Origin of the sequence: Pedobacter sp. B4-66 (genome assembly GCF_018492665.1) — a bacterium.
Classification (GTDB): Bacteria; Bacteroidota; Bacteroidia; order Sphingobacteriales; family Sphingobacteriaceae; genus Pedobacter.
The window spans coordinates 1-115,343 of sequence record NZ_JAFVME010000004.1 but is presented as its reverse complement, the minus strand read 5'-3'; the positions used below and the strand labels follow the sequence as shown (position 1 = coordinate 115,343).

Genomic DNA, 115,343 nt, shown 5'->3' with positions numbered 1-115,343 from the left:
GTTGTAAGGTAACTTCTTTATTTTCCTGCATGTACTTTCTTACAATTTGCCATCCTGTCCAAATGCCCAGTTTAGGTGCAGATTCGTTTTTTTCGCCAAGTCCGGGAGTAAAAGGGCCCTCGCTCAAAAGCACTTGTATTTTCTGATAATCTGTTTCGAATAACAGGTTGTTCTGAAGATAATAGGCCCATATGTCGCTTTCAAAGGTTTTACACCAGTCTAATTGTTTTTGAGTGTACCCTATTTTAACTGAGTCTGCAACTTTATCATCGAGTACCTTGTCCATAAAATACAAAATCTTTCCGTTCTGAATCATTTTTGAAAGTAATGTTCTGTCTTCATCACGTTCATGAAACAACTCTTCACGTGCATAAGTTTCAGTTATTCGCGGAACAATGTATTCAGGAGAAAAACGTCTCGATAGGTAAGTTGGTACACTTTGTATTATTGCTTTGTAAAACTTATTGTTTTTACCCATAAACATATCCAGTCCAATACCCATATAACTATCACCAATTGGGGTCTGCACAGCAAAACCGGAAACAAAAGATATAAACTGAGGGACTTTTGTTTTTGGGTAGTAATGAAGGATATATTTAAATGTTTCAGATAAGTCTTTTTCTACGGGTTTAATGTCTTTAAAAACACTATCAACCTCTTTGTTTAAATCAGAATAAGCAGAGTCCTGATATAGTGTTGTTAGAATTTGCTCATTCGTGTAGTCAAAATTACCAACCATTCTATGCACATAATCATCATAAAAGGCACCGTATTTTTTTTTGAGAAGCTCATCAGTTTCCTTAAGATCTTTGGATTTTCCGGCAAACAGATCTTTGTCAAACCTCGCAATCTTAATCTCTAATTGTACTGAGCTCACATCAGGTTTAGTACTTTGAGTACATGAAACCAGCACCGACGAAAAAAAAGCCGACACAAATAGAAAAAATAGATAGCTTTGATGAAATTTTACGTTATATATCATTGTAAACAAATATAAAGTAAGTTTATTCAAGCTTCATAGGCATTAAAGGAAAATATATTTATATGAAACGCACATTTATCGCAATACTATTATTGTTTGTAACGGGAAGTGTTTTTGCACAATATGCACCATCTCCAAATTACGGTTTTAGACTTGGATTAACCGCTCATCCAACAATTGGTTGGGTAAAACCACAAGTAGGTAAAAGTAATGGTGTTGCACTTGGATTCTCATACGGTTTAATGGGCGATTTCAATTTTGCTGAGAATTATAGCTTTGCAACAGGGCTTACTATTACTACCATTAATGGTAAAAGTACACAGGTCATTACTCAGGAAACTAATCCCCCAACACAAATACCTTATGAGCTTAAATATAAGCTCCAGTATATCGAAGTGCCACTTACGCTTAAGCTAAAAACTGTTAAAATGAATGATATTAAATGGTATGGCCAGTTTGGACTATCAAACGATTTTAATATTGGAGCTAAACAAGATTCTGATGCTAGTGGAAAAGCAACAACTCGTGACGAGAACATTTCTAAAACCATTAAGTTATATCGCGCAGGTTTGATATTAGGCGGAGGTGCAGAATTCGAACTTAGTGGAAATGCAAGTATCGCTGCCGGACTTACCTATAATAATGGATTTACCGACATTACAACTGATAAAAACAACAATGTCCGTAATCATTACATTGGTATTAATTTTGGTGTTTTCTTTTAATAATCTTACTAAGGTTCCTGTTACAGAATTTTCTACAATTACAAGCACATGAATATAGCACTTGCGCAACTCAACTATCACATTGGTAATTTTGAATACAATACAAAAAAAATAATTGATAATATCCAGCTGGCAAAGGATAAAGGAGCTGATCTTGTTGTTTTTGCTGAGCTGGCCATCTGTGGTTATCCGCCACGTGATTTTTTAGAGTTTGATGAATTTATCGGCTTGTGCGAAACTGCTGCTCAGGAGATTGCCACTCATTGTAAAGGAATTGCTTGTATAGTCGGTTTACCTGTAAGAAATGAAGTGCTTGCCGGTAAAGACCTGTACAATGCTGCATATTTTATTGAAGAGGGTAAAGTAAAAGCTATTGCAAAAAAAGCATTGCTTCCTAATTACGATGTATTTGATGAATACCGTTATTTTGAACCTGCCACTCAGTTTGAGTGTATATCGTTTAAGGGTCGTAAAATAGCTTTAACTATTTGTGAAGACCTATGGAACATCAACAATAATCCATTGTATGTTTCTAATCCAATGGATGAACTGATTAAGCAAGGTCCTGATCTGATGATCAATATTGCGGCATCACCATTTTCATATTGTCATGACGATGAAAGGGTCGTAGTTCTTGCAGATAATGCTAAGAAATACAAGCTTCCTTTGTTGTATGTAAATCAGGTAGGGGCACAAACCGAAATCGTTTTTGATGGTGGTTCTTTGGCATTTGATAAGGAAGGCAATCTTTTGGATGAGATGGCTTATTTTAAGGAAGAGCTAAAGATTTATGAGGTTGAGGGCGATGTGATTAATGGATATGCGCCTAAAACACATAGGGCAGTTCCAGATATTGAGCAGATTTATGAAGCGTTGGTTTTAGGGATTAAGGATTATTTTGCTAAATCAGGCTTTAGAAAAGCAGTATTGGGTCTTTCCGGAGGGATTGATTCTGCTATTGTTTGTGCCTTGGCTTGTCGTGCTTTAGGAGCTGAAAATGTAATGGCTGTGTTAATGCCTTCAAAATATTCATCGGACCACTCTATACAGGATGCGCTTGATCTGGTTAAAAACATCGGTTGTCAGCATGAAATTATTCCAATCAAAGAAGCAGCTAATGCATTTGATAGTATGATGGCATCTGCTTTTAAAGGATTACCATTTAACCTTACAGAAGAGAATATTCAGGCAAGATGTAGAGGTATTATTGTGATGGCAATGTCTAATAAGTTTGGCTATATCTTATTGAATACATCAAATAAAAGTGAATGTGCTGTAGGGTATGGAACGTTATATGGTGATATGTGTGGTGCAATCGGCGTAATTGGTGATGTATATAAAACACAGGTATACCAACTTGCAAATTATATTAATAAGGATGGGATAGTAATACCAGAGAATTCTATTGTTAAACCACCATCAGCCGAGTTAAGACCAGGGCAAAAGGATTCTGATTCCTTGCCTGATTATGATATTCTTGATAAGATTTTGTTTCAATACATAGAGCTTAAGCAAAGCTCGTCCGCAATCATTGCACAAGGTTACGATGAAGCATTGGTAAGAAGAATCCTTAAAATGGTAAATTCAGCGGAGTTTAAACGTTATCAAACACCGCCGATATTAAGGGTTTCTCCTAAAGCATTTGGTATGGGGCGAAGGATGCCAATTGTAGGGAAATACCTTTCTTAATTACTTCCTAACCCATTTTCTATAAGGAATAATCAATGCAATTAGTACAGCTAATACAGACAAGATTTTAGGGATAAAATCACCGTTTCTTACATAAAAGGTGAGGTCATCGTTTAAATTTATATCTGATTTAATAGCTGTTCTGGTCCACCATTTGGTTTGCTTAATGATATCACCTTTTTGATTAATAAAGCAAGAGATGCCGGTATTAGCAGATCTTATAACATATCTTCGGGTTTCTATAGCCCTTAACGTGGCGTATAGCATATGTTGGTCTTTCCCTGATGTGTTTCCCCACCAACCATCATTGGTTACAATAGCGATAAACTGAGCGCCATTCTTAACAGCTTCTGCTATCCAACCTCCCCATATTGATTCGTAGCAAATTACAGGAACAGCGCCAACGCCACCATATGAATAAAATACTTGAGGATCTTTTTGCCAACCATAACCACCAACAGTACCACCAAAACCTTCAAAAACAGGAGCCAATATGGATAATGCTTCGGGGAAAGGCATTTTCTCTACTCCTGGTACCAATTTAGATTTATGGTAAAACTGTACATTGGCAGAGTTCTCAATCTGTAATGCAGCATTAAAAACATCTACATAGGTACTGTTATCATATTGTCTTGCAGATGGGGTTTGTTTGTCGTTATAGAATTTAAAACTTTCGATGCCACTAATAATACTGCCATTTTTATATTTTTCAAGAAACTGCTGAGCACCTAAAAATTCAGAGTTTGTACGGATTCTGTCTTCATCAGAACCACTTGGAATAGCTGTTTCAGGCCAGATAAAATATTCTGTACTAAGCTGAGCAACAGAATCGGATAAGTGGGTAAGCACTTTAAGTTGTTCATTAGCAGAAATACCTCCAAACTTTTTATATGGATCTATGTTTGGTTGTACCGCTACTACATTAACCGGAACTGACTTCTCTTCGTATTTATTATATAAGGTTAAGGATAATGCAATAGGAGATGCCACAGTAATAAACCAGATGAGCGCAAATTTGAATTTTGCAAATCCCACAGTCTCTCTGGATTTAAGTGCTTTAAAAGCCTCAAATGCAATAATGTTACTTAATAAAATCCAAAATGAACCACCATAAATACCGGTAAATTCATACCACTGGGCCAACTGATGCATTCCGGATAAGCCATTACCCAAATTCATCCAAGGAAAGGCAAGGTCCCAGCCCTGATGCAGAAATTCCATGGCAATATAAAAGCATATTAGCCCTAGATAGGCGATGTATTTATTTACAAATCTACCTAATTTGTAATATAGCCAGAAGGCAAAGGTCATTAGTAAGGCACCTAAGCCAAATGGAATGAGCGACACAAAGAACGATACCACAGGGCTATTTACCGCACTGATGGCATTATATACCCAGTAAATACATGCTGTATTCCAAATTAGAAAGGTTAATCCCGCCGTTAAGAAAACACGCTTACCCTTTTTAGGGATGTCACTTTGTATAATCTTTTCTAAGGCAATAAGTAGCGGGACAAGACTAATGAGTAGTAAAGGTGTGGTAAACTTAATAGGGGGCCATGCCAGCCACATTAAAAACGCACTTAGTAAAGCAAGGAGAGCAGTGTTTTTGAATTTCATTATAAGCTATCTAAAATATCAGCTTTTTTAGCTTCATATTCTTCCTGAGTAATCAGGTGTTTATCGTATAGGCTTTTTAGTTTTCTTAGCTTTAATGTAGTTTCATCTTCTGGTTCTTCAATCTGTATTACAGGAGCAACTGGAGGCTGAGAAATGAACGCTTGTGGCTCTTCTTCTTGCACTGGCTCTGGGGCAGGCAAAGTATTTACGGTTACAGGCGATGTTGACGATCTTCTTTCTTCAAGATCAAGTTGTCTTTGTTGTTCTTTAAAACTTTCCAATTGTTCATAAGCAGCTTGGTACAATTTACGAGCTTGAACCTTTGGTATATATTCTGTAATGATGTTTTCTCCGTGTAATGGGACGCAGATAAATTTAGAACCAAATAATTCTTCTTTAAAAGAAACCTCTTTGATGCTCTTCCATGAAATGTCTTTAAAGTTCATGGTGATCCCAAAATTGCCGGGCTCACAATAAAATATACGTTTGTTACTTACAGCAATACAGTCTGGTAAAAGGTTTACAGCGGGCTTTTTTTGTACAGCCATGTAAATCAATTCCTCGTTGCTGGTTAACATATCATTAAGTTTACCTAAAACTTTTTCTACTGCTTTAGGATCCTGTTCATCACTTAAAAATCTATCTATTAGTATCATCTTCTTTCTTTATAATAATTTCAGTTTCAGGTATCAAAAATTGAACCCTAATTGTCGCGGTCGTATTTGTTTTTCTTTTTCACTTCCTCACATCCTGAAATACAAATTACGAATTCTCCTTTTAATATATTGTTTTCAAAATGTGATTTAATTTCTGCTAAAGTGCCCCTTACAGTCTCTTCATAAAGTTTTGTCAACTCACGACTTACTGATGCCCGGCGGTCTGCACCTAAATATTGCGCAAATTCTTCAAGGGTTTTGAGTAAACGATGCGGACTTTCGTATAATACAATTGTTCTTTCCTCCTCTGCTAGTTTTTTAAAGCGTGTTTGTCTACCTTTTTTAACAGGTAAAAAACCCTCAAAAACAAAAGAGTCAGAAGGTAATCCTGAGTTTACCAATGCAGGTACAAATGCAGTAGCTCCAGGTAGACACTCTACTGCCAAATCATTTTTGATTGCTTCTCTAACCAGAAAAAAGCCTGGGTCGGATATTGCAGGAGTTCCTGCATCTGAAATCAAGGCTACCATTTTTCCTTCTTTCAGAAATTTAATGATTTCTGAAGTAGCTTGATGTTCATTGTGTTGGTGATGTGAATATGCTTTTTTGTCGATTCCGAAATGCTTTAGCATAGGGGCGCTGGTACGAGTATCCTCAGCAAGGATCACATCAGCTTCTTTTAAAATTCGGATTGCCCTGAAGGTCATGTCTTCTAGGTTTCCGATAGGGGTGGGCACAAGAAATAGTTTACCTTCCATAATTATTAGGGCTCGTATTATGCTACTGCGTTCGCAATCACGAGTTAAGTTATTATCTTTGTTTAAAAAATAAAATAATGCTGCAAGTTAACTATATCCGCGAAAATAGAGAGAAAGTTTTAGAAGGACTAAGTGTACGTAATTTTAAACACCCTGAATTGGTTGATGAAATTATTAAAATTGACGAAGAACGAAGACAAGTTCAAACCTCGCTGGATAACCTTTCCGCTGTAGCTAATGCAGCTGCAAAACAGATTGGTGAGTTAATGCGTAGTGGTAAGAAAGAAGAAGCAGAAGTGCTTAAAGCAGAAACTACATCAAATAAGGAAGAACATAAAAATCTTTCAGATCAGTTAACTGAAGTAGAAGCTACATTATATAGTTTGATTTTACAATTGCCTAACCTGCCACATCACCTGGTTAAAACAGGAAGTGCAGCGGAAGACAATGAAGTTGTTTATGAACATGGTAGCCCGGCTGACTTGCCAGAAAGTGCATTGCCACATTGGGAGTTAACAGCTAAATACGATATTATAGATTTTGAACTGGGTACAAAAATAACAGGTGCTGGTTTCCCCGTGTATAAAGGTAAAGGAGCGCGTTTGCAAAGGGCTCTTATTAATTTCTTTTTAGATCATGCAACAGAAAAGGGCTATAGAGAAATGCAGGTGCCACATTTAGTTAATGAAGCTTCAGGCTTTGGTACCGGACAATTACCGGATAAAGAAGGACAGATGTACCATGCAGGAGTAGATAACTTGTATCTTATTCCAACGGCAGAGGTGCCTGTAACCAATCTTTATCGTGATGTTATTTTAAAAGAAGAAGAGCTTCCTGTAAAAAACACAGCATATACACCATGCTTCCGTAGAGAGGCAGGATCATATGGTGCACATGTACGTGGCTTAAATCGTTTGCATCAGTTCGATAAAGTTGAAATTGTACAGGTTGTTCATCCTGATAAATCTTATGAGGTTCTGGAAGACATGAGTGCTTATGTTCAGTCATTACTGCAAGAGTTAGGTTTGCATTATCGCGTTTTGCGTTTATGTGGTGGTGATATGGGCTTTACTTCGGCGATGACTTACGATATGGAGGTGTGGAGTGCAGCACAGCAACGCTGGTTAGAGGTTTCTTCAGTGTCTAACTTTGAAACCTACCAGAGTAACAGACTTAAATTAAGGTTTAAGGGAGCTACTGGAAAAACTCAATTAGCACATACATTAAATGGAAGTGCATTAGCATTGCCTCGTATTGTTGCTGCTATTCTTGAAAATAACCAAACCGAAAAGGGCATTAAAATTCCTGAGGCATTGGTAAAATACACAGGTTTCGAATACATCGATTAACTAAATCAAAATCCATTACAAACAAAAAAAGCTTCTCAATTTGAGAAGCTTTTTTTATAGGTAGATGTTAATAGGATGTTCTATAGAATAAGAATCAATAATAAGATGATGATAATGATTGCTCCAACAGAAAGGTAAACACCGCCACCTAATGCATTAGCTTGCTTTTTCAATCCTCTCAATTCCTGGCGTAACTCTTTTTTTTCAGATTTCGATAAATTTGATTTATCCATCGATTTAATCTCTTGAACACGATCAGTGATCCGTTTAAGTTGAATTTGCTGCTCGGCAGTCATTTCAGTTTTAATCTTGTCTGTCTTTCCTGCTGCTGAAACTGTGTTTGCGCTGATTGCCAATGTGAAAACTAGCACTAAAGAGTAAATTAATCTTTTCATACGATTTGAATTTTGTGATAATATCTAAATAGCAAAAAACCTACCAAAAGTTATTGATAGGTTTTTTAAAGGTATTTTATTAAAACTGTCTACTCAAGTAGTCACTGCGACTATTTAATTTCGAATACTGTATTCATTATATAATTCAGTTTTATTTTTTTAAAATCAATCTCAGGAGCGGGCCCACCAGCCATATCAGCGCTTTCAGCTTTCATCATCATTACATTACGATACATCGGCTGTGGATATTGCTCATTGTTTACTTCCTGAATGTCAATTACACTACCTAACTTATCGCCAAGGGCTTCAACTAGGTAAGATGCTTTTTCTTTAGCAGCTTGTAGTGCTTTAATTTTCAGTTCTTTTTTAAGTGTTTCAATTTTTGAATAGTCGTAACTATCAACATTGGTATAGGCAATTCCTTTAGGGTCTATAGCACCAATGATGTCATTCCATTTATTCAAATCAGATACTTTTAAGCGATACTGTTTACTAGCCAGATAGTCAGGGTTTTTCTTCTTCTCTGTTACAATAGCATAGCTTGATAAGTCGTTGATTGTTAGGTTTCCTTTATCAATACCTGCTTTTTGAACGGCAGCATACAACTGGCTTTCCAAAGTAGTAATCTCTACTTTTTTCTTACTGTTATTATCTTTTAAATATTCTTTTAAAGAGATACTGATGTAAATAATGTCTGGAGTAACTTCAGTTTCCGCAGAACCACTAACACTAATCTTTTTTCTTAAATCTACTTGTTGAGCCATAGCACTTATACTTAATAAGGAAACGAAGGCAAGGGTTAATAACTTTTTCATAATGATAAATGTTTTTCTTTTGTGTATTTAATAGTTAGATGAAATTACCATACCAATTCCACAAATTATTAGCGTAAAACATAAAATTATTCTTCAACTATCTCATTATTAGGTCCAATTTCTTCTTTAAATTCTTCCTTAAAGTAAGTTTTTTGGAACACAAGTATAATAATTACACCAACAGATATGGCCGCGTCTGCAATATTGAATACAGGTCTAAAGAAGATAAAATCTTCTCCACCCCATATTGGAAACCATGTAGGAAAATGACCTTCCCAGATAGGGAAGTAGAACATGTCCACCACTCTACCATGGAACCATCCTGCATATCCATATATTTTACCATATAGTACAGAGTCTATAATGTTACCTAATGCACCGGCAAATATAAGTGCCACATTTAGGATCAGACCACGATGATATTTTTTCTGTATCAGGTAATGCAATCCATAACCAATTCCGGCAACAGCAGCTATTCTGAATAGAGATAAGGCTAGTTTGCCAAACTCACCACCGAATTCAAGGCCAAAGGCCATTCCGTTGTTTTCCGTGAAATGGATAATAAACCAATTGCCTATGATCTTAAATTCCTGACCCATAAACATATTGGTCTTAATCCAGGTTTTTAAAACCTGATCAGCAATTAAAACCAGGAAAATTATTATTAAAGGTTTTGTATAGCCTTTCATTACGACTGCTTCAGTTTAGCTTCCATACTTAAAGTTGCGTGAGGTACAGCACGTAAACGTTCTTTTTGAATTAGTTTACCCGTTTCTCTGCAAATACCATAGGTTTTGTTTTCAATACGCACCAATGCAGCCTCTAAATTCTCGATGAATTTTTTCTGACGTGCAGCCAGTTGGTTTAATTGTTCTTTTTCAAGAGTTGCAGAGCCATCTTCAAGCGTTTTGTAAGTACCAGAAGTATCTTCTGTTCCGTTAGAATTAGGACTGCTTAGAGAGTTTGTTAAGTCAAGAAACTCTTCTCTGGCCATACGTAGTTTTTCCTGAATCAATTCTTTAAATTCTTGAAGTTCACTGTCAGAGTACCTTGTTTTTGTAGCTTTTTCCATAATAATTATTGTTTGGCAATCGAAATTTGTAATTCAACATCATCGATTACTATTTTGTTTCCATTATCTAAACTTTCTGTTAATTTAAGGTCATCTGCTAAAATTTCCGAGCAAATGTATATTTTATTTTGAGCTACCGCTGTAGCTACTAAATTATGGTTTTGTAAAGTCACAGTAATTCTGTCTGTAACTTCGAAATTAAGTTCTTTCCTTAAATTCTGTATTCTGTTAATTAGTTCACGAGATAATCCTTCCTGTTTCAGTTCATCAGTTATGGTAACGTCAAGAGCCACAGTTAAGTTACCCATGTTTGTTACTTGCCATCCTGGTATATCTTCAGCCATGATCTCTACATCGCTCAACTCGATCACATAATTAGTGCCAGTAATTTCAAATTTGCCGTCATTTTCAAACTGGTTCAATTGTTCCTGCGTCATGTTGTTTACTACTTCAGCAACCATTTTCATGTCTTTACCAACTTTAGGGCCCAACGCTTTAAAGTTAGGTTTGATCTTTTTGGTAATGAAACCAGCAGTGTCGGTAATATACTCAATATCCTTAATATTTGTTTCCGACAAGATTAATTCTTTAACTAATTCAACTCTTTCTGCAAATTTACTATCCAGTACCGGGATCAATATTTTAGCCAAGGGCTGACGAACATTAATGCTTGTTTTTTTACGCAACGACAATACCATTGATGATATGTCTTGTGCTAAGCGCATACGTTCATTAAGCTCTGTATCAATCAAACTTTGGTCAGCTTCCTTAAGTAGAGCAAGGTGTACAGATTCAACTTCATTCGTAGCATCACCTGCAGTTAAATTCTGAAATAACCAATCAGCAAAGAAAGGAGCAATAGGCGACATTAGTTGAGAAATACTTGTTAAGCAAGCATACAAAGTTTCATAAGCAGCTTTTTTATCCGCAGTCATTTCTCCTTTCCAGAAGCGGCGGCGAGATAAGCGGATATACCAGTTACTTAAGTGCTCGTCTACAAATGATTGAATTGCTCTTGCAGCTTTAGTAGGTTCATAAGCAGCATAGCTTTCATCAACTTCGGCAATTAATGTTTGTAATAGGGATAAGATCCATCTGTCAAGCTCACTGCGCTCAGCAACTGGGGTCAGATTATTTTGGTCTATTTCAAACTTGTCGATGTTTGCGTATAGTGCAAAGAAAGCATAAGTGTTGTAAAGTGTTCCAAAGAATTTACGGCGTACTTCTGCAATTCCTTCAATGTCGAACTTTAAGTTGTCCCATGGGTTTGCATTAGATATCATATACCAACGCGTAGCATCTGGTCCGTATTCTTCTAATGTTTTAAACGGATCAGCCGCATTACCTAAACGTTTCGACATTTTCTGTCCGTTTTTGTCTAGCACTAGTCCATTTGAAACTACGTTTTTATACGCAACTTTGTCAAATACCAGTGAGCTGATGGCATGTAAAGTATAGAACCATCCACGGGTTTGGTCAACACCTTCAGCTATAAAATCAGCAGGGAAATCCTTTTGCTCATCAATCTTATCCTTATTTTCAAAAGGATAGTGCCATTGTGCATAAGGCATTGCGCCAGAGTCAAACCATACATCAATCAAGTCACTTTCACGAGTCATCGATTTTCCTGATGGTGAAACCAATACGATCTCATCCACAACATTTTTATGCAGGTCTATTAAATCATAGTTAGCTTCCGACATATTACCTACTTCAAATCCTTTAAAAGGATTTTCAGTCATGAAGCCGACTTCTATAGATTTTTCTATAGCATTATAAAGTTCTTCAACGGAACCAATTAATATTTCTTCTTTCTTATCTTCCGTTCTCCAGATTGGCAATGGAATTCCCCAATATCTTGAGCGCGACAAGTTCCAGTCATTTGCATTTTTCAGCCAGTTTCCAAAACGTCCCTCGCCTGTAGATTTTGGCTTCCAGTTAATGGTTTCGTTCAAGTCAAACATCCTGTCTTTGATGTCAGTTACTTTGATAAACCAGGAATCTAACGGGTAATATAAAAGAGGCTCATCAGTTCTCCAGCTGTGTGGGTAACTGTGAACATATTTCTCTACTTTAAAAGCTTTATTCTCTTCTTTCAGGTGGATAGCAATCTCTACATCAACAGATTTTTCCGGAGCTTCGCCTTCATTGTAATATTCGTTTTTTACATACTTACCAGCCAAATCGCCTAGGTGAGAAGTAAATCTTCCTTGTAAGTCTACCAACGGAACAGGAGAGCCATTCTCATCCAGAACCAACATAGGAGGAACCTCAGGTGTAGCTTCTTTAGCTACTTTAGCATCATCTGCACCAAAGGTTGGCGCAGTGTGTACAATACCAGTTCCATCTTCAGTTGTAACGAAGTCTCCTGAAATCACGCGGAAAGCGTTTTGAGGATTTTGGTACGGTAAGGTATAAGGTAATAGCTGTTCGTATTTAACGCCTACCAAATCAGCACCTTTGCATTCTGTTAAAATCTGGTAAGGAATCTTTTTGTCACCTTCTTTGAAATTGTTGAAATCTTCAGCATCTGTGCTTTCAAAATAGATTTTGTTAAATTGTTTTCCAACCAGGTTTTTAGCTAAAATTACATTTACTGGAAGGTAAGTGTATTGGTTAAAAGTCTTTACAAGCACATAGTCTATTTTCGGGCCAACCGTTAAAGCTGTGTTTGATGGTAGAGTCCAGGGAGTTGTTGTCCATGCCATGAAATGGATATCTCCAAAACCATTCAGGAACGCAGGTAATGTTTCTGGTAGTGATTTAAATTGAGCAACAATAGTAGTGTCGGTTACATCACGGTACGCTCCCGGTTGATTTACTTCGTGTGAGCTTAATCCTGTTCCCGCTTTTGGAGAATAAGGTTGAATGGTGTAACCTTTATAAAGTAAGCCCTTATCGTAAATCTGTTTTAAAAGCCACCATACTGACTCCATATATTTCGACTTATAGGTAATGTATGGGTCATCCATATCTACCCAATAGCCCATTTTTTCAGTCAAGTCGTTCCATACATCGGTATAGCGCATTACGGTCCTTTTACAGGCTTCGTTGTACTCTTCAATTGAAATGGTTTTACCTATGTCTTCTTTGGTGATACCAAGTTCCTTTTCAGTTCCTAGCTCTACAGGAAGTCCGTGAGTATCCCATCCTGCTTTTCTTTTTACCTGGAATCCTTTAATAGTTTTATAACGGCAGAAAATATCTTTAATAGCACGCGCCATTACATGGTGAATACCAGGCATTCCATTTGCAGAAGGTGGCCCTTCATAAAAAGTAAATGGGTTTGATTTTGAGCGGGTAGAAATGCTTTTTTCAAATATGTTCTCCGCTTTCCAAAAATCAAGTATCTCTTTTCCTATTTTAGCTAGTTCTAACTGTTTAAATTCCCTATACATCAATCAAGTATCTCCAAAAATTAAGGATGCAAAGTTAAGTTATTAGAATGAGAAATTGAAGTGTTGTTTAAAGCTTTAGCGTACCTATGTTTGGTAAAAGTGTTGGTTTGCCTAAGTAAAGGCAATGTATCGGTGCTCTAACACGGGGCGAGGTATCAATTAGGTATTTCGAAAGGCCCTTTTTAATTATCATTCAAAGAAAATAAAATTGCATTTTCGCTGTTATTAAAATAATCTACATCCCTACCTATCCATGAAACACCTTGATTTTTCAATTTTCCCTTTAATAACAACATCCCACCTCTTACTTAGAGAATTAACTGCACAAGATGCTTTGCAGATTCATACGTTGCGATCTGATCCTAAAATTGCGGCCATGACTGGAAAAATTCCTTCTACTGGTATAGAAGATGCCATGGTTCATATTTATAAAATTGGAAAACTTATGGAAGAAAATGCCTGTGTATACTGGGCAATTTCTTTGCCAGACAATCCTTCTTTAATCGGAGCCATCTGCCTCTGGAATTTTGATATAGAGAATGCGGTTGCAGAAATTGGTTATGAGCTACTTCCCGAGTACCAGGGGAAAGGAATTATGAGAGAGGCCATAGCTGCTGTTATAAAGTATGGATTTGAAGAAATGAAAGTAAGTACCATAACGGCTTTCCCTTCATTGAATAATGCCAGTTCAATTAAAGTTTTAAAAATGGCCGGATTTAAAAGAGACAGCAAACTTTACCAGAATTCACATGGAGATGATGTGGTTAATATGGTTACATTTTCATTAACATTACCCGAATAGCTTTAAAAAAAAACTTAGTTTTTTTCATAATTCTATTGCAATTAAGGATTTATTATGATGTAATTAATCCTGTCTGCTTTATTTGTGGAGTACGCCGAATGTAAATCCATTAGTAAACCATCAATTAGAATTCATGAATCTTTTTTATTGCAAAACGAGAACGAAACTTAGTATTTGTATTGCCCTTATCCTTTTTGGAATAACCTATGCAGCCACTTCACAAATTAAAAACAGTCAAAAGCTAACCGATTTTGTTGATCCATTTATTGGTTCAGGCTCACACGGTCATGTTTTTATTGGCGCCAGTGTCCCTTTTGGAGGTGTGCAGGTCGGGCCTGATAATTTTTATAAAGGTTGGGATTGGTGTTCCGGGTATAACTATCAGGATAGTGTGATCAGGGGTTTTGCTCAAACACATTTAAGCGGCACCGGAATAGGCGATCTTTCCGACATAGCCATCATGCCCTATACAGGAAGCATTAAAATAGATAAGGGACAGGAAAATGTTCCGGGTAGCGGTTATGCCTCCCTCTTTTCGCATAAGAATGAGCGTGTAAAGCCGGGGTTTTATTCGGTAAAGCTTGCCAATGGGGTAAATGTAGAATTAACTGCTTCCGAAAGGGTAGGATATCATCGCTATCATTTTCCGATGGGAAAAGAAGCACATGTTATCATTGATTTAAAGGAAGGGATCAATGATCAATCTACGGAAACTCATATTGAGCAAATAGATGATTTTACGTTCAAGGGATACCGCAAGTCTTCAGGATGGGCTAAAGATCAATGGATTTATTTTGCTATAAAATCATCGGTAGCTATAAAGAACTTCGCATTGTATAATAACAATACATTATTGGAAGGAACAACCGCTACAGATAAAGCCATTAAAGGACTCTTTAATTTTGAAAAGGCACCTACACTTCTAGAGCTTAAAGTTGGAATATCACCGGTAAGTTCAGAGAATGCACTCGATAATATAACAGCAGAAATTCCTAATTGGAACTTTGCTCAGGTGGTAAAACAGGCGGATGACAAATGGAACAAGGAATTATCCAAGCTAACAGTTGTGTCTAAAAATATAGCAGACAAGAAGATTTTTTATACAGCGATGTATCATACTATGATTAACCCGTCATTGTTTAATGATCATAACGGAGATTATAGAGGGACTGACAAAAAGATATATAAAAATGCTCAGTTTGCCAATTATAGTGTCTTTTCTACTTGGGACACTTATCGGGCGGCTCATCCACTTTACGTACTTACACAGCCTAAACGTGCGGCTGATATGATAAACTCAATGCTGGCTATTTATGATCAGCAAGGACATTTACCGATTTGGCACCTTATGGGAAATGAAACAGGCACAATGGTTGGTATGGCCAGCAGACAGATTGTTGCAGAAGCGTATATTAAAGGGATAAAATTTGATGGTGAAAGGGCCTTTGATGCTTTAAAAAAGAGTTCTGAAGTTAACTTGCTTGGCCTGGAGTACGCTAAGGACTTTCAGATAATTCCTAGTGATAAAGAGGAAATCTCGACAGCAAAAGGAATGGAATATGCTGTAGGAGATGGAAGCATCGCCTTAATGGCAAAAAAGATGGGTAAGGCTACTGAATATAACAATTTCAAAAAACGCGCTGAGAACTATAAGCTTTACTTCGATCCTGCGGATAAGTTCTTTAAAGGGAAACTGTCAGATGGTAATTGGACCCCTGGTTTTGATCCGTTTAAAAGTAAAAATGTGCTTTACTCAGAAGGGAACGCCTGGCAATACAATTGGCTTGTGCCACAGGATGTGGATGGATTAGTTGGTTTACTGGGTGGAAAGGAAGCGTTTAGTAAGCGTCTTGATGAGTTTTTTACAATTCCATTTCAGGATGAGGGAGGGTTGGAAGATATGACAGGTCTGATAGGACAGTATGCTCATGGGAATGAGCCGGGACATCATATCCCCTACTTGTACAACTATGGTGGACAGCAGTGGAAAACAGCTGAAAAAGTACGGTACATTCTAAAAGAAATGTATCATGATCGTCCAGATGGTATTGTTGGAAATGAAGATTGTGGTCAGATGTCGGCATGGTATGTATTTTCATCTTTAGGTTTTTATCCAGTATTTCCTGCATCTGGAACTTATGCCATAGGGAGCCCGTTGTTTGACAAAGCGACCATTAATTTAGAAGGGGGTAAAAAGTTTATTGTTGAATCCGTAAACAACAGCGATAAAAATATTTATATCCAAAGCATTTTGTTGAATGGGAAAAAATATGAGAAAGGCTATTTACAGCATGCTGATATCATGAAAGGTGGTACATTGAAAGTCACTATGGGAAGTAAGCCTAATTATAATTACGGTAGTAAATGATAATTAGATCATTGTAAAAAAGATAACAGCGTCATAATTTGTTAGTTTAGTTAGTTTAGCGGCGAGGGCTTTGACTTCCTGAGCCGCTTTTCTTATTTAAAAGCTAACTGTACATTTGTGAACATGATCTGTTCGATAATGAACATTTAATTGTTCCTGTAGTAATTAAATAACTGCTATTTAAGTTTATATGGGTATTTGTTAGAGTGGCATATATTTGGCATATCTGATGAAAAACCCAGTGTATGTTTTTAATTAACTTTAAAATCGCTTTAAGGAGCCTTTGGAAAAATAAGGGTTTCTCTTTGATTAATATAGGAGGATTGGCCATTGGTATGACTTGTTGTTTACTATTGCTGATTTATGTGAATTATGAATGGAGCTACGATAAACAATTTAAAGATATCGATCGTATTTATGCTTCCAAACTAACTCTTAAAATCAATGGAGAGCTTTTAACTACAGACGCAACACCGAATAAACTTGCTGGGGCTGCTTTGGCAACTTTGCCGGGGGTTGAAAGTGCAAGCCGGATTGCTATGACTGATCCAACGAAGCTGTTTAGCAGTAGTAACACTAATTTTAAGCTTAAAACGTTGGATGTTGATCCTGCATTTTTAAAGATATTCGACTATAAATTTATTCAGGGGGATGCTGAAACGGCATTGAAGGAGCCTAATTCGGTTTTGCTTACTGCTTCAGCTGCCAAAAGGCTATTTGGAACTGAAAATGCAGTGGGAAATAGCGTTAAATGGGATAACCGAAAAGTACTTAAGGTATCTGCAATTGTGGAAGATCTCCCCAAAAATATGACCCACCAGTTCGAAGCACTTCAACCATGGTCATTCTTCGAACAGGAAAATCCAGGTGAGAAAGATAATGGTTGGGGAAGCATTACTTGTTTTACCATATTTAAGTTAAAGGATAAGGCTGCCTTTGAAGCTACAAGTGCTTCGTTAAGACAGTTGATTAAGAAAAATGATAAGGAAAGTATCTTGGAGACTTTTCTTTTTCCTTACAGCAAGTATCATTTATATGATCAATTTGAAAACGGAAAACCTGTTGGAGGAAGAATTGATCAGATAAAGATGTTTGTTTTTCTTGCTTTCTGCGTTTTACTGATCGCTTGTATTAATTACATGAACTTGTCCACAGCCAGATCGGAAAAACGGGCTAGAGAAGTGGGGGTGCGCAAAGCTTTAGGGGCATCAAGAAAAACGCTGGTTGGACAGTTTATTTTAGAATCTCTTGTACTTTCGTTTATTGGAATTCTAATTGCTTTTGTGTTATTAGAGGTGGTGTTGCCATATTTTAATAACTTGCTGGATATCTCTATTCAGATCAATTATGGCGCATATCAAAGTTGGGTTACGCTTGCTTTGCTGATCCTATTTACGGGTGTGTTGGCTGGTAGTTATCCTGCGTTTTACCTGTCATCTTTTACCCCTGTAAAGGTATTGAAAGGTTTTACGGGAGTTGGTAAATCATCACTGCCCATCCGAAAAATACTAGTTGTTGTACAATTTAGCATTTCCATTTGTATGATTGTTTGTGCAATTGTTATTTATTCGCAAATCCAGTTTATTAAAAATAGTCCACTTGGATTTGACCAAAATAATCTGGTTCAAATGGATTTGGAAGGTGAGTGGACTAAACCCGAAAAACTGGAAATCTTTAAAACGGAATTAAAAGCTGCAGGAGCGATAGTTTCTGCAACCGAGTTTGCCGGTTCTTTTACAAAGAGTGGATCAATTACGAGTATGATTAAGTGGCCCGGTAAGGCTGAAAACGACAATACTATTATTAATTACAGGAGCACTGGTTATGATTTCGTAAAAACTGTGGGTACGAGTCTCATTTCGGGAAGAGACTTCTCTCCTGAATTTGTTGCAGATACTTCAACGTCTATACTCGTAAATGAAGCTATGGTAAAAACAATGGGGCTTAAAACCCCTGTAGGAAGCACAATTATTTGGGGAGATAATCATCCACTAACGATAGTTGGGGTGGTTAAGGATTATACAAATGAAAGACTGGCAACAAAAGCAAAGCCAACACTGTTTTACTGGAACATCAATCAGAGCAGGGTATTATTACTTCGACTAAATCCTGATCAACCACTTAGCAAGTCAATGCAATCTATAGCCGATATTGGTAAACGGCTTAATCCATCGTATCCTGCCGATTTACAATTTGTAAGTCAAGGGATGGAAGAGAAACTTAAAACAGAGCGCTTATTAAGTGTGCTCTCTAACTTGTTCGGGTGCTTTGCAATTTTTATTTCTTGTTTAGGTTTGCTTGGACTTGCTTTGTATATGGCTGAGCAGAGAAGTAAAGAAATTAGTATAAGAAAAGTTTTGGGTGCTGATTTGAAAAGCATTCTTGTGCTTTTGAACAAGGATTTTATTAAGCTGGTTATTCTATCCAATATGATTGCCATTCCTGCTGCTTATGTAATTGCGGTAAAGTGGCTTCAGAAATATGATTATAAAGTTGGAATGACTGCATGGCCATTTTTAATTGCTTTATTTTTATCTGTATTTATCGCGGTAATAACAGTGAGTTTTCAGACAGTTAAGGTTGCAAAGGCAAATGCAATTGATGCCTTGAAGTATGAGTAAGTTTTAAATAAATTGATATTGTTTATGAGGTCATATTCGGTCATACCGAAGTACATAATGACGATACAAATGACTGATACGAAATAGTTGCTCTGCTATGAATAGCATAATTACTAAGGGCAACAACAGTTCCATATGGTCTAGTTTCCAAAAAATGTAGATGAATATAGTAAGCACGCGAGTGTACTCAAGATTGTAAATCCATTTTCTTTGTTCCATTAAGGCCCCGCAATTGATCAGCGTGAGCAGAATAAAGCCAACAAGAAATAGTTTATCTGCAGTTTCAAAGAAGGGATATAAACCTGTAATTAATGTTAACAGAATTACGCTAATAATCATTTGTATATTCAGATAGCCTCTATATTTGAATCGGTATGAAGAAGATACTTTGTGTTGTAAGTATTTCTTTTCGAGGATAGGTCTGATTTCCTGGTCTAATCTGGATGGGTGGCCAAAGATTATTTTTAATTGGGTGCCTAGGCCCGATTCTCTTTTACATGCTGCTAAGATTTCTAGATAATAGTGGAAGTGTTGCCATAAGAAGCTGTAACTTTTTACGGGATGTGTAAGTCCGTATTTTGGTGGTTCCTCCTCTCTTTGAAATGTTCCAAAGATTTTATCCCAAAACACGAATACATCGCCGTAGTTCTTATCAAGATATTTTTCATCGCTGGAATGGTGGATGCCATGAATGGAAGGAGAAACCAGTATGTGTTCCAGCCAACCCATATTTTTTATCAATTGAGTATGGGTAAAAAAGGAGTATCCACCATGAACAACCAGAATAGTAATTACCATGGCAGGATGAAATCCCAGCAAAGGGATTACACACCAAAAAAGATTTCTGATCAGGGCCTGAAAAACAGTGATCCTTGCTGATACGGTAAAATTAAACTCTTCGCTTTGGTGATGTACAATATGAGCTGCCCAAAGTATGTTTACCTCATGCCCCAAACGGTGATACCAGTACCAAACAAGGTCAGTAACCAGGATTAATAATAACCATACCCACCATATGTTCGGTATACTGAAAAGAGCATAGTTGGTGTAAATCCAAAAAAATAGGCTATAGAAACTTGCAGATATAAAAAGATTAAGAAGTCTTTCAGCAATACCTATGCTGAGGTTGGAGATGGAACTTTCATATTTGAATAAGTGCCCTTTTTTTAGACTTAAAGCAAGTCTATATTCTAAAAACAGAAACACAAAAAAAGCTGGAATAGCAAAGGCTAAATAGTTAAAATGGCTAATCATAATTCAATTCCTCCTGACCAAATGTATATAAATACTACCAATTTAGTAGTATTTATGTTTAATTAGCTTTTAGCAAACAATTCGGTTTCCTTATTCATTGTTTATACCCTCCAAAATTGCTTATGTATAGTCTCAATATTGGTTTTGATTTTTGTGTAAACCAAAGATTATGTGATGATTAAAATTTATTTTAATAAAGTCTAGTAAATTAGTAGTTTTTATTTGTACATTTGCGACTCAATAGTTGTTCTTGTAATTTACTTATCCAGAAAGACAGAGGGAAAGGCCCTACGACGTCTTAGCAACCTGTACAGGCTTATGCTTGTAAAAGGTGCTAATTCCTGCTCCGCTAATGCGGGGAAAGATAAAATGATAAAGAGTTATACCTCTTCTGCATAAGCTGATATCACAGAATGATTAATTATAAACGATTAATTAAAAAGAGGAGGAAGAAATGAGAATTTATCTAGACAATGCTGCAACCACCCAACTTGACAAAGAAGTTTACAAGGAAATTATTCCTTACCTGTTGGAGTATTTTGGCAATCCATCGTCTCATCACGAAGATGGTAGAATTGTAAAAAACGCCATCGAAAATGCCAGAAAAACCATCGCCAATCTTTTAAATACGGCCCCAAATGAAATTATTTTTACAAGTGGTGGTACGGAAGCTGATAATACGGCGATCTTATCAAGTGTGTATTCTGAACAGGTAAGACACGTAATTACTACTCCGTTTGAACATCATGCGGTTTTGCATACACTAGAAGCGCTTAAGAAACGTGGTGAAATAAGTCTTAGTTTTATAAATACTGATGATAAAGGAAATCTTGATATTGAGCATTTAGAACAACTATTAAAAAATAAAGATCGCTCTCTGGTATCAGTAATGCATGCCAACAATGAAATTGGGAATTTAAATAACATCGAATTGATTGGTCAGCTCTGTTGTAGCAGTAATGCTATTTTTCATTCGGATACAGTTCAAACCATTGGGCATTATCGCCATGATCTTTCAAAACTGAAAGCACATTTTATAGCTGCCTCGGCACATAAATTTCATGGACCGAAAGGAGTAGGTTTTATTTATTGCAAAAACGGAATACAGCTTTCGAAATTGATTCATGGGGGATCTCAAGAGCGACGACTACGTGCCGGAACGGAAAATATTCATGGGATTATTGGTCTGGCAAAAGCTTTGGAGATTGCTTACCGCGATATTGATGAGAATGGAAAGTATATACAGAAATTAAAAGACAGGATGATCTTTAAATTGAAAGCTGAAATTGATGGCGTGCAATTTAACGGGAATTCAGCCGATGCGGATAACAGTCTTTACACCGTATTAAGTGTTAGCTTACCACAACATGAAGGTGCCGAAGATTTGCTTGGATACTTGGACAGGAATAATATTTCAGTTTCAGGAGGGAGTGCTTGCGCTACAGGTTCAGCATCGCATGTGCTGAAAGCAATTAATGCAGACCCTTCCCGACATACTGTACGCTTTTCGTTTAGTAAGTATAATACAATCGAAGAAATAGATTACACCGTTGAAAGGCTCTTTGCGATATACAATCCCGTAACTGTATAATGAGCTTAATGGTAAATATTAACATCCTGGCTGTGTAGATTGTGTGGCTTTATGCAATGGTGGAAAGTTCATTCAGCTCGCTTTCTGCAACACGCCGGGATGTTAATTAATAATGGATATCAATATACAATAACGGACAAAAGATGAGTTGAATATAACAGAAAAAATAAATACTACTAAATTAGTAGATTTTTTTTGAATTGTTATTTCTAAGCATTACCTTTACATCAATCTAATAAACTCCACCACTTAGTAGATGATTTTTATTGACAACATCTAGTAACTCCACCATTAATAGATGATTTATAAAGTTTTCTAAAAAATGATTTTTAGAAATATAAATTGACTAGTGATATGAAAAATTTAAAATTCTGTTGTTGTATGTGCATGTAGCTTCTACAGCATTCCCTGATTGATTTTCTTGAATTTATTCGTCAGAATTTAATAGCCAGGCTATTGACCCAGGAATCCTTATGTCCAAAATTCTCCTAAACAACCTAAAAAACCCTATACAATGAACTTAAAAGATTATCTATTTAAAGCTAAATGCCTGTCGGCAGGTATTTTATTAAGCAGTGCAGCACTTGCAGGCACCAAGACCGGACCTGTAAAATTTATTAAAGAAGGTGTCTGGCGTGGTGTATTTACAGTGAGTGAATCGCAGGTCCCATTCAACTTTGAATTTAAAGGAAAAGACCCTCAGCATGCAGTATTTACACTTTTAAATGGCACCCGCCGTGATGATTTCCATGTAGAGCTAATTGGTAAAGACTCCATATTTGTTAAAATGAATACCTACGATGCCGCTTTGGTAGCCAAGATTGAAGATGATGGTAGACTGACAGGTGAGTATCGTAGCCTTGTACCCAATTTTAGAGGAAATGCACTCCCTTTTACTGCAGAATATGGGAAAGGATATCGCTTTGTTGAACCAGGTAAAGATGTAGCTCCAAAGGCCAATTTAACAGGTAAATGGGAACTTAAACTATATAGTAAAGAAGCGGTTCCTGCTTCTATTGCAGTATTAAAACAGACCGGAAACAAACTTACAGGCGTGGTGATGACTGTTGTTGGTGATAGTCGCGAAATTGAAGGTACAGTACAAGGTGATGAATTTGCGTTATCTGGTTTTACAGGCCCTAGCCCTTTTATCATTAAAGGTAAAATAAATGAGGACGGAAGTCTTTCTGGAGAGCAGGGGTTTGGAATTTATAAGAACATCAAATTTGATGCAACTAAAAATAATGTTGCAGACTTACCCGATCCTTATAAACTAACCTTCTTAAAGGAAGGTTATAAAAAGCTTGACTTTACTTTTCCAGATTTGAAAGGCAACTCTGTTTCGCTAAGCGATGACAAGTATAAAGGTAAGGTGGTAATTGTAGAGATTATTGGTACCTGGTGTCCTAACTGTACTGACCAAACTGTGTTTTTGTCGCCATGGTTTAATAAGAACAAAAAACGTGGTGTAGAAGCCATAGCAATAGGTTTTGAGCAAAAAGATAGCTTGGAGTATGCTAAATATACACTAGGAAAATTAAGAGATAAATATGATATCAAGTACGACATACTTTTTGGTGGTTTGGCTGATAAAAAGCTTGTGGCTCAGAAACTCCCTGCACTTAACAAATTTATTGCTTTTCCTACAACCATAATTATCGATAGAAAAGGTGAGGTAAGAGAAATTTACACCGGCTATACCGGCACTGTAACAGGTAAATACTATGATGATTATGAAAAGAAATTTAATAAGGTATTGGATGAATTACTGGCTGAACCAGAACCAACAGCAGCGCTGAAAACTACGGAGACAAGTAATATCATAAAAGGTAAATAGTAGTAGCATAATCATAAAACTTAAACCATGAATAAGAGCAATTTTTTAAAAGAATTAATACTACTATCGTTGGCCCTGCTTTTCGGTACTACAGTATGGGCCCTGGATAAGAATCCGGCAGGAAAAGTAATTAGAGAAGGAGTTTGGCGCGGTGTATTTAATGTGAGTGAAACTCAGGTGCCATTCAACTTTGAATTTAAAGGTAAGGATTTGGAACACGGGACATTTACTTTACTTAATGGAACCAGACGTGATGACTTCCATGTAACTCGCTTAGGTAAAGATTCGGTTTTTATTAAAATGAATACCTATGATGCGGCACTTGTTGCCAAGATAGAAGATGATGGAACATTAAGTGGTGAGTATCGCAGTCTGGTTCCAGGTTTTAGAGGTAATTCGCTCCCATTTACAGCGGAACACGGTAAGAATTATCGCTTTGTTGAACCGGGTAAGGATGTTGCTCCAGTAGCAAACATTAGTGGCAAATGGGAATTGAAGTTTTATTCGAAAGAACAAGTGCCTAATAAAGTGGCCCTATTAAAGCAAAATGGAAATAAGCTTACTGGTGTAATTTTGCAGGTAACAGGCGATAGTCGTGAGTTGGAAGGTACTGTACAGGGTGATGAGTTTGTGCTATCTGGTTTTACAGGTCCAAGTCCTAAAATTTATAAAGGAAAAATTAATGCAGATGGCACAATTAGCGGTGTAATATCGGCAGGTATTTACGACAATACTAAATTTGATGGCGTAAAGGATGATAAGGCTGAATTGCCTGATCCGTATAAGCTTACTTTTTTAAAGGAAGGCTATAAAAAGCTTGACTTTACCTTTCCTGATCTTACTGGTAAATCGGTTTCTTTAAGTGACGATAAGTACAAAGGTAAAGTCGTTATTGTTGAAATTGTTGGCACCTGGTGCCCTAACTGCACAGATCAAACCATATTTCTTTCACCATGGTTTAATAAGAACCAAAAGCGCGGTGTAGAAGCTATTGCTATTGGTTTTGAGCAAAAGGATAGTTTGCAATATGCGCAGTATACACTAGGCAAATTAAGGGACAAGTATAATGTTAAGTATGACATCTTGTTCGGTGGTCTTGCTGATAAAAAGGTGGTATCTCAGAAACTACCGGCACTTAACAAATTCATTGCCTTTCCAACTACTATAATTATTGACAGAAAAGGAGAGGTGCGTGAAATTTATACAGGTTATACAGGCACGGTAACCGGTAAATACTATAAAGAATACGAAAAGAAGTTTAACGATTTGTTAGATGTATTGATTGCTGAAGAAGCACCTTCAAATGCATCAATAAAATCTGCAGAGACTTTAAAAAGTAAATGACATAAATCCCTCTCCCCCTTGGTGCAAACTTAGGTTTGTGCCAAGGGAATTTAAAATCATTAAAAAATTAAATAAAGAATATGAAAATAATACTAGCCCTTTCTGCAATTACAGCAACCTCATTGCTAATACTTACAGGTCCTGAAAAACCTAATAACGCTAATAATTCGGCTTTGTCTGCTAAAAAAATAGCATCTGTAAAAACACATGTTGTTAAAGCATTGGTGTTTAAAGTAGACAATGAAGGCAGCAAATTGACATGGCTGGCAAAAAAAGCCACAGGCGAACATAATGGATCCGTTAAAGTTAGCAATGGCAGTTTTACCGTAGATAATAATACCTTAAAAACAGGGAGCTTTGATATTGATACCCGTACTATAACTGTTACCGATCTTACTGATGAAAGTGCAAATACTAAATTGGTTGGACACCTTAAAAGTGATGATTTTTTTAGTGCAGAGAAATTTCCGAAAGCAAACTTTGTAATTGGCTCAGCCACTAAAACTACAGGCAATCAATACAATGTTAAAGGTAAACTAACAATTAAAGGGATAACCAATGAGGTTAGCTTTCCGGCAGTGATTGCTGTGAATGGTAAAAAGCTGACAGCCAATGCCAAGATAACGATAGACCGTACCAAGTACGACATTAAGTTCCGCTCTAAGAATTTCTTTGAGAACCTGGGCGATAAAGTAATCTATGATGATTTTGATATTGATGTAGCCTTGGTAGCTAATGCTCAGTAATAGCCCGGTTTAAAAACAATCATGAAAAGAAGAAATACCATACTTATACTGATAGCCTTTGTTTTCCTGTTGATAACCCAGTTAAGTTTCATGTCCGGTAGCGACGAGATACAAACCAGGGAGCAACTTGGCAGTAAGCTGTTTTTTGATAATATATTGTCAAAAGACCGGACAATTAATTGTTCATCATGCCACAGACCGGAATTTGCTTTTGCTGATACAGCAGTGTTTAGTAAGGGTATTGGAGGAAAACTAACATCCCGGAATTCTCCGGGATTAACCAATTTATCCGGTCGAACCCACTTTTTTTGGGATGGCCGGGCCTCATCACTTGAGGAGCAGGCTTTGGGGCCAATAACATCGCCTGATGAAATGGGCTTAACCATTGATGAGGCAATAGAACGACTTAATAATGATAAATTCTATGCAGACGCTTTTAAAAAAGTATTTAAAACAGCGCCAAATAAAGATAATTTGTTGAAAGCACTGGCTGCTTTTGAACGGACGCTGGAAACAAATAACAGTCCTTATGACCGCTATATAAATGGAGATGACAACGCTATGTCGGACGCTGCCATTCGTGGCCGTCTTCTGTTTATAGGTAAAGGGAACTGTAATAATTGCCATTCGGGTGAAGATTTTACAGCTGATAGATTTAAAAATATCGGGTTGTATAATGGGAAAACTCTGAATGATGCCGGCAGGTTCAGCATAACAAAGGACAGTACTGTTTTGGGAGAGTTTAAAATACCGGGATTGCGTAACGTGGCTTTAACAGCCCCATATATGCATAATGGGAAATTTAAAACGCTACGCAGTGTAGTGGAATACTATAACGATCCGTCTGTGGTGGTTAAAGATGGTATAAACAGAGACTTATCATTAGATAAACCTTTGAGCCTATCTAATCGGGACATGGATGATATTGTAGCGTTTTTAGGGGCGCTCACTGACGACAGATTCTTGTTGAACAAGTAAAGTACTGATCCGGATTATTAAATCTTAAAACTTTGATGACAAGAAGGGATGCATGCTTAAAAGCATGTAGGGGATGCCTTTTGTCTAAACTTAACTAAATCGTAATGAAAAAAATTATACCGGTACTGTTGTTCTTTAGCCTTTTTTATGGGCAAAATTTATATGCGCAAAGGCGCATAATTAAAGGTGTTGTCACCTCTTCGGATGATAATTTGCCTATACCGGGAGTTTCTATAAGGGTAAAAGGCCTTGATGATGGCCCGGCTACAAAGGAGGATGGAACCTACCAGATTACCATTAAGAATGGCCGGGTATTAATCTTCTCCTATATCGGATACGAAACACAGGAGGCCGAAATAGATGGTAAAGAGGTAATCAATATTAGTCTTAAACCCTCATCAAGTTCATTAAGCGAAGTGAACATTGTAGGGTCTAATAACGCAAACAGAACTAAGCTTACATCAGCAAACCCTGTTGATATTATTGACATAAAAGCACTTCAGGAGTCGGCACCACAGGTCACAGTTACGCAATTGCTGCAATATGTATCTCCGTCATTTCACTCTTCCGTTTCTGGCGGTGGCGATGCTGCTTCGGCAACATCCACAGCTCAGCTTAGAGGGTTGGGGGTAGATCAGTTACTGGTACTGATTAATGGTAAAAGACGACATAAAAGTTCGAATATCAGTTGGGGCGGATTAGGGAATGGCGCTACTGGTTACGATCTGAATTCCATCCCGACAGGATCTATTGAAAGAATTGAGATACTGCGTGATGGCGCTGCGGCCCAATATGGATCTGATGCAATTGCCGGGGTTATCAATATTGTGTTAAAGAAAAGTACCGATCAATTGTCGCTCAGTTCAACCGCAAGTTCTCGTAGACGAGGAGATGGATTAACAACCAGAACCAGTAGTAATTATGGCGTGAAACTGGGTAGTAAAGGTGGCTTTTTGAATGTAACTGGCGAGTTTGCTACTCAGGCTGTATCGTTACCTGTTGGTAATGATGAGGCAGGGTTATATATAGGACCGGCATATGGCGGAGGAGCTAACACCCGTGGTTTTGATCAGATCTATACAAAAGAAATTGATGATGCTATTATAACAGGTAGGGGTATTGATAGACACTATTTTGATCAGCGAGGGAGTACAAATAAGGCTATTGATGGGCTGCTTTTCTTTAATGCTTCCGTTCCTTTAAAGGAGGATGTGGAGCTGTATTCGTTTGGGGGGATTAGTCACCGTAATTCGCAATTTACAGCAGTATATCGGTTGCCAGGATGGACTGAGCGTAACAATACTTTTATCTATCCTGATGGTTTTTTACCTGCAATGGATAACATTATTTCGGACAAATCATTCGCTTTAGGGGTAAAAGCTAAAGTAAAAGACTGGAAAGTTGACATATCAAATGTATATGGCATCAATGATTTTTCGAATGTGATCAGTAACTCTTTGAATGCAAGTTTAGGGCAACGTACCCCACGTAAGTTTGATGCAGGTAGTTATAATGCAAGTCAGAATACAACCAGCTTAGATTTTAGTCGCTATTTTGAGAAGGTACTAAAGGGGCTTAACATTGCCTTTGGCGGACAGTATCGAGTAGAGAGTTATCAGATCATTGCAGGTGAGGAGGCATCTTATTCAAAAGGTGATTTAAGGACAATTTATGGGATAGATACCACGTCTGGAGGAATTCCTTATACCACTTCGTTAGGCTTAACTCCACTGAACGGGTTATCACCGGGTTCGCAGATTCATGCTGGTTTTCGACCATCAAACGAGGTGAATGTTAATCGATCTATTTCTGCAGGATATTTAGATCTTGAGTTAAATGTTACTTCGAAATGGTTGCTTTCGGGCGCTGTACGTGTTGAGAATTATTCTGATTTCGGAAGTGTATTTACTTATAAAGGTGCCACCCGTTATAGTGTTACTGATTGGCTTGGGGTAAGAGGGTCAATAAATACTGGTTTCCGTGCACCTGATCTGGCGCAGTTTTATTATACAGAAACCTCAACAACTTTTCAAAATGGTGTAGCTATTGATCAGGTTACCGCTAATAATGTAAATCCCGCCACAAAAGCATTAGGAATCCCGGAATTAAAACCGGAAAGATCTAAAGGGTATACTGCAGGCCTAACCTCATCGCCTATACCAAATGTGGAGTTTACGGTTGATGCTTATCAGATTGATATTAAAGATAGGGTAGGTAATACAGGCCGCTTTTCGGCAACAGATACTAATTTGCCTGCCGATGTGAGAGCTTTGTTTATACAGACAGGTACAGTTCAGGCTAAGTTTTTTTACAATTCATTTAGTACAAGTACAAAGGGAGTTGAGTTAACTGGTAGTTACAAGTTCTTGTTCAATAATGGAGCAAATGCGACCTTTCTTGCCAGTGCAAATTTTCTTGAAACTAAGCTGACCAAAGTAAATACACCCAAAGGATTAGAGGCTTACCGTTACATTATTTTTGATGAATCAGAAAAAGCAAGGGTAACAAACAACATTCCATCAAAGAAAATAACCTTGCAGGGTACATACAATCTAAATAAACTGAACTTTCTTGTGCGAGCAGTATATTTTGGATCTGTTACTTCAGTATCACAGCTCAATGCCAATTTTCCTAAACCGGATTATTACTATCAGGTATTTAGTCCAATCTGGATAGCTGATGTTTCGGTCGGATACAGGATTACCCCGACTATACAAGCAACTGTTGGTGCCAATAATTTATTTAATGTTTTGGGTGACTATAGTATTCCTGCACCGGGAAGTAACATAACGCGTAATCCGGGACCCGGTGGTACTCAGGCCGGAACGAATACAGGTATACAGCCATTTGTAAGATTATCGGCTAAGTTTTAACTAAATAAACAGACAGATCATGAAATTTTTAAAGATAAAGTTTGCAGTAATATTGGGTGTGATTGCTATTGTTACATCATGCAAAAAAGCGGAGTACCTGGATTCAGATAATGCCGACAGGCTGCCACTAAGCGCTAAAGTTAAATTGGTAAATGCATTGTCTATTACAGCACCAATTAATTTTCTTGACTTTACAAGGCAGGTAAATACGGCCTTAGTTGTTCATAATGCTTCTACAGGTTATTTAGATACTCAATACGGTAAAGTTCAATACAACACTACAGAAGGAAGTAATACAAGTTATAAATCATCATACGTGTTTGGAGGAAGTGCCATCTTTGCTCAGGAAACAGATAAAGCTTCTTTTGCAGGCCCTAATGGTCCTATAGCAAGCTTTTATCATACTTTATTTGCTGTAGCTAAACGTAAACCAAGTAAATTGAATCCTGGAAATCGAGATAGCTTGGTGTTAGTTTATGATGATTTGACAGCACCTGTTGCGGGAAAGGCCAAGGTTCGGTTTGCAAACTTTTCTCCTGATGCACCTAATGTAGATTTAACTTTAGCAGGTAGTGTTGCGGTTTTTTCTAATGTTGCTTATGGCAACTTTGGTGATCAGACAATCATTACCTATGATGCAAATGGAAAGGCTCCTGCCACAATACCGGGTTTGAGTTGGAAAACACTCGGGCCTTTTAAGGAAGTTGATATTGTAGCAGCTAAGAATCTTGAGGTTAGAAACAATACCACTCAGACGGTAATTCCGATAATTGGTAATGGACTATCTAATGTGACTTTTGAGGCCGGGAAGATATATACTGTTTTTATAAATGGAAGTGTTGGTGGAGCTGGAGTAAGCGCTACAATAATTACACATAGCAAATAATATTTTTTTTGCTCTTAAGACTGTTACGGCTTTTCAACCTGTCTTGTTCGCCCTTTGTTCGGCCCTGGTCGAACGAGGTCCGAACAAGGTGCGTTTTAAGGTGGTGCGTGGAACGACTATATTATCGGCTGCAACTAAAACCTCATTTCGATTCAATACCATGGTGATAATAATTTAAGTAAGTAGCAAATCCAATTTAATTTTTCAAATCAATTGGACTATTCCTAGACCAAGAATTAAATATAAGAAAATATAAGTGCGCGGCTAAAATGGCCGTGTACTTTATGGTACTATTTAGCGCAATTTGTCTTAATGAGTCGTTTTGAACGTTTTATATGACCTAAGAATGGCAATGGGTAAAAGTGCTTTTTTGGGAGACCTTTATTGAAATCTAAAATTAAAGTAAAATAAAAGCCTAGCAGGGCTTTAATCTATATTTTGAAAGAGTATATGCTTAAATTTATAGGTAATAAATACTTCAAATATGGATGCCCTGATTGTAGCTACAGATTTTTCAGAAGTAGCTGAAAATGCTGTAGAATATGCCGCTGCTGTTGCTAAACATAATAACGCAAAGCTTGTACTGTATAATTCTTTTGTAATCCCAACCCATGCTGCTAATACCCTTTTGCCGGCAGCCAGCATACAAAAACTGATAACAGATAATGAGATTCGGTTGATTGAAAGAGCATTATCGCTGTCTATCGATTATGATATAGAAACTGAGCATGAATCGAACCTCTCTTTTGTTCAGGATGCCTTGAAAATCTTAATTGATAAGCATCAGGCTACTCTTGTTGTATTGGGTATGAATACTAAAACCCTGGAACAAGATCTTTGGGGTAATACAACAACTTCTGCAATTAAGAGGCTTAACTTACCTGTGTTGGCAGTGCCTTTGGGAGCCCGATTTGAAGGCACAAAAAATGTGCTTTTTGCTTGTGATGTTTTGAGTGGTATATCTGAAAAGGTACTAGCTAATATTAAAGAGTTGGCAATAGCCTTGAGTGCAGAAGTAGAGGTTTTTAATGTAAGTGAGAAAGTAGAGGAATTAAAAACTTTAAATGCAGCCTTGCCTCAGGTAGGTGTTATTGATGATGGTTTAGAAGGAATATCTTACTATTATAAAAACGTAAATTCCAATGCGGTAATCAAAGAGATTGAAAAGGAAATTATTGAATTCCGAGCAGATCTATTGATTATGGTTCCCAAAAGATATGGATTCTGGGCTTCGATTATTCATCGAAGTAAAACACGTATAATGGCCTCGGGATTAAAAATACCATTGTTGTCGCTTCCTATATCTTAAGTTGAATCAGCAATTTTTTATGCTTATCATTGCCGCCTCAAATGAGGTATATAATTCTTTTTTTAATTGTTGTAAGCCATAGTGTATGCTTCGGGCAGCTCACAAAGGTTAAACGTGTTGTTGATGGTGATACTTTTGTAACCGAGTCTGGTGAACGGGTAAGGTTAATAGGCATAAATGCTCCTGAGATGAAGGAGTTTTATGGTATTGAAGCAAAGGAGCATTTGAAAGATTTGATTGAGGGTAAAGACGTTGAACTTACCAGTGATCATAAATCAAAAGACAAAGATAGGTATTCGAGATTGTTAAGGTACGTTGTACTTAATGACGGGGATATAAACGAACAAATGATACGTGATGGCTATGCTTATGCTTTACTTAAATTCCGTTTTGATAAACCAGGAGCCTACAGCGAAGCTGAAACAGAAGCAAAAGAACAGCAGCTGGGAATGTGGAAATATACAGAAGCTGAAAGAGCCGAGCCTCAAAATATTCCAATAAATACTCCAATAACTAATATTACTCAAATAGATTTATATGAAAGCCGCTACGTGATCGGAGGACTCATTATAATGTTCATTATTCTGGGTATCAATTACAAGCTGAAGGGGTAGGTTAACCCTCCAAAAGAACCTTTTAGAAAAGGGATATTCACTTATTCTTTCTGTTCGCTAAATTTCATATTTTTAGTAACATTTTTTGCGTGAAACGATCAAACTCCCATAGCTAACCTACAACTATAAAAGAACAATTAAATTATTATGAAAAAAACCATTACTTTATTATCGCTGGCCCTGTTTTTGGCCAGTGGCGCTTTTGCACAAAAGAAAAAAAAGGCATTAGCAGCCGATTCCTTAAAGAAGGCGCAGGCAACTCCTCCCAAACCAAGTATTAACGATAAGATTAAATCAAGTAAAAAAATTGATGGTCTTTTTTCAATGTATAGAGATACTGTAACAGGTAGTCTTCAAATGTACATTAAAAAAGATCAATTGGGCAAGGATTATATTTATCAAAGTTTTTCGATGGGTGGACCAACTACCTTGTTCTTGAACCAGAATATGATTAGAACTACCTGGTTATTCTATGTTCAGAAATCTGATGATAAAATTGAACTTCTTCAAAAGAATACGAACTTCTATTATGACAAGTCAAATCCGGTAAGTAAATCTGCAAATGTTGATGTTTCTGATGCGGTTTTTTATAGTGATAAAGTTGCAGCACAAGATTCACTAGGCTACTTAATTTCGGTTGATGGTCTTTTTCTTGGCGACAAACTAGATCCGGTTAAGCCGGTTTTCCCTCCAACATTGCCTCCAGGTGCTGTGTTTAATCTAGGAAACTTAAACACCTCTAAGTCGAAGTATAAAAAGATTCGTTCATTTCCAGGAAATACGGATGTAGTTGTAGAACTGGCTTACGATAATCCTGTTCCCATGAATGGTGGCGGAAAAGACATTACTGATGCCCGCTATGTGAGGGTAAAAATGCAGCACTCCTTCCTTGAAGTACCTAAAAATGATTTCCGCCCACGTCGTGATGATCCAAGGGTAGGTTATTTTGGTGCAGAGGTAGATAATCTGACTTCTGTATCTTCAACGCCGTACAAAGATTTTATCAGTCGCTGGAGCCTTAAAAAGAAAGATCCTTCAGCTGCTTTAAGTGAGCCTGTTGAGCCTATTGTATTTTGGATCGAGAATACTACGCCACTGGAGTATCGCCCAATTATAAAAGAGGCTGGGGAGAAATGGAATGAGGCATTCGAGAAAGCAGGTTTCAAAAATGCGGTTGTCATGAAAGAAATGTCTGATACAGCTAGTTGGGATCCTGCTGATATTGCATATAATGTAATCCGTTGGGTATCCTCGGCTTATCCTTCTTATGGAGCAATTGGCCCAAGCTTTTATAACCCATTAACCGGCCAGATTCTTGGCGCAGATATTACTGTAGAGTGGCGTTCGGGAGCAGGTACAGTTGTTACCGATGATTTGTTTAATGGCGGTAATGCTGCATTAAAACTACCTTGGGAAAACCCAATTGAAGCAGTTTCTTCAAAACCAGATCATGTACATGGTTTTGATAAAAACCACATGGCTTCTTGTGCATTGGCTCAGGAATTAAGCATGCAGTATCAGGCAGGTATAACAGCTATTGAAGCGCTGGATGCCGATGTGCCGGAAGCAAAAAGAGCAGAGACTGTTCGTGAAATGCATAAACAGTTTTTGTATTATCTTATCATGCACGAAATGGGACATACGCTTGGGCTTAATCATAATATGAAAGCCAGCCAAATGTTAACCCCTGCTCAGATGAATGATGTTACAATTACCCGTAAAATTGGATTGCAAGGGTCTGTAATGGATTATCCTGCAATAAATGTAAGCAGCGATCGTAGTAAACAAGGTGATTATTATACAACAAAAGCCGGTCCGTATGATTTATGGGCAATTGAATATGGTTACACTCCATTTAGTGAATCAGAAGAGGAAGCTGGATTAAACAAGATTTTAAGCCGTAGTACTGATCCACAACTTGCCTTTGGTAACGATGCGGATGATATGCGTAGTCCAGGTGGTGGAATTGATCCACGTGTAAACGTTAATGATCAAACAAATGATATGGTAACTTATGGCGAAGACAGATTTAAGTTGGTAAACACAATGATGCCAAAGTTGAAAGCTCGTTTTAGTAAAACTGGTCAAAGCTATCAGGAGTTGCGCCAACGTTATTTACAACTTAACGGTCAGCGTGCAAGTATGGCTGCGGCAGTAAGTCGTTTTGTTGGTGGTGTTTATGTAGACAGGAGCTTTGTTGGACAAAAAACAACCACTGCGCCATTCACACCGGTTCCTGTAGCTTATCAGAAAAAGGCGATGGCGCTATTAGGTAAATATGTATTTGCGCCTAATGCTTTTGATGCTGATAAATCACTGTTCCCTTATCTGCAAGTTCAAAGACGTGGATTTGGATTTTTTGGTACCAACGAGGACTTTAAACCTCAGAATACCTTTATGGGCATACAATTGAGTACTCTTGCTCAAATTCTACATCCAAATACATTAAGTAGAATAAATAATAGTGGTCTTTATGGTAACACATATTCTGTAGCGAGTGTAATGAGCGATTTGGCTAATGATATTTTTGCAGCAGATCTTAAAACAAATGTTAACCTGTTCCGTCAAAATCTTCAAACAGAATTTGTAAAGGCAACTTCAAGTATTGTTTCTGCACCAGGTGGATATGATAATGCTAGTAAAGCTGCGGCACTTTCTACTTTGAAAAAAGTGAAAACTCAGCTTGGTGGTGCAGTCTCAGCAGATGAGCAAACAAAGGCTCACCGTACAAATCTGAATTTTTTAATTGATAAAGCTTTAGCTGTTAAATAGAATTGTAAATTAAAGAGAAGGGGCGGTTCAAAATGAGTATTCATTGTGAACCGCCCCTTCTTTATTAACCCTGTGCTAACTTTTGAAGATTAGTCAATCTGCTCATTGATCTTCAATACTGCATTGTCTAATTCTCCAGCAGACACCTCCAGAAAGCCAACTAAGTTGGCAAATGTTTCTTTATTTCCTACTGCATCTTTTAACAATGGAATTAATCCTAACAGATTAGACAATGGTCGTCTCACTTCATGTGAGTTATGCCATGCAATTTCCTTCAATTTTTCATTTTGAGCAATTAGCTGCTCTTCATATTTTACCCTTACATCAATGTCTTGCATTGCACCAAGCATCCTAATAGGATTACGGGTTTCATCAAAGATCAAATAACCTCGATCTGAAATATGCTTGTAATTACCATCCTGACAAAGATATCTATACTCGGCTTTCCAGTTCGACTCTTCCTCTTTTATAATTCTCTCAAACTCATAAATAATACGTGCTTGATCATCAGGGTGTACCCTTTTCATACTCCAGAAAGAGTTGTGGATTATCTGGGTGTCATCATGTCCAAAAACCTCTTTATAACCACTCATCCAGGTTAATTTATCATTTACAATGTCGTAATCCCAAATTACATCATTAGTAGCCTTGGTAACGGTATCATATAGATTTACCTGGTCGTTAAGTTGTTTTTTATGCGCTATAAGTTCCTTCTTGTGTTTCCTTTCAACGCTTAGTAAATCCCTGTAATGGCGATTTAATCCAATTACGGCAACCATAGCTGTGCCAATCAAGAATACAATGTTTTTAAGGTAGTACAAGTTCCTTAGATCGGTAGCCGGGTATTGGCGGTCAAGCCAGCCAATAAATTGTGTTCCGGTAAGTAACCATATTCCACCTAAAACTAAGTAGATAGAAATGATTTTGATTAGTGTTCTGTTTTTCAAAATATTTAGAGCTGATTTATTGTAAATTTACACTTTTAGCCTTATGGATCAATACGCATTAATAACAGGAGCAAGTAAAGGGATTGGAAGGTCTATAGCTATTTCTATGGCTAAAAGAAAATATAACCTCTTGCTTGTTGCACGGTCGGCCCCTGAACTTTCAGCTCTTAAATCGGAACTTTCTACTCAATATGGTATTAGTGTGGAAGTCTATGCTATGGATCTTTCTGTACAGGGAGCGGCTAAGCGAGTGGCAGAGTGGTGTAAGGACAATGCTTTTCCTGTGTCGGTACTTGTTAATAATGCTGGTTTTGGTGTTTGGGGCAAATTTGACAGTCTTTCAATAGATGAACAGCTTAACATGTTGCAACTTAATGTCACAGCACTTACAGAGCTTACTTATCATTTACTTCCTCTTTTAAAACGAAACCAGCAAGGCTATGTACTCAATGTTTCCAGCACAGCCGCTTATCAGGCAGTGCCTACATTGGCAATGTATGCAGCAACTAAATCATATGTTTTGTCTTTTAGTAGGGCAATAAGGTATGAACTTAAAGATACATCAGTATCAGTAACCTGTATCAGTCCTGGACCTGTTGGTACAGGCTTTGCCGAGAGGGCAGGGCTTTCGGTTATCAATGATATTGCAGAGAAATTTAATATGGATGCCAACGTCGTAGCAGAAATTGGAGTTAAAGCAATGTTCAATAAAAAGGCCGAAGTGATACCGGGCTTTACCAATATTATATCCGCATATGCTAATAGGATTTTGCCCAAATCGCTTATAGAAAAGATTACCGCTGGGATCTATAAGATTAAATAAATTAGCATAAGAAAATATTTTTTAAAATAAATGCTTGGTATTCAACATATTTTGTATGTTTGTAAAATAAACTACTAAACATATAGACTATGTCTATTAAGACAGATAACAACTATTCACTAAATCGCTCCATGGCAATGCTTCAGATGATGAAGCCCATGCAGTGTTGTTGCTGTTAATTTCTTAGGATCTTCCAGATCCAACCTCTGATTTCAAATAATACCTTCTTTTAATTTTTTATAAAATAGACCTATGGCAACTTCATATCCAAAGTTTTCATTAGCTGAAACTTTAACCGCTGAGCAAAAAAACTTTTTTAACGCAAATGGCTTTATCCATTTCAAAAATTTCATTACACCCGAAACTGTAAAATCAATTATAGATGCATCTCTTGAGGTGCAAAAAAAATGGTTAGAAAAAGATGTAAACAAGATTAATGGCGTCCCAATTAAGTACGGTCGTGATCTTGATGGTTCTTCTATTGTGCAGCGTTTTGCATTTATTAATCAACATCATTCAACCTTTAGTGGTCTTCTGCTTGACCCAAGATTAAACGGATTACTTGAACTTGCGGGTGCTGGAGCCAGACTTGGTGAAAGTGAAAAAGATGGGATGGTTTTTAATCATTATGTAAATGGACCTGATAGTAAATTCACCAAAATGGGATGGCATACAGATGGGTTGAGAGATGTTTTTTATGGACAAAAGTTAAACCCGATGCTTAATGTAGGGATACACCTAAATAACCTGGAGCCCGAGAATGGTGGACTAAGGATAATTCCCGGAACGCACAAGCAAGGACTTTATCAAATGCTTTTTAGAAAGAAGTACTTTCTTGATCATGATGAAGATGCAGAGGAAATCGCAGTTGTGCCTGAGGTAGGTGATCTTACTATTCATGATGGAAGGTTATGGCATCGTGTGGCACAATCGTCTGTAATAGGTGAACAGAGCCGTAGAAGGGTGATTTACATTCCTATTATTGCAGGCAAGTATGCTCCTAAAAATGAAAATAGTCCAACAGTGTTCTACCAGCGTTTCGCAGGTATTGTAAAATAAAAAGATATGTTATTTTTAATCATCATAAATTACCTGGTAAGGTCTGGCCGACTAGATAAGCCCATTTTGTTTGTGAAAACCGTTTATAAAAGAAGCGTAGTGAGGTAAATTGCATGGTATTTTATTCTTATGTTTACTAGATAGTAAATGCTAATTTGTAACCAAATGAAAAGAATATTATTGCTGTTTGTTCTTGTTTGTACCCTCGCATCCTTTACCAAAAAAGAAACTACATGGACAGCCATTGGCGACTCTATTACTTATTTGAATGATCATCAGGATGAAACCGGTAATCGAATTACAAGTGGTTATATGAGTAGAGTGGTAAAGGAATTGCCTAATGTTAAATTCACTAACCAAGGTCATAATGGTTGGACTGCTGTTGGCATAGCAAAAGAAATAGAGAATCTGGGTATTCAAAAATCTGATGTGTATTCAGTTTTTTTAGGGACAAATGATTGGTGGTCTGGACAACCTTTGGGAACTCTTAGTGATTACATTAACAACACTGGTCTCAAAACTGTTTATGGGTCCTACCGCATTATAATTAATAAACTTAAGCACCTTAATCCTGATGCTAAAATTGTTCTGATTACTCCTATGCAACGGGTAGATTTCGTATATATAGGCGACAGTCATAACAATGCCTGGGGTTCGTACAAAGACAAAAATGGACAAATGCTATCTCAATTTGCTGATGCCGTTAATAATATTGGCGATTATGAACACTTCAAAATAGTAGATCTTTACAATAAGAGTGGGATGGACCTCAAAACTTTAGTAAAGTTTAAGAGGTTAAAAGATCCTCAAACAGGAGCCTATAAAAATTATAGCTATCCTGATTTTAAAGATATTCCTTTTAACCCCGATACGGACGAGTATCCTTATCCTGCTGAAGCGATCAATAATACTTACGATGGTTTACATCCTTCAGATAAAGGCTATCAAATTATTGCTGATATGCTGGTTAAAATCATAAAGAAATACTAAAAGCTTGAGGTATTTTCTATTTGGACGCGATTTGCTCTGTAGTAAGCTTATCGGTTTTCTGGCATACAAAGTCTTCAAAATTTATATTTCCCATATTATTGGCTATATAAGCGTGTGAATCGGCTGTTCCACTTAATTTTAGTGTCGATGCATCTTTTAGAATGGTGTACATGCTGTTTGCATTAGTTTTAATATCAGCAGTGGCATTGTCATTTAAAAAGATTTGAAGATATGTTAGATTGAGAGTGCCTTTTGTAACTACCGACGCATTGCCAAATGCCTGAATCCTATTCAAATCTTTTACTGTTACGGTAATGATTACAGGGTGTTTTTCGGTTGAATTGATTAATAAAGTGTAACCTTTTCTGGTGATGGTAGTTTTCGATGTATTGTAATATTCATCAATTCTAATTTCTTCTTCCTGGCCTTTAACTAAAATAACTTTTACATTACCACTTATAGTAACCTTATTAAAGGTTAATGTACCTGTTTTAAAAGATACTAGTTTGTGGCTCGGAATTGCTGCAAAGGTGGCAATTGTTGAAGATGTTAAAATGATTCCTGTTAATGCAGAAGCGATTAAGGTTTTTGTAAGGGTTTTCATGGTTTTGTGTATTTGAGATTCTTAATTGTTTGTCAATAAGATGCTTGCGGCAAGAGAAAAGTTGCACAGAGATTAGCTGTTTTATACCAGCAGAGTGTAATACACGACGAACGGTCAAAAGGATTCGACGAACTGGAAAAGAAAAATTAAATGAGTTTGATCGACAACCAGAAAAGGTCTTAAATAAGAAAAGGGGATAGGCCTTTCGACTTACCCCCTTTAAATTAACGCTCTCGGCTACAAATGTAATAAATATTTAAATATTTATTTATCATGGAATTGTCATCAGTTAAATACTGTTAAAATTTTATTAGCCTCATGGGAATATGCTAGCTTAGTTTATCCATACAAAATCTAATGCTGAAAGCTTCCATCTTTTTGTTATTCATGCTGTTAAGTCTGTGTGTTAGCGGGCAACTAATAAAAGGTAAGGTTGTAGATGCCCAAACCGAACGTCCGCTTGAAGGTATTTTGATACAGTTGAATCACACACAAAAAATGAGTAGTCCTAAGGGGGATTTTACGCTAATTGTTTCGACAACAGATACGATATGGTTCTCAGGATTAGGTTACGATCTGAAATATGTTCTTGTAAAGGATTGGAAATTGCCTTTAATGACAGTTTTTCTTAATCCAACCGCTATAAATCTTAAAGAAGTAGTTATTTCCGGTCAACGAGATCATAAAGCAGATTCACTAAAGCTAAGAAAAGATTTTGCAAAGGAGTTTAATTATCGGCCTATTGGGTTTAAGGATGTTTTTATAAATTCTTATCAGCCAAGAGGTCGGTTTGAATTTGTAAAGATTGATGTGTTGCAACTGGCCAGATTATTAGGACGAAAAAATGATGTGCAGAATAAATTAAAGAAAAGACTCTATGAAGACGAAAAACAGGCTTATATAGATTTAAGGTTTGGAAGGTCTTTTATTTCATCTCTTACTAAACTGGAAGGCGATTCTCTTGATTTATTCATAGAGCAATACAGACCTACTAAAGAAAAGCTATTGGGTGTATCAGATTATAATTTGATGCTGAAGATTAAGTCGGATTTAAAAGCTTTCAAAGAAAAGAAGGATTAACCCTAAAATAAGGCACAAAAAAAAGGTAGTCTTATCCAAGCACTACCTCTTTTTAACCAAATATAAACCCAGTATGAACGGGATCTTTTTCTTTAAGACAATAATCGCACCATTGCCTGTTTTAATCTTTTTACTAATCAGCTGCGCTGTATTAACAATACAAATGTAAGGATTATTTTTACATAGTGTAATAAATACACTAAGTTATTTTTCAAATGACAGTATTATGGCAAATCTATTCATAAAAAAAGGAGGCTATTGCCTCCCTTTTTTACTTGGAATATCTGTGAAATTAGTTTGTTGCTTGTTGCAAGTCAGTGATTTCTATGGTGAAGTCTAGTACTGAGTTTGCAGGAACAGGGCCATTTTTTACATTTCCGTAGGCATAAAAAGAAGGGATTAATAAACGGATCTTACCACCCTTTTGAATTAACGGAATACCAATTTGCCACCCTCCAATCAAACCACCCAGTGTAAAGACTGCACCATTCTTGGTTTCAAATAGTGTTCCATCTAATAGTTTTCCAGTATAATTTGCGGTTACCTGTGTGTTGTATTTATATTCTATATTTCCGGTGCCAGGTTCAATGATTTGATAAAAGACTCCAAATTCATTGTCTTTTTTAGTGACAATATTATTTTTAGTGACAAAAGCTCTAATCGCATTTGTGTCAGTTGTAAACTGAGCAATGGGATCATGGTTGTCTACAGGGAAATCTTTTTCGCAAGCTGTAAGGCATCCCGCAATACAAACTAGTAGGAATAAATGTTTTAATTTGGTCATGATAAACAAATATAATTTATTTTTTAATCAATGCATGAAGTTAATAAGTCGGTTTAGCAAAATTAACTGTCTGTTTTTCAGTACGCATGTCGATATTTATCACCTGCTGTGAAAAATGTTGGAATAGATTTTTTATAGAAAAGTGGGTTTGAAATAACGGCCCTGGTTGAGCCAGAGCCGGATGAAATATCTTTAAAGACTATTCCTGGAATGCAAGTTGAGTTGCGTAGACCTATTTTTCTTATTATATCGGCTTTAAAAAAATAAAGTCGAGAATTGGAATTTAGCAGTATTAGTTATTAAAAACTGCTTTAAAAGCATTTCTGCAATCCTTACCTATTTCAAGAGGTAATCCATCTTTTAGATAAAGTTGAATATCGCCTTCAGCGGTATAGAAATAACGGAAATAGTTGTTGATTTTATCAGGAGCACCGGTAAATGGATTATTTTTTGTACCAAACCATCTCGAGTATTTATTATCAATTTCCTGAAGCTTTTCTTCAAAAGCCAGTTTCTTTTTGTCGTTAGTTCCGACTTGCGTTTCGTCTGTAATTTCGCTCATATTTTGAATAACGCACAAGATACACATAATAATGTCTATTGTCGTGATAAATAGGTGTTTATGTTGGCAATGTGACAGCTAAATGTTATAACTAGATAATTGTTGATACATAAGGACAAAATAGTTGTACAAAGGGAACTCTTAACTTTTAACGGTGAACAGGTTATTTAGTTTATTAAACATTTTGATCCAGCTCTGATAAGCCCCTGTTTGTTTAGCATCCTCTTCGGATACAGTTTGATGAATAGCCAATTTTGTCTGATCTCCAATCGAAGTGAATGTGACGGTGGTAATTGTTTCTTTTGGCCAGTCTTCTGGTTTTCCGGCGGCGATGGATTCTACTGAATCACCTTGCTCATTGGTGAGAATCATAGAGAAAACGAGTTTTTCTGCATAAGTAACTTCCTTATAAATGCCCTTGATCCAGCATTCCCCATGGATAGGATCCTGAATACAGGAATGGAAGGTTCCGCCTGGTATTACGTTAATATGTTTGAACTCGATAGTACAACCATCCGGTGCATACCAGTGTTTTAATTGTTCATGATCTGTCCAAGCTTCAAATACAAGTTCACGTGGTGCATCAAAAAGATGCGTAATAAGAAGTTCTTTTTTAGATTGTTCCATTTTCTTTCTCTTTAGTTTGTATTGTTTTTAAGTAGTTGTCTAGTTTTTCAAATTTGTTAACCCATTGTTTTCTGGATTGCTCAACCCAATCAGCTACTTCATTTAACTTGTCAAGTTGAGGTTCACAAAATCGTTCACGACCTTTCTGCTTAATTACTACTAATCCGCATTCTGTGAGGATCTGTATATGTTTAGAAACAGCCTGTCGACTAATGTCAAAAGCTTCGGCCACTGCATTTAAATTCAAAGGTTCTTGTGCTATTCTTTGAATAATTTCTCTTCTGGTAGGGTCAGCTATGGCTTGGAATACGTCTCTTCTTGTTATCATTTCGCAACTATATGGTTGCAAATATAAATGCAATCATATAGTTGCGCAAGTATTTGTTGAAAATAATTTAGCCTTATTAAAAATATGGCCATAAGAGTTAACTGGAAAGTAATAAGTTGATGTTGTTTTGAATGATGTTTGCGTTGTCCAACCAGTAATTAACGTGAATGGTTTGATTTTTGTTAATTACTTAAAACTATTTTAATACCCTCTGGTCATGATTAAAACGCTAAAACTTCAGAAAGCAGTAATTGCCTTTATACTCGGCGTACTGGCACTTATTGCTTATAGGGTGATGAGTGTGAATAAAATGGAATCAAGTAATTATATGTTGTCATTAGCAGGCATTTTATTTATTGCCGGTGCCTTGATGCTCATCTATCCCATCATTTTTGCAAAAAAGGATAAGGAAGGTTGTGTAGAACTTGATCCTGAAATACAAGAGGAAATGGATTCAACAGAGCAAGTGTCCGAAATTGAAAAGCCTACAACTACTGAGGCTGCAACAACAGAAACCGTAGCAGCAAAAGAAAAAATGGGGGAGGTTTAAACCACCCCACCCATGTATGGATCTGTTATCGAATCTTCACCAGTTTCAACATGACCGGCATATTGCTTAGAAAATGAGCTGGCGCCATCTACTTTAACAGTGAAATCATACCATCCGGAACTTCTTTGGAGGTCAATAATCAATGCTTTTTTGTTTTTGGCGTTTAAGGATAGTGATTTACCATTATCGCTTTTGTAAGCATTATCGATAATGTTTATTTTTAAATCCTGGTCACCTTCGTTTTCGAGAATAAGTTCAATGTTGCCACTTGGCTTTTTACTTAAAAATCCTTTGACTTCATATTTGCTGTTAACTTTTAAAGCAGGGTCATTTTTGTCGCCCTTAAATTCTCTAAAAAATCCATTGGGAGCACTTATACATAAATTGTATTGTCCGTCCCCAAAGTTCTTCAACATTAAATTGTCAGTAATTTTATCCCCATTAGTTACTGCATAAGCCCATGTTTTTCCAGGCTGTCCATTATATAGATTGGTTGTGTAAACATTAAATGGGGCGCCTGTAGGCGCTATTTTTTGACCGAAATTACCTTTGCCAGCCTCTAGCTGAAGTTCAACCTTAGTTTTCGAACTATCCAGATTACATTCTGCGAATAACTGATATGGTAAAGCACAAGCTTTGCTGGTTCCACGTTCCTGTTGAGGTAAATAGGCTCCCGAGGCTATTTCAGCTTTCGATAAAGGATTTGGTTTAACTTGTGCAGGTTTGTTTTTTGCGTTTTGAATATTGGTTACTACCTGTTCTCTTTTTAAAGGCGTTGGTACAATGGATGAAGCTCCAACTGATGGTCTGAATGCTGATGTAAGGTCGCCACAAATTGTTCTTCTCCAACTGCTAATCTTATTGCTTCGGATTTTCTTCCCTGTTTTTTTACTAAGTAGATTTTCTAAAAACATCAATGATGACGTATGATCAAAAACCTGAGAGTTTACATAGCCGCCTTTGCTCCATGGTGATGCAATAATCATCGGTACTCGATAGCCTAAACCGATTGGACTATCCTTTTTAAATTCGTAATCTGCATCAACAGAAATTCCTGTAGAAACTTTACCACTTGATGGATCATTAGGCTTTGGAACTACATATGGAGGTATGTGATCAAAGTAGCCATCATTTTCATCATAAGTAAGAATAAACACGGTCTTTTTCCATACCTCAGGATTCTTTGTTAAAATGTCAAGCGCTTCAGAAACATACCATGTTCCATACAGCGGAGAACTTGTATGATCTGAGAATCTCTGCGGAGCTACCAACCATGAAACGGTAGGGAGCTTGCCACTATCCACATCAGATCGGAATTGGTAAAATATATCGTTTTTAGGAATGCTTACAGTCTCTTCTTTTCCCTCGTCATTTGTAAAGGTATAAGGAGCAAGTTCCAGGTAATTAAACGGTGCATTGATGTTGCTTGCAAATGCTTTGTCTATTAAATTCTTTTCACGAGTAGATAGTTGATTGTATTTCTCTGTTACCTGAGCGGCAGTAAGTGGAGGTTTACTTGTAGAATCCCCATTCTTCCTAAAATAGGCCGCAAGTTTAACATTGTAGCGTTTTACATACTCAATGGCATTATCGCCATAATTGCCTAACCAGTCGTCTACGTTATCGCCTTGCAAATTGGCCGTCCAGATTTCATTTTGGTAAATTTTCCAATCGATTCCATTGTCTTCTAATACCTCCGGGAAAGTATCCCAATCTACAAAAGCATTGTCTCTGGATTCAGCCTGAGAATTGTTAACAGCTGCTATTGAAGTTCCGTTTAGTTCCCGACGTATGTTTCCTGTCCAGAAGAATAATCTGTTAGGAGTAGTACCGGTTAGCGATGAGCAGAAGTTGTGGTCGCAAATCGTGAAAGCTTCAGCCATAGAATAATAAAATGGGATGTCTGTTCTATCATAATATCCTAACGACATCAGTGATTTTACGGGTACCCATTTATCATATCTACCATTGTTTCGGGCAGCAAGCTGGTCCGACCAGGAGTGAGGGAGTCCACCTTGCCAGGTAATTTTGGTTTTATTAATGTCTACATGAAATGGGGCATAGGTTTTACCTTCATTATCTTTTTGTAGCCAAACTTTATCTTTATCAGGAAGTGTAAAAGCCCTTGGGTCATTAAAGCCACGAACACCTTTAAGTTTACCAAACATATGATCAAATGAGCGGTTCTCCTGCATTAGGATTACAATATGCTCTGCATCGTGAAAGGTAGATCCGGGATCTGCTTCAATCGCCATTGCTTTTTGAATGGACATAGGAATTACATTTGGTAATCCTACTGCTCCAGACAATAGCGCAGCTTTTTTAATAAAGTCTCTTCTTGAGTCCATAGTGGTTCATTTGTATTAAGTGTGCTTGAACCAAATGTAATAAGAATAGAAATAAGTTGGTAATGCTATAGGGTTATCCTTTTAGCGCTTTCCAAATTAGATCATGAATCTCTGTAGGCTGTACATTGCCCTCGTTTAGTTTTTGATCCGTAATTAAAACCGGATGAAACTCTGCAGGCGTATTGATACTTCCATGTGACCCTTTCACCAAAGTCGCATCCAGTGGAATAACATCCATTACATAGCGGAAGCCAGCCTTTTTCCTTAGTAGTTTATAAGCGGCACGTGGTTTCGAAGACATAAACATTTCTACAGGATCATATCCCGGTTTTTTATGAATATCTACACATCTGGCATAATCAGGAGCTTTAGCATCATCAAGCCAGAAGTAATAAGTAAACCAACTTTCCGGTTCAGCAACTAATACAAAGTCACCAGCCCTTTCATGATCCATTCCATATTTCTTTTTACCTTCTTTATCTAAAATCATGGCGATGCCAGGAGTTTTTTCAAGAATGGCTTTTACCTGATCAGTTACTGATGGATCATTGATATAAACGTGAGCAACTTGATGATCTGATACCACAAATGCTTTAGAAGCACCTGCATCCAGAAGCTCCAAACCTCGCTCTACACGAATCTGTAATAATCCATTCTCTCTGAACACTCTGTTGATATGGACAGGTTTACTTACCGGAACGATACCATATTCAGAAAGGATAATAATGTTGGCACCTTTCTTTTCATAAAACGTAACCAAATCCTTTACTAATTCATCCACCTCACCAAGTTCTTTGCTGATTTTGCTAAAGTCATTGCCGAACTTCTGTAAGCAATAATCAAGATGTGGTAAATAGATAAGTGTAAGCGTAGGGTTGTAAAGATCCTCAGTAATCATAGAGGCGTCAGCAATCCAGCGGCTCGATTTTATATTTGCACCAGGTCCCCAAAATTGGAATAGAGGGAACTGACCTAATTTCTCTTGTAAAATATCGCGCAGTTCGGCTGGTTCCGAGTAGCAATCAGGAAGCTTTCTGCCATCAGCCAAATAGTTGGGGCGAGGGGTTACGCTGTAATCAGCATTCGAATACATGTTGTACCACCAGAACATATTGGCGCAGGTAAAATTAGGATCTTCCTTTTTACCCTTGTCCCAGATTTTCTCTGCAAGAACCAATTTGTTTGATTGTTTCCAGAACTTGATCTCGGAATCGATTTGGTCATACCATCCGTTTCCAACTACGCCATGTTCTGTCGGTTGTTTTCCTGTTAAATAAGTTGATTGTACACTAGTAGTTACTGCTGGTAGCATTGGAGCTATTGCACCAAGGTTTTTATCTTTTATGTATCGCTCTAAAAAAGGAGTATGCTTGCCAATAAGGTTTGAGGATAAGCCAACAACATCTATTACTACAGTCTTCTTCATCTTATATATTTGTTTTAATTACCCAGTTTAATTCATTGCTGATAGATTGGGCGATCGGTATTTTTAATTGTTCAGGAAGTACTTCCCACGTATAGGTTTCTACTTCAAGGTGCTCAGTAAAAGGAGCATTTTTTTGAAGATCAAGAACAGCAGTAATATCATCCTGAGTAGATTCTAATAATCCGATCTCTTTAATTGATATTGGAACATGGAAATGTGCTCTCCATTGTGCTGCTGCTTCATTTTCAAAATCTGCAAGGGCAGGAGTAAGGTCCGAATAACGAATCAGGCCACCATCTTTTTTCAAAGCTACAACCTGATGCAGGTAAGTTGGTTCATTAAAAGTCTGGAAGCTGTTCTTTATAATTTCTCTGTCGGCCTCCGATTTATCAAGGCTAGCCTTTAAAGCGGCGCTGATTTGTATCTTACCTACTTTAATGCCTTTTCCTTCGAGCTCTTTTAACACTTCGTCATGAGCTTCATAGCCTATTGCAAAATGACAAACGTCATAACACAAGCAAAGGTGTTTTTTAATTAATGATTCGGCTTCAGCAGCAGAAACATTAAATGAAGTTTTAATCACAGGAATACCCAGAGGCAATAGATCAGCTTCAAACCAATCTATAAATTCTCTTCCGGTTTCAAGAATGCCATCAGGTTCAGGCTCCAGGTCAAGGTGCATAGTTTTACCTGTTTGCTTCCCAATTGTAACCAGTTCTTTTATGACCTCCACTACATTTAAGGTAGCAGTGCACTTTGCCTGCATAAATTCCTCAATAGTTTTAAACCAGTGTCTGTAGCTAAGTGGTGACGTCGAAATTCCACCATTCATCCCTTCAGGCAATATGGATTCAAGAATTCTAAAAAGTCTGATTGTATATTCTTTACGCGAATCGTTTGTCCAATCCGGCGTGTGTACATCTTCTTTAACCACAGTACGATGAAATTCCCCGTAAGGGAAACCGTTCATGGTAAAAACATAGGCATCATTCTCTTTAAGCCATTGCTTAAACTCAGCTAGAGTATCTTCCTGGATAAGTTCAAGGCTAGAAGCATTAGACAATCTAAGCCCCAATCCTAAAGGTTGGTCTGGCGAAACAGATTGTTTTATAACCGGGAAATTTTCTTGTAGTGCTTTAAAATCGTCATCCCAGTTTTTACCCGGATGAATGTTTGTGCAATAGGTTAAATGGCCTGTGTTTACTTTCATTTTTAGTGACTGCTTATAGGTAAACCAGCATGTGTTCTGGTAAAGTTTAAAACATAATTACTTGCTTCTATCAATAACTGATGGTCCATTTCGTGTACCTCTTTTCCTGTACCTAAATCGGTAAGCAGGGTAATGGTAAGCTTACCCCCAAGATGCTCCTGAAATTCTGCAAGACCGCGAAGTATTGGAGATTCAGTATCGTTAATCTGGATAAATGGATTAGAAATATCAAAAGATAGATGAACCATTACATTTAATATGCGGTGTAACTGCTCTTCCGTTAACATTCCTTTTAAGAAAGAATAGGTGCTATCTAAAGCAATACCCATTGCTACAGCTTCTCCATGTAAAACACTGAAGTTACTTAGTTGCTCTAGTTTATGTGCACTCCAGTGACCAAAATCTAATGGTCTGGCTGATCCTGTTTCGAATGGATCATCACCCGCAATGTGGTTTAAATGCAATTGAGCACAACGTTTAATCAGGTAATTCATCGTATCCAGATCGCGTGCAACCAATTGTGCTGCATTGTCTTCAATCCAGTAAAAGAATTCAGGATCTTTAATCAGTGCTACTTTTACCGCTTCAGAAATACCCGAACGCCAATCTCTATCGCTTAAAGTAAGCAGAAACTTATCGTCGTTAAATACCGCCGAAGGTGGAGCAAAAGTACCAAGGAAGTTCTTTTTGCCATTGTAATTGATGCCATTTTTAACACCTATACCAGAATCGTTCTGTGAAAGTACAGTAGTTGGTATACGAATGTGTTTAATGCCGCGGTGCGAAACAGCCGCCGCATAACCAACAAGATCAAGTACAGCACCGCCGCCAATTGCGGCAATGTACGAATGCCTGTCGATACCATATACGTTCACGGCCTCAACCAGTTGGTCAAAAAGTGCAGTGTCATTTTTTGATGCTTCACCACCCGGAACAATCATGATGTCCTTAATCAGTTGCAAATCTTTATTTTGCTCAAAGTAAGCTTTAATTGAAGGTACAAGTTCAGGATGAGCATCAGCAACACCCTTATCCAGTACGAAAAATATTTTGCGCAAGGCCTCTGAAGGCTTCTCTTTAAAGAAGTTTGCCAAGATGGGATTGCTGGTTTCGAATAGCGAAGCGGTAAAGTATATTTTATACTCAAATTTTACACTAAACGACTGTTCTAAATAACTCATAGTTGAAAATTCCTGACTAAGTAACAGCGAAAGCCTTACTTAGTAATATTGATAATGGTAATAAAATAACAATTGATAAGGCTACTTTCCAGTCAGCAAATACACTTGCCCAAGCTGCATTCATTAATATTAGGGCAATAACTCCGGATTTTACCGCTTTACCTATATTAGGACCTATTGGATTTTGCATCGCTTTTATGAGTGGTATAAATATCATAATTGCGAATGGGACAATAAATGCCAGGGTAATTGGCAAATCGCCTTGTGTAACTGCAAAAAATAGTATGCTGGCAATTACTATTGCATAAAGTACCGCAGCAAAATAAAGCATCTTTTTACTTCCGCCATGTACCTCACCTCTGCTAATCATGGTAATAGATGCAATGTAAATAATAGGTACAATGGCTAAAAACCACCATTGTTGTACCTGTGTACTAATGATGCTTACCCCTAGTAAAAGGTTTAAGCCACGACATAAACCCATGTTTAGCGGGCCCAGTATAGAATGATGCTTAGCCCACCTGTTATAGGTAAGGCAGGCAATCATAATGGCAACTGCCAATAAAGATGTTGTAGTGTTAAACAGGTTGGCTGCCGAAATTCCTATAAAGAAGAATACTGCTCCAAATATAGTAGCCGCTTTTTTGCTGATCAATCCACTTGGGATTGGGCGTTCGGGGCGTTCTACCTTATCCAGGTCAGCATCAAAAACATCATTAAAGATGATCCCTCCACTGTACAAGCCTATTGTTGAAATGCAAAGCAGTATAACGGGTAGCTGTAAATTGTCCCATGTGGACATAGCAAAAGAACCCGATATAGCTATACCAGCAAGTACATCAGCAACAGAAGTAACCACATTAGCAGGCCTCATTAGCCTTATGTATCCTAATAATTTTTTCAATTCAAACTTTTATTAGGAGATGATGATAGAGTTTTTATCTACCCTTGGTTGCTGTCCGCCACGTAAAATTGAATTACTCTCAAATTTCTGACTCTGATCGATGGTTTTAACTGAAAGAAAATCATTCTCATCAATCTGTCCGCTTTGTGCAAAAGCAGTTATCGCATTGCGGTAACTTACCAGCTCAATATCGGTAAGACTAATTCCCGATTTCTTCATTAATGCCGCAGTTTTAGGCACAGCAAGTGGGTCGGAGATACCCCAATCAGCTGCCGAATTGATCATAACCCTTTCAGAACCATATTGTTTTACAACCTCTACCATACGTTCATTGCCCATTTTGGTAAAAGGATAAATGGTAAATGCTGCCCAGAAACCTCTGTCTAAAACTTCCTTAACGGTTTCTTCATTGTTATGATCTATAATTACCGAATATGGCGAAAGGCCATGTTCAATAGCAATATCCATACTGCGTTGAGTACCTTTTTTCTTATCCCTGTGTGGCGTATGAATTTGTACAGGCAAACCTGATTCTTTTGCAAGCTCCAGTTGTAAACGGAAATATTTTTCTTCGGCAGCAGTCTGGTCATCAAAACCAATTTCGCCAATACCAACAACGCCTTCTTTAAAGATGAAATTAGGAAGTACTTCCATTACTTGTTCAGCTAATTTTTCATTGTTAGCCTCACGAGAGTTTAAGCCTATTGTGCAATAGTGCTTAATACCGAATTGCGAAGATCTGAATCTTTCCCAACCAATAAGGCTGCTATAGTAATCTGTAAAACTGTCAACGCCGGTACGTGGCTGACCAAGCCAAAAGGCTGGTTCAATTAATGCAACAATTCCAGCATCAGCCATAGCCTGGTAATCATCGGTAGTACGAGAGGTCATGTGAACATGCGGGTCAAAAAATTTCATCCCGCTGATGTCATTTAAATCAAGGGAAGTTTGAATTTTTTCTCCTTCATTTCTTTCCTGAAAATTATCATTACAGCACATAATTCAAAATTTATATTGTCTGATTTTTTTGTTCTATCAATTTGTAGATTTCTGGATTAACGGTTCTATGGGCAGCTAAACGCTCTTGTACATAATCACTTAGCGTGTCTGTTAACGCCTGGTTCGATCTTTCATTTAATCCAACGATATGATTTACATCTTTATCTGTAAAAAATGCTTTCAATACTAGTTGATTCCATGCACCTTCCGAAAGGAAGTGAGCAGGATAAGGATTATGATACATTATGGCCTCCAGTACGGTGCCAATATTGCTTCTAATTCCATCTTCACATCTGGATACCCACTCTTCTGCATAGCTTAAAAATGGCAATGTCGAATACAGTGCTATTTGCTCGTTCATTTCTGAACCTATAAATAAGCCACTTATTTTTTTGATGTAAGCCTCTTTATTTTCATTAGGCACTTGCATCAATAGCCAAACACGCGATAACCTGTCAGCGGTCCATTCTTTTAATGAAAAGCCAGGTAGCAGCTGCGCTATCTTTGCTTCGTCTTCAGCTTGCAACACTATTGGCTGTTTGCCAGCCAATCTTGGAAGATGCGAAAATGTAAGGTTTAATTGTATCGATTTTTCTTCTGTTTTAATCAATTCAACTTTAGTTTCCAGCCATTGCAAAGCATCGCTGCTAAGGTTTTGTTTAATGATTTGAAGAAAAAGATCATTAAGGCTTTTTATCCCTTCTATATCTATCAAAAGCATGATGTTCTTTTTTTATAAATTGATTGCCGCAAAATAGTTGATAGCAAGAGCACCACTTATGATTAAAAGACCAAAGAATTCTCTGGTTTTCTCAATATAAGGTTTGGTAGCCTGCATACTCTCTACTAAGCTTGGTCTTCGGTATTTCATTATCCAGTCACGCACCCCGTCTTTCGCAAAAAAGAGTATGATTGCGTAAATAAGATAGAAAGATATGGCAACAAGGTATACGATAGGGTAAAAAAGATCAAAAATGGCAAATCCACAACAAATGGAAGCCACCATATAGATGGGTACCCACAGCCATGAGTCGCTGTCATTGAGGTTCACATATGCGAATAGTATAAACGCAACGCAAAAAACGGAGTTTAAAATGCTAAGTAGCATAACAAAGAAGATTAAATTTGTGTGTGTATTAAATTAATAAATACAAATAAACAGATAATAAACTCGATTTGTAAGTGTGTATTGTAAAAAATGAAATAGAATGCATAAAAATATTTATCCTAATCTGTTGGTTTTTATGTAATTTCATAGCCAAAGTATCTCAATTAAAGGAAACGCTATGAATAAATATTTAAGTTTAGTTTTTGCAATGTTGCTTGGTTTAAGTGTAAATGCCCAGCACAAATTGGAAAAAATCTGGGAAACAGATAGTATTATTAATCTTCCCGAATCTGTTCTGCCTGATACAAAAGCAGGAGTATTGTATGTGTCAATTATGGGCAACAGCGCCGATGCCAAAGATGGAATTGGTGGAATAGGAAAGCTCGATATGAATGGAAAGGTGATTAACCTGGACTGGGTAACCGGACTTAATTCTCCAAAAGGACTGGCCATACATGGTAGCAAACTGTATGTAGCCGATATAACGGATGTAGTTGTTATTGATATTCCTAAAGGCAAAGTGGAACTTACCATACCAATAGCAGGTTCAGCTTTTTTGAACGACATTACTGTTAGCGATAAAGGGGTGGTGTATGTGTCAGATTCCAGAACAAAAAAAATCCATCAGATCATCAACAATAAAGACGTTGTTTATTTAGAAAATATAGATGGGGTTAACGGTCTTAAAGCTATTGGTAGTGATTTATACATTGCCGGTGGAGGTAAAAACCTTTTAAAAGCAAATGCTAAAAAAGATCTGATTAAAGTAGCCGGATTGCCAAATGGTGGTGATGGTATTGAGCCTATCGGAAATGGCGATTTCTTATTTTCAAGTTGGGGTGGTTATATTTATTATGTATTCGCAAACGGCACATCTGAGCTGTTGCTAGATACGCATTTGGAAAAGAAAAACACTGCCGATATCGGTTACGATCCAGTTAAGAAAATAGTTTACATCCCTACTTTTTTCAAGAAAAGTATAATGGCATATCAGCTAAAATAAAATTGTTTAAGGAGGTTATTGCGAATTCTTAACCTCCTCAAGCATACTGTTAAGAGTACTTCTGTTGAGTACCTTACCTGCAGTAATCACGATGAAAATCTTTTGAGTAGCACTTATGTTTTTCAAAGGGTTTTCATCCAATAGTAATATGTCTGCTCTTTTACCTGGGGCAATGCTGCCATATTCTTTTTTGCCAAGAAACTCAGGAGAATTTACCACTGAGGCTTGTAAAGCCTGTAACGGAGTTAAACCGTATTTAACCAAAAGCTCCAGTTCTGTATGTAAGCCAATACCCGGATATGCATAAGAATTTAAGTATCCCGCATCTGTTCCTGCTAATATCTTAACTCCTGCTTTTTGTAAAAGAGGGAGCGTAGTTACTGTTTTTTCGAATAATTCATGTCTAAAAGCAATGGCTTCTGCATCATCCTGTTCCACTCTTTTTACACGACCTTCATAAGTTTTTTGCAAACCTTTACCAATGTATTGCAAGTAACTGTCATTTTTATGATTGTCTTTCTCAAAATAGGTAAGTATATAATTTAGCGATAGGGTTGGTGTAAGGTACATGCCATGCTTGGCCATGTTCCTGTAGGCAGCAAGTGCAGCTGTTTCATCAAAAGTTTGCATTACTTTTTGGTTAAACGCTTTACCTCTTAAAGTTCCTGCGGCTACTTCATCCGAAATCTCTTTTTCAACTTTCGAACCGGCTTTAAGTGCATAACCTAAATGTTCAACTGAGCTCAGTCCTGCGTGTGCAATTTGTTCCATAGTTAAAGCACTTGGAATGTGTGCAGATACTTTGTATCCACGCTTGCGGGCTAGTCTTATTGCTTCTAAAAAGAGATCAGGTTTTAATGTATTGTCTGTGATTTTAACAAAATCAACATGCATTTTTTGCAGAGAATCTAATGCCAGTTCTATTTCTTTGGTGTTGCCCACCTCAATGTCTCCTTTCCAAACAGATTTGTAGCCTTCCAATTTAGGGCCTGAAGTAAAAATGCGAGGGCCTAGTAACTTGCCTGCCGCAAGTTCATCTCTCCATTGCAAAACACTAGGGCTAATATCAGCAGCAGCATCTCTCACAGTTGTGATACCATATGCTAGAAATAAAGGAAGCAGGTTTTTGTTCTCATTTATTAAAGAGTCGCCGCCACCAAAATGCATGTGCATATCCCAAAGTCCCGGGATCAGGTATTTGCCTTTTCCATCCAATATTTGCTTCGAATTATATCCGCTGATCTGTTTTTCATTAAAAACAGTAACGATTGTACCGTCTTTAATGGCTATGGCTTTTCCCGTTATTATTTTGCCGGTTTTAACATCAATGATATTTGCAGATTTAATAATTAAATCGACTTCTTTTTTTTGTGAAAACACAGAGGCACTGGCAAAAAGGAAGAGCACAGAAAGGATTACTTTTTTCATTGGGGGAAGATTATTTTTTAGTTGCCTTGGCAAGTATTGTTGTTATTTCTTTGAAATTTCTGTTTTTAGCATGAGTTAGTGCATCAACACCATCTTTATCTTTAATGTCAATGTCGCAGCCCGCATTTACCAGAAGCTGAACAATTGTTTGGTATTTACTACTTCCATCACCTAAAATAACGGCTTCCAGTAAGGCCGTCCAGCCCAATCTGTTGATGTGATCAATTGGATAGTTTTTATCTTTAAGTAATTCAGTAACTACTGCAATGTGGCCTCTTTCGCAAGCAGGAATTAGTGCTGTGCCATTGTAGCGATTAAATACCTTGTAATCAGCTCCAGCTTTTAAGCATAGCTGAAGAATTTCCAGATAACCCGATGCTCCTGCATACAAAAACGGACTGTTTAACATATTATCCTGTTTGTTGACATTAGCGCCGGCATCAATCAGCATTTTTGCAAGTGAAACCTTATTACCATAAGTAGCATTCATTAAAGGGGTTTCACCTTTGCTGTTTTGGGGTTCAAGGTTTTTGTGATTGGATAGCCATTGAGAGAGTTTGGTGCTATCATTTGCAGCTATAATGCTGAATATTTCTGAGGTACTTTGTTCCATTTTTTTATTCTGCGAACAAGCATTCATTGTAAGGCAAGTAAGCACTATGATTGATGCAATTCGAAAATTCATACGCAAATTTAACATTAAACCAGCCAGCTCAATAGGACTGATTATCTCAATATGGGTACTAATTATTTGTTTTTCGAAATTCTTGCGGACTAACTCCGGTGTTTTTTCTGAAAAATCGGGAGAAATAAGAGGTGTCATTAAAACCAAGAGCGTAAGCAATCTCTTTAATGTCGAGGTTGGTCAGTGTAAGCATTCGTTTGGCTTCGAGTAAAATACGTTCCCGAATATAGTCTCCTGTGGTTATTCCGGATTTCTTTCTGCAAATCTGGTTGAGGTAATTGGGTGTAACATGTAGCTCATCGGCATAAAATGACACTTCACTATGCACCATATAGTGTTGATCTAGAAGTGTAAGGAAGGAGTTAATCAGACGATTGTCGGTAGTTGTGTCTTGCAGGTTAAAACTGTGCGAATACCATCTTTTTAATAGAATTAGAACAAGTTGTAGCCTGGTTTGCAGTAATTCTGTTTGGAATTGCGCTGTGGTAGACATCTCTTTTAATATCTGCTCAAATTCTAACGTTAAGGTTTGGTATTGATCGTTTTCGAGAGTAAGAGCCGGGTAAGCAGAGAGATTAAAAAAAGGCAACCGCTGACTACCTGCTGTCAAGAACTTTTGTGAAAACATCAACTGATAGCCGGAAGTATTTTCTGCCAGATCCCATTGATGTGCCTGACCGGGAGCAAGAAAAAATACCATCTTTTCGCTCACGCTGTGCTCTCTAAAATCTATAGTATGCGTTCCGCTACCTTGTTCTATAATTAGCAGCATATAGAAATCGTGCTTATGCGCATGAGGAATATGAGGCATATTAATAGGATCATGGCGCAACAATTTAAAGTCCTCCCCGGTATAAGGGAGGTTGAAGATCTGCTCAATGCCAACAGTAGGTAATAACATATCCTACAAATTTAGCATTATAAAGGTTTTACTGTTACACGAACACCTTCTGAATGTGTACTAAATTCCGGAGCGTACATAGATTGCAACGTTGTTATCCCATTAGAGAAATTCCCTGCCTGACTTACCCTTAATTCATACTCAAATACATAAACCCCTTTACGCATGTAATCCATAAAGAAATTGGTTGAGGCATCTTTGGTACTTTCATAATACCCTAAACCATCCTGATATTTGTATTGAGAGATTACATTTACAGGCTCAAAACCAGACGATCGCATGTCCTTTAGGTGGATGTATTCCATGTCACGGTCTGCACTGATCTCTATCCTTACTTTTACTAAATCTCCTGTTTGTAAGATGGTTGATGTATTTAATGGAGCAAGCTGATCACCATTTGCAGTTTGACGCTTTAAAAACAATTGTTTTTTAATCTTTACGCCTGTTTCGCTTGGTGTAATTTTGTCCAGTTGCTCAAAGTACTGCCAGTATACGCCTCCCCAGGCAATTGAATTGTTATTATTTGTGATTTCAATTTTGCCCATTTCAGGCTTAACCTTAGGGCCGGCAATACTTACCTTTTGATAACCTGTGCCAGCTTCTTTCTTTGGTTCAGCTATGCCAAACTGCTCAAAGGATTTATCGCCTATTAGAATTTTCGATCCTTCTGTTTCTTCTAGTAAATTATGGCCTTGCATTAATAGGGCATAGCATGCTGCAGTAGTTGCTTTAGTGGTTTTCCAATCATTTGTTTGCTTGTTTTTAAGCAACCAGATTTTCATTTCTTCCACTGATTTAATGTCTGAAGCTACTTCGTTAAACACTTCGATTAGTAATGCCTGTGTTTCTATAGGACTCTGATACCACCACCAGCCTCTGGTATTGCTGCTCCAGAACATCCCCATTTCATCACTTTGTTGACTTCGGTCTTTTAATGAGTTAACTATTTTTAACGCCTCAGCATGATTTCCATTTCGGTGTAATACAAGCGCAGAAAGACCTTGTTGGTAAGTCCCCATTTTTGGCCACTCTTTAGAGATGTTTTTCAGATAATAATCTAAAGCCTTGTTGAAGTTGATATTGGTGTTAATCTGTTTACTATAACTGCGTGCATACAGGTAGTGCAGCGGTAAATAGTCGGCAGTAGTTTTTGATTGGCTCGCAGTATAATCTTTAGTGAACTCCTCATCTAAATAAATAATTGCCTTATTAAGCATGGAGTTAAACTCAGGATAGTTTTGTTCATCAGTAAGCTTAAGGAATTTTAGTTGTGCCATCCCTAAAACAATCTGCTGGGTGATGTACCTGTTTTCGCTCATGCCACTAAACCATGGGAATGAACCATTTGGATACTGCATTTTTTGCAGCTTTTCAAAATTGCTTTTGAGCTCATTGCTCATGCGCGCTAAATTGAATAATGCAGACAAGCGTTTTTTTCTCTCTTGCTCATTGTTGGTATTTCTAACCCAAGGTGTTTCTTCAAGTAATATTGATTTTAGTTCCGGATTTTTTTCAAGATTTGAGGATAATGCATCGCTCTCCGGAAGTTGCCATTGATCAAACACTTGCTTTGTTCTCGGAGAGCTGTTAATTATTCCCGAAGCAAAACTATTTGCATAAAACCTACTGAAAGTTTGCTCCGCACATTCATATGGGTATTCCATTAAATAAGGCAGGGCCTGAACTGCGTACCATGCCGGGTTAGAGGTGTATTCAAGGGTCAGCGCCTGATTTCGCATCGTAGTTGACTTTCCAGACTCCAATAGCTTTTCCATCTTAAATGTTTTAGTGGTATTTCCACGAACGTTTAAGGGCATTGTTTCGGTAACCAGAATCGCGTTAGTTAAAACTGGAATGATCATTTCTTCTCCATCACTAAATTTCCCCGATTCTGCAACTACTTTATAACCGATAGCACTTATTCCCCTGGGGATAATTAAAGTCCATTTAATAGCTTCACTACCTTTATCATTCAGGTCAAATTTTTGGGTGGTATTAGTTTTAGTAGCAAAGATTTGTATGATGTTTCCTGTTAGTGCATCAGATAACTCCAATGCGGCTTTACCTTTAAGTTTTTTACCCGATAGGCTGTTCAGCTTAGCGCTGAATAAAATGGTATCCCCTTCGCGGAAAAAACGAGGAGCATTTGCAGAAATGGATAGTTGTTTTTGAGTAATCAATTCTCTACTAATCCGTGCCGTTTTGAGGTCTTTAGTATGCGCAAACCCCATCATTTTATAGCGAGTAAGAGATTGTGGAATGGTGAATTCAATATCAATCTCACCTGATTCGTTAGTGTGTAACTGAGGGTAGAAAAAAGCACTTTCATTGAAATTTGTTCGGGTTACAATGTTGGCTAGTTTACTGCTTAGTCCGGCCACTTTAGGGGCGCTCTGTATATTTAATCCGGCAACTTTTCCTTGTAGCAGCTGTTCTACATTGGAAACAGGTACATCCTGCACCTCTTTTCCTGATACAATGAAACTAGAGCCTGTTGTTTGTTCTCTTGTCCTTTTTTGATAGCCTCTAATTACAACTTCTTCCAGATTTTTTTTGTCCTCTCTTAAAGAAATATCCATCCTTTTGATGGCTTTAACCTTTGTTGAATAGTTGAAAAAGCTTGGGGCACTGAAATTTAACACCTCACCTGTTTTGGCATTTATCGCATATATGCCGTACTTATCTGTTGAGGTCATCCTTTTCCCTGCTATCTTAACCTGCACACCTGGGATAGGAAAGCCTTGGTGGTCTTTTACAATCCCATAAATTAAATTTCCCTTTTGCAGTAAAGCAATCCGTTTTTTAGATTCCAATAGATCGGCATTTATCTTTTTAAGGTTAACGTATTGCAAGAAGTTATTAAAGTAGCTCTTGTCGTATTCATTGAATTGAAATCCGAACAAATTAAGTTGTTCATACTTGCGATCTGTAATCCCGCCGTAATATTGATTTGTACGTAAGAACCACATATCATTACCCTGGCTTACCCGATTGAGACCTGAATTCCAGTTGAAGGCATAATAGTTGTAATAATCGTTATAAATGCTTTGCCAGCTCATCGGTTTAAGTTCATCAAGTGACGCGTCATATAGTGTTGCAACGAGCTCCGCCATTTGTTTCTCGCCGGCTTTATTGCTTATTTTTAATTTCCATGTTTCTTTTTCGCCTGGTTCCAACTTGTTCCTAAAGCTTAGGAATTTAATTTCTAACTGTTTTGCTTCATTTACGACAGTTACAACCTGCTGAGAATTATAACTGACCCCATTTTGAGTCATGGTAAACTGAACTGCAAAAGTGCCTTCGTAGTTGGGTTTGGGCGCTACATTTAAGATACTTTGTTTGGGAGAACCTTTAATCCAGACCTTCTCACTAATTTTTCCCTTATAATTTATTTCATAATATATGGAGGCACCGGAAGCTAATGCCGCAACTCTAAATACCGCACTCTCTCGAGGATTTATAGTTGTCTTTTCTGGTACTAACCATTCGTTCATAGTCTGGATAGTATCAGGCGAGTTGCCAAAGACTCTAATTACCTGCTCTATGTTGATGGTATCATTATCAGAGTTTTTGGCTGTAAACAAAGCTTTATAGTATCCAGGCTTCAAATCGTTGTTATTTAAACTTATTGCCCCCACGCCAAGCTCGGCGTTTACATTCTGATCAACAGTTGTTTTAAGAGCCTTCCAGTTTGCCGGATTGCTATCGCCACCATAATCTTCATTTGGGAAGTTTTTGATAAATTCTTCCTTACCCAAAGTATATTTTTCCGGGGCATCAATAGAAAAGCTTTTGGTGGCCAAGCGACCAGGATATTGAAGTTGGTACCACTGTACCCTAAGGGATGATTTTATGGGTTGATTATTTAGGTTGTTTATACTGAAATGAATACTATCAGTTTTGTTGTTAGAAAAGATTCGTTCAGGTAGATTCAGATTTAACCGAACATCTTTTTTGCCAACATAAATGGTTGTCGCTGCGGATCTTGTTTCTCCATTGATGTCGCTAACGTCGGCATTTATATTGTAATTGATGACTTGGTTTTTGTCTTCATTGGTTGCTGCAAAAAACTTAATGCTAAAGGTGCCGTCGGGGTTGGTTTTTGTGATTCCTATAGCTCTTTGGTTATCATTACTCTCAACGGTATATTTCACAGTAGCGCCTCCAATAGTATAGGCAGAAAATGCCATCGCTTTGCCTTTTACTACAATTGTGTCATTAAATTTATATCGCTCAATGGGCTTGTCAAAGATTACCTGAAAAGTAGGCCTTTTGTATTCTTCAACTTGTACCTGTACCGCGCCATATTCTGTGCTAATAATCATCTGGCCATTTAATTTTCCTGTCGGAATATCAAATGAACTCTGAAAGGTCCCGTATTCGTTAGTTTTTAAGTTAACAGTCTTAATGTCTTGGTTGTTTACATCGCTGAAAACAACTTCCATATCTTCGTTAGGTATGATTTTGTTTTTGCCGTCAACTTCCTCGAGGAATAATCCCTTATAATATACAATTTGACCAGGACGATAAATTGGGCGATCAGTAAAAAGCACTACTCGCTTATTGGGTGTCTTTTCTCCATAGTAGTAAGAGTTCGTCTCAATAGAAACCGTATCAGTATCTAAAGTAGCGGTGGCAGAACTTATTCGTATATATTCATTGGAGATAGCAAAGCCATCATTGCCAGTTTTAATTGGGGTAGGAATACGCTTTTCATCGGAGTAGCGATTTACTTGCTCCTGTATTTTTACTCCTGTTAAAGGCTCGCCGCTTGAACTGTTTACTGCAGCGTATTGTCGGATATCCCCACCTAAAAGTCGGGTGCTAATGTGCATTCCGGATACGCTGAAAAATGCAAAATTACTTACAATATTATTGGGTAGTGTATCCTGAATGCCTTCACTTTGAGCAATTAATAAGTACTTTCCTAATGGTAAGCCATCAAGTTTATCAACTATATTGTGGGTTTTGTAGTCGGCAGTAGATGGCAGATCAACGTTCCATGACTTAATTTCTTTTTGTGCTTTTAAGAAGCCTAAGTATTCGGTTTCATCTCTAAAATCAGGCATGTCATTAGTCAGTTTTGCAGGGACTTTATATAACCTAAGAGATACCTGACCAACGTTTTGATAGCTATACTGAATTAGCATTGGCGCATTCGGTTGGGCATATTGTTTTAGCTTAATCGATAATGATTTTGCTCTAATCTGCTTAATTAAATTAGTTGCATTAGTAGCACCATTGCTCTTTGGATATGCCCTTATTGCTTCCTCTGCCAGTTTAACGGCATTAACTAAATTCAATTTATTGTCGCCATTTTTTGAGTAGCCGTTTCTGTAGAGCAGTGCTTGCTCATAAAGTATATCCGAATAGATTTCAGTTTCTCTGGCTTTACCCGATAGCTGCTGAAGTGCATCAAAATACGCGGTGTCTTTGCTTTCTTTTAAGGATCGTTGATAAATAAATTTTATTCGCTTAAGGTCTACATCAATCATGGCCGCAATATTCTTTTGGCTACTGTGAAATTGTAAAAGCTTTTGAAAAATTATAAAGGCTTTTTGCTCGGTTGAGGTACTATCTCCCGTTGGTAATGATTCTCCAATAAAACTTTTGATATCTGAAAATAGGGTTGTCCTGAAATATATTGGATTAATAGGCGGAGTAATTAAATCAATCTGAGTATTACTAAAAGTAGATAAGGTGCGGTGAGCCAGAAGATCGTAAAGCGTAGGTCGCAGATACCGTGTTGTGCTATCTCCTGCAAGAAGCGTAGTGAAAATGTCAATCTTAGTATTCTGCAATAAATCTGCATCGGCGATGGAGGCTATATAGCTATTTACTGTCTCATCGATTATTTTTTTTGCTGACCAGGTCTTTATGTCGTTTCCATTTTCAATCTCTAATGAGGTTCTTTTCCTTATTCTGTAAGCATTTTGAAGATAATAGTTCCAATAGCTCTGTCCGAGCAATGATTGTAGTATGCTCTTCTCCGGCTGTTTGGCCACTAGAATATCTTGTTTTAAATCTGCGTTAAGTTTGGTAAGATTCGTTGGGTCGAGATAATGTTGAAAAAGTATTCTGTAAATAACCGACTTAACTAATGCAACTGTATTTCCTTCTTTTCTTGCTTTAGCGTTTAAATCATTAACAAGTAAAAGTGCACTTTTTACATTTTGGTTTGAAGCAAGTGAATCAGCCTTGTTAAAAGTTTTTTCGTACCCAACCAGATTGCCCCGTTGCGAAAAAACGTTGGTGAAAGTAAAAATGCAACAAGCAAATACTAGTGCTAAACGTAGAGCGGTTTTCATAAGCGATAATTTACAGAAGGATGGAATTTGAGCTCAAATTCCATAAGCAGGTTACTTCAGCTTTACATAGGTCTCAACAATCTCATGATTAACATTGAGGCTGTCTATTTTTTCAATGCCACGTTGTACCAAGGTGTCGTTTTTTATATTTACCGTAAAACTGAACTTCAAATCTTCCCAGTCTCTGTAACTGCAGTATTGTAGATGTTCTTCGTATTTATCTCCGTTTAAGGTATAGGTGCCACTACCTGCATCAAAAACAGTATTTTTTCCTTTGCCTTTACTAATGTCGTGCTTGAAGAAAGAGAAATGAGTATCGTTAAATTGCTTAATCATTTCCTGGTTTTCAACTGGGAAAGAACTTACGGTATCTCCTTTGGTTATAGTTTTTGCTGATACAAGCTTCCACGTTCCGTTTATAGGTTGCTCTGATTTGGCTTTTTTTGTTTCTGTTTGATTAGTGCAGGATGCTAATGCAAGCGCCGAAAAGGCCAATGCTGATAGTAGTTTCATGTTTGATTTCGTTAATATTTATTTAAATATAAATAAATATTTTATTCCTTTGGATTCGTTCTTATTGATTAACAACATATCTTTAAATAGTTAATTATTAAATGAGTTAGAACGCTTTTAATGAGAAATTTTTTAAAAATTACCTGTGTTTTTATCCTTTTTCTGATAAATGGATGCGATCGTTGTGAGGGAATTGCCTGCTCAACGGGGCCGCCCTATTTTGTTCTGGAAATTGTTGACGCCGAAACTGGCATAAATGTTTTTACTTCCGGTAAATACGAATCAAAAAGTATAGCGGTTAAAGATCATAACAATCAGACTGTTTATTCTCGCTTTATAGCAGAGGATGATGTAAATATTATTGGAATAAACGTAGAAAGTAAAAAGGGGAAGCAGAAACTTACACTTAAAGTGGGCAATGATCTAGCCATCCCAATTGAAGTAAACGTAAGAGATGGCAAGGGAGAATGTTGTACTAATTATTTTGAAGATGGGGTTACGGTAACAGGATACGATTATGAAAAATCGAAAAAAACCTCTAATATCATTATAAAAGTGTAGCCAACTATAGCCTCCTAATTTTGCTGTTAGTTTAGCATCATAAGCATTGCGTTTTCTTTTAATGTTTGCGCGTCGATATGTTGTATAAAGTACTCGTCAGAAGTGAAGATGAAATCAATTTGCCCCTTAAAGTAGGTGGTAAATAGTGTTGAAGGGTTGCCAAAAGGGAAAATTGTTGATGGAGATTGTAGCGATTCAACTTCCAGATCATTGTACCTTTCTTTTATACTTACTTTTCCCATATTCGATAACGTAAAATCATGTGTTCCTTTGTCGGCCTTGGCATATTGTGTCATTCTGGGTAATGAAGGTAACAGGCATTCGCTATAGAGTAATACTGTATTCACATTCATTTCTTCAATTTTTTTTGACAACTCATCTTTAAATGCTTTCGCCTGACTCCAGAAATCAGTGGTTTTCTTTTTGGGCAGATCTAAACCAACCATTGCCGGGAAGGCGAAAAGCATATCGTTTTTAACGTCGGGAAGAAACTTTCGCATATCTACAGCGCAGTAAAGCCTGGAATTTGATTTAAAGGTTTCAATATCCTTAAAGCCTCTTAAAAATGCCACACTTAAAGCGTCATGAACAGAAGCTCCTTTTGATTTACATTTTTCAGCAATTAGTAACGATTCGTCTTTGCTCAATCTCCAATGCATAAAAAAAGGCTTTTCTCTTTTAATCTCTTTTTTGAAAGCCACAAGTAGTAAAACCACTTTTGCAACTTTAGAGAATAGTCGAACCTTTAATTTATTGGCCTTATTATCTTTTATTTCTGTTGGAATAAAGTTCTGAATTGAAGCAAAGGATTCATATGTGCCTAATTCCTTTTCTGGTTGTCCCAATAAGGTCAATGTTTCGTCTATAAGATTTAAAATGGACCTACCATCGCAAATACAATGGTGAGCAACAAATATTAGGTCTGAAACCTCAGCAGATTTTATCCATACTAATCTAAGCAAAGTGCCTCCACTGGTGTCAAATGGGGCTAAGCATTCGGTAATAGATTCTTTTTCCCAATCATTGGATGCTTGGCGATTAACTATGCGGACTGAAATTTTCTGAATTGGGTTCTGTTTAACGAAATAGGGGATGCGTGCCTCATCTTCCCAAACGTTAGCACTCAACAGAGGATGTCTGTTTTGGATTTTTAGAAGCGCGGCATGTAAATCAGATTCCTTTATGGTTCCTTTAACAGTAACAGATGAGACAACGTTTACAGCTGTTTTACCGCCAGCATACATTGTTCCTTCAATTAAAGATAGTTTTCTTTTCATCTCAACTATTTGCGTTATTGTTAGTAAAAGTACTAATTATGATACTAATTTATTTGCGGATATTGATTAATATATTTCTTCTGACTCAGAACCTTGTGTAAGACGCTCATTCAGGGTTCGGTCAAAGTCCATGTTGAGTCCATGGTGAGTCCATGTTTTTACGGTAAAACATGGACAGAAGATTGACGCTGTTTTGATGGGTGCTTGACTTATGTGAGTTTATTCCCTATTTATGAGTTGTTTTTTACTTTTGAAGAAAATATTATTGGGGAATTAGAGAGGAGTTTATAACCAAAAAATAGATTTTCCAGGACTGTTTTTAAAGCAAAAAAACCTTTAGAATTTTCTAAAGGTTTTTGAATGGTGGGAGATACTGGGTTCGAACCAGTGACCCCCTGCTTGTAAGGCAGGTGCTCTGAACCAGCTGAGCTAATCTCCCCGTAGTTCTACTCTTTTGTTTGAAAAAACCAGCTGAGTAAGCTGTTGGTATTAACCTTCGAATCCTCGTTAGGTTTTGGTGGGAGATACTGGGTTCGAACCAGTGACCCCCTGCTTGTAAGGCAGGTGCTCTGAACCAGCTGAGCTAATCTCCCCTTTGGTTCTACTCTTTTGCTATATGGCCAGCCGAGTTAGCTGTATTGTGCCCTAATTGTTAGGGAGTGCAAATATACACCTCTAATTTAAAACTCCAAAACTTTTGTGAGATTTTACGCAAGTATATCTTCTAAAACTTGATGCGAACGAATATCTCCAAAAGAAGCTGTGTGTAAGGTGTAGTAAATCAGTATTTTATCTAAAATGGCTCTTCGGGTTTTATTTTCTAATTTTATTTCATTTATTTTTTCGAAAGGCGAAGTAAATAGAGAAATGAAGAGAATTGCATCTGTTTTTTCTAAATAATGGGCATGTACAGGGAGCATCGATCTGAATTCACCTTCCTGTAAATCGAAGTAACTTTGGTCGCTTTTTGTTTGCATACTGGGTGCAAAGCCTAAATATCTTGATAATTTAAGTAGAAAAGCGAGATGGAAATTCACATTTTGTTCATTACTCTCGTCCAGCCAGCAAATCGAATTAAAAATAAAATCAAACAAGTGCTCATCTGCCATTTGTTGTCTTATGCTTTTGTACAATACTTCATTAATGAAAATGGCCATTGTACTTTTAATAATATCGTAAGGAATGCTGCTAAAAATAGGGGAAGGTCTGAGCTCAGAAACGCGTTGAATGCCAGTGTTGGCCTTATGGTACACTACCATATCTACAAGATGCAAAGGCTGCAGCATATTCATCCTGATTTTGGCCCTTGGCTTTTTAACGCCATTAATCATGTACGACTGGATTCCGAACTTTTCGGTAAAAATCTGCACCACCACACTGCTTTCACTGTAAAGCGTGGTTTTTAAAACAATACCTCTTGTTTTGTGCAGCATGACCTAATAAATTTTAGGAATGAAAATAATAAGACCAATTACTACAGCCCCAATAGCAGCTATTAATACACTCGCTGCGGCAACATCTTTAATTATTTTTGCTTTAGGGTTATAATCTGGCGAAACCAAGTCGACAAGCACCTCAATAGCAGTATTTATCAGTTCAGTTATCAACACAATGGCAGCGGCAACAACTATCCAAAGCCATTCATTTACAGATAACTTAAAGTACCATCCGGCCAAGGCAATCAATAACAGGGCAACTACATGAAACTTAAAATTGAGCTGTGTTTTAAAGGTATAAGCAACACCCGAAAACGCGTACCCAAATCCTTTTATAAACTTTAGCATAGTATCTTCAAAATTGAGAAATTATAGACGCAAAGTACGGTATGCTTTCTTATATATCCAATTGTTTAGCTAGAACGCTTAACTTTGGGTAATTTTTATACTAATGTCTGCAGAAAAAACATCCTTACATCCAAGAAATAAGCATCGCTTTAGGTATGATTTCCCTGAATTGATTAAGAGTCATCCAGAGCTTAAAAACTATGTAGCAGTTAATTCGTATGGAGATCAATCTATAGATTTTTCTGATCCGGCAGCGGTTAAGAGCCTTAATAAAGCGCTTCTTAAGCATTTTTATGGGATTTCTTATTGGGATATTCCTGCGGGCTATCTTTGTCCACCGATACCGGGGAGGGCAGATTATGTTCATTATCTGGCAGATTTACTTGCTTCTGTTAACAATGGGGTTGTGCCAACGCGAAAATCTATACGTGGTTTAGATGTTGGGATAGGAGCCAATTGTGTTTATCCGATCGTGGGGCATCAGGAATATGGATGGAGTTTTGTGGGCTCTGAAATCAATTCAGAAGCTATTAAAGCTGCAAAAGCAATTGTATCGGCTAATCCGGAGTTGGCAAATGCTGTAGTTTGCAGGCCTCAAAGCAATAAGCACCATATTTTTAAGGGTATTATTAAGCCAGGTGATTTGTTCGATTTCAGTATGTGTAACCCACCTTTCCATTCTTCGGCCGAAGAGGCACAGGCAGGTACAAAAAGGAAATTGCAAAACCTAGGCAAACAGAGGGGAAAAGGAGTAACACTAAATTTTGGTGGACAAAATACAGAACTTTGGTACGAAGGTGGCGAGGTTGGTTTTATTAGAAATATGATTGAAGAAAGCGCTGCTTTTGGTAATCAATGCCTTTGGTTTTCGACTTTAGTTTCGAAGAGCAGTAATTTGCCGTTTATTTATAAAATGCTTCAATACGCTAAGGTTGCAGAAGTTAGAACGGTAGAAATGGCACAAGGACAAAAGATTAGTCGTTTTGTAGCATGGACATTTATGGACTTACAGAAACAGGATAGCTGGGTTAAAACGAGATGGGGGCAGCAAGTTTAAGAGAAAATAGACACGCTAGCTTTTTTGTTTTTATAAGCTCCAATTTGTTCTCCGGTAGTATAATTTTTAAAGAGAAGCGAATCACTTTCTTTAAAACGCAATTTTAGCATACAATATAAATGGAGGCATTTAATCCAGTTTAGTGCTGTGGCTTTATCTTTCCAAATTTCCGGGTATATGAATACTTCGTTCCCTTCAATTTTTAAAAGATTCTTTTCCTGAAGTTCTTTAACATTTGCAATAATTTTGGCCGTTTGAGCGGCCAAATGTGCGGTGTGTTGTACTTTCTTTTTTGCGTATATCATAAGAGATTTATTCTAACAATAAAGCGTCGTCTTCGTCATCTGTAAGGCTTAGTTGGATACTGTCTGTTCCTGCAATGCCTTCAATTGAGCCTCTAATGTGTGCCGCATTTAGCATTACTTTTTCAAGCTGTTTTTCTCTTGCTTTCCACAGTTTCTCCATGGCATCGCGCTCTCTTTGGATAGATAGTTTCATACTCATAAAACCTTCTCTAATGGCTTTCCATTGCTCAGAGAACTCATTGCTGGTTAAATAATCATAAAGCATATGCATTTTGTCGCCACGGTTTTCCTGAGATTTTGTAGCCCCAAAAAGTTTTACTATTCCATCCCTCAAGATATATGAAACGGCCTTTACTTCGTCAAAAGAGCAAATCCATACGCCATCTTTTTCGCCAAAACAATCCATCCCTTTCGGATAGGTTTGGGTTACAATAACGGCAACATCAACACCCATGCTACGCATATCCTTTTTTAATTTCTCAATCCACTCCATTGAGAAATCCTTGGTGCGCTTACTTTCATAGATGATTTTGCCACATTCCTGCCCAAATTGGTTCCTAACATGGTGCACGCAGTCGGCACCTCTAACACCTTTACCAACTTCAGAAATCAGGTCGAAAGGGAAGGCGTTTCTAAGTAATTCTTCTAGAATTAACTCTTGTACCTCACCTTGTAGTTGCATGGAACCTTGCTCAGCTTTACGCTTCATCTCTTCGGCTAGCTTTTTCTGATCGTCGAGCTGTTTTTCTAGTTCTTTTACCCTTAGCTGATGTTCAGTTTCTTTTATGCTGTTTTTTTCTGCTTCTTGCTTTCTGATTTGGTCGGTCATATCAGCACGCTGCTCTTGTAGCTTACGCTGCAATTGAAGCTCCATTTCTTCTTCCTTTTGCCTCATGGCTTCTTCCTTTTTTAGGAATTCGAGCTCTTTGGCGCGGGCAGACTTTAGCTTTTCTTCGCTTTCTTTATTGGCATTGTCGAGCATTTGCAGCTTATTCTCGAAATCTGTAGCGATGCTTTTGCGCAAGCTTTCCTCCAAGGCAGTTTGAAGCTGTTTCTTTTCTTCAATTAATTTCTCCTCATAAGCTTGGGCTTGCTTTTTTTGCTGTTGTTCAAAGGCAAGCTCCTGCTGTTTCTGCTGAGTTAGAAATTCGGTTTGTTTTTTAGCAAATTCCTCTTCCTTTTGTTTTGTAAAGGAAACCATCTTTTCTCTGAGGTCTTTTTTATATTCCTCAGCCATTACCTCTTCAATAGGGAAAGTATGTGCGCAGTTAGGACATTTTATTTCGGTTGACATATATGAGTATTATGGAAGTTGGTTAATAAATAAACTATCTGCAAATTTCATTGATACACTTCTGGGTTCATCATTTTCAATTTGAATGTTTAATGAGCCATCAAAAGCAATTACTTCAAGTACTTTTATTTTAGTGCCAATCGTAATCTTTAATTTTTCGAGATATTGAAGAAATAAAGTAGATGTATCTTTAACGGCGGCCACTTTGCAGTTTTGGCCAGATTTTAATTCTGATAACAGTGTTTTTGCAATGGCCGGCATATCTCCATTTGCTTTTGGAATCGGGTCGCCATGTGGATCAAATTCAGGAAAGTTAAGGAACTCTTCTAACTTGTTTACCAATTTGGCTGATTGTATATGTTCCAGTTGTTCAGCAACTTCATGAACTTCATCCCAGCTAAAATCAAGCTTTTCATATAAAAAAGTTTCCCAAAGCCTGTGTTTTCTTAAAATAGCGATGGCATTTTTCCGGCCACTATCTGTAAGTAATATTTTGCCATACTTTTTGTAGGTAACCAGATCTTTCTCCTTCAGCTTTTTTAGCATGTCTGTTGCTGTAGCAGGTTTAACACCCAAAAGGGCTGCCATTTCATTGGTGCCTGCCTCGGGTTTTTCATCGTTTTGAAAGCTCAGTTTTAATAAAGCCTTTAAATAGTTTTCTTCTGTATAAGATAGCATCGTACAAACTTATCGCTTTGTGGAGGAAATAAAGATAATAAATATCAAATTGTAACTTTTAAATTCAATACGTTAACTTTAGGGCATGATCTACCAATCTACCTATCAGGCAGCAAGGATTATTGCCCCTAAAGTTGAGGCTATTTTTGCCGCGCACCTTGCAGCTGCCAGAGATAGCGGAGAAGATGATCTGGCTCCTTTGCCTACTGCAAGCATTGTAGAGGCTATAATTGATGCTACTTTTTGGGCTAGTTTACGTAAAGAGGAAGGGCATTCTCCGAAAATATCGCTTGCGTTTTTACCACCTCAACAGGCAGGAAATCCACTGTTATTTAAGAATAGATTACCCTTAAATCCAGGTACATTAACCAAATTGGCACCAGGTGTTGAACGGGCAGGTATACACCTTGGCGTTTGGGAAGAAGATGGTGCGCTTTACATTTGGGGAACCACAGTTAGTATTCCAAATTTTTGTTTTGTACTTGATGTTTCTGAACCGGCATTGCTGGTAATAAAGCATAGAAGAATTTATGGTTTCGGTAAATTCACTAATATAGCTGTTCTTAAAGGCGACCAGGTAAAAATGGTTGATGGAATGAGTACTAGCGTACCCGATTGTCCGCCGATGCTTTTATCATTGCTAGATCTTACTGCTCCTTCCTATTGGAACGATTCTGTAAATGTGCTTATTCAATTGGCCGTTTCTATGAGGGCCCATGGAAGAGGGGGGACTTTGCTGGTAGTGCCTAATGAAGCAAGCAATTGGTTGCAATCTATTATAAAGCCTATTCAATATTATGTGCAACCATCTTTTTCAGGTTTGTCTAAATTGTTGCAACAAGATCGTAAAGAAGCTAGTCAGATTTTCTGGCAAACTGCTTTAAAAAGAGAGGTTGAGCATCTGGCAGGTTTAACTGCTGTTGATGGGGCAACGGTTATCAGTAATCAGTACGAATTGTTGGCTTTTGGAGCAAAAATAGGACGGGCAAAAGGTAAGGATAACGTTGATGAAATTTCCTTTTCAGAACCGATAACAGGAGGTGATGCAATCGTAATGCATCCGTCTAAAGTTGGTGGGACAAGACACCTTTCGGCTGCTCAATTTGTTCATGATCAGAGAGATGCTACAGCTTTAGTTGCCTCTCAGGATGGTCATTTTACGATTTATACCTGGTCTGAATATCAGGATAGGGTACAGGCCCACAGAATAGACACGCTTCTGCTCTAAATCAGGAGAAAATAATCGCTCCAACAATTACACTTATAAACAGCAGGATCATTACTATACGATCAGCGGTAATCCATTGTTTTCTCGTTAATTCTTTGTGTATTTCCTCCTCTTTTCGCCTGGCGAAAAAATTAATGAAGGAGTGAGTTTTAGTTAACATAGGTAGATGGTTTTCAGGTAGATGCATTTGATTAATGCAAACTGTGAGCCAAACTTATGTTTGCCTGCTAAAATGTTGATAATTATGATTTATCGTTAACATTTCTAACCAAATTTTCGGTTTTCTCGGGAGAATTAAATATTCTGATTAAAATTATAATACTGTATATCAGGTTATTGTGAGTTTATTTTAATTATTTATAGTACTATGTATTGCATATTACTATATAAAACATATAACTTTGTATTATGATAGCAGAAAATACGCAAACGCAAATGCGAAAGGGCATACTGGAATACTGTGTGCTTCTTATCATATCCAGAGGTGAAATTTACGCTTCGGATATTATAGCCGAATTGAAATCGGCAAGGTTGCTTGTGGTGGAGGGCACTTTGTATCCTTTGCTTACCCGTTTAAAGAACAACGGATTATTAAGCTATAATTGGGTTGAGTCTACATCAGGACCGCCTAGAAAGTATTATTTACTTACTGAAAAGGGTAAATCAATATTAGGGCAGCTTGACTCTACATGGCAGGAGCTTGCCTATGCTATAAACACGTCAAAGAAAGTTGCCGATAATGAAACCAAGGACCAAATAAATCTTAACAAGTAATGAAGAAGACACTCAACATAAATATTGGCAATTCCATTATTCATATAGAAGAGGATGCCTATGAAATGCTGACAGTTTACTTAAATGAAGTAAAACAGCATTTTGCAAAAAGTGCAGATGATTTCGAAATTGTAACCGACATAGAGAACAGAATTGCAGAGATGTTTGGCGAAATGTTAAATAGCCAACAAAAGCAGGTGATTAATATTCAGGACGTTCAATCTGTTATTGCTCAGATGGGATCGGTAAAGGACTTTGAATCATCTGAAGAAGAGGAAGCAGAAGAATATATTGCTCCTCCACAATTTAGTGTGAAAAAACTTTACAGAGATACGGATCAGGCAATGATAGCCGGTGTATGCTCAGGCTTAGCTCATTATCTGGATGTAGAATCCCGCTTGGTAAGACTGATTGCTATTGCCACTATTTTTCTGGGTGGGTCTGGTATTTTAGCTTATGTCGTGTTGTGGATTATGATTCCAAGAGCTGTAACGAAAGCAGAGAAGATGACGATGAGGGGTGAAGAAGCAAATTTACGCGGATTTGCCAACAGTTATTTGCAACCATTGGTTCATCATTCGAGAGGTTTTATAGCTGAGTTTTTGGATGTATTGGGTAATTTTATAAATGGAACCGGAAAGGTTATATTCAAAATTATCGCTGCCGGGATCATTGCTTTTGGATCAATAGCTATTTTATCTCTAATTGTTATACTTGCTGCATTGCTTGGAATATGGGATTCGAATATTTATCAGCTGTTTCCGCTTAGTATCATTAATCAAGAATATATAACTGTATCAATGTTTGCTGCTTTTATAGTTTGTGTAATTCCTGTTTTGGCTCTTGTTCTTTTTTCAGTTAGAGTAGCATTTAATAGCAGACCAATGAATAAGTCGCTTTCATTTGGATTGTTGATTATTTGGCTTGCAGGTGTGGCTGTAACTACATTCTATGTCGTAAAAATAGGTTCTGAATTTAAAGAGGGTGCTGAATTTACTCAGGTGAATGATGTTAAAACATTTCAGACTTATACTTTAAATATTGATAGAACAAGGTTTTTTACAAAAGAGGATAGCTTGCGCTATAGTATTGATCCTGGAAATTACAATGGACGAAGAATCTTAACTGATCTTGATCATAATTTTGATGCCCCTAGAAACATCAGGTTGAATATTGAAAAAAGTGAAAATGGAAAAACCTCTTTAAGTCAGTACTACAAAGCAAGAGGTAAAACTTTTGAAGTAGCATTAAAGAACGCTCAGAATATTCATTACGATTTCTTACAGCATGATTCTCTATTAACATTTAGTCCGATGCTGCAATTTGCCAAAACGGGCAATTGGCGCGGTCAGGAAGTTGATCTAACATTAAAAGTACCTGTTGGGACTAAGCTTAACATAAGCAAAGACTTTAGCCGATACTTAGATGGCTACGGCTATTGGGATTGTAATCACGATTCAAATAGTGAATTCACGGCATGGAAAATGACCGATGCCGGAATTAAATGTGAGCATGAAGAGGCTGAAAATAACGGGGAGTAGCCGATTATTTAACAGTATAGCGGTAGACCGAGCGGGATACATTTCCATCTTTGTCTACCCCTTCTATTACCGCTCTATATGTGCCGTTACCATCTCCATTATAATATTCTAAAGATAATGCTCCGGTAGCATCTGGAACTACTTTAGGGTTCCAATATATTGTGCTTCTTAAATCATTAAAGTTATAAGTGCTGGCTGCATTTACATATTTAGGAGAATAGAACTCTCTTTGAGTACTGAATCCTTTAGGACTAAACTTTAAAATGTTTGCCTCAGGCATAAGCTTTTTAAATTCTGCTAAGCTCATTTTTGTACCCTTAGGGGCTTTTTTCAAGTTTACAACTAATACACCATTTGTTCCGTACAATCTATTTACTGTTCCCAACTCATCTTTAGGGAATACTTCAACCGATTCTACATCTGAAGATTGAACGGCAGTTAATGCAAAGTAATCACTTGGTGATCCGTTAATGAAAATTTGTACAGGTGTTTTGTTCCCCTGATTGTAATCTCTTGTTACATAAAAGTTATTCTCAAAATAAGTTAAGCCCATAGCTAAAGTTTGCAAGCAGAGTGCGAATGTATTACATCCCTGAAAACGATCTCCATCTATTGTGGTTCCTGTAATATTGCTTAATCCGGATAGTGAAGGATAATCGGCATGACTAGGTTTTTTTACTTTAGCGCCCTCAATTTTTACCTCCTTAAGTGTTCGCAGGTAGTTGTATTGTTTTTTACTGTTATTTAAATAAGGGGCAAGGGCACTGTCTATATTAACTATTTCGTCGAGTTGTTTAGGGTTTTTGGAAATAGGGGCGGCTACCTGTCCATCAAGCATTATCATTAGGTTAGAGCCATTGGCGCTGTATTTAGCATTGATAACTACTTCTGATGAATCGGGAATGTTAAGGTTAGGGAAAACAAATACACCTGTGTTATTTGTTAATGCCTCTGCGGCATATTTACTTCCGGTAACAGTTAATCTTAATGCTCCTTTTCTTACCGGCATACCAGTACGATCTCTTAAGGTACCTGAAATTCGCATGTCTTGCTCAGGTAACATTGTTAGTGGAGTAAGCTGACCCGTCATGATGTCTTTGAAATTAAAACGTCGGTAACCTTGGGTAAGCATTAATACATCCAGATCGGCCGATTTCTTTTCATCAGGTTTGTTGAAATAGTAATTTGGTTTTTCAATATAACCTTTCAACTCAGATGTAAGGAGTAAAGAGCTTAATATGGTAATCTCGTTGTCTTCGTTTACTGGTACTTTCTGATCATCAGTAACAGAAATAGAATAACTTCCATCAATAGGTGTTGCTCCATTCTTTGCTGTTACGGTCATTTTTACCTTTTGTCTTGGTTTGTAGGCAGGCAAATCTGTCTTTAAAGCTACATTTATTGTGCTTTTCGGATAATTGAATGCAAGTCTTTCACTTACGGGGTCTCCGGCTTCGTTGAATAGGGTGATTTGTGTGATACCTGAAGGAAATTTGTCTTTAGGGATTTTAGCGTTCGTGGCTAAGCCGTTTAGCTTGGTTTTAGCTGCGTAATAGACGATTCCGCCATTGGAACCAACAATAAATACTGATTTTCCTTTATTGGCTTCAAAATATGCTTCGTTAGCAAAAATTTTAAGAGCAATAGCTAATGGATCTGTATTGGTTACTTGAAGTGTTATCCCAGATTGAACTGATTTTGGCAATTCGTAACTCTTGGTCGTACCATCTTTAAACGTGACGTTAGCAGTATATGTTTTTGTATTTTCTGTATTTAAATAAAATGAGCCCATACCCAGGTGCGCAGATGTAAAGTCTGTAAGTTTATTACCTCCGTTATCAGTGATTGTGCCTTTTACGTCGATACCTAATCCTGCACCATTTATTGCTTTAAAGCCGATTCTTGTGGCTACACCACTAACTAACTCCCCACCTTCTGGAAAGAATTGAATATCATTGGTGTTTTTAACCGGCTTAAGTTTGAAGTTTGATGTGACTATATCCGTTTCACTTAAGCTTACGTCGGTTATAAGTTCGCCATTGGTAATTGGCTCGTTTTTACGCGAATCAATCCTGATTTTTAAGATTCCATTCTGGTCTGTAGTACCTTTACCTTTACTTACAACGTCAAAATTTGAGGTAACTTTCCAGTTTACGGTTTTATTAGCCTGTGCAACATTTTCGCTGTTCTTAAATTGAACTATGGCCTCAATACTCTGGTTTTTATCTGTTTGATTCGTTTTATAGCTGAAATGTGTAATCAGTTGCTTATCTATCGCTTCGCCAACCGGAATGGTTTTGCTAAAGAAAAAGTCTTCTCCAAAGTTTAACATCCATAAAGTATATGCTTTAATGTAGTAGTTTCCTTGTTTGTAAATGCCTGGGGTAAGCGGGATATTTCCGGTAGCAATCCCCTTTACAACGGGTAATTTTACGGTTTGAACTAAAGAGTCTCTATTATTTATAATATCAACATAAACTACCTTGCTTAAAATGGAAGGAAGATTTTGTTCCATTGTTAAGTATGTCTTAAACCAAATAGTATCAGCTACGCTATAGTAAGGTTTGTCAAAGTGTACATAAACCCTTTCCGTCGGACGTTCTTCCGCGAGTTTTTTGGATTTATTCATGATATTATCTAAAACAATACTGTCTTGCTGTGCATATGAAGAAAGTTGCACGGCAGTTGAAATGAATATAAGGGCAATTACAAATTTTACGAATCTCATCAAAATGAATATATGCTGTTAATCACGCTAATATATTCATTTATGAACTGAATAGGTTAGTTGGATCGCATCTTTAACATATTTTGACATATCATTGCGACTCAGGAAGGGCTCTAATACAAAAAAAGACCCTGAAAATGAATTCAGAATCTTCTTATTTTTTTTGTTACGTTGAACTTAGTTCAACCTTCTGGCCGGTTTATTTAAACTCGATTACAAAATCTGATAAAGGTGTACGTACCTTTTTAAGGTTTGCTAACCAGTCGCCACTTGCATCTCTGTATCCTAATGGAAGTAATGTAGTACTGCGTAATCCTTGTTCTCTTAAGCCTAACAATTCATCAACTCCTGCTGGATCGAAACCTTCCATTGGAGTAGCATCAACTTTTAAAATGGCAGCCTCCATTAAAGCAACACCAAAAGCGATGTAAGATTGTTTTGCTGCGTGATGGAAGTTTTCTTCCTCAGTTTTTGCAGTATATAAACCTATAAGTCTATTTACATAATCAGCTGTTGCAGATTCAGGTAATCCACGCTCATTGTTGGTATGGTTAAATACCGCTTTGATGCGTTCTTCTGTATAATTATCCCATGCAGCAAAGATTAATAGGTGAGAACAGTCAGTAATTTGAGATTGTCCGTAAGCCACTTCTTTAATTTTTTCTTTTAATTCTGGGTTGGTAACTACAATAATTTTAAATGGTTGTAAACCTGAAGATGTTGGCGCTAAATGAGCAGCAGCTAAAATCTGATCAACTTTATCTTGTGAAACTGTTTCACCATTCATTTTTTTTGTGGCATATCGCCAGTTTAAGGCTTCAATTAAGCTCATATTCAAATTCTTTAGTTTATTTCTTTGTTTTAAGCACTTATATTTAGCTCTAACGGGAGCTTTAAAAATAACAGTGTTAGCAAATGTAGTAACGTTAGTTTGAACAATAAAAAAAACTAAAGCTTATGACTTTTAAATGATAACAAACTTTTTTTGGGTTTGACACGTTTATTACTATGCATGCATATAAATAAATCTAACCAAATATGAAAAAGTTAATTCTATCAGCAGTATTATTAGCCACTGCCTCTCTGTCATCACTAGCACAAGAAAAAGGCTTTTACATTAAACCAACAGGTAGTTATTTTATGAAAGTAACTCCAGTTGAATTTCCGGCAATAAACGGCCAATTAGCAAGAGATAAAACTACAACTATTACTGGAACTGGCGCAAGTGCTACCACGACTACTTCTGAAACTGCATTAACAGGTTCCTTTGGACAAGGCTTTAGGGTGGGATTAGTAGGCGGTTATCAGTTCAACAAGATTATTGGTGTTGAAGTAGGGCTTAATTATTTTAATAGCGAAGAGCAGGATATGCTGAAACAAACCGTAATTAATAATGGGACAAATGTACTAAGTCTGCATGCGATAGGAAAGGTGAAAGCGTATGATGTTGCACCCGCATTGGTTTTCCGAATTCCGAATGCAGGAAAGTTACAACCTTATAGTAAAATTGGTGTAATAGTTCCTGTGGGAGGATATTTGCAGATCAATACTTCTGTAGATGATAAAACAGGGCAGATCGCGGCCTCACAAGGAACAGTATCTCCTCCGGGTACTCGCACAACTCTTGTTTTGGCCAGAGAAGAGCGCATTAACCCAAGACCTACTATTGGTTTTCAAAGTGCTTTAGGATTTGATTATAAGATTGGTAATAATATAAGCTTGTTCTCTGAAATTGAATATCGAAATGTTTCTGTTGGAGGTAAGGATAAAGAGCTTAGGAAATATGAAGGAACAGCAACTGTGGTGGTGAATGCAACTAATACTCCGGCAGGGTCAAAACAGCTAACGCTTGATGATCAGCCCAAAGGAGATAGGGATGTTAATTATCACAAAACTATAAATTCATCGATGAACGTTAAGGGGCAGGCTAATTATGACCCAACAAAATCATCGGATGATTTAAGATCATACATTAATATTGGTGGACTTGGATTGAACGTTGGTGTTAAAATAGGAATATAAGTACATTATTGAGGCCATTCAATAAGTGTTTTTTATAACTTTATGAATGGCCTCATTTAATCTTGTTTATTTTTTAAGAATATATTTTTCTGCCAATGCTCCTGTAATTCTATTTCCTTCAAGATCAAGTTGAGTTAAGGTGTTCTCTCCAACGAAAAACTGACTTGGTCTATCTTTTAGGCCTTCAAGAGAAATTTTTGACCCGGTTGCGTCCCATTTAAAGCTTCCTTTTTCTTCAAATACTTTATCGCTTTTACCTTTATATATTGTTTTGACTATAAAAGTCATGTCTTTGTTAAGGGTTACTTCTGTTTCAATTCCTTCGCAGTCTGCACACGGTGTGATGCCTTTATAGGTGCCATTCCAATCAAGAGAAGTTTGAGCATTGTGAGTATCTACAACTGTTGTTGTATCTAGTACTGTTGCTGTATCTATTAAGGATGCGTCAGTGTTTTTTTGTGATTTGTTGGAGTTACTACAGCTCCATAGTAGTATTGAAACTATTGCCATTGATAAGAATTGTGTTTTCATAGGGGATGATGTCTATTTTGATTGAGTGCATCAAATATTAAACCAAGAAAAAGAGGGTGTTCCAAAAGCTAATTCTATTGTTTGAGTTTTGCTTTAAATACCTTTTCAAGTTTTTCCATTTTAGGTAAAATCACAAGACGGCAGTAGGGTTTATTCGCATTTTTATTAAAATAGTCTTGGTGATATCCTTCTGCGACATAAAATGTAGATGCTTTATTTATAGCAGTTACCACTGGTTTATCAAATGCCTTGGTGTCATTCAGTTCTTTTTTATATTTCTCGGCAAGCTGTTTCTGCTCTTCATTATGATAGAAAACGACTGAACGGTACTGGGTGCCAACATCTGCACCCTGACGATTTAAGGTTGTTGGATCATGGCTTTTCCAAAACACTTCGAGAAGTTCTTCGTATTTTATTTTCGCAGGATCATATGTAACCTCGATTACTTCTGCATGACCGGTAGTTCCGGTACACACATCTTCATAGGATGGATTAGTCACATTACCCCCCTCATAGCCTGATTTAACCTCCTTGACTCCATTTAAACGTTGGAAAAGGGCCTCTGAGCACCAAAAACATCCCATGCCAAATGTGGCCTTTTGCGAATTTTTAGACTGTGCATCTGCACCAATTGCTGATAAAAGGACTAGGATCATAATGAATATACTTTTCATAACTCAAATACTAATTTGAAAATCTTTTGTAAAGTAAACTTACGCTGCTTGAGGCGATATAGTTTTCGATTAATTTCAATTCTATTCTAACTTTACAATTATCTGATAATTTTATTTTCGGTCTGTTTGTGTGAATAACTTAAGGTAGTTATTTGTAGAATGTTATACAAGTTACGGTTTCTCACTTAAGGTTTATTAACAATTGTTTCTTAAATTAGATTGTTATTACTCATAAAATAAATTACTATGTCAACACCTTATATTCCTTGTTTGGACCTTGGTTCATACATCAATGGAAATGAAGAACAGCGTAAAAAATTCTCTGACGAACTAGGTCGGGCGTTTAATGATTCTGGTTTTGTAACCATCACTAATCACGGGGTAAGTCAGGAATTAATCGATCAATTGTATAAAAATATTCAGTCAATGTTTGGGCTTTCTCCTGAACAGAAGAAAAAATACGAAAGAGTTGAGCTGGCAGGACAACGTGGTTATACCAGCCCAGGAAAAGAAACAGCAAAAGGGGCTAAAACGGCTGACTTAAAGGAGTTTTGGCAAATTGGTCAGGAAGTGACCGATAATGATCCGATAAAAAGCCAATATCCAGATAATGAATATCTTGAAGAAATCCCTGGATTTAATGAAGTAACCCGAGAAATTTATCAGCATTTGGAGAGTAATGGTAAACATTTGTTACGTGCAATAGCTACTTATCTTGAGTTACCTATAGATTATTTTGATAAACATGTACATAATGGAAATTCGATTTTAAGAGGAATCCATTATTTTCCTATTCAGGATCCTGAAGCATTGCCGGATGATGCTGTTCGTGCAGGTGCACATGAAGATATCAATTTGATTACCTTACTAATTGGCGCAAGTGCGGATGGTTTAGAGGTGTTGACAAGAAGCAATGAGTGGTTGCCAATTAAGGCTCATCATACTGATATCGTTGTAAATGTTGGAGACATGCTGCAACGATTAACAAATAATAAATTAAAATCTACCACCCATAGAGTGGTGAATCCACCAAGGGAATTAATGAAAACTTCACGTTTTTCGGTTCCTTTCTTTTTACACCCACGTTCTGATATGGACTTAACAAGTCTTGAATCTTGTATCGATGGAAGTCATCCTAAAGCCTACGAGGACATGACTGCAGGTGAATATCTTGATGAAAGACTAAGGGAGATTGGGTTAAAAAAATAAAAATGTAGTGATCTCTTCGAAGAGATCACTACATTTTTACTATTACTGAATTTTTAGGCAATGTAGGATGTTTTTCCTTCTTTTATCTTTTTGATGTGCAGAAGGCAGGAGGTATTAGCAGTTTTTAATATTTCTTCAATGCGGGTAGTTATCATTGATAATTCCTGTTCGGTTATTTTAAATTTGTCACTGTATCGCGCATCACCAAAACCCTTGAGCAGCAGACCTATCAGCCTGGTATCTTCAGGAGTTTTTTTAAAGCTAGTGAAAGAAGATTCCGGTATTATATTGTCAATTAATTTCATTAATCGGGGTAATCCATTGGTGTTGGTACGATAGCCGGTCAGCACTCGCAGCATTCCTGAATAGCAATGCTGCAATGCCTGATGGAGCATGTAGACCGAGAGGTTGTGGTTGTTGTCATTCTTAAAAAAGACCGCTCCTCTTAAAAAGCCTTCAGAAAGGCTAAACCACTGGAGCCAAAAGGCTTCCCGTTTGATGATTCGTTTATTGAGCGGAGTACCGGAGGCGGGAACTACAAAGTCCTCTTTTTCATGATCGAACAGAACGGTTCCTTTCTTGTATATTGTGGTAAAAAATGAACTTCCATTTTCCAGGGCTTTATTAATCTCTTCCATCCTGTGTACAATAATAGTAACATTAGCCAGGGTTTTTAAACCTTCTTCCAGTTGCATCTGTATAACTATGTCTGCAAGTGTCTCGCTGGCCTTTGGAACCACAAGTAAATAATAGCTGTTTTGTAGTTTTACTTCGGGTTCATTCTCTGAGGTTTTAAAGCAACTGTTGTTTTGAATATTGTTAATAATACTGCCAAAACAGATGACCTTTTCTATTGCAAATTTTGAAAGGAGAAGTTCTTTAATGGCTTCAAGTTCTAGAGCATCTGCAGTTGGTTTGTCGCTAACGGTCGAAGGAGATAGATTTTGTTTTTTCATGATTAATTCAATTGATAGAGTTGTCAGTCTGTTTCGGACTGTGCATTAATAAATGAGTAGCTTCAATAAACTTTAATAATTGCCTGAAGGCAAGTTCTGTCTTGTGTTGATTTTTAGGTGTGATTTTTTCAGAGTTACTTAGGCTGTATGTAAGCCACTTGTGAAGAAGCATTTTCCATTTATGCATCTTTTTAAATGTGAAAAAACTTTGTATTGCTAGAAAAGGGTTAATTTGTTCTTCAGAGCTGTAATTTTTTGCGATTGATAGCGCTTCGTTTGCTGCTTTATAGTTGTTTTGATAGCTTTGCAACTCACCTTTTTGATGCATCAGCCAGATCGTTTCGATCAGCTTTACCAGGCACTCCTGTAAATGGATCAGATTGCCCGGATTGTTTGCTTTTTTCCAGAAATTATTTTCATATAGAAGTTTTTTCCATGCTTTTAAGCCAGTATTTATATGGTTGATGTCAAGGGAATAAGTAAAAAAATCTTCAGCGACGTCAGATGGTTTTGCTAGACATTCATAAGATAAAAGCGTCGGACGGTCATAATCAATGGCAAATTTGGTTTCTTTACAGGACAGAAGGTCAGGGAACATATGGGCTCCGTATTGATAAATCTTGTATCCTTCTGTGATCAGTTCAGATATATTAAAGAAATCTGATGCCAGGTCGTTGTCTTGCGTGCTAAAGTAATCATATTTATTGCTTTGCATGTATGACGCATCGAGTGCGAGCTGCAGGTAGGAATAGATGTCGGACCTGTTGAATCCGTTATAGTTGTTGTCAAAGAAATTGCTGAGTACAGTTTGGCCTTTATCCTTTTCTTTATGTGGATCTTTATTTCCTAAGCGTGCAAATAGCATATTGAGGCTATCCATTAATTCAGAATCTGAACTTTCATCGGGGATACTGTTTAAAGGAGAACTTAGTCCCGGACTGTATTTATTGATTAGCCAGAGGGTGTCTGTTAATCTTATTAAATCATAGCAGAGAATATAAAGATCTGCCGGATCATAATTCTTCCACTCATGATCTTTATAGACGTTTCTTTGAAGCGTCCAAAGACCATTTTGAAAATCCTTCATAGTTCTTTTGGTGAATAGTTCGTTAAGTACCAGATAAGGACTTTCGATTTCTTTTTTGATAAGTGAGCTGGGGTACGGTTTGTAACAACAAAATTTGTGATACTTCATAGTTTCTGAATTATTTGAATATTTTTACAGCCTGCTTAAAGTCATATGACTTAGCTGCAATCATAAGACAAGTATGCGCTCTTTTGATATAATAAAAAAGTTAAATGACTAAATAAATGATAGTATTTTGAAACAAACTGATATACAGGGAGATAATTTTTCTTCACGTCTAAAGGAAGTAAGAGTGGCTAAGGGTATGACTTTGGAGCAGTTTTATGGTCCTGTGACTGAACATGTGAGTAATTGCTCTGCTATTGAGAATGGAAAGCGTAAAATAGGAAAAAGACTATCAAAAGATATTATTGGTTGTCATCATATCAATGAAAGTTGGTTAGTAACGGGTGAAGGGGAGATGTTTGATAAAGCGACGTCATCATCAGCGGTTGCTATTTCAGAGCAGGATTGTCAAAGTGTGCCTTTTTTTAATGTAAATTTATCTGAGATGCATTTTGGTGGGCAAGACCTGTTTATGGAGTCGCCGGAATATTATGTCAATTTTAGACCATTTAATGATTGTGATGCTTATTTGCCTATTTATGGTGATAGTATGTATCCTAAATATGCAAGTGGTGAAATTATAGCAATCAGGGAGATCCGGAATTTTGATATCATTCAATGGGGAGAAGCGTATCTGGTGGTTGCGGATGAGCGAGCCAACAGTATTGTGACCGTAAAGTTACTGTTTGAGCATCCTGATGAAGGGAAACTTATACTTCGTTCTTCCAATCCCAATTTTAAAGGAGACACGGTAATCGGGAAGGAATTCATTAAAAAACTGTTTATTGTAAAGGGTAAGGTGACGCGCAATCAGTTATAGTAAAGAAATTTTATACTCTGCAACAAGGCCCAATTTTGCTATTTCTCTCAGCAAAATTGGGCCTTGTGATAAAATTAGGTTTATTGAGAAACCTTATTCTTTAGTGAATTTAATTTCCATGGTTTTCATTTCTTTGCCATCAGTGGTCATGTACATTTCCATTACATGGGTTTTATTGTCAACTATTTTGTGCACTTCCCGTACATCCATGTCTTTACCTGTCATTGGGTCTACAGTTTTACCTTTAAGAGTAATTGATTTAGTTGCGTCATCCCAAGTACCTTCCATTTGCATCATTCCAGTGCCCATGTTGTCAACCCAGGAACTTACAAACACTTTTTTTGCATTATCATAGCCCATAAGACCCAGACCTTCAAAAGGTTTCCCCATCATTGTTCCTTTAAATGAGGACTGTTGATAGCGACCACCGAGGATCATACTTTGCATACAGGAACCTTCGCTTTTTGTTGGTGGAGCATCAGGGCTCATCCACATAGTCACCTCAGCCTTCCATGAACCATTGTCATTAGCCATCATTTTATGCACATCACCAGGTGTCATGTATGCTTCCCAGGCTTTCATCATCGCGTCATCAGGTGTTTGAGCTCTACATACTACGACAAGCATAAGCAGAGCTGCAATAATTGATATTTTTTTCATAATTATAGATTTAAGGTTATATCTAATTTACGAAAAAAACGACTCTATATCGACTATGATGGTTGAATGTGTAAAGTTGTGTAGTGTTTGTGTATCAGTCTTTTGTATTGTTGTTTTAAGCTTGTTTAAGGTTATTTTGTTCCCTTGTCAATTGCCTTGTTTATTACGTCTTCTATTCTGCCTCTGATTTTCATTGTGCTTAGTTTATCGGTAACAGAAGGATTAACTCTGTTTGAAAGAAATATATAAACCAAACCTCTTGATGGATCAACCCATACACAGGTGCCGGTATAGCCGGTGTGACCATATGTTTGTGAAGAAGCAAGTTCTGAAGGGTATTTTTTTGTTAGATCAGGATCCCATCTGTCAAATCCTAAGCCTCGTCTGCTAACCGGAGATTGTCGTTGAGTAAACATATCTACAGTTTCGGGTTTGAAATATTGCTGACCACCATAAGCACCCTTATTTAGTAGCATTTGATATAAAATGGCTAAGTCATTTGAGCTTGCAAATAAGCCAGCATGGCCCGAAACACCACCAACTAAGGCCGCTCCCTGGTCGTGTACATATCCTGTCAATAATGTTTTTCTGAAATAGGTATCGTTTTCTGTAGGGATGATCTGATCTTTGTTGAATCTATTTCTAGGCAGAAATCCTGCGGTTTGCATACCTAGGGGTTGATAGAAATTTTCACTTGCATATTGATTTAAAGGCTCGCCACTAATGCGCTCAACAATATCTTTCATTACATACATGCTAATGTCGCTATATACATATTTCCCCCTTGTTTTGATAGGTGCATTTAGCATTTTGGGCCACATCACATCTTTGAAGTAATCTTTTCTTATGTAATATCCATCAGCCACTTTTGTTGGAAAAGCTGCTGATGAATCGGCGCTATGATCTGTGGGTTTGATAGCGTCGTGGAAAGGAATGTAAGGGATAAATCCTGCCTGATGTAACATTACCTCTCTTACCTGAATATTGTTCATAGCAGTTGCTCTTGCCTTAGGAATGTAGGCTCCTATGTTTGTATCCAGTTTGAGTTTCTTTTCTTCAAAAAGACGCATAACAATTGGGGTGGTGGCGGCAATTTTGGTTACAGAAGCAAGGTCAAAAATATCATTAACCTTATCAGGACTTCTGTCATCATAAGTGTGGGTGCCGTAGCCTTTATTGAAAATAACCTTTCCATTTTTAGCTACAAGGACAACAACTCCGGGAGTGGCTCGGGCATTAATGGCTTCGGTGGCAATCTTATCTATTTCTTTTAGGTTTTCAGTATTTACGTTGGCATCTTCAGGAAGTGTATATTTTAGGCGGATAGGAAGGGTTGTGAATCCTGAGTTTGCGGTATACTTAGGTGAAAAATTGGCCGTAAGTTTTTTGCTGACCCCTATTCCTCCGAAAATTACCTGTGGGATAATTTCGGCAGCTAAAGGAGTGTTTTGGTCAGTCCAAATAATTGGAGCTTTAATTTCATCAAAAGACGGAAGAGTTCTGCCATCTCCGAATAAGGAAACAATGACTTGCTTATTGTTGGCTAAGTTTTTAATAAGGTTAATATTCCGGATCTCATTTGCTGCAGTTGAGGTGAGGGAGACAATGATGGTGTTGTAGTATTTCAAGTCATCTTCAAGATCATTTAGCGCTGCAGAGTTTTGATAGTTGGCAGAAGAGAAAGAAGTGATTTTTGCGTATTTATTTAAAAGACTGTCAAATATAGTCTGGCTGGTTAGACCAAGGCTAACAGATGCTATGTTCTTTTTGTCGAGATTTAGCAGAGGGATTATGTTTTCATGGTTATTTAAAAGTACTGTATTGTTCTCGATAGTGTTTAAAATAGTAAGGGTTTGTTCATTTTGTTGGTGGTTCTGAGCACAGGCCGTGAATGTAAATAATGCAAGGAAACTAATTGCAATGATACCTGCCAGGTTATTCTTTCTCATATATGTATTTCTCCCTTAATGTAGGTTTTGTTATAGTAAACGTAATTATTAAATTTTTGATGTGTTGAGGGCGTTGTAAATATAATGGTAATTTTATGGTAATATCTGGTCCATGAACATCAATTATCTGAAAAGAAGAGCCGATATGAGGCTTATTTTGCATAAATTAGCAACCTTTACCAAGGAATATAAATGTCAGATATTATACAACTTTTACCCGATAGTGTTGCTAATCAAATTGCGGCAGGAGAGGTGGTGCAGCGCCCGGCATCGGCAGTAAAAGAGCTATTGGAGAATGCTATAGACGCAGGAGCCAATAAAATTCAATTGATTGTTAAGGATGCCGGTAAGGCATTGATACAAGTTATAGATAATGGGTGTGGGATGAGCATTACGGATGCTCGTATGTGTTTTGAGCGCCATGCTACTTCAAAAGTTCGAAAAGCTGAAGATCTTTTTGCAATTAGAACGATGGGCTTTAGGGGAGAAGCAATGGCTTCTATTGCTGCTATTGCTCAGGTAGAAATGAAAACCCGCAGACATGAAGATGAAGTAGGAACTCTGATTGAGATTGAGGGAGCAACTTTTATAAAGCAAGAACCTGTGGCTGCGGCTGAAGGAACAAGCATTAGCATAAAGAACTTATTTTATAACACTCCTGCTAGAAGGAACTTTCTGAAAAGTAATCCTGCGGAAATGCGCCATATCATTGACGAATTTCAACGGGTAGCAATGGCAAACCCTGCTATTGGCTTTAGTCTTCATCATGATGGGGTTGAAATTTACAGGTTACCTGCGTCAGCTTTAAAGCAACGTATTGTTCACTTGTTTGGTAATAACTACAATCAACGCCTAATTCCGGTTGAGGAAGATACTTCTATCATTAATTTAAAAGGATTTATAGGTAAACCGGAATTCGCTAAAAAAACCCGGGGTGAGCAGTTCTTTTTTGTAAACAATCGTTTTATTAAAGATCCTTATCTTAATCACGCTGTAAACAGAGCCTATGAAGAGTTGTTGCCTGATGATAACTTTCCGTTGTATGTTTTGTTTATCGATATCGATCCTGCGAAGATTGATGTAAATGTACACCCTACTAAAACTGAGATTAAATACTTGGATGAAAAGTCGATTTATGCGATTCTTCACTCTGCTGTAAAGAGGTCTTTAGGGAGGTTTAATATTAGCCCAACCATAGATTTTGACCAGGAGACTGGCTTTAGTAGCATGATTACTCATAAAGCACCTGAGGAGATAGTGCCGCCTAGTATTAGTTTTAATCCTGATTTTAATCCTTTTGCTGGGGATAAGCCTGCGCCAAGAGATTCATCTTATAGTCAAGATACCTCATATGCAAGTTTTTCTAAAAACTATGGATCCGGGGGTGGTAAAATGCCGACAAGTACAAAAAACTGGGGCTCTCTTTATGAGATTGCAAATCATAGTCCTGCTCAACAGTCTGCTCTTGAATTAGCAGGGACCGAGGCTGACGACCAATTTGTTCCGGTACAGAAGCAATTGATGCAACTTCATAATCGCTATATCATCTCGCAGATTAAGTCGGGCCTTATGCTTATAGATCAGCAATCCGCACATGAAAGGGTTTTATATGAGCGTTTTATTTTGCATCTTGAAGATCGAAAGGGCGCATCACAGCAAAGTTTATTTCCGCAAACGGTTACTTTAAGTCCTAATGATTATGAACTGGCAAAAAGTTTACTGGAGGATATAAAAAGTTTAGGTTTCGAAGTAAGGGAGTTTGGTAAAAACACACTAGTTATAGAGGGAATTCCTGTCGATCTGGGAAGTAATAATATCAATGAAACTCAGTTATTTGAGCACCTGATAGAAGGGTTTAAAAACTCTCAACAGGAATTAAAACTGGATAAAAGAGATGCATTGGCCAGAAGTATGGCAAGGAATAGTGCTATTAAAAGTGGTACAGTACTAGGCCAGGCAGAAATGAATATGCTTATTGAGCAGCTTTTTGCTTGTAAAACTCCTAACTTTAGCATAAGCGGAAAGCCGGTTATACAAACAATTGGATTGACAGAACTTGATAAAAAATTTGATAAATAATGAATAACATACATATACCGCCGGTGGTAAAGAATCTGTTGATCATCAATGTGATTTTCTTTGCCGCAACTTTTATGTTTAAAGATAGTGAGGGTGGTTATTTACTTGTCGAAAAACTCTCGGTATTTTATTTCGACTCTCCTTTTTTTAAGATCTGGCAGCCGATTACTTACATGTTTATGCATAGTCCCGAAAATTTTATGCATATTTTCTTTAACATGTTTGCTGTATACATGTTTGGAGGGGTATTGGAATCGAGATGGGGAGCTAAGCGCTTTCTTAATTTTTACATGATTACAGGTCTTGGTGCATTGGGTCTTCAATGGGCGGTTCAGGCATTTGAAGTACACCAAATAGTGGGTACGGCTATACCTGGACAAACATTGTATCATTTGCAAAACCTTACCGCATCTCAAGTTGAAACGCTATCTGGGATTTATAATGGACCAATGTTAGGCGCTTCGGGGGCTGTATTTGGATTATTGGTAGCTTTTGGAATGCTTTATCCTAATACGGAATTATATATTATGTTTATTCCGGTGCCAATTAAAGCCAAATATATCATACCAGTATACATTCTTTTTGAACTAACAATGGGGGTTGCACAAGTACAGGGGGATTCTGTTGCTCATTATGCCCATTTGGGAGGTGCATTAATTGGCTTTATTTTAGTTAAGCTTTGGAAAGATAAGGACAATAATAGATTCTATACGTATTATGAATAATAGTGTATTTAAGGATATAAAGAACAAAATATTTCATTCCGGCGATCCGTCATATTTATATATTGGCATAAACACGCTTGTTTTTGTTGTAGTAGCACTCATAAATGTGCCGTTTTTCCTGTCAGGAAATGGAGTTAATTTCGACGGAATAATAAGAGAGTATTTTGGCTTTCCCGCTTCATTGACAAAGCTTCCTACGAGGTTTTATACCATTCTTACCTATCAGTTCTTCCATGAAGGCTTTCTGCATTTACTATTTAACATGTTGTGGCTTTATTGGGTGGGCAGAATCTTTTTAGATTTTCTGAAACCACGTCAATTCCATTTTGTGTATTTGGCTGGAGGTTTTGCAGGAGCGATATTGTTTGCTTTGGCTTTTAATATTTTCCCGGTATTTATTGGGAGTGTATCTGTCGGTAGTGTCATTGGCTCATCGGCAGCTGTTATGGCTATTATAGTGGCTACCGCTACATTGGTTCCAGATTATAGCATCAGACTTTTATTATTTGGTGATGTTAAACTGAAATATTTGGCAATTGCCTACATAGTACTTGACTTGATTGGAACTACATCTCAAAATGCAGGAGGTAGTTTTGCACATATTGGAGGGGCAATTATTGGATTTACCTATATTAAGATGCTTCAGAATGGAACAGACTGGAGTAATCTCTTTAAGAAAAGACCAAAATTAAGGGTGGTTAAAAATAATTCGCCGAAATCATCGGTAAAGAAAAAAGAACCATCAGTCGATCAGAATGAAATAGATGCGATTTTAGACAAAATTTCTAAATCGGGATATGATAAACTAACAAAAGAGGAAAAGGAGACCTTGTTTAAGGCAAGTAATCACTAATGCTTATAGTTTAGCAAGAGGTAGGGGGATACAGACTAATGAAGAAAAACAAACCAACATTTATTGATAAAGTAGTTCGCCTTGCAGCTGTTGTTTTGGCAATTACTTTGGTGCTTGGTTTTGTAGCCGGAAGATTTGATCCGCGGGAATATAAGTATATTCCCTTCTTTGGTTTAGCTTATCCCTTTATTCTCCTTTTTAATATCTTAATGATTGGCTGGTGGTGTATTAGGAAAAGATGGATATTTGCTATAGCAACTGTTTTACTAATTCTTGTTGGTTGGGGTGCTTTAACAGCAACGGTAGGTATATTCGGCAAATCCGGAGATCAAATAAATAAGGACCCAGAGCATGTTAGAATGATGACTTACAATGTTCATAGTTTTAAACCCTACGGTTTTGAGAACATTGAATTGGTTAAAGAACAGATGCTGGATCTGATAAAAAAGGAAAATCCAGACATTATTTGTTTTCAGGAGTATTTTACCCGTCGTAAAGGCCCTTATGATATTACAGATAGTCTTAAGTTAATACTGAAAACTCCATATTACTATTTTGTTCCCTCTTCTGCCAATGATTATGAAGCAACGGGATTGGCTATATTTTCAAAGTATCCAATAAAAAATAGAGGTATAATCGCATTTGGAGAAAATTTTGGAGGTAATGCCAGTATTTATATTGATATCATAATCAAAAAGCAAAAGCTAAGGGTATACAATGTACACTTACAATCTATTTCATTTGATAAACAGGATTATAGCTATATAGATAAGGTTACACAAAAGATGGATGCAGATCTTGTACCATCCAAAAGAATTTTAACACTGCTTAAGAATGCTTTCGTTAAAAGAAGTGGGCAGGTTGATATCATGAAGGACCATATGAAAACGTGTACTACGCCTTTTCTGATTGCCGGTGATTTTAATGATACGCCAGCGTCTTATGCAGTAACGCAGCTTACAAAGTCGTTAAACAACACATTTAAAGAACAAGGAACGGGCTTGGGACGTACCTATAATGGTAAATTTCCTAATTTTCAAATCGATTATATTGCGACAACTAAGGATATAAAAGTGATTAATTACCATATAATTGATGCGAAGTTATCAGATCATTTCCCTGTTCGTAGTGACTTGAGATTAAACCCTTAATATTTTTACATTTGCAGAATGAATACAGGCTTACATTTATATAATACCCTAACACGTAAGAAAGAACTTTTTGAACCACTTAATGCTCCGAATGTAGGAATGTATGTTTGTGGCCCCACTGTTTATAGTGATGTTCATTTAGGGAACTGTCGTACTTTTATTTCCTTTGATTTAATCTTCAGGTATTTGAAGTACAGTGGTTATAAGGTGCGCTATGTACGCAATATTACCGATGCTGGTCATTTGGAAGGAGATAGGGATGAGGGTGATGATAAATTTGCCAAAAGAGCTAAGCTTGAGCAATTGGAGCCAATGGAGATTGTACAGAAGTATACTCTTGGTTTTCATGATGTGTTAAGAATGTTTAATACGTTGCCGCCAAGCATTGAGCCTACTGCAACGGGTCATATTATTGAGCAGATAGAAATGATCAAAGAGATCATAAAAAACGGCTATGCTTATGAAGCAAATGGCACTGTCTATTTTGATGTAGAAAAATATAGTAAGGAATATAATTATACCATATTAACCAACCGAAACCTGGAAGATATGCTGGCTAACACGAGGGAGCTAGGCGGACAGGATGAAAAGCATGGAAGATTGGATTTTGCGTTATGGATTAAGGCGAAACCTGAAACGCTAATGCGTTGGGCATCTCCTTGGGGTGTTGGTTTCCCGGGATGGCATATTGAATGTTCTGCAATGAGTGCTAAATACCTCGGAGATGAATTTGATATTCATGGTGGAGGTATGGATCTTGCTGCAACACATCATACAAATGAAATTGCACAATCTGAAGCGTGCAGTCACAAGCAACCTGCGAAGTATTGGATGCATACTAATATGCTTACTGTAAACGGGACACGCATGTCAAAAACTGCAGGAAATGGTTTTTTACCTGAAGAGCTATTTACAGGAAATCACCCATTGCTTGAAAGAGGCTTTAGTCCTATGACGGTTAAGTTCTTTATGTTGCAGGCACATTATAGAAGTACTTTGGACTTTTCAAATGAGGCACTTGATGCGTCAGAAAAAGGCTTTAGAAGATTAATGAATGCGGTGAATTTATTAGAGAAATTAACACCTTCAGCAAATAGTGACTTTGAGATTGGACCTATAGCTAACAATTGCGTAAAAGCAATGAATGATGACTTTAACAGTCCTGTTGTTATTGCAGAGCTGTTTGAAGCAGTACGTATTATTAATACCATTCATGATGGAAAGGGTAATATCTCTGAAATTGAGCTTGAAAGGTTGAAAAAGCTTATGAATGATTTTGTATTTAATATTTTTGGTCTAAAGGATGAAGAGACCTCAAACACTGAATTAAATTCTGTTCTTGACCTTGTAATAGATATCAGGAAAGGGGCTAAAGAAAATAAGGATTATGCTACTTCAGATAAGATACGACTGGGCTTACAAAGTATGGGTATCCAATTGAAGGACAGTAAAGATGGTACAACCTGGAATAAAATCTAGTTTTGTGCAATTGTTAATTACTTTTTAAAAGAAAAAAATACTCAAACCTTATATTAGCACCGAAACTATTTAAAACTATGATGAATAAATTTCTTTATACAATTGCTGTTGCATCCATGACGATTGGTGCTTACGCTCAAAAATCAGATGGTAGCACTAAATCACTTGTTAAAGCAGAAAAAGAATTTGCCACTACTTTGGCTAAAAATGGAGCTAAATCTGCATTTACCAGCTTTTCGGCTGAAAATGGCTTAGTTTTCAGACCAAATCCTGTAAATGCCAAAACATTTTATGCAACTGGAGATGATACTAAAGATTTAACCTGGACACCAGTATATGCAAAAGTATCAAGAAGTGGAGATTGGGGATTTACTACAGGCCCTTATACATTAGGAGGTAAGGAAACTACTTACGGACAGTATTTTTCTGTGTGGAAAGCTGTAAATGGTAAATGGGAGCTTGTTTTAGATTTAGGTACAACACATAACAAACCATTAAATAAGGTCACTGAAGAATTTATTGAACCAAAAGATTCCTATAAGCCTAAGTTTTTAAATGATAAAGGAAGGGCAACCGGTGCCAACATTATTGCTACTACAGAGAAGACTTTAAATGCCACTCTTAAATCTTATGGTGTTTCAGCTTTTGCAGGATTTTTGAATTCGGATGCAAGAGTGTTATTTCCAGGTTATGAACCTATTATTGGTAAAGATAAAGCAATTGCTTTTCTTCATAGCATGATCAGCAAGGTGTCTTTAAAAACTGCGAATGTGGATAAAGCAGACGGTGGTGATTTGGCATATACTTATGGCGTTGCGGCGGTAGATTATAAGGCTGATTTAAGAGAGAGTTTCAATTACTTGTTTGTTTATGAACGCCAGGCAGATTTTAATTGGAATCTTATAGCATTGGTATTTACACCAGCAGAACGTTAACAACATGTTGCGCTGGAAAGCGTTATTTTATAAATCATATTTTATCACGAAAGGGTTTCTTAAAGAATTGATTTAAGAAACCCTTTTTTATACATAATGAATTAAATGAAGAAAACGACACTGGCAATAGCAATACTGTTAACTGCACTTCAAACAATGGCGCAGAAATTCGATTTGCAAGGGAATCGGGGCGCCCGTGGAATAATGCCTGAAAATACGGTCCGAGGGATGTTAAGTGCGCTTGATTTAGGTGTGAATACACTAAACATGAATGTGGTAATTTCTAAGGATAAAAAGGTTGTGTTGTCTCAGGAACCATATTTTAATTTTGAAATCAGTACCAGACCAGACGGGAAGCCTATAACTCTTAAAGATCAGAAGAGTTATAATATGTATAAGATGGACTATGCAGATATTAAGAAGTTTGATGTTGGAAGTAAAGTGCATAGCAGATTTCCATATCAAGCGAAGATAAGTGCCTATAAGCCTCTCTTGGAAGAAACAATAGATTCTGTAGAGAGTTATGTGAAAAAGAATAAGCTAGCAAAGCCTAATTTTAGCATTGAAACCAAAACAATACCTAAAGGAGATAATGAATTCCATCCGGAACCGGCAGAGTTTGTTGATTTAATTATGGAAGTTGTAATTAGAAAAAAGATTACCAAGAGGGTTACTATACAATCTTTTGATATCAGAACACTACAATATTTACACGAAAATTATCCAAAAGTAAAAACTGCCTTACTGATTGATGAAAAGATAGATTTTGAGACGAATGTGGCCGATCTTGGTTTTATGCCGACTGTTTACAGTCCTTACTCTGTACTGGTTGGTAAGGGGCTAGTAGAACGCTGCCATAAAGCAGGAGTAAAGATTATACCATGGACTGTAAACTCAGTTAAGGATATGAAATACTTAATTGGGTTAGCGGTAGATGGAATAGTGACGGATTATCCTAATATTTATAAAAAGGCGTTAGAAGAATAATAAACTAGAACAGATTTTTAATAATCTGTTCAATTGATAACCCTTCAGCCTCAGCTCTGTAGTTACGCACAATACGATGACGTAAAATTGCTTCGGCAACAGCTTGAACATCCTCAATATCCGGTGAGTACTTGCCGGATATTGCCGCGTGGCATTTAGCTCCGATAACAAGGAATTGTGAAGCTCTTGGTCCAGCGCCCCAACTTATATATTTATTAATATCTTCAGTTGCTAATGCTGTATGTGGGCGTGTTTTACTCGCCAGTTTTACTGCATATTCAATTACATTGTCTGCTACTGGTATATTACGTACTAATTTTTGGAAATACTGAATCTGCTTAGCGTCTATTATTTTTTTAAGCTTAATATCGTTATTGCTGGTGGTACTTTTTACAATTGTAAGCTCATCAGCAAACGTTGGGTAGCTCAATAGCACATTGAACATAAATCTATCCAATTGAGCTTCAGGCAAAGGATATGTTCCTTCTTGCTCAATAGGGTTCTGAGTAGCTAGTACAAAGAATGGATTAGGTAGTACGTGCCTTTGTCCAGCCGCTGTAACAGCTTTTTCCTGCATTGCTTCGAGTAATGCAGCCTGAGTTTTAGGAGGCGTTCTATTGATCTCATCTGCAAGAACAATATTAGAGAATATTGGGCCATTAATGAACTTAAAGTTCCTGTCTTCGCCCAATATTTCAGCGCCTATAATATCGCTTGGCATTAAATCGGGCGTAAATTGAATCCTGTTAAAATTAAGATCCATTACATCTGCAACAGTTTGAACGAGCAGTGTTTTAGCTAGGCCTGGTACACCAACTAATAGACAGTGTCCGTTACTAAAGATGGAAATCAGAACCGATTTCACTACTTCTTCTTGCCCTATAACAACTTTTCCTATTTCGGCCTTGATGTTATTGTATGCCTGATGCAATGCATCCACTGCTTTTATATCATTTTCAAACTGCATGAGCGTTATTTTTTGGCAGTTGACCCTTTAACCCATATTTTTAATTCATCACAATTGTCATAATCTTCGTCAATTCTGATGTAAGTATTTTCTCTTCTTTTTTCAAACCACTCACTCAGCATACGGTCGATTTTACTCTGCTGTGCTTTTTCTTTGAATTTGGCATAATCTTGCTCAAGGTTTCCTTTGTGAGGTGGGATTTTAGATTTTAAGTATAAAATTTTATACCCTTGTTTGCCATCAGGATCTGAGAAAGCAACAGGCTGAGATACTTCACCTACTTTCATTGTATCAACAACAATAAATACTTTTGGATCAAGTTTGTCAGCAGGAATAAATGTAGTTCTGGCAGTAACGTTGTCTGCATATAATAGCATTCCTCCATTATACTGCGACTCTTTGTTGTCAGAGTATAAAGAAGCTGCTGTAGAAAATGGAAGTTTCTTCTCTATAATGTTTTTGTAGATAGTGTCTGCCTGTAGTTTAGTTCTTTCTAAACTAGCTGGTGTAGTTTCAGGGCGTATAAGGATATGGCGTGCTTGAACTTGTTCTCCACGACGTTCAATAACCTGAAGAATGTGAAAGCCATGCTCAGATTCAAATACGGGAGACATTTCACCTGGTTTTAATTTAAAAGCCCAAGCTGTAAATTCTTTAACCATTCTTGTACGATCGAAGAATCCTAAATCACCACCATCGGGAGCAGATCCGCCATCTTCTGAATAGGTTTTAGCCAAGAATCCGAAATCTTCACCACTTTTCACCCTTAATCTTAAAGCATCAATCTTATCATAGAATTTTTGTTTTTCTGCTTTAGTAAGTTTTGGATGAAGAACAATTTCTCCTACTTCAAATTCAGTAGGAATATCAGGAAGACTATCTTTTTGGTAAGAGTCGAAATAACGTTTAACCTCAATAGGAGTTACATTAACATCCTGAGTTATTTTTTGTTGCATTTTATTAGAGATCAACTGCTCTTTAATGTCAGGTCTGATCTCATCTTTATACTGAAGCACAGAACGATTTAAGAATTGTTCTAATCTTTCCTGTCCCCCAGCTTTTTGAATCTGATAACGCATACGTTTTTCAACTTCTTCATCAACCTGTCCTTCTTCTACTACCACTGAGTCAATCTCAGCTTGTTGTTTAAGAAGCTTTTGAGCAAGCATCTGCTGAAGTATATAGCACTTTACCTTTTCATCGTCAGGGTTTCCAGAATTTAAGTATTGTGCATATTGCTGATTTAAATCTGATAATAAAATGATGTTATTACCTAAGACAGCAACAACTTTATCTATATTTTTCTTTTGAGCCTGTACGTTGAAAAACAAACAAATCAATCCGCTTGCTACTATTAAAAATTTCCTCATTATATGGTTATTCAATTATATTCTTTTTTGCAAATCTAACACTACTATACTGTTGGCCGAGAGTCTATTGCTTAGCCAATTTTCTTATTTCATCCTGATTAATTTTTACAGGATACTTTTTTCTTAATTCTTTTATCCATTCATTTTCCAGTTCCTGCTGATAATCTGTGACTATCTGGCCTCTAGCTTCCTCAAAAGAACTCTGCAAATAAACGCTTTTGTTTTTATCATAAAAAATGCGGAGCTGATTTTCGTCGCTTTGCGCTTGGTTCCATACTTTAATCTCCGAGATATTGAACATTAAAACAGCATCCTTATATTCATTCATTATGAAAAGATATTCAGGTTTTGTTTTTGATATTCTCTTTTGCGCGCGCAATGCATGCTCATAATTTTTTACCTCAGAAAGGTATGCTGTATCTTTATCTAAGCCTAATTCTTTAGCTTCAAGTACTTTAAGTTTAAAATTTATATATAAGTCTAAATATGTTCGCAAATCTTCATAGGCTGCATTTCCATTGCCAGAATGGTTTTTCTTATAAACCCACATAAACTCTTTATTGCTTATTGGTTTTCCATTAACTAAAGCAACGTTTTGAGCGAATGCACTGGTAATAAAAAGACTGATTATGATGGCACAGTAAACTTTTCTCACAAAAGACTTATGGTATATAATTTTAAGGCATAAAAGTAATAAATAAAGGTACTATAATGAGATATTTAACTAATTTTAACAGAAAAAAGATTTCCAATAAAATTATCATTAATGGTTAGCCAACTTACAACTAACGGAGAAGGTCTGCGTTTATTTTTTACAGATGATATTTACCTTGTTAATGAGCCAGATAGCACATTAAAAGAAGAAAGTCAAACTTACTTAAAAGAAGAGGTGCCTTCACTTGCGCAACCATCAGTAGTATCTGAGCCAGCGGTTTCGTTAATAAAGGAGCAGCCGGAGTTTAAATTTTTAGGTAACAATAATCGCAATATCCTAATTTTGGTTAATGATGAGCAGAATGATGTTAGTGACGAAAAGGGGAGAGAGTTGTTAAGAAAGATTGTTAAATCCATTAATCTATCAGCCAGTGATTTCGCTTTGCTAAATTATGCTAAATACAAAGGAGCAAGTTATGAGCAGCTGAAAGCTCGTTTTTCGAGCGTTATTGTTTTCGCTTTTGGTGTGTCTGCTGAACAATTGGGGTTAAAAAAACATCCTGAAAACATGGTAATAACTGAAGGAGGTGTAAAGCTTATCTTTTCTTCGGCTTTGCAAAAGTTGGACGAAGATACGAATGGGAAAAAGGTATTGTGGGGGAGTTTGAAACAATTGGGATTATGATTTTACCTGAATTGGTATTTGCCACTAATAATAAGCACAAAGCAGAAGAAGTTGGGAAGCTTCTTATAAATCAATATAAGGTTTTAAATCTTAAAGATATTGGTTGTGATGTTGATATTCCCGAAACGGGAAATTCTTTTGCAGCAAACGCTGAACTTAAAAGCAGTTATGTAACTGAAAATTTTAAGTTGGATTGTTTTGCTGATGATAGTGGTTTGGAGATTGATGCATTAAACAATGAGCCTGGAATTTATTCGGCAAGGTATTCTGGGGTAAGAGATGATCTAGAAAACCTTAATCTTGTATTAAGAAAAATGGAGGGGATAACCAATAGAAAGGCGCATTTTAAAACGGTTATTTCATTAAATAAAAACAACAGGAAATATCTTTTTGAAGGAGTTGTTTATGGTAACATTACGCATGCTCCTATTGGCGATGATGGATTTGGCTATGATCCAATATTTATGCCTGATGGTTACGATAGGACATTTGCCCAAATGAGTATGACCGAAAAGAATGCTATAAGTCACAGAGCTATTGCAATGAAAAAGCTTATTGCTTTTTTAAAGGAGCAGGCGTAATTTTTTTACTTGTATCAGCTTTGAGAGAATCTGGCTTTTTAGGAGCAATAACTTTCTTTAAAGAATCAACTTTAGTGGGTAAGTTCTTAATCTGAGGTATAATCGCTTTTACAGAATCCAACGTTGTAGAATCAACTTTGGACGCTGCTTTTGTAATTTCCTTTACGGCAGTTTTTACTAAATCTTTCTGAGTTACAGCGCCCTTTCCTTTGACTTTATTAACCGGAGGGCCTGATTTCTTTGTTTCAATAGCAGGCTTTTTCGAAGCCGGCGGCTTAACTTTTGGTTTACCATTGATGACCTCCTTTTTAGAAAGTGGTCGGAGTTCGGGTTTCCAGGTGAATCCTGTTAATAAGACATCTTCTTTCATCTCCGTGACCGGCACGCGGACGCCTTCAGGCTCTTTAACAGTAAGTATGTGGCTTATCTCTTTGTTTTTAAACATGATCTTTATCCTGCTACTCACAGTTTGATTCATGTCCGTATAGGTGCTGTCTTTGCCTCTGTTGTAGTAGACGCTTTCAGCATTTCCGTCCACAAACATGGTACTTAATTCGCCATCTTTAAAGAAAGCCGTGATAAGTTTCCCCTTTATCTGATTAAATTTTGCAGAGTCAGCGTTTACATTTACTTGAAACGCATTTTCGATAACTTGTAGCGTATTAAGTTTGTTGTTCTTTAATCGTAGATAAATAGTGTCTCCTGTTTGCTGAGAGCCTTGAGACCATAAAATGGGGCTTCCATACCATCTTAATGTAGAATCTGCACTGGTGTAAAATAGCGAATCGGCCATAGCCTGCATGTTGGATTTGTAAACCCTAACATTGTGGTAAGCCTTAATAGAACGTGTTTTTACAGTGTCCAGGGGATTAAACATTGTCGAGTCTTTAACATTCTTCTTTAATAAACTGTCTGTTGCCTTAACTGCGCCATCTACTTTTTTAACCAAATTTCCTGATTTAACTAAACTATCAGCCTTTTTAACTAAAGTATCAGGATTCTTGACCGCTATATCAGTTTTAATAACTTTTAGCGGATCTTTAACAGTCTTTAAAGAATCTTTAATTAGTGGAGGAATGTCGGTTTTTTTTTGAGTGATAGTGTCTTTTGAAAGACTATCTTTTGGTATGCTAATTTTCGTTGATAATGTGTCTTTAACCGCTTTAATAGTAGCGGTGTCTACTGGTTTTATATTTTTGTTAGCTTTTTTGTCAACTTTAGGTGGCTCTTTGCTTGACTTTTTATCGTTCTTTTTTGGCGAAAGTCCGATTTCTTCTGCTGTCATGCCAGATGCTTTTGTTGATCCATCTTGTTTCTTAGGTTTTTCCGGATCGCCTAACTCATTGTTCTTTTTAAGAACGGGTGATTCAATTAGCTTTAATGTTTTTTGAAGTACCATTTGAGTTTCCAAAGTATCAGAACCCAGCCATAAAGTATCAGGTTGTAATTTGTTGTTTACGGTAATGGAGTCTTTAGTTCCCATACCCACATATGCATTTTTGGTTACAACAGCACGTTCATCTTTTTTATAATAATAGCCAAGTTGACCATATAATATAGTCTTATCTGCAGTATCCTTAAATATTATATTCCTTACAGCTTTACCATAGCCTGCTATTCCATCGTAGTATAAACTATCTCCCTTTAAGGATTTTGTGCCATTGGTATACAGGTTCTTTTTCCCAAAATAAGCGTATTCTGTTTTAGTATTGTAGGCTCCATTTTCAGTATAAAGATTGTCTTCCTTGCCTTTTATATTCGTAGGTCCATAGAAATAAGCCCAATTGGTGAGGGTGTTATATCTTAGCGTATCTGATTTAATGGTGCTTTGAGGGGTAACTACCACTACATTATAACGAAAATATGAGTCTCGGCTATTTGAAAAATAATAACCGTTTTTACTGGTTAGTGTTACATCTTTGTTAACTATTTTTCCCCCATCTACATATGTACCAACTTTGGTTGCCATATTGTAGTCCAACGTATTAGTAGTGAGGACAGACTCTTTGTCAATCATTCGCACATTACTGGTTAAATGCGCTATCTTAGTGTTTCCGTTGTATGTTAAATGGTCAGAGTAAATGTTTATGGTGTCTCCCTGATTGATGTGTACATTATTGAAAGCCTCAAAAACATTGTCATTCTGGTAAAAAACTGCACTATCACAAGTTAGGGTAGCATTCTCATGACTAAACACAGGGAATTTCAAATAGGAAATGTTTTTCTTCCCATCTGTATTTCCTAGTCGGGCGTCCTTCAAAATAATTTTAGTTCTCTGTTGCGCTAGCAAAGAGAAAGGAAATATAAAAAAGATAACGAAAAGGCGTATTTTCTGCACTTTACAAAGTTAGTTTTTTGCTTACCATTTTAATTAAATATTTTTGAAAGATGTTACCCATTCAAAATTTTAAAGATTTTATTAGCCATAATGCGCTCTTCACTGCTAACGACAAAATTCTACTTGCCGTTAGCGGGGGGAAGGATTCTGTTTTAATGGCTCATCTCTTTAAACTCGCAGGTTTTGATTTTGGTATAGCGCATTGCAATTTTAGTTTAAGGGCAGACGAATCTCAGCGCGACGAAAGCTTTGTGCGGATGCTTGCCGGGGCTTTAGAAGTCCCATTTTATGTAACTCATTTTAATACTAAAGAATACGCTTCAAAACAAAGGATCTCAACACAAATGGCAGCAAGAGATTTGCGTTACAACTGGTTCGAAGAAATTCGGGAAGCTAATGATTATAGTTTTGTAGCGCTTGCACAGCACCAGGACGATGCCATAGAAACTGTTTTGTTAAATTTAACAAGAGGAACCGGAATTGCAGGGTTGCATGGTATTTTGCCTAAAAGGGATAAGCTTATCAGACCTCTGCTCTTTCTTTCGCGAGAGCAAATCAATAAAATAATATCAAATAATAACATTGATTTTGTTGAAGACAGTTCAAATTTGTCAACAGATTATGCGCGTAATAAGGTGCGCTTAAAGGTTATTCCTCATCTTAAAGAAATCAATCCTAATCTGGAACTGACATTTGCACAAAATATACAAAGATTTGCAGAGACAGAACTTGTACTTCAAAATGCAGTTTCTGAATTAAAAAGAGAAGTGCTAATCGAAAGAAAGGGTATTGTTCATCTCTCAATTGATAAGATTAAGGCATTAAAACCTCAGCGCTTGTTGATGTTTGAGCTATTAAAACCTTTCGGATTTTCTGAACTGGTAGTAGTTGAGTTGTTACAAGCCTTGGGTAAGCAGAGTGGAACTTCTTTCTATAGTAACACGCATCGCATTACTATAGATAGAGATGACTTAATCTTAAGTCCTGCTAAAGATGAACATCAAGAAATTGCGTTTATTCACGTTAATGATAAGAATGTGACTCTGAGGAATCATGAAATATTTATGTCTTTTAATGATAAACCTTATTTTGAAAAAAATACGCATAAAGCATTTATAGATGCAGATAAGCTTTTATATCCATTGGTGGTAAGGGCATGGCAGTCTGGGGATAAGTTTATACCTCTTGGGATGAAAACCTATAAAAAGTTAAGTGATTTTTTTATAGATGAAAAAGTTCCTCTTGTTGAAAAAAATAATATTCCTGTTCTGATAAATGGAAATGGAGAAGTTATTTGGTTAGGAGGGATGAGGCAGGATAATAGGTATAAAGTAACCTCTACGACAAAAAGAGTGGCTATATTCAATCTAAAATAATCAAATTACATTTTTTAAACAATCTTAACTGAGATAGGGGTACTGCGCAAACAAAAAAAAAGTAACTTTATTGAAATTTACACAAATGAGCAACCGCTACGCTTTTTTTGAAAAACAGTACATCGGACGTGATTATATCAGGATTTGCATCAGACTGGTTATGTCCGCATTTTGTTTTGCCGCTTATGTATATGAACGTGACCGAGATAATACACAGGATTTATTTCTTGTAGTAGGTTTTGGCATCATTGGGGTTTCTATTGCTTTACTTTTTTTAATACAGTACAAAACCATTATCGATAATAAGAAAATCATTATTAGTGGTTTGTGGTCTGCAAAAAAGGTAGAAATAGATTTGAACTCTATCGTTAAAGTAAGAAAGGACACTTATAGCAATTACTTATTTAACAACCCTGTTTACAATCTTCACCGCAAAGGAAGTATAAGATTCTATTCCTCTGGAAAGGATGCCATAGTGCTTACAGATACTGATGGATTTGAATATTACATTGGCACACAAAGACCAAATGAAATGTATCTTGTGATACAAGCCGAGATGAAATCTTAAATTGACACTTAGGATTAACTAAAAAGTTAAATAATTGCAATTGTTTAACATAAAGCTCAGTTTAAGTAGTGTACTTTGCATTGTAAAAAAATATTCATGAAAATAGGTATCGTTTGTTACCCGACTTTTGGAGGTAGTGGTGTAGTTGCCACTGAATTAGGCAAGGCGCTTGCCGACGAAGGTCATCAGGTACACTTCATAACATATAGTCAGCCTGCTAGGTTAGACTTTTTCTCTGAGAACTTATTTTATCACGAAGTATCAGTTAGAGATTACCCTTTGTTTGATTATGCACCTTATGAATCTGCATTAGCAAGTAAATTGGTAGATGTAGTACGTTTTGAGAAACTTGATATTCTGCATGTTCATTATGCAATTCCTCATGCATCTGCAGCATTTATGGCAAAGCAGATTCTAGAAACCTATGGAATTAATATTCCATTTGTAACTACCCTGCACGGTACTGATATTACCCTTGTTGGCAAAGACCCGACCTATAAACCTGTTGTTACTTTTTCTATTAATAAATCAGATGGGGTTACCACGGTATCTCAAAGTTTAAAGGATGATACGGAAAAGCATTTTGAAATTACCAATGAGATTAAGGTTATCCCGAATTTTATTGATTTTACAAGATTCAGCTTAAAGGCAAAGGATCATTTTAAAAAGGCTATTGCTCCTAATAACGAACGTATATTAATTCATACATCAAACTTTAGAAAGGTAAAGCGTACAGCAGATGTGATCAGGATGTTTCAAAAGATTCAGGCAAAAATCCCTTCTAAATTATTGATGGTGGGTGATGGGCCTGAGAGGGCTTATGATGAGCAACTTTGCAGGAACTTGGGCATTTGTGAGCACGTAAGGTTTTTAGGAAAGCAAGATGCTGTTGAAGAGATTCTTTCAGTTTCTGATTTATTCTTAATGCCTTCGGAGTCTGAGAGCTTTGGTTTGGCAGCCCTTGAAGCGATGGCTTGTAAGGTTCCGGCTATTACTTCAAATGCAGGTGGATTGCCTGAATTAAATGTTGATGGCTTTTGTGGATATATGAGTAATGTTGGTGATATAGATGATATGGCATCAAAAGCCATTCATATTTTGGAAGATGACGAGATATTAAAGCAGTTTAAAGAAAATGCCTTTATAAGAGCTAAGGACTTTGATCTGAAAAAAATTCTTCCAGACTATATTAATTATTATAATCAGGTTATTGAAGCACAACATAAGTTAAGAGCAGTTTAGTATAAAACAGCTTAAAAAATAAAAAGAGGGATGTATCGTATGATACATCCCTCTTTTTACAATGAGTTTTTTGTCTTATTTCTTAGGTGCAAAAACCAGACACACAGGAGCGCCTACTTCAATCCTTTTACCTGTATCTTTTAATTCGCCTGTTTTTGCATCACGTTCAAAGATCACCACATCATTTGTGTATTGATGTGCTACCAACAAATATTTTCCTGTAGGGTCGATTGTAAAGTTTCTAGGGCCCTTACCTAAGGTGCTGGATTGACCTCTTTTACTTAGTAAGCCACCTTTTTCAATGGCAAAAATTGTGATGTCGTTTTCACTGCCTCTGTTGGTCGCATACAAGAACTTCCCATCTGGAGAGATGTGAATATCTGCTGCGCCATTTTCGCCTGTAAATCCTTCTTCATTAATTTTTGTTTCCTGTATTTTTTCTAATGAGCCATTGCTGTAACTAAAAACGGTTATGCCTCCATCCATCTCATGAATCAGGTATGCGTATTTACCATCTTTGCTAAAAGTAATATGTCGAGGCCCAGCACCGGGTGTAACTGCTACACTGTCGTGAGGTGTAAGAACATCATTAGTACCGTTGATATTGTAATTATATAGATAAATTTTATCAGTCCCAAGATCGTTAATGATTAAGTATTTGTGATCTGGTGTAAAAAATACCATATGCACATGAGGACTGTTTTGTCTGTCTTTATTAACGCTTTTCCCAGAGTGCTGTACAATTTGTTTCAACTGGCCTAGTGATCCATTACTTTCAATACCAAAAATGGATGCATTACCGCCGGAATAATTGGCGGAGATTACATTCCTTTCATCAGTAACGATATAGCAAGGATCTTCACCATTTGTACTCTGTTTATTCAGAAACTTAAGATCACCTTTTACTGCGTCAAAACTAAATGCACTTACAGCACTTGTTTTACCGGTTTCATTTACAGCATAAACAAATTTATTATCTGGACTTACAGTAAGGTAACTTGGATTCTCAACACCTTTTGCAATACTTAGCTGTTTAGATTCACCTGTTTTGGTGTTAAAATTATAAGTATAAATCCCTTCGCTCTTACCTGTATTCGTATACGTACCAATTATTAAGTTGTAATCATTTGACTGTGCACAACTTTGCATTGTTAAAAGAATAATGGGCAAAAGGAAGGATTTTCTCATGTTTAAATTATTTAATCAAATGTTTGATTTGTATCAATTCATGTTCTTCAAGGAAGCGCCATCTTCCACGTGGAAGATCTTTCTTAGTTAAGTTACCATAAACTACGCGATCCAATTTCACTACATCATAACCCAGGTGTTCAAATATTCTACGAACAATTCTGTTTTTACCGCTATGGATCTGAATACCAACTTCACGCTTACTACCACCAGTCACGTAAGATACTGAATCCGGTTTAATTATACCATCTTCTAATTCTAGTCCAAACTGAATTTTATTCAAATCTCCCTGACTTAAACTTCTGCTCAACTCAACATGGTAAATTTTGGTAATACCATTTTTAGGGTGAGATAGTTTATCAGCAAGATCACCATCGTTGGTCATTAATAACAAACCGGTAGTATTGCGGTCTAATCTTCCAACAGGATAGATACGTTCTCTACTTGCTTTTTCAACAAGTTGCATAACAGTTCTGCGTTCTTGAGGATCATCAGTAGTAGTGATATAATCTTTAGGTTTGTTTAATAAAACGTAAACCTTTTTCTCGCGTTTAAGCAATTCGCCATTGTAGCGGATTTCGTCTTTTGAAGGATCAACTTTCTGACCTAATTCAGAAACAACTACTCCATTAACAGATACTACACCTGCAGCAATCAGTTCATCAGCTTTACGACGAGAACAAATTCCTGAATTAGCAATGTATCTATTCAAACGAATTAAACCATCATCTTTTATAACAGGAGATTTCCTGCTACGCATTACAGTCTCTTTATCGAAACGTTCAGGACGTGCACTGCGTTCTCCGCGATCTGGACGAGCCTGGAAGTCTGATTTAGGACTCTCTCCATCTCTTTTTCTGAAAGGTCTGCTGTCAGTGCTTCTTGAAGTTTGACCCTTTTTATCATCGAATTTCCTGAAAGGCTTATCACCTGTAGGACTAAAATTGTCTTTCTTTATGTAACTACGAGTTTTTTCCCCTGGAGGAGTTTCTCTTGAGCTACCTTCTTTATAAGCTCTTGGCTTGTAATCTCTGCTGTCTCCGTCTCTTGGTGTTCTTGGTTTAAAATCTTTACCAGCTGCACCTCTAGGGGCAAAGCCTTTAGAGTCACCATCTCTGCCTGTTCTTGGTTTGAAATCACCACCTGAACTTCTTGGCCCTCTTGATTTGAAATCTTTTGAGTCATTTTCAGTCCTTGGTTTAAAGCCTCTGGAATCTCCATCTCTGCTTCCCCTTGATTTGAAATCTTTTCTGTCTCCTTCTCTAGGTTTAAAATCCTTTCTATCGCCCTCTCTTGGTTTGTACTCTCTATTGCTGTCTCCTTCTCTCGCTGCTCTTGGCTTAAAGTCCTTCGAAGCGCCAAATTTATTATCTTTTCCTTCTCTATCGTCAAACTTGCTTTTTCCTTTGTAAGAACTATCTGTTCCACTTGGTCTTTTGCCAGTTGTGCTTCGGTTTCCCGGTTTGGACTTGTCATCCCGACTGTTCCTGTTGTTGTTTTTTATCATGATACGATTTTAACTGCATAATTTATGCGGGTGCAAACTTACCTAAAATTGCTCTAATTCACAATTTTAAGTGTACAGAAACTGTAATAACTTTGTAGTTTTTGTTTTATAAATCTCGGGAATTCAGTCTAATATTTTTCAAAAAATGCATGGCTTTTTTAGTTCAATTTTTAGTGTTTTATTGGTGGGTTTTATACTAAAAAGTACGTGTTTTTGAACTTTTATTCTCTTGTTAACGTTCGATTAAAAAAAACTTGCCTCAGAGCGTTTAAACGCCGATTTTGGAGGTGTTTTTCGTAAAAGGTTGATAATTAGATAAATATGTTGTATGTTTGCAGGCGTTTTATATTATTCACCAAAAAAAGGAGGAAAATGATAAAGAAACACATAATAACATGTACGGTAATTATTTCATTACTGGTTATGGCAAAAGTGTTTGCTTACAACATGCCCCAAGCAGCAAAAAATCTTTCAAAAGAAGAAAAAACAACAGCAAAAGATACAACAGTAACATCAATTGAAAAGCCATTATCTCTGATGGCTAGATTAAGTTTCGCAGATGAAACATTACCACTAGGGGATGTCAATGTGGAGCGTAAAATGAAGAAAGTTTTGGCCAACTTTAGCTTCAGTAATTTGCAAACTAATCGCCTGCACAGAAAAGCAGCAGAATGGTTTCCTGTAATAGAACCAATCCTTGCCGCTTATGGCATTCCGGATGATTTTAAGTATATGCCTTTAGTAGAATCAGGATTAAAATCGGGTGTATCACCAAAAGGTGCTGCAGGGTTTTGGCAATTTATGCCGGCAACTGCTCGTACATATGGCTTAAAAGTCAATTCAAAAGTAGATGAACGTAAGAATTTACGTAAATCAACTATAGCTGCCGCTAAATACATCAAAGAACTTTATGGTATTTTTGATAGCTGGACGCTTGTAGCAGCAGCCTATAATGTAGGTGATGGTCACATGAGGAGACAGATAGATAAACAAAATCAGGATAATTATTTCAAAATGAAACTGAATCACGAAACTGGTGGTTATGTTTATAAATTGATTTCCATGAAAGAGATAGTGGAAGATCCTGTTCGTCACGGTTATACAGCCTCAAGAGGGTTGCTAGCGGTGAACGAGAATAATACTCAGAGTTCTATAAACTAGAAACAGAAAGATACGTGCAAATGGGGAGAGCCGTTCCAAATTATTGGAACGGCTTTTTGTTTTATTTGAAAATTGCTAATTTACTGCCCTATGGGATTGATGAAATTGCGCATAAAAGACATGAAATATGGTTCGGGAGAAACGCTGGTTCTTACCTTCGATGTTTTAGATGGGCCAAGACCGGGATATTTGGCAGGTCAGTTTTTAACATTAGTGTTTGATATTCAGGGGAAAGAACTTAGGAGATCATATTCACTATGCAGTTCTCCCGATGTTGAGGAGCCGCTGGCTATTGCAATAAAACGTGTGGAAAATGGTGAAATATCAAGACTTCTGCACCACAGAACTGCAGTAGGTGATATTTTGTATGCTATGCATCCAAATGGTTTGTTTACCTATTCTCCTAATGATCACATTAAAAGAACTGTTTTTCTTTTTGGGGCGGGAGTGGGGATTACGCCGCTTTTTGCAATCATTAAAACGGTCCTTGTAAGAGAAAGTAATTCAAAGATCATCCTTGTATATAGTAGTCGTTCCCCAGAAGAGACACTTTTTTATGAAGAGCTTAATGTACTACAGGAGAAGTATACGGATAGGTTTAGGATAATATATGTATCCAGTCAATCGAAAAACCTGCTTATGGCCCGACTAAATGTATTTCTTATTGAAAAAATAGTAAAGGAATACATGGAGTTTGATAGTAAAGACGCTTTGTTTTATACTTGTGGACCTATAGATTATATGGTTACCTGTCGTATTACGCTCCTTAATTTGGGATTTGATATAACTCAGATTAAAAGGGAGACTTTTGTGATGCCTGAAGATGAGGTGGATGAGGATGATACTACGGAAAAGGAAGTAAAGGATACCAATACTTATTCAGTTATTTTAAATCTAAAAGGCAAGGAATATCATCTTTCGGTACCTTACAATAAAACGATTCTTAATGCAGCTCTTGAAAAAAATATAGACGTTCCTTATAGCTGCAAGTCCGGAATTTGCAGTACCTGTACTGCAAATTGTATCAAAGGTAATGTGCGCATGGATTATAATGAGATTTTAATGGATGATGAAATCGCCGCCGGACGAGTATTGGTTTGTACCGGTCATCCTACAGAAAATGACACAACCATAGTTTGGTAAATAGATAATCTTTCCTTATAATGGCTTACCTTTATGCCTTTGAAATTGTTATCTTAATCATCAGATATCCATATTGGGTTTAATATATATGAGCAAAAATACCATTGACCTGGGCGAGCAAAAAGATGTAGAAGTGTATGGTGCCAGGGTGCATAACCTTAAGAATATAGATGTTTCCTTTCCAAGAAATAAGCTGGTAGTAATTACCGGCTTAAGTGGGAGTGGTAAATCATCATTGGCTTTTGATACTATTTATGCCGAAGGACAGCGTAGATATATGGAAACCTTTAGTGCCTATTCGCGCCAGTTTATGGGGGGGATGGAAAGACCTGATGTAGACAAAGTCTCGGGCTTAAGTCCGGTGATTGCAATAGAGCAAAAAACAACCAGTAAAAACCCAAGATCTACTGTGGGTACAATTACTGAGATCTATGATTTTATGCGTTTGCTTTATGCTCGTGCGGCTGATGCTTTTTCTTATAATACTGGTGAGAAAATGGAGCGCATGAGCGAAGACCAGATCCTGAATAACATTTTTAATAAATATGACGACATACCGGTGAACATATTGGCACCCGTTGTTAAAGGTCGTAAAGGACACTATCGCGAGCTTTTTGAACAGATTCGTAAACAAGGATATCTAAAAGTTCGTATTGATGGTGATATACAAGATATCACTCCTAAAATGCAGGTCGATAGGTATAAAATTCATGATATTGAAATTGTTGTGGATCGACTTGTTGTTGATAGGAAGGACGTGAAACGTCTTCAGGATTCGCTCCAAACCGCTATGCGTTTGGGTAAGGGGATCATTAAAATAAGTGATAAGGCTAATAATGTTTCGCACTTTAGCCGCTTTTTAATGTGCCCAACAACAGGTATCTCTTACGATGAGCCTCAGCCTAATAGCTTTTCTTTTAACTCTCCGTATGGAGCATGCGAAAATTGCGACGGCTTGGGCTATATTTTTGTAATCGATAAGGAGTCGGTAATTCCAAATCCTAAACTAAGCATTCTAAATGGTGGATTAGCTCCCTTAGGAGAATACCGTGAAGTTTGGGTTTTTCAGGTATTAAAGGCTCTTGCAAAAAAATACAACTTCTCTCTTTCAACGCCACTTGAAAAACTGGGTGAAGAAAACATCAATATCCTTCTTAATGGTACTCACGAATTACTAAGTGTTGCTGTTGAATATAATAAATGGAACGTTCAGAACTACCAGATTTCTTTTGACGGGATCATTAAACTATTGGAAGAACAACATGAGCGTAAGGGCGAAGGTGCAGTTGATGATATGGAGAGTTTCCGTAAGCTAAAAACCTGTCCTGTATGTAATGGAGCACGTTTAAAGAAAGAAAGCCTGAACTTTAAAATTGACGGCAAGAATATATTTGAACTTGCGGAAATGGACATCGTAAGCCTTAAAAATTGGTATGTAGATGTTGAAAGCAGGTTAAGCGATAGGCAGAATACTATTGCAAAGGAAATCCTTAAAGAAATCCGTGCAAGATTAGGGTTCCTTACGGATGTAGGCTTAAACTACCTATCATTAGATCGTACAGCACGTACGCTTTCTGGTGGAGAAGCGCAGAGAATAAGGTTAGCTACTCAGATTGGGTCGCAACTGATGAATGTAATGTACATTTTGGACGAGCCAAGTATTGGATTGCACCAACGTGATAATGAACGTTTAATTGGTGCCCTTAAGAATCTTAGGGATCTTGGAAATACAGTGCTTGTTGTTGAGCATGATAAGGATATGATTCTGGAAGCAGATCATGTAATAGATGTAGGCCCTGCAGCAGGTGCTCACGGGGGACAAATTGTTGCTCAAGGCACTCCGGCGGAGATTTTAAAATCAGATACTTTAACTGCCGCCTATTTGAATGGTAAAAAGGGCATAATAGTGCCAGAAAAACGCAGAAAGGGAAATGGTCACAAGCTTTCTATTATTAAGGCTAGTGGACATAACTTAAAAGATGTTTCAGTTGACTTCCCATTAGGTAAGTTTATTGCTGTAACCGGAGTATCAGGTAGTGGTAAGTCAAGTTTAATTACAGAAACCCTTTACCCTATATTAAATCATCATTTCTTTAGAGCTAAAAAGCATCCATTGCCTTATGAAAAGATCAATGGCTTAAAAGAAATAGATAAAGTAATTGAAATAGATCAGGCACCTATTGGCCGTACACCTAGGTCAAATCCATCTACTTATACTGGCGTATTTTCTGACATTAGAAATTTATATGTACAACTACCCGAAGCTAAAATAAGGGGGTACAAACCAGGTCGTTTTTCTTTTAATGTAAAAGGAGGACGTTGTGAAACCTGTCAGGGTGGAGGAATGAAGGTGATCGAAATGAACTTTTTACCTGATGTACAAGTGCCTTGTGAAGAGTGTGGTGGAAAAAGATATAACCGTGAAACACTGGAAGTACGTTACAGAAGTAAGTCTATCAGTGATGTATTGGATATGAGTATTGAGGAAGCCTGTGATTTCTTTGAGAACATGCCTGCAATTTATCGTAAAATCAAGACTTTAAAGGATGTTGGTTTAGGTTATATTACTTTAGGTCAATCATCTACGACTTTATCTGGAGGGGAAGCACAACGTGTTAAGTTAGCTACTGAACTCTCTAAAAAGGATACAGGAAGAACATTTTACATTCTTGATGAACCAACTACAGGACTTCACTTTGAAGACATCAATGTATTATTAGGAGTACTAAACGAATTGGTTGAGAAGGGAAATACAGTATTGGTTATTGAGCATAACCTGGATGTGGTAAAAGTAGCCGACTGGGTTATTGATCTTGGTGAAGAAGGTGGTATAGGTGGGGGCAGAATTATTTTTGAGGGCACTCCTGAGGGCTTAATTCAAAACCCAATAAGCCTTACCGGTAAATTTTTGAAAAAAGAAATGAGACTTTAAACATATGGGTATTTTTTTAAACTCTTTCCTTCCTGATTCGGATCCGCATAGTAAAACGCAGATAGTAGGGAGGGGACTAGGTAAACAAACTACTAAAGAAGAAGAAACATCTCCTTTTCGCTTAGTAGAGCCAGAAGATATTAAAAAGCTATTTAAGCCAAGAGCAGCATTTTCTTATAAAGGAAGCTATGGACATGCATTAATTATTGCAGGTGCTCAGCAAACCATGGGGGCAGCATTGTTGGCATCTAAGGGGTGTTTGTATACTGGAGCAGGTTTAACTACGATCTCGATGCCTGAAAGTGGATTGTCGGCATTAAATACATCACTCCCGGAAGTGATGTTCATAAAAAGAAAGGCACTTCTTAAAAACGACGCATTAACTAAGTACAGTGCTATTGCTATTGGTCCAGGGTTAGGTAAGGGAGCGAAAGCAGAGCAAACATTAGCTCAGTTATTCACTTTAAAAAGAGATTTTATTGCTGATGCTGATGCTTTAAACATATTGGCATCTCGCCCTGATCTGTTGGCTGTAATAGAAAAGCACTCTATATTAACCCCACACGTAAAAGAGTTTGACGGTTTATTTGGCAAGCATACCAATTGGTGGGATAGATTGCAAACTGCAAGAAAGAAAGCAATTCAGTTAGGAATAGTTATTGTTTTAAAAAACCAGTATACCTTCATTGTGAGTCAGCGTGGCGAGGTATTCATAAATTCTACAGGTAACCCTGCAATGGCGCAAGGTGGAATGGGCGATGTACTTACCGGAATAATTGTTGCATATGTTGCACAAGGCTATGCGGCTAAAGATGCTGCAATACTGGGCTGCTATTTCCACGGCAAAGCAGGTGATGATTTGGCAATAAAAAGCTTTAACGTAACCGCTTCTCAGGTTGCAGAACAAATTCCAAGAACTATAAAAGATTTTTTGTTAAGCTAAGCTTTAGATAGAAACGTTACCTATTACAACCATTTGATTCATGGTAGGGTTTACACTACCTCCTCTTTTCTCCAGAGTTACTGCAAACGCAGCAGCAGAGCCGGTTTCTTTCATGTTTACCAAAATGTGGGTAGAGTCTGCTTTAACATCAAACACACCTAAATCGACAGGTTTCCCATTTACAATAGCCCAAAGTTGGTACTGATGCTGCTGATCATTTACCGGTAAATCCATTTTGGAGTTGTCAACCATAACATGCTTGCCTTTTGCATGCCAGTAGACAGTCATTTTAGCTTTTGGATCCATAGCGGTGCCTGCAAGCTTTACTGTTTTCCAATCAGGATCATTAGCCATGTCAATAATCTTTTGCAGATCAGCATTGCTTTGTTTCATGAAATTAACAGTGCTTGTAAACTTCTCATTGTTGAGGTTTAATTCTGCAATCTGGTCTTTTGCACTACCTAATTGATTGTGTGTATTGTAAAGTGCAATAATACTTACCACTAAAAGCGCAATACATGCCATCAGGGCTATGCGTAAGGTTTTTATTTTAGATTCGTATGGAGCAGTATTTAAAGGAATAATTACAGCTTCTTTAACCTCATTAACTGCTTTAGCAACTATCGGCTCAGCTTTTTCAAGGTTGTCAGGTAGCCCAATTTTTTCAAATATCTTATCACCAAGACCCGCAGACGGTTTAATGGCATTTTGTAGCGCATATTGTTCCATAGCAATTTCAATGGCTTCAATTTCCTGTTTTACTTCAGGATGTTTTGATGCCATTGCTTCAACTTCTTTCTGCTCCTGAGCATTCAATTGCCCCAGAACGTAAAGTTCAAGTATGCCTGATTCAATATATGCTTTTACTTCTTCCACTTTAATTGAAATGCTTTCTTAATTCCATAATAGCCATTCTGATACGCGTTTTTACGGTACCTAATGGTAAATTTAGTTCTTCTGCCGTTTCCACATGTGTATATCCCTTAAAATACACCATATTTAGTACATCATTAAATTCTGGTTTGAGTGCAGTAACCATATCTTTAATACCCAGAATATCCGCATTAAAGGTAACTTCTTTTTGTGCGTCAATGAAATCTACGTTATTTTCTATATCTTGGTTTTTACTTGAATTTTTAAAATCTTTTGAACGTATCTTATCGATAGATAGGTTACGTGCAATGTTCATCATCCATGTAAATAGTCGGCCTTTAGTACTGTCGTAGCTATCTGCCGAATTCCATATTTTTATAAAGGTTTCTTGTAACAGATCTTCGGCTACCTCAGTTTGCTCAATAATTCTTGAGATAACACCTAGCAATGCACCAGAGTACATATCATACAAAGCCTGAATAGCGATAGTATCCCGATTTTTCAGTTTACTAACCAGCTCTTCTTCAGATAGCGATATTTTTTT

General features: G+C 37.1%; 97 protein-coding genes, 2 tRNA genes and 1 riboswitch (1 of these 100 running past the window's edge). Of the genes, 46 read left to right on the top strand and 53 right to left on the bottom strand.

Translation table 11 applies throughout. The features are described 5' to 3' along the window. On the bottom strand, window positions 1–982 hold the 5' portion of the coding sequence (gldB, locus tag J1905_RS08930; RefSeq protein ID WP_214226956.1) for a gliding motility lipoprotein GldB. The gene continues 62 nt to the left of window position 1, outside the view; the window shows 982 of its 1,044 coding nt (coding positions 1–982); it begins with the start codon at window positions 980–982; its stop codon lies off the left edge, out of view. A 62-nt stretch (window positions 983–1,044) separates the two neighbouring features. Between gldB and J1905_RS08925 the strand changes: the two genes are divergently transcribed. Together J1905_RS08925 and J1905_RS08920 are read left to right on the top strand one after the other, a co-directional pair. Beyond that, window positions 1,045–1,707, top strand: coding sequence for a porin family protein (locus J1905_RS08925; protein WP_173089998.1), 663 nt, complete (start codon window positions 1,045–1,047; stop codon window positions 1,705–1,707). Between the two features lie 48 nt (window positions 1,708–1,755). Beyond that, window positions 1,756–3,396, top strand: a complete 1,641-nt coding sequence (locus tag J1905_RS08920) for an NAD+ synthase (RefSeq protein WP_214226955.1) — start codon at window positions 1,756–1,758, stop codon at window positions 3,394–3,396. Here the strand turns inward: J1905_RS08920 and lnt are convergent, their stop codons facing one another. The 3 genes from lnt to rsmI are packed head-to-tail and all read right to left on the bottom strand — an operon-like array spanning window position 3,397 to window position 6,430. Beyond that, entirely contained in the window at window positions 3,397–5,016 is a 1,620-nt protein-coding gene (lnt, locus tag J1905_RS08915; protein WP_214226954.1) for an apolipoprotein N-acyltransferase, read from the bottom strand. Continuing rightward, window positions 5,016–5,672: a PH domain-containing protein gene (locus J1905_RS08910; RefSeq protein WP_214226953.1), complete on the bottom strand. Its 657-nt coding sequence runs from the start codon at window positions 5,670–5,672 to the stop codon at window positions 5,016–5,018. Before J1905_RS08910 ends, lnt begins: the two co-directional genes overlap by 1 nt. Window positions 5,673–5,719: 47 nt before the next feature. Continuing rightward, window positions 5,720–6,430: a 16S rRNA (cytidine(1402)-2'-O)-methyltransferase gene (gene rsmI / locus J1905_RS08905; RefSeq protein WP_214226952.1), complete on the bottom strand. Its 711-nt coding sequence runs from the start codon at window positions 6,428–6,430 to the stop codon at window positions 5,720–5,722. 77 nt (window positions 6,431–6,507) lie between these two features. Between rsmI and serS the strand changes: the two genes are divergently transcribed. Continuing rightward, window positions 6,508–7,779 carry a serine--tRNA ligase gene (gene serS / locus J1905_RS08900; RefSeq protein WP_214226951.1) on the top strand — a complete coding sequence of 424 codons (1,272 nt, stop codon included), beginning with the start codon at window positions 6,508–6,510 and terminating at the stop codon, window positions 7,777–7,779. Window positions 7,780–7,859: 80 nt separating this feature from the next. Here the strand turns inward: serS and J1905_RS08895 are convergent, their stop codons facing one another. The 5 genes from J1905_RS08895 to ileS all read right to left on the bottom strand — a co-directional run bounded on the left by J1905_RS08895 (window position 7,860) and on the right by ileS (window position 13,459). Further along, window positions 7,860–8,174: a hypothetical protein gene (locus J1905_RS08895; protein WP_214226950.1), complete on the bottom strand. Its 315-nt coding sequence runs from the start codon at window positions 8,172–8,174 to the stop codon at window positions 7,860–7,862. Window positions 8,175–8,284: 110 nt separating this feature from the next. After that, window positions 8,285–8,989, bottom strand: coding sequence for an SIMPL domain-containing protein (locus tag J1905_RS08890; protein ID WP_214226949.1), 705 nt, complete (start codon window positions 8,987–8,989; stop codon window positions 8,285–8,287). A gap of 86 nt (window positions 8,990–9,075) precedes the next feature. Next, entirely contained in the window at window positions 9,076–9,678 is a 603-nt protein-coding gene (locus J1905_RS08885; protein WP_214226948.1) for a lipoprotein signal peptidase, read from the bottom strand. Next, window positions 9,678–10,061: a TraR/DksA family transcriptional regulator gene (locus J1905_RS08880; RefSeq protein WP_068891888.1), complete on the bottom strand. Its 384-nt coding sequence runs from the start codon at window positions 10,059–10,061 to the stop codon at window positions 9,678–9,680. Before J1905_RS08880 ends, J1905_RS08885 begins: the two co-directional genes overlap by 1 nt. A 5-nt stretch (window positions 10,062–10,066) precedes the next feature. Next, window positions 10,067–13,459 carry an isoleucine--tRNA ligase gene (ileS, locus tag J1905_RS08875; RefSeq protein ID WP_214226947.1) on the bottom strand — a complete coding sequence of 1,131 codons (3,393 nt, stop codon included), beginning with the start codon at window positions 13,457–13,459 and terminating at the stop codon, window positions 10,067–10,069. A gap of 253 nt (window positions 13,460–13,712) precedes the next feature. On the opposite strand from ileS, the gene J1905_RS08870 reads away from it, so the two are divergent. The 3 genes from J1905_RS08870 (at window position 13,713) to J1905_RS08860 (ending at window position 19,250) form a co-directional block, all read left to right on the top strand. Then, window positions 13,713–14,261 (top strand): GNAT family N-acetyltransferase, encoded by a 549-nt coding sequence (locus J1905_RS08870; RefSeq protein WP_214226946.1) that lies wholly within the window; start codon window positions 13,713–13,715, stop codon window positions 14,259–14,261. Window positions 14,262–14,394: 133 nt separating this feature from the next. Further along, window positions 14,395–16,629, top strand: a complete 2,235-nt coding sequence (locus J1905_RS08865) for a GH92 family glycosyl hydrolase (RefSeq protein WP_214226945.1) — start codon at window positions 14,395–14,397, stop codon at window positions 16,627–16,629. A gap of 245 nt (window positions 16,630–16,874) precedes the next feature. Continuing rightward, window positions 16,875–19,250 carry an ABC transporter permease gene (locus J1905_RS08860; RefSeq protein ID WP_214226944.1) on the top strand — a complete coding sequence of 792 codons (2,376 nt, stop codon included), beginning with the start codon at window positions 16,875–16,877 and terminating at the stop codon, window positions 19,248–19,250. Between the two features lie 30 nt (window positions 19,251–19,280). Here J1905_RS08860 and J1905_RS08855 read toward each other — a convergent pair whose 3' ends face one another. Beyond that, entirely contained in the window at window positions 19,281–20,504 is a 1,224-nt protein-coding gene (locus J1905_RS08855) for a sterol desaturase family protein (protein WP_214226943.1), read from the bottom strand. 258 nt (window positions 20,505–20,762) lie between these two features. Further along, a riboswitch (SAM riboswitch) is annotated at window positions 20,763–20,875 on the top strand. A gap of 83 nt (window positions 20,876–20,958) precedes the next feature. On the opposite strand from J1905_RS08855, the gene J1905_RS08850 reads away from it, so the two are divergent. From J1905_RS08850 to J1905_RS08805, 10 genes are all read left to right on the top strand, one after another. Beyond that, window positions 20,959–22,095 (top strand): cysteine desulfurase family protein, encoded by a 1,137-nt coding sequence (locus J1905_RS08850; protein WP_214226942.1) that lies wholly within the window; start codon window positions 20,959–20,961, stop codon window positions 22,093–22,095. 514 nt (window positions 22,096–22,609) lie between these two features. Then, entirely contained in the window at window positions 22,610–23,932 is a 1,323-nt protein-coding gene (locus tag J1905_RS08845; RefSeq protein ID WP_214226941.1) for a peroxiredoxin family protein, read from the top strand. A gap of 27 nt (window positions 23,933–23,959) precedes the next feature. Next, window positions 23,960–25,276 carry a peroxiredoxin family protein gene (locus tag J1905_RS08840; protein WP_214226940.1) on the top strand — a complete coding sequence of 439 codons (1,317 nt, stop codon included), beginning with the start codon at window positions 23,960–23,962 and terminating at the stop codon, window positions 25,274–25,276. An 80-nt stretch (window positions 25,277–25,356) separates the two neighbouring features. Continuing rightward, window positions 25,357–26,022, top strand: coding sequence for a YceI family protein (locus J1905_RS08835; protein WP_214226939.1), 666 nt, complete (start codon window positions 25,357–25,359; stop codon window positions 26,020–26,022). 21 nt (window positions 26,023–26,043) lie between these two features. Further along, window positions 26,044–27,000 carry a cytochrome-c peroxidase gene (locus tag J1905_RS08830; protein ID WP_214226938.1) on the top strand — a complete coding sequence of 319 codons (957 nt, stop codon included), beginning with the start codon at window positions 26,044–26,046 and terminating at the stop codon, window positions 26,998–27,000. 104 nt (window positions 27,001–27,104) lie between these two features. Further along, a complete protein-coding gene (locus tag J1905_RS08825; RefSeq protein ID WP_214226937.1) occupies window positions 27,105–29,873 on the top strand; it encodes a TonB-dependent receptor in 2,769 nt (922 codons plus the stop codon). A gap of 19 nt (window positions 29,874–29,892) precedes the next feature. After that, entirely contained in the window at window positions 29,893–30,759 is an 867-nt protein-coding gene (locus J1905_RS08820) for a DUF4397 domain-containing protein (RefSeq protein WP_214226936.1), read from the top strand. Window positions 30,760–31,243: 484 nt separating this feature from the next. Continuing rightward, window positions 31,244–32,068: a universal stress protein gene (locus J1905_RS08815; protein ID WP_214226935.1), complete on the top strand. Its 825-nt coding sequence runs from the start codon at window positions 31,244–31,246 to the stop codon at window positions 32,066–32,068. 41 nt (window positions 32,069–32,109) lie between these two features. Continuing rightward, window positions 32,110–32,682, top strand: coding sequence for a thermonuclease family protein (locus J1905_RS08810; protein WP_214226934.1), 573 nt, complete (start codon window positions 32,110–32,112; stop codon window positions 32,680–32,682). Window positions 32,683–32,829: 147 nt separating this feature from the next. Beyond that, window positions 32,830–35,454 carry a zinc-dependent metalloprotease gene (locus J1905_RS08805; RefSeq protein ID WP_214226933.1) on the top strand — a complete coding sequence of 875 codons (2,625 nt, stop codon included), beginning with the start codon at window positions 32,830–32,832 and terminating at the stop codon, window positions 35,452–35,454. An 89-nt stretch (window positions 35,455–35,543) separates the two neighbouring features. Here J1905_RS08805 and J1905_RS08800 read toward each other — a convergent pair whose 3' ends face one another. Beyond that, on the bottom strand, window positions 35,544–36,401 hold the full coding sequence (locus J1905_RS08800) for a PAS domain-containing protein (RefSeq protein WP_214226932.1): 858 nt from the start codon (window positions 36,399–36,401) through the stop codon (window positions 35,544–35,546). Between the two features lie 43 nt (window positions 36,402–36,444). Between J1905_RS08800 and J1905_RS08795 the strand changes: the two genes are divergently transcribed. The 3 genes from J1905_RS08795 to J1905_RS08785 all read left to right on the top strand — a co-directional run bounded on the left by J1905_RS08795 (window position 36,445) and on the right by J1905_RS08785 (window position 39,273). After that, window positions 36,445–37,224, top strand: a complete 780-nt coding sequence (locus J1905_RS08795) for an SDR family NAD(P)-dependent oxidoreductase (protein ID WP_214226931.1) — start codon at window positions 36,445–36,447, stop codon at window positions 37,222–37,224. 252 nt (window positions 37,225–37,476) lie between these two features. Next, window positions 37,477–38,283: a phytanoyl-CoA dioxygenase family protein gene (locus tag J1905_RS08790; protein ID WP_214226930.1), complete on the top strand. Its 807-nt coding sequence runs from the start codon at window positions 37,477–37,479 to the stop codon at window positions 38,281–38,283. 165 nt (window positions 38,284–38,448) lie between these two features. Continuing rightward, on the top strand, window positions 38,449–39,273 hold the full coding sequence (locus tag J1905_RS08785; protein ID WP_250318052.1) for an SGNH/GDSL hydrolase family protein: 825 nt from the start codon (window positions 38,449–38,451) through the stop codon (window positions 39,271–39,273). A gap of 16 nt (window positions 39,274–39,289) precedes the next feature. Here the strand turns inward: J1905_RS08785 and J1905_RS08780 are convergent, their stop codons facing one another. Continuing rightward, window positions 39,290–39,877: a GIN domain-containing protein gene (locus J1905_RS08780; protein WP_214226929.1), complete on the bottom strand. Its 588-nt coding sequence runs from the start codon at window positions 39,875–39,877 to the stop codon at window positions 39,290–39,292. Window positions 39,878–40,234: 357 nt separating this feature from the next. On the opposite strand from J1905_RS08780, the gene J1905_RS08775 reads away from it, so the two are divergent. Then, the gene (locus J1905_RS08775) at window positions 40,235–40,957 is read left to right on the top strand and encodes a peptidase associated/transthyretin-like domain-containing protein (protein WP_214226928.1); all 723 of its coding nucleotides are present in this window, start codon (window positions 40,235–40,237) and stop codon (window positions 40,955–40,957) included. A 292-nt stretch (window positions 40,958–41,249) separates the two neighbouring features. Here J1905_RS08775 and J1905_RS08770 read toward each other — a convergent pair whose 3' ends face one another. The 4 genes from J1905_RS08770 to J1905_RS08755 all read right to left on the bottom strand — a co-directional run bounded on the left by J1905_RS08770 (window position 41,250) and on the right by J1905_RS08755 (window position 43,258). Further along, on the bottom strand, window positions 41,250–41,741 hold the full coding sequence (locus J1905_RS08770) for an FKBP-type peptidyl-prolyl cis-trans isomerase (RefSeq protein WP_214226927.1): 492 nt from the start codon (window positions 41,739–41,741) through the stop codon (window positions 41,250–41,252). A 292-nt stretch (window positions 41,742–42,033) separates the two neighbouring features. Further along, window positions 42,034–42,303: a hypothetical protein gene (locus tag J1905_RS08765; RefSeq protein WP_173090030.1), complete on the bottom strand. Its 270-nt coding sequence runs from the start codon at window positions 42,301–42,303 to the stop codon at window positions 42,034–42,036. Between the two features lie 141 nt (window positions 42,304–42,444). Then, window positions 42,445–42,930 (bottom strand): SRPBCC family protein, encoded by a 486-nt coding sequence (locus J1905_RS08760; protein ID WP_214226926.1) that lies wholly within the window; start codon window positions 42,928–42,930, stop codon window positions 42,445–42,447. Further along, window positions 42,917–43,258 (bottom strand): ArsR/SmtB family transcription factor, encoded by a 342-nt coding sequence (locus J1905_RS08755; RefSeq protein ID WP_214226925.1) that lies wholly within the window; start codon window positions 43,256–43,258, stop codon window positions 42,917–42,919. Before J1905_RS08755 ends, J1905_RS08760 begins: the two co-directional genes overlap by 14 nt. A 217-nt stretch (window positions 43,259–43,475) precedes the next feature. Between J1905_RS08755 and J1905_RS08750 the strand changes: the two genes are divergently transcribed. Next, window positions 43,476–43,808 carry an isoleucyl-tRNA synthetase gene (locus tag J1905_RS08750; RefSeq protein ID WP_214226924.1) on the top strand — a complete coding sequence of 111 codons (333 nt, stop codon included), beginning with the start codon at window positions 43,476–43,478 and terminating at the stop codon, window positions 43,806–43,808. Here J1905_RS08750 and J1905_RS08745 read toward each other — a convergent pair. The 8 genes from J1905_RS08745 to J1905_RS08710 all read right to left on the bottom strand — a co-directional run bounded on the left by J1905_RS08745 (window position 43,805) and on the right by J1905_RS08710 (window position 52,984). Then, complete coding sequence (locus J1905_RS08745; RefSeq protein WP_214226923.1) at window positions 43,805–46,156, bottom strand: phosphocholine-specific phospholipase C; 2,352 nt, start codon at window positions 46,154–46,156, stop codon at window positions 43,805–43,807. The genes J1905_RS08750 and J1905_RS08745 overlap by 4 nt on opposite strands. A 73-nt stretch (window positions 46,157–46,229) precedes the next feature. Next, window positions 46,230–47,582, bottom strand: a complete 1,353-nt coding sequence (locus tag J1905_RS08740; protein ID WP_214226922.1) for an alkaline phosphatase family protein — start codon at window positions 47,580–47,582, stop codon at window positions 46,230–46,232. Window position 47,583: 1 nt separating this feature from the next. Then, window positions 47,584–48,792: a metabolite traffic protein EboE gene (gene eboE / locus J1905_RS08735; RefSeq protein WP_214226921.1), complete on the bottom strand. Its 1,209-nt coding sequence runs from the start codon at window positions 48,790–48,792 to the stop codon at window positions 47,584–47,586. A gap of 2 nt (window positions 48,793–48,794) precedes the next feature. Then, window positions 48,795–49,973 (bottom strand): 3-dehydroquinate synthase, encoded by a 1,179-nt coding sequence (locus J1905_RS08730; RefSeq protein WP_214226920.1) that lies wholly within the window; start codon window positions 49,971–49,973, stop codon window positions 48,795–48,797. A gap of 16 nt (window positions 49,974–49,989) precedes the next feature. Then, on the bottom strand, window positions 49,990–50,877 hold the full coding sequence (eboC, locus tag J1905_RS08725) for a UbiA-like protein EboC (protein WP_214226919.1): 888 nt from the start codon (window positions 50,875–50,877) through the stop codon (window positions 49,990–49,992). A 12-nt stretch (window positions 50,878–50,889) separates the two neighbouring features. Beyond that, on the bottom strand, window positions 50,890–51,876 hold the full coding sequence (locus J1905_RS08720; RefSeq protein ID WP_214226918.1) for a TatD family hydrolase: 987 nt from the start codon (window positions 51,874–51,876) through the stop codon (window positions 50,890–50,892). A 10-nt stretch (window positions 51,877–51,886) separates the two neighbouring features. Next, window positions 51,887–52,597 (bottom strand): EboA domain-containing protein, encoded by a 711-nt coding sequence (locus J1905_RS08715; RefSeq protein ID WP_214226917.1) that lies wholly within the window; start codon window positions 52,595–52,597, stop codon window positions 51,887–51,889. A 12-nt stretch (window positions 52,598–52,609) separates the two neighbouring features. Continuing rightward, the gene (locus J1905_RS08710) at window positions 52,610–52,984 is read right to left on the bottom strand and encodes a transmembrane 220 family protein (RefSeq protein WP_108205033.1); all 375 of its coding nucleotides are present in this window, start codon (window positions 52,982–52,984) and stop codon (window positions 52,610–52,612) included. A gap of 178 nt (window positions 52,985–53,162) precedes the next feature. On the opposite strand from J1905_RS08710, the gene J1905_RS08705 reads away from it, so the two are divergent. Then, entirely contained in the window at window positions 53,163–53,987 is an 825-nt protein-coding gene (locus J1905_RS08705) for an NHL repeat-containing protein (RefSeq protein WP_214226916.1), read from the top strand. Window positions 53,988–54,002: 15 nt separating this feature from the next. Here the strand turns inward: J1905_RS08705 and J1905_RS08700 are convergent, their stop codons facing one another. From J1905_RS08700 to J1905_RS08680, 5 genes are all read right to left on the bottom strand, one after another. After that, a complete protein-coding gene (locus J1905_RS08700; RefSeq protein ID WP_214226915.1) occupies window positions 54,003–55,415 on the bottom strand; it encodes an amidohydrolase family protein in 1,413 nt (470 codons plus the stop codon). Window positions 55,416–55,425: 10 nt separating this feature from the next. Beyond that, window positions 55,426–56,028, bottom strand: a complete 603-nt coding sequence (locus J1905_RS08695; RefSeq protein WP_250318051.1) for an ankyrin repeat domain-containing protein — start codon at window positions 56,026–56,028, stop codon at window positions 55,426–55,428. A 130-nt stretch (window positions 56,029–56,158) separates the two neighbouring features. Beyond that, complete coding sequence (locus J1905_RS08690) at window positions 56,159–57,001, bottom strand: helix-turn-helix domain-containing protein (RefSeq protein ID WP_214226913.1); 843 nt, start codon at window positions 56,999–57,001, stop codon at window positions 56,159–56,161. Between the two features lie 17 nt (window positions 57,002–57,018). After that, entirely contained in the window at window positions 57,019–63,309 is a 6,291-nt protein-coding gene (locus J1905_RS08685; protein WP_214226912.1) for an alpha-2-macroglobulin family protein, read from the bottom strand. Window positions 63,310–63,360: 51 nt separating this feature from the next. Next, window positions 63,361–63,822: a lipocalin family protein gene (locus tag J1905_RS08680; protein WP_214226911.1), complete on the bottom strand. Its 462-nt coding sequence runs from the start codon at window positions 63,820–63,822 to the stop codon at window positions 63,361–63,363. A 120-nt stretch (window positions 63,823–63,942) separates the two neighbouring features. On the opposite strand from J1905_RS08680, the gene J1905_RS08675 reads away from it, so the two are divergent. Further along, window positions 63,943–64,383, top strand: coding sequence for a hypothetical protein (locus tag J1905_RS08675; RefSeq protein ID WP_214226910.1), 441 nt, complete (start codon window positions 63,943–63,945; stop codon window positions 64,381–64,383). A gap of 26 nt (window positions 64,384–64,409) precedes the next feature. On the opposite strand, the gene J1905_RS08670 is transcribed toward J1905_RS08675, so the two are convergent. From J1905_RS08670 to J1905_RS08650, 5 genes are all read right to left on the bottom strand, one after another. Then, window positions 64,410–65,660 (bottom strand): condensation domain-containing protein, encoded by a 1,251-nt coding sequence (locus J1905_RS08670; protein ID WP_214226909.1) that lies wholly within the window; start codon window positions 65,658–65,660, stop codon window positions 64,410–64,412. A gap of 361 nt (window positions 65,661–66,021) precedes the next feature. Next, window positions 66,022–66,099: transfer RNA gene (locus tag J1905_RS08665), tRNA-Val, on the bottom strand. 76 nt (window positions 66,100–66,175) lie between these two features. Next, window positions 66,176–66,253: transfer RNA gene (locus tag J1905_RS08660), tRNA-Val, on the bottom strand. 114 nt (window positions 66,254–66,367) lie between these two features. Next, window positions 66,368–67,093, bottom strand: coding sequence for a DNA repair protein RecO (recO, locus tag J1905_RS08655; RefSeq protein ID WP_214226908.1), 726 nt, complete (start codon window positions 67,091–67,093; stop codon window positions 66,368–66,370). A 3-nt stretch (window positions 67,094–67,096) separates the two neighbouring features. After that, window positions 67,097–67,444 (bottom strand): diacylglycerol kinase family protein, encoded by a 348-nt coding sequence (locus J1905_RS08650; protein WP_214226907.1) that lies wholly within the window; start codon window positions 67,442–67,444, stop codon window positions 67,097–67,099. A 103-nt stretch (window positions 67,445–67,547) separates the two neighbouring features. On the opposite strand from J1905_RS08650, the gene rlmF reads away from it, so the two are divergent. Next, the gene (gene rlmF / locus J1905_RS08645) at window positions 67,548–68,501 is read left to right on the top strand and encodes a 23S rRNA (adenine(1618)-N(6))-methyltransferase RlmF (protein ID WP_214226906.1); all 954 of its coding nucleotides are present in this window, start codon (window positions 67,548–67,550) and stop codon (window positions 68,499–68,501) included. Here rlmF and J1905_RS08640 read toward each other — a convergent pair. From J1905_RS08640 to J1905_RS08630, 3 genes are read right to left on the bottom strand one after another with little or no spacing between them, the layout of a single operon-like run. Beyond that, entirely contained in the window at window positions 68,498–68,806 is a 309-nt protein-coding gene (locus J1905_RS08640) for a hypothetical protein (protein ID WP_214226905.1), read from the bottom strand. The genes rlmF and J1905_RS08640 overlap by 4 nt on opposite strands. Window positions 68,807–68,813: 7 nt before the next feature. Continuing rightward, a complete protein-coding gene (locus tag J1905_RS08635) occupies window positions 68,814–70,100 on the bottom strand; it encodes a DUF2130 domain-containing protein (RefSeq protein ID WP_250318050.1) in 1,287 nt (428 codons plus the stop codon). Between the two features lie 9 nt (window positions 70,101–70,109). Next, entirely contained in the window at window positions 70,110–70,778 is a 669-nt protein-coding gene (locus tag J1905_RS08630; RefSeq protein WP_214226904.1) for a metal-dependent transcriptional regulator, read from the bottom strand. An 85-nt stretch (window positions 70,779–70,863) separates the two neighbouring features. Between J1905_RS08630 and J1905_RS08625 the strand changes: the two genes are divergently transcribed. The 3 genes from J1905_RS08625 to J1905_RS08615 all read left to right on the top strand — a co-directional run bounded on the left by J1905_RS08625 (window position 70,864) and on the right by J1905_RS08615 (window position 74,321). After that, the gene (locus tag J1905_RS08625) at window positions 70,864–72,006 is read left to right on the top strand and encodes a putative sensor domain DACNV-containing protein (protein WP_214226903.1); all 1,143 of its coding nucleotides are present in this window, start codon (window positions 70,864–70,866) and stop codon (window positions 72,004–72,006) included. Between the two features lie 408 nt (window positions 72,007–72,414). After that, window positions 72,415–72,780: a PadR family transcriptional regulator gene (locus J1905_RS08620; RefSeq protein WP_214226902.1), complete on the top strand. Its 366-nt coding sequence runs from the start codon at window positions 72,415–72,417 to the stop codon at window positions 72,778–72,780. Further along, window positions 72,780–74,321 (top strand): PspC domain-containing protein, encoded by a 1,542-nt coding sequence (locus J1905_RS08615; RefSeq protein WP_214226901.1) that lies wholly within the window; start codon window positions 72,780–72,782, stop codon window positions 74,319–74,321. Before J1905_RS08620 ends, J1905_RS08615 begins: the two co-directional genes overlap by 1 nt. A gap of 4 nt (window positions 74,322–74,325) precedes the next feature. Here the strand turns inward: J1905_RS08615 and J1905_RS08610 are convergent, their stop codons facing one another. Further along, a complete protein-coding gene (locus tag J1905_RS08610) occupies window positions 74,326–77,049 on the bottom strand; it encodes a carboxypeptidase-like regulatory domain-containing protein (RefSeq protein ID WP_214226900.1) in 2,724 nt (907 codons plus the stop codon). 199 nt (window positions 77,050–77,248) lie between these two features. After that, entirely contained in the window at window positions 77,249–77,881 is a 633-nt protein-coding gene (locus J1905_RS08605) for an NAD(P)H-dependent oxidoreductase (RefSeq protein ID WP_214226899.1), read from the bottom strand. Between the two features lie 206 nt (window positions 77,882–78,087). On the opposite strand from J1905_RS08605, the gene J1905_RS08600 reads away from it, so the two are divergent. Then, entirely contained in the window at window positions 78,088–79,071 is a 984-nt protein-coding gene (locus tag J1905_RS08600) for an outer membrane beta-barrel protein (protein ID WP_214226898.1), read from the top strand. Window positions 79,072–79,137: 66 nt separating this feature from the next. Here J1905_RS08600 and J1905_RS08595 read toward each other — a convergent pair whose 3' ends face one another. Continuing rightward, complete coding sequence (locus tag J1905_RS08595; protein WP_214226897.1) at window positions 79,138–79,602, bottom strand: copper resistance protein NlpE; 465 nt, start codon at window positions 79,600–79,602, stop codon at window positions 79,138–79,140. A gap of 74 nt (window positions 79,603–79,676) precedes the next feature. After that, complete coding sequence (msrA, locus tag J1905_RS08590) at window positions 79,677–80,276, bottom strand: peptide-methionine (S)-S-oxide reductase MsrA (RefSeq protein WP_214226896.1); 600 nt, start codon at window positions 80,274–80,276, stop codon at window positions 79,677–79,679. A gap of 246 nt (window positions 80,277–80,522) precedes the next feature. On the opposite strand from msrA, the gene J1905_RS08585 reads away from it, so the two are divergent. Further along, window positions 80,523–81,485, top strand: a complete 963-nt coding sequence (locus J1905_RS08585; RefSeq protein ID WP_214226895.1) for an isopenicillin N synthase family dioxygenase — start codon at window positions 80,523–80,525, stop codon at window positions 81,483–81,485. Between the two features lie 53 nt (window positions 81,486–81,538). On the opposite strand, the gene J1905_RS08580 is transcribed toward J1905_RS08585, so the two are convergent. Together J1905_RS08580 and J1905_RS08575 are read right to left on the bottom strand one after the other, a co-directional pair. Continuing rightward, window positions 81,539–82,441, bottom strand: a complete 903-nt coding sequence (locus tag J1905_RS08580) for a HEPN domain-containing protein (protein WP_214226894.1) — start codon at window positions 82,439–82,441, stop codon at window positions 81,539–81,541. Between the two features lie 7 nt (window positions 82,442–82,448). Next, window positions 82,449–83,528: a hypothetical protein gene (locus tag J1905_RS08575; RefSeq protein ID WP_214226893.1), complete on the bottom strand. Its 1,080-nt coding sequence runs from the start codon at window positions 83,526–83,528 to the stop codon at window positions 82,449–82,451. Window positions 83,529–83,763: 235 nt separating this feature from the next. Between J1905_RS08575 and J1905_RS08570 the strand changes: the two genes are divergently transcribed. After that, window positions 83,764–84,453 (top strand): LexA family transcriptional regulator, encoded by a 690-nt coding sequence (locus J1905_RS08570; protein WP_250318049.1) that lies wholly within the window; start codon window positions 83,764–83,766, stop codon window positions 84,451–84,453. 93 nt (window positions 84,454–84,546) lie between these two features. Here the strand turns inward: J1905_RS08570 and J1905_RS08565 are convergent, their stop codons facing one another. Both J1905_RS08565 and J1905_RS08560 read right to left on the bottom strand, forming a co-directional pair. Further along, window positions 84,547–85,113, bottom strand: a complete 567-nt coding sequence (locus J1905_RS08565; protein WP_214226892.1) for a DUF1579 domain-containing protein — start codon at window positions 85,111–85,113, stop codon at window positions 84,547–84,549. 131 nt (window positions 85,114–85,244) lie between these two features. After that, window positions 85,245–87,062, bottom strand: coding sequence for a serine hydrolase domain-containing protein (locus J1905_RS08560; protein ID WP_214226891.1), 1,818 nt, complete (start codon window positions 87,060–87,062; stop codon window positions 85,245–85,247). A gap of 192 nt (window positions 87,063–87,254) precedes the next feature. Here J1905_RS08560 and mutL point away from each other — a divergent pair, with 192 nt between their 5' ends. The 7 genes from mutL (at window position 87,255) to J1905_RS08525 (ending at window position 95,271) form a co-directional block, all read left to right on the top strand. Next, on the top strand, window positions 87,255–89,141 hold the full coding sequence (gene mutL / locus J1905_RS08555; protein WP_214226890.1) for a DNA mismatch repair endonuclease MutL: 1,887 nt from the start codon (window positions 87,255–87,257) through the stop codon (window positions 89,139–89,141). Then, window positions 89,141–89,866, top strand: coding sequence for a rhomboid family intramembrane serine protease (locus J1905_RS08550; protein ID WP_214226889.1), 726 nt, complete (start codon window positions 89,141–89,143; stop codon window positions 89,864–89,866). The genes mutL and J1905_RS08550 overlap by 1 nt, the downstream gene beginning before the upstream one ends. Next, on the top strand, window positions 89,859–90,719 hold the full coding sequence (locus tag J1905_RS08545; protein ID WP_214226888.1) for a rhomboid family protein: 861 nt from the start codon (window positions 89,859–89,861) through the stop codon (window positions 90,717–90,719). Before J1905_RS08550 ends, J1905_RS08545 begins: the two co-directional genes overlap by 8 nt. 38 nt (window positions 90,720–90,757) lie before the next feature. Continuing rightward, a complete protein-coding gene (locus J1905_RS08540; protein ID WP_214226887.1) occupies window positions 90,758–91,870 on the top strand; it encodes an endonuclease/exonuclease/phosphatase family protein in 1,113 nt (370 codons plus the stop codon). 18 nt (window positions 91,871–91,888) lie between these two features. Further along, window positions 91,889–93,349, top strand: coding sequence for a cysteine--tRNA ligase (gene cysS / locus J1905_RS08535; protein ID WP_214226886.1), 1,461 nt, complete (start codon window positions 91,889–91,891; stop codon window positions 93,347–93,349). Between the two features lie 77 nt (window positions 93,350–93,426). Next, a complete protein-coding gene (locus tag J1905_RS08530) occupies window positions 93,427–94,284 on the top strand; it encodes a DUF4440 domain-containing protein (RefSeq protein WP_214226885.1) in 858 nt (285 codons plus the stop codon). A gap of 105 nt (window positions 94,285–94,389) precedes the next feature. Continuing rightward, window positions 94,390–95,271: a glycerophosphodiester phosphodiesterase family protein gene (locus J1905_RS08525; RefSeq protein ID WP_214226884.1), complete on the top strand. Its 882-nt coding sequence runs from the start codon at window positions 94,390–94,392 to the stop codon at window positions 95,269–95,271. 4 nt (window positions 95,272–95,275) lie between these two features. Here the strand turns inward: J1905_RS08525 and J1905_RS08520 are convergent, their stop codons facing one another. The 3 genes from J1905_RS08520 to J1905_RS08510 all read right to left on the bottom strand — a co-directional run bounded on the left by J1905_RS08520 (window position 95,276) and on the right by J1905_RS08510 (window position 98,263). Next, entirely contained in the window at window positions 95,276–96,238 is a 963-nt protein-coding gene (locus tag J1905_RS08520) for an AAA family ATPase (protein WP_214226883.1), read from the bottom strand. A 5-nt stretch (window positions 96,239–96,243) separates the two neighbouring features. Further along, entirely contained in the window at window positions 96,244–97,608 is a 1,365-nt protein-coding gene (locus tag J1905_RS08515) for a peptidylprolyl isomerase (protein WP_214226882.1), read from the bottom strand. Window positions 97,609–97,672: 64 nt separating this feature from the next. After that, entirely contained in the window at window positions 97,673–98,263 is a 591-nt protein-coding gene (locus tag J1905_RS08510; protein ID WP_214226881.1) for a hypothetical protein, read from the bottom strand. 111 nt (window positions 98,264–98,374) lie between these two features. On the opposite strand from J1905_RS08510, the gene J1905_RS08505 reads away from it, so the two are divergent. Together J1905_RS08505 and rdgB are read left to right on the top strand one after the other, a co-directional pair. Beyond that, complete coding sequence (locus tag J1905_RS08505) at window positions 98,375–98,947, top strand: hypothetical protein (RefSeq protein ID WP_214226880.1); 573 nt, start codon at window positions 98,375–98,377, stop codon at window positions 98,945–98,947. Next, complete coding sequence (gene rdgB / locus J1905_RS08500; RefSeq protein ID WP_214226879.1) at window positions 98,944–99,528, top strand: RdgB/HAM1 family non-canonical purine NTP pyrophosphatase; 585 nt, start codon at window positions 98,944–98,946, stop codon at window positions 99,526–99,528. The genes J1905_RS08505 and rdgB overlap by 4 nt, the downstream gene beginning before the upstream one ends. Here rdgB and J1905_RS08495 read toward each other — a convergent pair. Beyond that, window positions 99,500–101,788, bottom strand: coding sequence for an OstA-like protein (locus J1905_RS08495; RefSeq protein ID WP_250318048.1), 2,289 nt, complete (start codon window positions 101,786–101,788; stop codon window positions 99,500–99,502). The genes rdgB and J1905_RS08495 overlap by 29 nt on opposite strands. Before the next feature lie 128 nt (window positions 101,789–101,916). On the opposite strand from J1905_RS08495, the gene tilS reads away from it, so the two are divergent. From tilS to bshA, 3 genes are all read left to right on the top strand, one after another. Then, window positions 101,917–103,242, top strand: coding sequence for a tRNA lysidine(34) synthetase TilS (gene tilS / locus J1905_RS08490; protein WP_214226877.1), 1,326 nt, complete (start codon window positions 101,917–101,919; stop codon window positions 103,240–103,242). A gap of 85 nt (window positions 103,243–103,327) precedes the next feature. After that, the gene (locus J1905_RS08485; RefSeq protein ID WP_173090078.1) at window positions 103,328–103,810 is read left to right on the top strand and encodes a hypothetical protein; all 483 of its coding nucleotides are present in this window, start codon (window positions 103,328–103,330) and stop codon (window positions 103,808–103,810) included. 96 nt (window positions 103,811–103,906) lie between these two features. Further along, complete coding sequence (gene bshA / locus J1905_RS08480) at window positions 103,907–105,052, top strand: N-acetyl-alpha-D-glucosaminyl L-malate synthase BshA (RefSeq protein WP_214226876.1); 1,146 nt, start codon at window positions 103,907–103,909, stop codon at window positions 105,050–105,052. A gap of 75 nt (window positions 105,053–105,127) precedes the next feature. Here bshA and J1905_RS08475 read toward each other — a convergent pair whose 3' ends face one another. Both J1905_RS08475 and J1905_RS08470 read right to left on the bottom strand, forming a co-directional pair. Next, window positions 105,128–106,240 (bottom strand): lactonase family protein, encoded by a 1,113-nt coding sequence (locus tag J1905_RS08475; protein WP_214226875.1) that lies wholly within the window; start codon window positions 106,238–106,240, stop codon window positions 105,128–105,130. A gap of 7 nt (window positions 106,241–106,247) precedes the next feature. Beyond that, window positions 106,248–107,747 carry a pseudouridine synthase gene (locus tag J1905_RS08470; protein WP_214226874.1) on the bottom strand — a complete coding sequence of 500 codons (1,500 nt, stop codon included), beginning with the start codon at window positions 107,745–107,747 and terminating at the stop codon, window positions 106,248–106,250. Window positions 107,748–108,119: 372 nt separating this feature from the next. Between J1905_RS08470 and J1905_RS08465 the strand changes: the two genes are divergently transcribed. The 4 genes from J1905_RS08465 to J1905_RS08450 all read left to right on the top strand — a co-directional run bounded on the left by J1905_RS08465 (window position 108,120) and on the right by J1905_RS08450 (window position 113,926). Beyond that, complete coding sequence (locus J1905_RS08465) at window positions 108,120–108,908, top strand: lytic transglycosylase domain-containing protein (protein ID WP_214226873.1); 789 nt, start codon at window positions 108,120–108,122, stop codon at window positions 108,906–108,908. A gap of 90 nt (window positions 108,909–108,998) precedes the next feature. Beyond that, entirely contained in the window at window positions 108,999–110,051 is a 1,053-nt protein-coding gene (locus J1905_RS08460) for a ferredoxin--NADP reductase (protein ID WP_214226872.1), read from the top strand. An 88-nt stretch (window positions 110,052–110,139) separates the two neighbouring features. Next, complete coding sequence (gene uvrA, locus J1905_RS08455; RefSeq protein ID WP_214226871.1) at window positions 110,140–112,983, top strand: excinuclease ABC subunit UvrA; 2,844 nt, start codon at window positions 110,140–110,142, stop codon at window positions 112,981–112,983. A 4-nt stretch (window positions 112,984–112,987) separates the two neighbouring features. Then, window positions 112,988–113,926 (top strand): NAD(P)H-hydrate dehydratase, encoded by a 939-nt coding sequence (locus tag J1905_RS08450; RefSeq protein WP_214226870.1) that lies wholly within the window; start codon window positions 112,988–112,990, stop codon window positions 113,924–113,926. A gap of 3 nt (window positions 113,927–113,929) precedes the next feature. Here the strand turns inward: J1905_RS08450 and J1905_RS08445 are convergent, their stop codons facing one another. After that, window positions 113,930–114,802, bottom strand: coding sequence for an anti-sigma factor (locus J1905_RS08445; RefSeq protein WP_214226869.1), 873 nt, complete (start codon window positions 114,800–114,802; stop codon window positions 113,930–113,932). 1 nt (window position 114,803) lies between these two features. Next, a partial coding sequence (locus J1905_RS08440) for an RNA polymerase sigma factor (RefSeq protein WP_250318047.1) occupies window positions 114,804–115,343 on the bottom strand: 540 nt, incomplete at its 5' end.

What these genes read in the sequence shown, in the direction of transcription:
- bshA (WP_214226876.1), top strand. Translation starts at nt 103,907, where the DNA reads ATGAAAATAGGTATCGTTTGTTACCCGACTTTTGGAGGTAGTGGTGTA.
- J1905_RS08705 (WP_214226916.1), top strand. Translation starts at nt 53,163, where the DNA reads ATGAATAAATATTTAAGTTTAGTTTTTGCAATGTTGCTTGGTTTAAGT.
- J1905_RS08910 (WP_214226953.1), bottom strand. Translation starts at nt 5,672, where the DNA reads ATGATACTAATAGATAGATTTTTAAGTGATGAACAGGATCCTAAAGCA.
- J1905_RS08475 (WP_214226875.1), bottom strand. Translation starts at nt 106,240, where the DNA reads ATGAGAAAATCCTTCCTTTTGCCCATTATTCTTTTAACAATGCAAAGT.
- J1905_RS08690 (WP_214226913.1), bottom strand. Translation starts at nt 57,001, where the DNA reads ATGTTATTACCTACTGTTGGCATTGAGCAGATCTTCAACCTCCCTTAT.
- J1905_RS08720 (WP_214226918.1), bottom strand. Translation starts at nt 51,876, where the DNA reads ATGTGCTGTAATGATAATTTTCAGGAAAGAAATGAAGGAGAAAAAATT.
- J1905_RS08790 (WP_214226930.1), top strand. Translation starts at nt 37,477, where the DNA reads ATGGCAACTTCATATCCAAAGTTTTCATTAGCTGAAACTTTAACCGCT.
- J1905_RS08460 (WP_214226872.1), top strand. Translation starts at nt 108,999, where the DNA reads ATGGGATTGATGAAATTGCGCATAAAAGACATGAAATATGGTTCGGGA.
- rdgB (WP_214226879.1), top strand. Translation starts at nt 98,944, where the DNA reads ATGATTTTACCTGAATTGGTATTTGCCACTAATAATAAGCACAAAGCA.
- J1905_RS08870 (WP_214226946.1), top strand. Translation starts at nt 13,713, where the DNA reads ATGAAACACCTTGATTTTTCAATTTTCCCTTTAATAACAACATCCCAC.
- J1905_RS08515 (WP_214226882.1), bottom strand. Translation starts at nt 97,608, where the DNA reads ATGAGGAAATTTTTAATAGTAGCAAGCGGATTGATTTGTTTGTTTTTC.
- J1905_RS08710 (WP_108205033.1), bottom strand. Translation starts at nt 52,984, where the DNA reads ATGCTACTTAGCATTTTAAACTCCGTTTTTTGCGTTGCGTTTATACTA.
- J1905_RS08640 (WP_214226905.1), bottom strand. Translation starts at nt 68,806, where the DNA reads ATGATATACGCAAAAAAGAAAGTACAACACACCGCACATTTGGCCGCT.
- J1905_RS08830 (WP_214226938.1), top strand. Translation starts at nt 26,044, where the DNA reads ATGAAAAGAAGAAATACCATACTTATACTGATAGCCTTTGTTTTCCTG.
- ileS (WP_214226947.1), bottom strand. Translation starts at nt 13,459, where the DNA reads ATGTATAGGGAATTTAAACAGTTAGAACTAGCTAAAATAGGAAAAGAG.
- rlmF (WP_214226906.1), top strand. Translation starts at nt 67,548, where the DNA reads ATGTCTGCAGAAAAAACATCCTTACATCCAAGAAATAAGCATCGCTTT.
- J1905_RS08860 (WP_214226944.1), top strand. Translation starts at nt 16,875, where the DNA reads ATGTTTTTAATTAACTTTAAAATCGCTTTAAGGAGCCTTTGGAAAAAT.
- J1905_RS08635 (WP_250318050.1), bottom strand. Translation starts at nt 70,100, where the DNA reads ATGTCAACCGAAATAAAATGTCCTAACTGCGCACATACTTTCCCTATT.
- J1905_RS08740 (WP_214226922.1), bottom strand. Translation starts at nt 47,582, where the DNA reads ATGAAGAAGACTGTAGTAATAGATGTTGTTGGCTTATCCTCAAACCTT.
- J1905_RS08675 (WP_214226910.1), top strand. Translation starts at nt 63,943, where the DNA reads ATGAGAAATTTTTTAAAAATTACCTGTGTTTTTATCCTTTTTCTGATA.
- J1905_RS08680 (WP_214226911.1), bottom strand. Translation starts at nt 63,822, where the DNA reads ATGAAACTACTATCAGCATTGGCCTTTTCGGCGCTTGCATTAGCATCC.
- J1905_RS08550 (WP_214226889.1), top strand. Translation starts at nt 89,141, where the DNA reads ATGAATAACATACATATACCGCCGGTGGTAAAGAATCTGTTGATCATC.
- J1905_RS08610 (WP_214226900.1), bottom strand. Translation starts at nt 77,049, where the DNA reads ATGAGATTCGTAAAATTTGTAATTGCCCTTATATTCATTTCAACTGCC.
- lnt (WP_214226954.1), bottom strand. Translation starts at nt 5,016, where the DNA reads ATGAAATTCAAAAACACTGCTCTCCTTGCTTTACTAAGTGCGTTTTTA.
- J1905_RS08770 (WP_214226927.1), bottom strand. Translation starts at nt 41,741, where the DNA reads ATGACCAAATTAAAACATTTATTCCTACTAGTTTGTATTGCGGGATGC.
- J1905_RS08540 (WP_214226887.1), top strand. Translation starts at nt 90,758, where the DNA reads ATGAAGAAAAACAAACCAACATTTATTGATAAAGTAGTTCGCCTTGCA.
- J1905_RS08820 (WP_214226936.1), top strand. Translation starts at nt 29,893, where the DNA reads ATGAAATTTTTAAAGATAAAGTTTGCAGTAATATTGGGTGTGATTGCT.
- J1905_RS08865 (WP_214226945.1), top strand. Translation starts at nt 14,395, where the DNA reads ATGAATCTTTTTTATTGCAAAACGAGAACGAAACTTAGTATTTGTATT.
- tilS (WP_214226877.1), top strand. Translation starts at nt 101,917, where the DNA reads ATGTTACCCATTCAAAATTTTAAAGATTTTATTAGCCATAATGCGCTC.
- J1905_RS08585 (WP_214226895.1), top strand. Translation starts at nt 80,523, where the DNA reads ATGTCAACACCTTATATTCCTTGTTTGGACCTTGGTTCATACATCAAT.
- J1905_RS08730 (WP_214226920.1), bottom strand. Translation starts at nt 49,973, where the DNA reads ATGAGTTATTTAGAACAGTCGTTTAGTGTAAAATTTGAGTATAAAATA.
- J1905_RS08520 (WP_214226883.1), bottom strand. Translation starts at nt 96,238, where the DNA reads ATGCAGTTTGAAAATGATATAAAAGCAGTGGATGCATTGCATCAGGCA.
- J1905_RS08810 (WP_214226934.1), top strand. Translation starts at nt 32,110, where the DNA reads ATGAGGTATATAATTCTTTTTTTAATTGTTGTAAGCCATAGTGTATGC.
- J1905_RS08925 (WP_173089998.1), top strand. Translation starts at nt 1,045, where the DNA reads ATGAAACGCACATTTATCGCAATACTATTATTGTTTGTAACGGGAAGT.
- J1905_RS08650 (WP_214226907.1), bottom strand. Translation starts at nt 67,444, where the DNA reads ATGCTAAAGTTTATAAAAGGATTTGGGTACGCGTTTTCGGGTGTTGCT.
- J1905_RS08890 (WP_214226949.1), bottom strand. Translation starts at nt 8,989, where the DNA reads ATGAAAAAGTTATTAACCCTTGCCTTCGTTTCCTTATTAAGTATAAGT.
- J1905_RS08785 (WP_250318052.1), top strand. Translation starts at nt 38,449, where the DNA reads ATGAAAAGAATATTATTGCTGTTTGTTCTTGTTTGTACCCTCGCATCC.
- J1905_RS08685 (WP_214226912.1), bottom strand. Translation starts at nt 63,309, where the DNA reads ATGAAAACCGCTCTACGTTTAGCACTAGTATTTGCTTGTTGCATTTTT.
- J1905_RS08620 (WP_214226902.1), top strand. Translation starts at nt 72,415, where the DNA reads ATGATAGCAGAAAATACGCAAACGCAAATGCGAAAGGGCATACTGGAA.
- J1905_RS08700 (WP_214226915.1), bottom strand. Translation starts at nt 55,415, where the DNA reads ATGAAAAAAGTAATCCTTTCTGTGCTCTTCCTTTTTGCCAGTGCCTCT.
- J1905_RS08760 (WP_214226926.1), bottom strand. Translation starts at nt 42,930, where the DNA reads ATGGAACAATCTAAAAAAGAACTTCTTATTACGCATCTTTTTGATGCA.
- J1905_RS08485 (WP_173090078.1), top strand. Translation starts at nt 103,328, where the DNA reads ATGAGCAACCGCTACGCTTTTTTTGAAAAACAGTACATCGGACGTGAT.
- J1905_RS08525 (WP_214226884.1), top strand. Translation starts at nt 94,390, where the DNA reads ATGAAGAAAACGACACTGGCAATAGCAATACTGTTAACTGCACTTCAA.
- J1905_RS08850 (WP_214226942.1), top strand. Translation starts at nt 20,959, where the DNA reads ATGAGAATTTATCTAGACAATGCTGCAACCACCCAACTTGACAAAGAA.
- J1905_RS08750 (WP_214226924.1), top strand. Translation starts at nt 43,476, where the DNA reads ATGATTAAAACGCTAAAACTTCAGAAAGCAGTAATTGCCTTTATACTC.
- J1905_RS08920 (WP_214226955.1), top strand. Translation starts at nt 1,756, where the DNA reads ATGAATATAGCACTTGCGCAACTCAACTATCACATTGGTAATTTTGAA.
- eboE (WP_214226921.1), bottom strand. Translation starts at nt 48,792, where the DNA reads ATGAAAGTAAACACAGGCCATTTAACCTATTGCACAAACATTCATCCG.
- J1905_RS08505 (WP_214226880.1), top strand. Translation starts at nt 98,375, where the DNA reads ATGGTTAGCCAACTTACAACTAACGGAGAAGGTCTGCGTTTATTTTTT.
- J1905_RS08580 (WP_214226894.1), bottom strand. Translation starts at nt 82,441, where the DNA reads ATGAAAAAACAAAATCTATCTCCTTCGACCGTTAGCGACAAACCAACT.
- J1905_RS08825 (WP_214226937.1), top strand. Translation starts at nt 27,105, where the DNA reads ATGAAAAAAATTATACCGGTACTGTTGTTCTTTAGCCTTTTTTATGGG.
- J1905_RS08805 (WP_214226933.1), top strand. Translation starts at nt 32,830, where the DNA reads ATGAAAAAAACCATTACTTTATTATCGCTGGCCCTGTTTTTGGCCAGT.
- J1905_RS08840 (WP_214226940.1), top strand. Translation starts at nt 23,960, where the DNA reads ATGAATAAGAGCAATTTTTTAAAAGAATTAATACTACTATCGTTGGCC.
- cysS (WP_214226886.1), top strand. Translation starts at nt 91,889, where the DNA reads ATGAATACAGGCTTACATTTATATAATACCCTAACACGTAAGAAAGAA.
- J1905_RS08880 (WP_068891888.1), bottom strand. Translation starts at nt 10,061, where the DNA reads ATGGAAAAAGCTACAAAAACAAGGTACTCTGACAGTGAACTTCAAGAA.
- J1905_RS08565 (WP_214226892.1), bottom strand. Translation starts at nt 85,113, where the DNA reads ATGAAAAAAATATCAATTATTGCAGCTCTGCTTATGCTTGTCGTAGTA.
- J1905_RS08465 (WP_214226873.1), top strand. Translation starts at nt 108,120, where the DNA reads ATGATAAAGAAACACATAATAACATGTACGGTAATTATTTCATTACTG.
- J1905_RS08530 (WP_214226885.1), top strand. Translation starts at nt 93,427, where the DNA reads ATGATGAATAAATTTCTTTATACAATTGCTGTTGCATCCATGACGATT.
- J1905_RS08615 (WP_214226901.1), top strand. Translation starts at nt 72,780, where the DNA reads ATGAAGAAGACACTCAACATAAATATTGGCAATTCCATTATTCATATA.
- J1905_RS08780 (WP_214226929.1), bottom strand. Translation starts at nt 39,877, where the DNA reads ATGAAAACCCTTACAAAAACCTTAATCGCTTCTGCATTAACAGGAATC.
- J1905_RS08755 (WP_214226925.1), bottom strand. Translation starts at nt 43,258, where the DNA reads ATGATAACAAGAAGAGACGTATTCCAAGCCATAGCTGACCCTACCAGA.
- J1905_RS08625 (WP_214226903.1), top strand. Translation starts at nt 70,864, where the DNA reads ATGATCTACCAATCTACCTATCAGGCAGCAAGGATTATTGCCCCTAAA.
- J1905_RS08885 (WP_214226948.1), bottom strand. Translation starts at nt 9,678, where the DNA reads ATGAAAGGCTATACAAAACCTTTAATAATAATTTTCCTGGTTTTAATT.
- J1905_RS08845 (WP_214226941.1), top strand. Translation starts at nt 22,610, where the DNA reads ATGAACTTAAAAGATTATCTATTTAAAGCTAAATGCCTGTCGGCAGGT.
- J1905_RS08895 (WP_214226950.1), bottom strand. Translation starts at nt 8,174, where the DNA reads ATGAAAAGATTAATTTACTCTTTAGTGCTAGTTTTCACATTGGCAATC.
- J1905_RS08545 (WP_214226888.1), top strand. Translation starts at nt 89,859, where the DNA reads ATGAATAATAGTGTATTTAAGGATATAAAGAACAAAATATTTCATTCC.
- J1905_RS08575 (WP_214226893.1), bottom strand. Translation starts at nt 83,528, where the DNA reads ATGAAGGATTTTCAAAATGGTCTTTGGACGCTTCAAAGAAACGTCTAT.
- J1905_RS08450 (WP_214226870.1), top strand. Translation starts at nt 112,988, where the DNA reads ATGGGTATTTTTTTAAACTCTTTCCTTCCTGATTCGGATCCGCATAGT.
- serS (WP_214226951.1), top strand. Translation starts at nt 6,508, where the DNA reads ATGCTGCAAGTTAACTATATCCGCGAAAATAGAGAGAAAGTTTTAGAA.
- J1905_RS08855 (WP_214226943.1), bottom strand. Translation starts at nt 20,504, where the DNA reads ATGATTAGCCATTTTAACTATTTAGCCTTTGCTATTCCAGCTTTTTTT.
- J1905_RS08715 (WP_214226917.1), bottom strand. Translation starts at nt 52,597, where the DNA reads ATGCTTTTGATAGATATAGAAGGGATAAAAAGCCTTAATGATCTTTTT.
- J1905_RS08600 (WP_214226898.1), top strand. Translation starts at nt 78,088, where the DNA reads ATGAAAAAGTTAATTCTATCAGCAGTATTATTAGCCACTGCCTCTCTG.
- J1905_RS08795 (WP_214226931.1), top strand. Translation starts at nt 36,445, where the DNA reads ATGGATCAATACGCATTAATAACAGGAGCAAGTAAAGGGATTGGAAGG.
- J1905_RS08815 (WP_214226935.1), top strand. Translation starts at nt 31,244, where the DNA reads ATGGATGCCCTGATTGTAGCTACAGATTTTTCAGAAGTAGCTGAAAAT.
- J1905_RS08560 (WP_214226891.1), bottom strand. Translation starts at nt 87,062, where the DNA reads ATGAGAAAGAATAACCTGGCAGGTATCATTGCAATTAGTTTCCTTGCA.
- J1905_RS08835 (WP_214226939.1), top strand. Translation starts at nt 25,357, where the DNA reads ATGAAAATAATACTAGCCCTTTCTGCAATTACAGCAACCTCATTGCTA.
- J1905_RS08605 (WP_214226899.1), bottom strand. Translation starts at nt 77,881, where the DNA reads ATGAGCTTAATTGAAGCCTTAAACTGGCGATATGCCACAAAAAAAATG.
- J1905_RS08695 (WP_250318051.1), bottom strand. Translation starts at nt 56,028, where the DNA reads ATGGAACAAAGTACCTCAGAAATATTCAGCATTATAGCTGCAAATGAT.
- J1905_RS08775 (WP_214226928.1), top strand. Translation starts at nt 40,235, where the DNA reads ATGCTGAAAGCTTCCATCTTTTTGTTATTCATGCTGTTAAGTCTGTGT.
- J1905_RS08745 (WP_214226923.1), bottom strand. Translation starts at nt 46,156, where the DNA reads ATGGACTCAAGAAGAGACTTTATTAAAAAAGCTGCGCTATTGTCTGGA.
- rsmI (WP_214226952.1), bottom strand. Translation starts at nt 6,430, where the DNA reads ATGGAAGGTAAACTATTTCTTGTGCCCACCCCTATCGGAAACCTAGAA.
- J1905_RS08630 (WP_214226904.1), bottom strand. Translation starts at nt 70,778, where the DNA reads ATGCTATCTTATACAGAAGAAAACTATTTAAAGGCTTTATTAAAACTG.
- mutL (WP_214226890.1), top strand. Translation starts at nt 87,255, where the DNA reads ATGTCAGATATTATACAACTTTTACCCGATAGTGTTGCTAATCAAATT.
- recO (WP_214226908.1), bottom strand. Translation starts at nt 67,093, where the DNA reads ATGCTGCACAAAACAAGAGGTATTGTTTTAAAAACCACGCTTTACAGT.
- J1905_RS08470 (WP_214226874.1), bottom strand. Translation starts at nt 107,747, where the DNA reads ATGATAAAAAACAACAACAGGAACAGTCGGGATGACAAGTCCAAACCG.
- uvrA (WP_214226871.1), top strand. Translation starts at nt 110,140, where the DNA reads ATGAGCAAAAATACCATTGACCTGGGCGAGCAAAAAGATGTAGAAGTG.
- J1905_RS08595 (WP_214226897.1), bottom strand. Translation starts at nt 79,602, where the DNA reads ATGAAAACACAATTCTTATCAATGGCAATAGTTTCAATACTACTATGG.
- J1905_RS08765 (WP_173090030.1), bottom strand. Translation starts at nt 42,303, where the DNA reads ATGAGCGAAATTACAGACGAAACGCAAGTCGGAACTAACGACAAAAAG.
- msrA (WP_214226896.1), bottom strand. Translation starts at nt 80,276, where the DNA reads ATGAAAAGTATATTCATTATGATCCTAGTCCTTTTATCAGCAATTGGT.
- J1905_RS08670 (WP_214226909.1), bottom strand. Translation starts at nt 65,660, where the DNA reads ATGAAAAGAAAACTATCTTTAATTGAAGGAACAATGTATGCTGGCGGT.